Genomic DNA, 106,324 nt, shown 5'->3' on the forward strand with positions numbered 1-106,324 from the left:
TAAAAAAGTCAGCAACAGACAAGTAAGTTTGCAATAGATTTAAATGCTAGACGTATTGCCCAGATGGCGGAATTGGTAGACGCGCATGGTTCAGGTCCATGTGCCTTAGGGTGTGGAGGTTCGAGTCCTCTTCTGGGCACCAGCAGCTTTAATTAAAAAACATCGCATATCAAGAAAAAACAACCCAGCACACACTGGGTTTTTTTACGTCTGTAACTTATGCCTACCCACCCACGCGCCGGGCAAACCGACCAAACAGCGCTCAAAATCATTTCTTTACAGCAATTAGCGCTACGCTTTCTCCATAATCAGTTGATAGTTAATACACCTGTCAACTTCCTAGCGCCCAAGCACAATGACCGATCTGATAAACAATGCCCGTGCACTCATTGCCGATGATGCGCCAACCGTTCGCCAATCCTTGCGTATGACCCTCGCTCAGGTTGGCATCACCCGGGTAGATACCTCGAGCAGCATTGGCGAAACCCGCCGCAGGCTTCGCAATGCGGAGTACGACGTTATTTTGTGCGATTACGATTTTGGCGAAGGCATGAACGGGCAGGAGCTGCTTGAGGAAATTCGCAGAAATGGCGAATTACCGCTCAGCACGGTGTGGTTTATGATTACCGCCGAAGCATCCTACGAAAAAGTCGTTGCGGTTGCTGAAGTGGGCCCAGATGATTACCTGATCAAACCTTTTTCTGGCTCCCAACTGATCGACAGGCTCAGCGTAGCGTGGAAAAAAAAGAAAGCACTACAGCTCATTTACGATTGCATTGCACAAGACAATGCACAGGGCGCCATTGAAGCCGCGCGTGGCTTACTTGCAAAGCCGGATGTGCCTTATAAGTCTGATCTTTTACGGCTTCTCTCCACACTATTATTAGAGAGCAATCAGCTCGAAGAAGCACGAGCGCTCTTTGAAGAAATCCTGGCCAGCCGTTTAGTGCCCTGGGCCAAGCTTGGCCTTGCAAAGGTTTACAACAAGCAAGGCAATAAAACCAAGGCAGACCAGCTTCTGCAATCATCCATTGTGCAACACAGCCAATATGTAGATGCCTACGAAGAATTGGCCAATATGTATATGAATGAAGGACGTTTAGATGAAGCGATGGTGGTTTTTGATAAATGCCTGACCATTACACCCAATAATATTAATCGTCTGCAAAAAGCAGGTAATTTAGCCAATATGCTGGGGGATAGCGCTAAGGCGAAGCAATTATTAAGCAGAGCGGTCAACTGCGGTGGAAACTCATCACTCTTATCAAGCAATACCGTATTGCAGCTCGCTTTAGCGGCCAAGCAGGAAGGCGATTTAGGTGACGCCGAAAAATACTTGAAAATGGTGCAAGAGCTAGCGCGCAAAGATGACATCATCCAGAACAGAATATCCGCCCAATTAGCCGCCGCCATTTATAGTGGCAAAAGCGATGAGCTAGCCCATATAGAAGCCAGCATGACCCAGGATGACTTTACAATGGAGTTAGCCATCAGCTTTATTATGACCGCTAATTTAATTTCCCCTCCCTGCAACGATCAAGAAACCCCTAATCCATCTGCCGCGCCTTATCGCTGGCTGGCCATTCTGGCAAAGCGTTTTGTCACCACAAAAAACATGTCGGGTATTTTAGAAAGCACCGCCAACCAACGCCCTGTCTGGCGGCAGTTTATTCAACAAACAGGACAAGAAATAACCGATATTAATAATAACGGCGTGCAGCTTATGCTGAAATCCCGCCTCGAAGAAGCCGTAGCCCTTTTGGTGCCCGAGGCACAAAGCACACGCAACTCAAGGCTCACCCTTTCTGCAGCCCATGCCAGCATCAAATATTTAAAAGCTGGTATTGAAGACAATCCAATTCGCTTATCGCTGCTTAATACAGCAAGTGATCTGATTAGTCGTCTGCAAGGCAATATCGACGAAAGTATTTTACTTAGTCTAAAAAATGACCTGGATGAGCTCATCGCTCCGCCAAGCGTAACACCCACGCCTCCCTCCTCTTTGCCCGCTTAAATACAAGAGCAGATAACGGCTTTCACAAGCCAAGTTTGCGCAATTTATGTTACGAAACAAATCAACCAAACAGCGTATCCAGCCTGAGCCGCCATGGTCATTTGAAAAATGATTATTTTAAAAACCAACTAAAACCAGAACATCTAATTTGTATAAATACATCAGAAAAATGAAAAAATAGATCATCTACCTATAGCCCGACACTACTTTCATCTGAAATAGAAAACTTACAAAACAAAAAAACAATCATTTAATTTTATTTAAAAAGCACAATCAAAAAAAACCAGAAGAAAACCTATATTGCTGTTTTTAAACAATAAAACACCAAAAATACAAAAAACACAGCAATAAAAAAACAATATGCTCCAATTTTAAAGCAGATTAGACAACAACAAAGGCATTAAAAGGGTCACCCCTTATAGCTCCCCTTACTTGCAAGCTTTCTCGCTTCCCATTTCACCCCTCTAGCCTGTCTGCAAATAAAAAAACATGAATTGTTAAAACCGCATATATGTATTATGAATTTTTCATGCCATCAAAAAAAACAATGACATGAATGCTGTATCTACTCAAGAATAAACCTATCATTCATTGATCAAACAACCGGGGACGATTATGTCATTACGTTTACGTTTAATCATCATGAGTACCCTGGGCATTATTGCTGTTTTGATAACGAGCTTAATTGGGCTAAATGGCATCTATCGAGCCAACCAAACCATGAACAGCATTTACCAAGATCGTGTTGTTCCCTTGCGTGACCTGAAAAATGTAGCCGACCTCTATGCTGTCAATATTGTCGACACCAGCCATAAAGTACGCAACGGCAGCCTGAGCGCAGAAAAAGGCATTGCCTCGATTAAATCGGCAGAAGAAGGTATTGCCCGTGATTGGGGCAACTATATGGCCAGCAAAATGGACGATAAAGAAAGTACGCTGGCAAAAGAGAACGAACAACGCATGAAGCTTGCTAACCAAATGAGCGCCAACTTAAAACAAGCCATGCAAAATAGCGATAGAGCAGTGCTTGATCAGTTGGTTATCAATGAAATGTACCCTGCGATTGAGCCGGTTGCTGACAAGATCTCTGAGCTGATCACCCTGCAACTTGATGTAGCCAAGCAAGAACACAGTGCTTCCGAGCAAGCCTATACAGCAACCCGCTCTTATAATATCTGGCTGCTTATTTTTATTGCGCTGATATTAATTGCCTTCTCCATCTGGCTAATCAGAGACATTAGCCGCGCGGTACTCTGCACCACTCAATTTGCCAGCATTATTGCCTCAGGCGATTTAAGTAAAGCCAAGCCGGCTGCTGGTAAAGATGAATTAGGCACACTGATCGATACACTGGGCGACATGCAAAACAGCCTGCGAAGTGCAGTGCAGGAAATCGCCAACAGCTCGCACGCCATTGGCACTGCATCTAATGAGCTCAGCAAGGGAAGCCAGCAAACATCAGCAGCCATCGATTTACAAAACCAAGCCTCAGCTTCACTTGCTTCCTCAGTAGAAGAAATGACCGTCAGCGTTTCGATCATTACCGACAACTCAGAAGATGTCAGTACCTCAACCGATCTCGCTCTGGCTGCAACGCATACCAGCAGCCAAGTCATCCAGGCCACCCAAGCATCGCTTTCACAAATGAGCGGCACTATCGGATCAGCCACCCAGCATATTTTGCAATTGCAAGACCGCTCGAATGCTGTTGGGCAAATCGCCAGAGTCATTCGTGATATTGCTGATCAGACCAATTTACTGGCACTCAATGCGGCGATCGAGGCCGCTCGTGCGGGCGATATGGGCCGGGGCTTTGCCGTGGTTGCTGATGAAGTCAGAAAACTGGCTGAGCGCACCACCCAATCCACACTTGAAATCAATGAAACAATCAACGCGATTCAAACCAGCACCACCGAAGCGGCCACCATCATGAATCAAGCGCTGAGCGAGGTGCAACAAGGCGTGCAGCATGCTGGCGCAGCAGCAGAATCCGTGCAGAACAGCCAAAATGCCGCACAGTCTGTGCACACCGCCATCCATGCCATTGTGGATTCGCTGCGTGAACAGCGTCAGGTTTGTAATTTGATCAGCCAAAATATCGAACGGATCGCGCAGGCAAGCGAAGAAAACAATCAGGCAGTGCAAGCCAACACCGATACGGCTCAGGAGCTAGACAATCAGGCGTTTAGCTTAAAAGCGGTTGTTGCCAAATTTAATCTATAGCCAAGCCGGGTGGCCTAATCGCTGCCCGTGTTTTTAGCCATCTCATGCGGATTAGCCATATCCAGCAAAACAGGTTGAAGCACCCGAATAGCTTCTTTGGCCTCTAGCCTCACTAAAAAGCCGCGTTTACCGCCATTGATATAAATCAGCCCCAGATCGGCAATGCTTTCCTGCATATACACGGGCATGGCCCGCTTAGTGCCAAAGGGTGATGTGCCCCCAACCACATAACCTGAATGCCGGTTAGCCACCTCCGGCTGGCAAGGCACAATATGTTTTACTTTAAGATGGCGAGCCAGATTCTTAGTCGACACCTCACAATCCCCGTGCATCAGCACAATCATCGGCTGTTTTTTTTCGTCTTCCATAATCAGGGTTTTAATCACCTGATGCTCGCTCACGCCTAACGCTTGAGCAGAAACCGCTGTGCCGCCTTTTTCTTCATAAGCATACAAGCACTCCACATAAGCCACGCCATGCTGGCGAAGGATACGAATCGCTTGAGTCACGGGTGTTTTTTCACTCATTTACTACCTCACAATAACGCTGACAGGGTTACAATACCCGACTAAATCACTCTGGTTTATATCGCAATGAAACCTACTTTTGATCAGATTTTACTCACACCGCGCTTTGGCCGTCTACCCGGACATTTTTACTCGCGCATCCAGCCCACGCCGCTTCCCTCGCCCTATTTGATTGCGTGGAATACGGAATTAGCCAGTGAGATGGGGCTAGCCAGCGAAGCAGAACAGCACCCTTTGCTCGCCAATTACCTCTGCGGCAATCGCTTACCACAGGGCAGCGAGCCCATTGCCAGTGTATATTCCGGGCATCAGTTCGGCGTCAACGCAGGCCAGCTTGGCGATGGGCGAGCCATACTGATTGCCGAGTATCTCGCCCCCAATGGGCAACACTGGGAAATGCAGCTCAAAGGCGCAGGGCCCACGCCTTACTCCCGCCGTGCCGATGGCCGTGCGGTACTCAGATCGTCGATTCGTGAATACTTATGTTCTGAAGCCATGCACGGCCTTGGCATTGCCACCACGCGGGCACTGGGCATGGCTGGATCAGCACAAGGGGTGTGGCGGGAAAGTCTAGAAACCGCTGCGGTGGTTTTACGTACCGCTCCCAGCTTTGTACGCTTTGGCCATTTTGAGCATTATCGCCATGATGTTGATTCACTACGCACACTCGCCGATTGGGTGATTGAATATCATTACCCGGATTGTGCTGCCGCCAGCAATCCCTATGTGGCCTTACTTGCAAACGTAGTAGAGCGCACCGCACTGATGATTGCCCAATGGCAGGCTGTCGGCTTTTGTCATGGCGTCATGAATTCTGACAATATGAGCATATTGGGCCTCACGCTTGATTACGGCCCCTTTGGTTTTATGGATGGTTTTGATGCGGGGCATATCTGCAACCACTCTGACGACAGTGGCCGCTACGCTTACCAGCAGCAGCCCGAGATCGGCCTATGGAATCTGCACGTCTTGGCGCAAGCCCTACTGCCCCTGATGGATAAAGCATCCGCCCTGCATGCATTGCAGCAGTACCAAGGGCAATTTGAAAACCACTTTGCCGATTTACTCCGTCAAAAACTGGGACTACTCCACTGGCAAGAGAGCGACTGGCACTTAATCACCACGCTGTTTGAGCTGATGCACGCCAGCCGCTGCGATTGGACTTATTTCTGGCGCAATCTGCCACAGCTAGGTGCAGAGCTACGTGATCACTTCCAAGACCGAGGCGCTTTTGATATTTGGTTTACCAATTATCAGATCCGGCTAGGCTCTGAAATACATGATCCTACTGAGCGACAAGTGGCAATGAATCGCGTTAACCCTAAATATATCTTGCGCAATCATCTGGCAGAAATCGCCATTCGCAAAGCAAGAGACGAAGGTGATTTCAAAGAAATCAAAGCTTTACAGCAATGCCTGATGCATCCCTTTGATGAGCAGCCCCACTTTGATCATTACGCGGCGCTCCCTCCAGAGTGGGCGGCACAAATTGGCGTTTCTTGCTCGTCCTAAAAACAGTAAATAATTTCTAGCGATTATTTTCTGCAATACGGCTGAAATCAAAACAGGGTATGGCGGTTTTGGGGCATAATCGCGCCGTTATCACTCACCTTCCCCTACCATGCCCGATATTTTTAGTGGCCTTGACTACGGCGTTGCCATCAGCCTGGTCCTGGCCCTTGGCTTTGTACTTACCTACGAATTTATTAACGGCTTTCACGATACTGCCAATGCCGTTGCCACCGTCATCTACACCAAAGCCATGCCCCCCCATCTTGCCGTGGTTGCATCTGGCATCTGTAATTTCTTTGGTGTACTGCTCAGCGGGCTGGGTGTGGCTTATGCCATCGTTCATTTACTGCCCGTTGAACTGCTGCTCAATGTAGGCTCCGGGCAAGGGCTGATTATGGTCTTTGCCCTGCTTGCTGCCGCGATTGTCTGGAATTTAGGCACCTGGTATCTAGGCTTACCGGCTTCTAGCTCGCATACCCTGATTGGCTCCATTCTGGGCGTAGGCATTGCCAATGCATGGATGACAAACATCCCCCTGCTTGAAGGGATCAACACCCAAAAAGCCATCGATATTATGCTATCGCTGCTTATTTCGCCCACGGTTGGTTTTCTTGTTGCCGGAGGATTGTTGCTGCTACTAAAAAAATTCAAAGCCGATTCCCGCATGCACAACACCCCGGATGAGCGCAAAGCCTTAGATGGCAAAAAACACCCGCCATTCTGGACGCGTGTTGCGCTAATTCTGTCGGCATTAGGCATTAGCTTTGCACATGGTTCCAATGACGGGCAAAAAGGTATTGGCTTACTGATGCTGGTTTTGATCGGCATTGTGCCAGGGAAGTTTGTAGTTGACATGGCCAGCACCACTTATCAAATTGAGCGTACTCACGATGCGGCCCTGCATTTGCAGCAGTTTTATAGCCGTAACAGCCATCGGCTCAATAGTTACATCGATCAAAATGCACACACCCCTTTGCCACCGCAATTCAAATGTGACACACAGCAAACCATGCCAGCGAGCAATGAGCTGGTCACTAAGCTAGCAGGCATTCATAATTATGATCAGTTACCTGAAGTAGAGCGCATCCGTGTGCGCCGCTTGCTGCTTTGCCTTGACGATACAGCTAAAAAAGTCAGCAAATTGCCAAGCATTACCTCAGCAGAAAAAGCCGATTTAGATCGTCTACGCAAAGATCTATCCGCCACCACCGAATACGCTCCACAGTGGGTGATTGTGGCAATAGCCCTCGCGCTGGGCCTTGGCACCATGATTGGCTGGAAGCGGATTGTACTAACGGTTGGCGAGAAAATCGGCAATAAGGGCATGACCTATAGCCAAGGCATGGCCGCTCAGATTACCGCCGCATCGGCTATCGGCATTGCCAGCCTCACCGGCATGCCTGTTTCTACCACCCATGTTTTATCTTCTGCCGTAGCAGGGACCATGGTGGCCAATCGCAGCGGCCTGCAAAGCCAAACAGTGAAAAACATTTTACTGGCCTGGGTGCTGACACTGCCGGTATCGATGGCGCTCGCAGGTGGCTTATTTATTGCCGCCAGCTATTGGATTAAATAAAGAGTAAACACTTAAAGGCCATGTTGATCGACATGGCCTTTTTTATTGAGACACTCAATTCAACGGCACGCTTTGTGAGGTTTCTACCCCGCTTGGAAACTTCACTTTCACCACTAACTGTGCATCCGCCGGAATCGGGCAGGCCACGGCAGATACCGTGCCATTAAACTGCGAAGCGACTGCCGTGCTTGGGATTGCAAAGCTTGTTAGCCCGGATAATTGCGCAGGGTTATTAATGGCATTACCCAAGATATCCACCAGCACAGTTTGTGTGATTTCTAAATCAACCTGCGTTTTAGCCGGCAGCACATTGCCATTGCCATCTCTTGTTGCAAAGGCAAACTGGCTGATCAGGCTACCTGATGCACACAATTTGCTGGGGCTCACAGGGTAAGTCAGCACATTGCTACCTAGGGAGCTACCCGACCAGATAATCAGGCCACGGCTCGATACATTGATTGTTTTGGCCACAGAAGCAGGGATACTTGCAGCACGCAGTACGCCGTTGTATTGCCCGTCCGGCGCGTTGTATACCCCATCACCGTTAAAATCGACAAAGGGCTCAACATACGCACTGCCATCCACCGCCAGCAAGGCCAGCGGCGAGGCATGGGCGGTTTCATCGGCATTTAAAAAGGCCTCTCCCTGATCCGACCAGCTCTCTCCTGTATCAAATACACCATTGCCATTGAGATCATTAAAACTTTCCTCGCCCACCATTTGCGCCAGCACGGTCATCCGCCCTGCACCGACCAGCTTTTGCCGATTACCTGAGCTCAGCAGCGTCACACTGCAAGCCCCACTCACCATGGTGCAGCGTGGCGTGATGGTTCCAATACCGCTCTCGGTCATAAAGCTAACGGCAGAGCCATCTGGCACCGGATTACCAAAGCGATCCGACGCCCGCGCCGTTAATATAATGCTATTGCCATCCACACTATAAAACTCGGGATTCAACACATCAGCCGATAAGCTAAAACCATTTTGATGCGGCAAGCCGGTAGAAATCGTTAACGCATTAGACTGGCTACTAATCAGGGGCGATGTGCCGCGTAGCGTTGCGGTTACCCGCACCACCGTACTGACTGAGCCTGCATTCACCACTGCCTGCACCAGCCCTGTGCCGGGCTGGCTCTGGCCCGCACTTTGCACCAGAGAAATGCCCCCCACGCTGGTATTTAAAGCAAAATCAACCCACTGCCCGCCCAGCGCCGTGCCTTGCAGATCTTTCACTTTAAACAGCAGCACCGCACTGGTATTGCCGCCTATGCCAGGCAAAGAAATCAGATCAGGAATCGCACTTACAAATTCAACATTGCCTGCTGCTGCGGCAAGCACGCTTAAGCTGGCTTTTGTTGAACGGCTCACCCCGCCCAAGGTGGCTGTGGCGGTAATTTCATCAGACCCGGCGCAAGATTTGTCCTGATACGTCGTTGATGCGGTCGCTGTTTTTACGCCATTCACCGTACTAATGATCGCCAAAACAGGCGAAGACAGCAGCGCCTTGCCCGCCTCAGCGCAAGGCGAGCTAAAGCTCACACTCACCGGCATTTCTAATGCCTGCCCTGTTTCGCTATTGCTTAGCGTAAGCGACACCCCCGCGCTTCCTCCCGCAGACAGCGTCGTTAAATCCAGCTTTAAGGCACTCAGGGTAAAATGAAGCGATCTAACGCTGTAATTAAATGCAGTGCTATACGATTTACCCTCAATATCAATACTGGCATTGATGGCATCAGCCCCTGTGCTGTCATTAGTGATCAGCTGCGACTGCGCCCGCCCGGAGGCATCGGTCAGCACCGTATCAGGGCTAATTTTACTAAGGGAAGAAGTGGTAACGCCCAGCTTGACCACTCGATTACTCAGCGGTAAACCTTTTGCATCACTTAAATGCACAATAAGCGGAGCAATCGAGTTGGCATAAACCGTAGTAGAAACCTGCCCGGCCTCATTTTGCAAAGTAAGCGAAAGCTGGGCCGCGCCGCTGGCCACCGCAACAGCACTTGCCGCACCGCTTGTTGCATCACTTGCACCACCACCGCAGGCAGCAAGCACACTAAACAGCAGAAGTAAAAGAATGCCCCGCATCGCCCTGCTCACTTATTGTCATCCCAGTGGCATTTATAGCAAAGGTAAGGCACAGAAGCTTGTCAGATGCTCGCAAGATTTAATAAATGTCAGACGCCTGCCTAATCAGACAAGGCCTTGATATGCGCCGCCACACTCCGCCCCAAGGCCGAAAGATCGTAGCCGCCTTCTAAAAACGATACGATCCGGCCCCCGGCATACTGATCGGCGATCTGCATCAGCTGTTTGGTCACCCATGCATAATCAGCCTCGACCAAGCCCATCGTCGACATTTCGTCTTCTAAATGAGCATCAAATCCTGCCGAGATAAAAACAAATTGCGGCGCAAATTCATTTAATACCGGCAACCACTGCTCAATCACCAAGTCACGGAACTGCGCACCCGTAGTGCCACGCGGCATAGGGAAATTACGCATATTCGCGCCGCGTGGCACATCGCCCGAATAAGGAAAAAAAGGATGCTGAAAAAAACTCACCATCATCACACGGGGGTCTTCGCAAAAAATATCTTCGGTGCCATTACCGTGGTGAACATCAAAATCAACAATCACCACTCTTTCCAAGCCGTATTGCTCGATCGCATGCCGCGCTGCGACGGCCACATTATTAAAAAAACAAAAGCCCATCGCATTGTTTTTTTCTGCATGGTGGCCCGGCGGGCGCACCCCGCAAAAAGCATTAGCGGCTTTGCCCTGCATCACCGCATCCACCGCTGCAATCCCCGCCCCTGCAGCGTGATACGCCGCCCGCAAAGTAAACGGGTTCATGGCGGTATCAGGATCAGCATGCACAAAGCCATGCGTGGGTGAAATCATGGCCAGCCTGTCTAAATACGCCATACCGTGCACGCGTGCCAGTTGCTCCCGCGTCGCTGCGGGTGCATCCATATGCAGCAAAAAATCCCAAATCCCTGCCGCCATCAAACGATCTTTAATCGCCTCCAGACGCTCCGCGCACTCAGGATGCCCCTTGCCCATATTGTGCATGGCACAGGCGGGGTGACTAATATAAGCGCTTGGACCACTACTCACCGGCACTACCCCTCTGAAGACAAGCCGCCATCGCCGCCTGCTTAAATCCATTTTTATTCAGCCAGCAATAGGCTGCCTCAGCCCTAAGCACAGGCTATTCTGACGACTAGTTTACGCCCTTGGCAAATACACTGGCAACGAAAGCGAATAGACAGTTTGCCATTCATGGTCAACACTGAAGTGATAAATAAACAGGAAGCCATACCATGGCACCACGCCTGCCTGCGGTTCTTAAGCAACTTGAAGCCATCATTCTTGGTAAGCCAGTGCAAATTCGTCAGGCTCTCTCTTGCCTGCTTGCACAGGGCCATTTGCTGATCGAAGACTTGCCCGGTGTAGGCAAAACCACGCTGGCCCATGCTTTAGCCCGCACACTGGGGCTAAAGTTCCAACGCGTGCAATTCACTAGCGATCTGCTCCCTGCGGACCTCACCGGTGTATCGATTTTTGACCGGGACAATCAGCGCTTTCAATTTCATCATGGCCCGCTATTCACGCAACTTTTGCTAGCCGATGAAATCAACCGTGCCTCACCCAAAACCCAATCCGCCCTGCTTGAAGCCATGGAAGAAGGTCAGGTCACGGCAGATGGCACCACTTGGCCATTGCCCGAGCCTTTCTTTGTGATTGCCACGCAAAATCCATCGCATCAGATAGGTACCTTTCTGCTGCCCGAATCGCAACTTGATCGTTTTTTAATGCGCATTGAGCTGGGCTACCCAGATACGCATGCCGAGCGAGCCATGCTGGCAGGAACAGATCGACGCCATTTAATTGAAACGCTGGCAGAAGCCATTAACAGCAGCGATTTACAAGCAAGCCAGAAAGCCGTCCGCAATGTGCATATTGCCCCCGCCTTACTCGATTATGTGCAAGCACTGATTGCCGCATCCCGCCATCCGGGGCGGTTTATGTGCGGCTTATCACCGCGAGCAGCTTTAGGCTTATTGCATGCCGCACAAGCATGGGCATGGCTGGATGGCAGAGAGCTAGTTTTGCCTGAAGATATTCAAGCGGTGTTTGTGCCTGTCACCCAGCACCGGCTAGTGATGCCCAGCAGCGGTAAAGCCGCTGTCGAGATGGTAAAGGCGCTGATTTTAGAAACACCGATTCCTTAAGTTTGGGGCTGCAATGCTCAATCAACTCAAGCAACGCTGGCTCCAACACTGGTTTGCTAAACGGCACCCCGCCCAAAGCAGCGTGATGACGCTCAAATACGATCGCATTTATATCTTACCTAGCGGCTTTGGCTATGCCTTCTGCTTTACCGCCCTGCTGATTTTAATTGGTGCGATTAATTACCAGCTCAGCCTGGCTTATTTATTTGCCTTTAGCCTGCTGGGCTTAGGCCATGCTGTGCTGCTGCGCACTTTTAGAAATTTATTAAAACTTCGCTTGCAGCTTTTTGATGCGCCTGCCGTATTTGCCGGAGAAATCGCTTCTTTTCCGCTCCATATCAGCCATGGCAGCACGCTGATCCGGCATGCTATTTTATTTCAGTTTAAAAACCAGCCCACCGTGAGTGCCAGCCTGATTGAGCACGAGGTTGAGCTTGCCGTTCCTTTGCTCAGCCAGCAGCGCGGCTGGCTAGATGCACCCACCTTGCATTTATCAAGCCGTTACCCCGTGGGCTGGTGCCAAGCTTGGAGCTATTTAAACAGCCCGGCACGTTGCTTAATCTGGCCTTGCCCAGAAAACGATCCGCCGCCTTGGCAAGTTGATCACGATCAGGGCAATACCATCGGGCGAGGAGAAGAAGACTTCGCTGGCATACGCCCCTATCAGCTGGGCGATTCATTACGCAGAATCGCATGGAAGCACGCTGCGCATAGCGAATCTTTGCCCGTTAAGTTTTTTGACTCGCAAGGCGCATCTGCACAGGTATTCAACTGGAATCAACTCGCAGGGCTAGATAGCGAAGCGCGTTTATCAAGGCTGGCTGCATGGATTTTAGCGGCGCAACAACTCGGCACGCCCTATGGCTTATCGCTCCCCAATCAATCGATTGACCCTGCTCTGGGCGAGGCGCATCAAATAAACTGCCTCAATGCATTGGCCTTATTTAATCACTGATATTGCGCAGCAAACCCAAATCTTGAAACACGGGGTTTCATAAAGAAAAACAAACCTTATATCAAACCTTATATAAAGCCATTTTCCGTCGTTATTGCGTATTTCCAAGCCCAACAATCTGGACACTTAATCTTTATTTATGCACACGCCACTCGCCCGAATGCCGCTGCAATATCTGATCGCCACTTTTGCACTGGTACTCGCGCCACTTTGCCTGCAATTTAGCGCCTGGCACACCCTCAGCCTTGCCCTGCTTCTGCTGTGGCGAAGCTGGATTGCCTACAGCGGGAAAGCACTGCCACCCACATTGTTCAGCCTCTTGCTTGCCGTGGGATTATTTTTGCTGATCTGGCTGGAATACCACACCTTAATCGGCCGTCAAGGAGGCGTGGCTTCGCTGGCCAGCCTTGCAACCATTAAGCTATTTGAAACCCGTACCCAGCGCGACGTAAAAGTTATCAGCTTGCTCGCTTATTTTTTACTGGGTGCTGGTTTTCTTAGTGTGCGCTCGGCATGGATTTTCCCTTGGGCCACGCTCTCTATGCTGGCCATCACGGGGCAATTGATGCAATGGCAAAGCGCACAATCCTGGCAAGCCCTTGCAAAGCAGCTGTTTTATATGTTGTGCGAAGCGCTGCCGTTTGCGCTTTTCTTATTTGTTTTTTTCCCGCGCCTGCCGCCTCTTTGGAGCATGCCCGACGAGCAACCGGGCGCACGCACTGGTCTGGGCGATGAAATGCGCCCCGGTAATTTCAGTAAATTAGCCCGCGATGAATCGGTTGCCTTCAGGGTAGAGTTTGAAGGCAGCATCCCTAAAGCCGCCGCAAGGTATTGGCGCGGGCCGGTGTTCGATATTTTTGATGGGGAAGCCTGGTTGCAAGCCCCAATCAGCCAAGCAGGCGGCCCGGCTATCGAAAAACGAGGCCCCATTATCAGCTACACCATCACCATGGAGCCACATAATCGAAACTGGTTGCTCGCACTGGATATGCCAACCGAGCTGCCAGAAACCGCGCTCATCAGCAACCGTTTGCAAGCCGTCAATAGCAACCCGATCACCCAACGGCAGCGCTATCGTTTAAGCAGCGCCTTGGTTTGGCGCACCTATAGTGATGACACGCTCACGAGCGCATTACAAATCCCCAAATCAGGCAACCCAAAGGCCAGACAGCTCGCCAGCAGCTGGCAAACACTTCCGCCCATGGAGCGCATTAATAAAGGGCTGCAATTTTTACGTCAGGGCGGCTTTAGCTACACCTTGCAACCGCCTCTTAGCCAGGGGGCGAATGGCATCGATGATTTTTTATTTATCCATAAACAGGGCTTTTGCGAACACTACGCCAGTAGCTTCACCTTTTTAATGCGGGCCGCAGGCATACCCAGCCGCGTGGTGGGCGGCTATCAGGGAGGAGAATGGAATCGCAGCGGCAAATACCTGATCGTGCGCCAGGCCAATGCCCATGCCTGGACCGAAGTCTGGCTGCCTCAAAGCGGCTGGCAAAGGGTTGACCCCACCGCCGTGATCGCCCCTTCCCGGATCAATGATGGCTTAAACATCGGGCTTAATCAGACCGACGCACTGCCCTTTATGGATGGCGCACCGCCCGCATGGATCCATGAGCTGCGCTTAAACTGGGACAATTTGGTTAACGGCTGGAATCAATGGGTAATGGGCTACGATTCGCGCAAGCAAAGCCAGCTCTTCAAAAAACTAGGCATTCCGGATGTGCTATCCAGCGAATTTATCCTGCGTATGCTGCTGATCAGCAGCCTTATTCTTGCCGGCCTGTTTTTACTCGCCACCCGAAACAACGCCCCCAAACCCGATCCCGCCCACCAAGCCTGGCAACGCTTTGCTCGCAAACTGGCCCGCAAAGGATGCTCCCTGCTGCCATATGAAGGCCCGCTTACGTTTGGCCAGCGTGCCCGCTTGCAATTACCTCAGTACAATGACGCCATTTATTACATTACCCAGCTCTACATCGCCAGCCGTTATGGAAAGGATGACGCAGCGCTTTTAAAGCTACAGAAAGCAGTGCGTCATTTTCACATGTAATTTAACCGTGCTTTGCCTGTTATGATTTAGTGTCTGTTGGCGTTTCATTCATGACTCAGCGCAATTGTGAATGAATCGTCAGCACGCCTTGGACAATCCATTTGAGCCCGCCGCTATGCCTACTTTTTTACCTGAACCGCCTTTTCGTCACGACCAAGCCAGCCGTATCGGCGTTTTACTGGTTAATCTAGGCACGCCTGCCGCGCCTAACCCCGCAGCCATTCGTCCTTATCTGCGCCAATTTTTATCTGACCCCCGTGTGGTAGAAATACCAAGAGCCGTTTGGTGGGTGATTCTGAACACCTTTATCCTGCCTTTTCGCCCCAAAAAAACAGCTGCTAAGTATGCAAGTGTATGGATGAGCGAAGGTTCCCCATTAAAAGTCTGGACAATAAAGCAGAGCAAGCTTTTAAAAGGCTGGCTGGGCGAGCAAGGCCACAGCGAGGTTTTAGTTGAATATGCCATGCGCTATGGCCAGCCTTCGATTGCAGCACAGATGGATAAGCTGAAAGCTGCAGGCTGTGAAAAATTACTTATCCTGCCGCTCTACCCACAATATTCGGCCAGCACCAGTGCTACCGTGATTGATGAAGTGGGACGGGTGCTCGCCACCTATCGCAATCAGCCCGCCATCCGTACTGTGCGCAGCTTTCATGATGATGAAGGCTATATCAAAGCACTGGCAGGCCGCGTTCGTGAATACTGGCAAACGAAGGGCCGGGGGGATCATTTATTAATAAGCTTTCACGGCGTGCCGCGCTACACCTTGGATAAGGGCGATCCTTATCACTGCTACTGCCGTAAAACCGGCCGCTTATTAGCTGAAGAGCTAGACTTAGCCGAATCTGAATACACCGTGGCGTTTCAATCCCGCTTTGGCCGTGCCGAATGGCTGCAACCTTATGTGACTGCCACTCTAAAAAAACTAGGCAAGGCAGCTACGGGTCGGCTGGATGTGGTCTGTCCTGGCTTTGTTGCTGACTGCTTAGAAACACTGGAAGAAATTGCTATCGAAGGAAAGCAAGACTATTTACAGGCCGGTGGTAAGGACTACCACTTCATTCCCTGCCTTAATGATTCGCCTCTTTGGATAGATGCTTTAACCGCGCTGACAAAAAAAGAGCTTTCTGGCTGGCTACTTACTGACAACACTGCTATAGACAATACACAACAATGCACATTAAGCAGAGCCCAGGCTTTAGGTGCGCAAAATTAACTTGGGTATTAAAGAAATTACAGTTAAACTGCCGGTAAGCTTATTCTTACAAAACGAGGTTCAGAACATGAGCACAAAGCTCTTTCTCGCTGAAGACGACCTAATTCTCGCTGACGCTCTGAAAACCAGCCTGTCTCAGGCTGACTTTCAAGTTGATTGTGTTAACGATGGCGCTCTTGCCTTACAAATTTTACTGCACAACGACTACGAAGTTGTGGTGTTGGACGTTGGCCTGCCAAACATGGATGGCTTGCAAGTTTTAAAAAACGTTCGTCAGCACAAACCTTCTTTGCCTATCCTGATCCTGACGGCTCTTGATGGCTTGGAAGATCGCGTAGCCGGTTTAGATGCAGGTGCCGATGATTACCTTGCCAAGCCATTTGAGTTCACAGAACTTGAAGCGCGTTTGCGTGCCTTGCTCCGTCGCAGCAAAATCTTGCCGCAGTCCGTACAGCAATTGGGCAATCTGCGTTTAGATCGCGCTGGCCAACGCGCTTGGTGTAATGACACGCCGTTGGATCTTTCTGCCCGTGAGCTCACCGTATTGGAAATTTTAATGTCCAATATTGATCGTGTGGTGACTAAAGAGCAGATCGTGGGCGAATTAGGTTCAGAAAATGCCGAAGTGGGCCTGAACGCAATCGAAGTCTACGTACACCGCTTACGCAAGAAGCTTGATCCTTGCGGCGTAGTGATCCGTACTATCCGTGGTCTTGGCTATTTACTCGAGAAGCAACCAGCTCAAGCGCAGGATGTTGAGGGGTAAATTCTCAATAAAGCGACAGCTCCTCCTGTGGTTACTTATACCGCAGGGGGTGCTTTGGCTTGCCGGTGCGTTCTTAAGCTACAACGTAGCCAAGCACTACACCAACACGGCTATTGATAATAGTCTGCTACAAACCGCACGCGCCATCGGGCGACAAATCAAGCCGCAGGACAATGGGCTGATTATTGATTTTCCGCGCGCACTCCAGCTTTTACTTGAAGATGATTACGACGAGCGCCTGTTTTATATGGTGTCGCTCAATTCAGGCGGCGTTATTTTTAGTAATAGCGAGCTGCCCTCGCTTCCCACACATTTACAGCCCGACAGCCGCATTGTTTTTTATGATGCAATGGTTCAGAACGAATCACTGCGCATTGTTTCGCTGTATTTCCCGGTTGAAATTACCCAGCAAAAGAAATGGATGCATGTGCAAGTTGGCAAAAGCACCGAAGCACGCAGCCAACTATCCCAAGAAATTTTAATTGCCATCGCCGCGCCCTTGGCCCTGCTAATTTTTGCCATGAGTTTTCTGGTTTGGTGGGGGATCAACCGCGGCCTGCTGCCCTTAGCTCGCTTGCAACGCCGGGTAGAAGAACACTCCGGCCAAGACCCATCCCCGCTACAGCTCGATAACGAGCCAGAAGAAGTCGGTGCGCTTACCGCAGCGCTCAACCGCTTACTCAGTAGCACCAATGAAAGCGTGGCCAAACAGCGCCGCTTTATTGCCGATGCCGCACATCAGCTCAGAACCCCACTGGCCGGATTAAAATCGCAAACCGAGCTGGCCATGCGCGAAACCACCCCGGAAGGGCTGAGTAATCGGCTCTCTATGGTGCATACCAGCGCCAATCGCAGCATCCACTTGGTGAATCAATTACTCACACTGGCAAGATCTGAGCCAGATAGTGCCAAAGGCATGCCACGCGTTGCTTTAGATTTAGCTAAACTCATCCGAGAGCTAACCGCAGAATGTGTGCCCCGTGCGCTGGCGGCAGGCATGGATCTAGGCTGTGACACCGACGTTTCTGAAGCGCCAATGAATGGCAACTCCGCCTTATTACGCGAGCTATTTACCAATTTGGTCGAAAACGCGATTAAATACATCCCGCGCGGCTGCAATATTACTGTCCGGCTCTGCATTGAAGGCGAGCATTATGTAGTAGAAGTCGAAGACGATGGCGCAGGGATTCCGGATTCGGATAAAGAGCGTGTATTCGAGCGATTCTACCGCCGCGAACAAACCGGCAACGGCTGTGGCCTAGGCATGGCCATCGTCAAGGAAATCACCGAAAGACATCGTGGCAGCATTCAATTACTCGATGCCAAACCACATGGGCTGATTGTGCGGGTGATGTTGCCAATTAAAACGGGCTAATTTTTTAGGATGACGCAGTCTTTTAAACAATAAACAAACTGCTCATCCACCCAGCCTACAATGCACATCTAACGCCTTCTCAACCAAACAATGCGTGGAATCTGATCATTTTTACGCTCCAGCAGCGCTTGAAAACTCATATTCACCCGGCCAAAATGCGCATCTACTTCGCTGATAAAGTAACGGCTCTGAATTGAAATCGCCTCCAAAGAAACCGTAGCTTGCAACTGCTGAGGCAAAGCCAGCTTAAATTCTTCGACGCTTTTAAAATACTTGCCAGCGCGTTTTGCAACCACGCCTTGCGCTGCAGAGACCGACAAACCGGGAATAATGGCTGATAGCACTTCAGGGCCAGCAAAATTCACATTCACAGGCGTGGATTGCGGCAATACGCTGACCAACGGCTCTAACTTTGCAATCACTTCTGGCGTAAAGCCACGAATTCGCGATAAGCCTTGAATATCCAACAAGGAGCGATTGGCCGCTCGATAGGCCTCAGGCATCGCTAAATATTCAACATCTTCCGCACCACCAGGGTAGCGCGTCAGGCTATCTGCATCTTGCCAATCGACCAGCGCATTGGCGATATCCAGCGGCAAGCCCAAAGTTTGCAATAGGCGCTGAAATGCAGCAAACCCAGCCTCATTCAGCACCCCATTTTGCACTACATTATTTAAATTAAAGCGCCCTTGCTGCTCTAATAAACGCCCGCCAACCCGCCCTGTTTCTACAGGAATCGCCGGAATCGGGATATTCCACGGCTCGAGCTGATGATCGATCTGATTATTGCGTGCGTCGTCACGCAAGGTGAGCCGCGCCAGATTGATCGATGCACGAGCAATACCACGAGCTTCGGCCAGATCAAATTGATTTTCTAATTGCCGGAACCACAGCTGCTGCCGCCAGGCAATGGCCACCGCAAGGGTAGTCACCAAGGCAGCGGTTAGCACGGCAGTAATGATGGCAACGCCTCTTTGTTTGCGCATCATGGGCATAAGTATCTACACAAGTTCATGACACCACTTCAGCACAGTAACTTCCCCCTTTTCAAAGGGGGATTGAGGGGGATTTGCCTTTTTAGCTACCTTATTTGGCAAGTTTTTGTAACTCAAGCCGTGCTCAATCCCCCCTCGCCCCCCTTTTTCAAAGGGGGGAACACGTGTAGATGAGGTGTGTAGATATCTATGCATCATGGCAGGGTGTAAATCCTTTGTACGGTGGTGGCATCGCTCAGCGTGAGTTTTATTTTTACGCCACGCGGTGGCACTTTATTATTGCCCGCCGGAGGCCAGCTGGCTTGCCACTGGCTCGTCGTATCTAGGAAAGAAACCTCAAAACCACGGATATTTTCGAGCAAAACATGCACTTGTGGCTCTTCACGCGGCCCCAGATCAAGCGCATTCCATAACAGCAATTCTAAACGCGCGTCTTTAAGTCGATACGCCACATGAAAAGCATCCCGATTACGATCTAAGCGGATCAACTCTAGCGGCTGATCATCCTTACGCTCGGGCTTATTGGTGCCACGCATCGCGGCCTGTTCTACCCCTCCCTGATCGCGCCAAGGCCGATCCACCGTTTGGCTCACATCTTCTTCCATGCGATCAAACACGAGAGATAAATCCCGCCAACGTTTGGCTTCAGCATCCAAAGCCGTGCGTGTTTGCGCAACCGACTCTAGCCCCTTATAAGAAATCAGCGTCACCACGCTAAATACCGCCAGCGCGATTAAGATTTCCAGCAGGGTAAAGCCTGTTTGTTTAGGCCTGAGCATTTTAATGGGGTACATGAGCAAGATAACTAACCAAAGTAGCCGCCGCGTGTTGATCTTCGCCAGCAGAAAAAACTTTAATTTCGATACGGCGGAAGCTGCGGTTGGGCGAGCCGCCCGTTTCCACTCGCCATGTGAACTCCATTCCCGCTTGTGATTCTTTCCCGGTCGTGGAGCCAATGTCCGGCCATGCACCCAGTGCGGCCAATTCGTTTAAGCGGTTTTGCGCCACCCAGCCTGCTGCGGTGCGGCTTTTTAGCTCGATGGCGTTATTGGTGCTAGCCAAAGTGGCTTTCATTGCCGCGCCCATGGCAATGGCAATCACCGCCAGCGCCACCAGCACTTCAATCAAGGTAAAACCGGTACGTCTACGCATGAGGCAACGCCACTGGAGCCGAGGCATCAGGCTGGCGCACTTCTACTCGCCCCATCACATCACCCTGCAATTCTAAGCGGCTATTATTTAAACGCAGTTGCAGACTAAAAGGCGCATTCACCCCTGAAGGCTCAAACACTAAACGCTCCCCTAAGCGCTGCTCACGCAGATTCACGGCAAAGCCTTCAATCCGCACTTCTTCTAAAACACGCGGATTGAGCAAATCATGCGTGGCAATCGATTGCCAATTGTTTTGCGCATCTTGCAGCCAAAACTGATAACCAAGACCATCGGAGGACCAAGCAATCGCCTGCCCACTCGTAATGGCTTCATCTCGCGCCGATTCAAACAATGCGGCCAAGCGACTAGCCTCACGCTCCACCCTTTGCCCATCTGATAAATCCAGACGTACCACGGCCAAGCCCATAATGATGCCGATAATGCCGAGCACCACAAGGATTTCGATCAGGGTAAAGCCAAGCTGGCGCATCGCTTTCATCGGCAGGCGCTAGGTGTGAGCTGAATACGCTGCATTAGATATCCCAAGAACCAATATCTGCATCGGTCTCTTCACCACCCTGCTGGCCATCTGCTCCGTAGCTCATCACGTCAATTTCACCTTTAATGCCAGGGCTAAGGTAAAGATAATCGCTACCCCAAGGGTCTTTGGGCAGCTTTTCTAAGTAGCCGCCGGTTTTCCAGTTATTAGGCACAGGCGCTGCACTTGGCTTTTCTACCAGTGCTTTTAAGCCCTGCTCGGTGCTTGGGTAGCGGCCGTTATCGAGCTTATATAGTTTTAATGCCTGCACCACCGAGCGAATATCTTGCTTAGCCGCTACAACACGCGCCTCATTCGGGCGATTCATAATTTTAGGCACCACCAACGCACCCAAAATAGCCAGAATCGTAATCACCACCAAAATTTCAATCAGCGTAAAACCGCCTTGCTTGCGTTTCATTTAATACTCCCTTTATTAAAGCCATTACCTTGGATAATTAGCCTTTTATTTAACCAACTGATTCATTTCAAAAACAGGCAATAGAATCGCCAATACAATCACCAGCACTACGCCGCCCATTAATAACACCATTAGGGGGCCAAGCAGGCCAGTAAAGGTAGAGACTCTATTTTCTAATTCTTGTGTTTGCTGCGCAGCGGCTTTTTCCAGCATATGCTCCAAGCGCCCTGTCGCCTCGCCACTGCCAATCAAGTGAATCAGCACCGGCGGAAACATTTTACTCACCGCCAATGCCCGCGACAGCGTCATGCCTTCACGCACTTGCTTGGCAGCCTCTGCCACCGCATCGCGCAAGGGCAAGCTGCCCAATACGCCACTTACGGCCTGCAAAGCACTCAGGAGTGGCACACCACTGCCTACCAAAATCGCCAAAGTAGACGCTAGCTGCGCTGTATTAGCAGTGCGCTCAAAGCGACCAATTAAAGGTAGCTTTAAACGCCAGGCATCAAACTGCCGCCTCACCGCTTGTTTTTTAAGTGCATGCCAGCCTGCCGCCGAGGCAATCGCCAGAAGCACAAAGAAAATCAGCCCCCAATCACGCACAAACTGGCTGGCCCAGAGCAATAATCGGGTGAGCAGCGGCAGCGTTTGTTTGGCGCTTTGAAACACCGTCACCATCTGCGGCACAACCCAAGTCAATAGCCCAACAATCACCAAGGCCGAAACAAACATCACCACCGCGGGGTAAATAAATGCCAGCCCTACTTTCGACGCCAAAGACGCGCGCGATTCTAAGTAATCCGCCAAACGCTGCATCACGGCAGCGGCTTTGCCGGATTCTTCACCCGCGCTGACAATGGTGCGATACAGCTCGGGGAATACGCGAGGATGGCGCGTGAGCGCTTGAGAAAAAGATGACCCGGCTAAAATTTCACTGCGCAATGCCGCAACCAGTTGTTTTTCCCGCTCGACTTCGCTTTGCTCGATCAGCACCGATAAAGCCTGCTCTATCGGCAAACCTGCATCAAGCAAAGTTGCCAGCTGACGCGTCAGCAAAGAGAGCTTGGCCGTGCCAAGGCCACGCTCACCCTTGGCCCCGGTAGCGGCAATTTCTTCCAGCTCAGAAACCCACAAGCCCTGCGATCGCAGCAGGCCCTTGGCTAAGCGCGACGTTTCCGCCTCGACCACGCCACGTGCCGCTTTGCCGCTCTCGTTAACTGCACGATAACGAAAAGCCGTCATGCTTGGGCTCCAGACAGCCCAATTGCTGAATCATATAAAGCGGGAGTTATCATTCTTTATTATTTTTTTCTAAGCGTATTGAAAAACCCGGCCATATTGCTTTTCAATTTACTGTTAAGAGAAGATCACCGTTTTTTTTGCATAAACCAAAATACGATGTTCAAGATGAGCGCGCACAGCACGGGAAAGCACCATTCTTTCTAAATCACGGCCTTTCTGAATCAGCATATCAATATCATCACGATGTGAAATACGCATGACATCTTGTTCGATAATAGGGCCGTCGTCCAATACTTCTGTAACGTAATGACTGGTTGCGCCAATTAATTTAACTCCGCGCGCAAAAGCACGGTGATAAGGCTTGGCGCCTTCAAAAGCAGGCAGGAATGAATGATGGATATTAATCACTCGCTGCGGGTAAGACGCCGTAAATTCGTGACTTAATACCTGCATATATCGCGCCAGCACAATTAAATCAATCTGATTGGCTTCCAGTAATGCACGCTGGGCTTGTTCTGATTCAGCCTTATTGTCTTTTGTGACGGCAATAACATGATAGGGAATACCATAGTAATCCGCTAAACCACGGCAATCTTCATGGTTGGAAATAATCAAGGGAATATCGCAGCGCAACTCGCCACTTTTATGCCGATGCAATAAATCAACCAAACAATGATCGTATTTAGAAACAAAAACAGCCACCTTAGGGCGGCAGGCAGAGAGCGCCACCGACCATGTCATTTGGAAGCGATCTGCAATCGGCTGAAAAGCCGAAGAAAATGCGCTCATATCCAAAGTAAAATCGGTGACATCCCACTCAATCCGCATCAGAAACAGGTTTTCTGTCTCGTCTTGGTGCTGATCGGCGTGAACAATATTGGCGTTATAGGTATACAGAAAATTGGCAATCGCAGCAGATAAACCTTTTCGATCTGGACAACTAATCAGTAGTGTTGCGGTATTCATTCGTTTACTCAGTTCTAAAATCCGTTGCCAATTCTAGCAGCAACGCCCGCATACAGCAGCAATCCAATGCAATCTCAGCCTAATATTGCCAAAGTCCGCCAATAAAAAAGGGAATGGAGCAGGCATTTTTTTGAATATTCTTTTAAAATACGGCAAACGCCCGATTAACCCGCGCATCACACGCCAACTCTGGGCCCTGCCCTCAAAGCACGCATACATCATGTTCCATATTGTTTTATTTCAACCCGAAATCCCACCCAATACCGGCAATGTGATTCGCCTTGCTGCCAACACCGGCTGCAGCTTGCACTTGGTCAAACCACTTGGTTTTGAACTAGAAGACAAACGCATGCGCCGTGCTGGCCTTGATTATCACGAGTTTTCTACCATGAAAATTCATGAATCGTGGACCGATTGCCAAGCCGCACTAGCAGGGCAGCGGCTTTTTGCCATGACGACCAAGGGCTCCACCCGGCACGACCGTATTATCTACCAACAAGGTGACGTTTTTGTGTTCGGCCCTGAAACACGCGGCCTACCTGAGGAAATTCGTGATGAATTCGCGGCGGATCGCCGCATTCGCTTACCGATGATGCCGGATAATCGCAGCTTGAACTTATCCAATGCGGTGGCAATCACGGTGTTTGAGGCGTGGCGACAGATGGATTTTGCTGGGGCTTTGTAAAAAGTTCTGTAGGTACAAAGCACGGTAAGAACACAGAGCACACAGAGAAAAACATAAGAAAACCCCGAGGGCTATTCGCTCTTGGGGTTTCTCGATGTGCTGCTTTTTAGCTCTGTGTACTCTGTGTCTACAGGTTTCTAAGGCCTATGCCAACAAGCAAGCCGCTTGTGTTTCCTTGCTCAGCTCGCGCAGCTTGGGGATGTGCTGAGTGCACTGCTCTTCTGCCTTGGGGCAACGCGTTCTGAATACGCAGCCTGATGGCGGGTTGATCGGGCTGGGCAAATCACCCTGCAAGATCTGAATCACCTTGTTTTTTTCACGATCTGGATCAGGAATCGGAATCGCCGACAAAAGCGCCTGCGTATAAGGATGGCTTGGGTGTGAATAGAGCGCGGCTTTTTTGGCTAGCTCCATTTCATGCCCCAAATACATCACTAAAATACGATCGCTGATATGCTTCACTACCGCCAGATCGTGAGCAATAAAGATCAGCGCCATGCCCATTTCACGCTGCAATTCTTTAAGCAAGTTCACAATTTGCGCTTGAATCGATACATCCAGCGCCGAAACCGGCTCATCGCACACAATCAGCTTAGGCTTCATAATCAGCGCCCGTGCAATACCAATACGCTGGCACTGGCCGCCAGAAAACTCATGCGGATAGCGATTAATTTGCTGCTCGCGCAAGCCCACCCGCACCATAATGGCCTTTACCTGCGCCATCACATCAGCCTCAGAAATCTCTGGATAATGCGTTTTTAAGGGCTCGGCAATAATCTGTGCGACGGTCATACGCGGGTTTAAAGACGCCAGCGGATCTTGGAAAATCATCTGGATATCTTTACGTGCATTCAGCCACTGAGCGCTACTTGCGCCGTGCATTTCCTTGCCCATCCAGACAATACTGCCACTGGTAGCCGGAATTAAATTTAGCACTGCACGTGCCAGCGTTGATTTGCCACAGCCTGACTCACCCACCACACCCAGTGTTTCGCCAGCGTATAAATCCAGTGACACGCCATCCACGGCTTTCAACTGCTTGCTCGCCTGCCACGGCCATTTCACGCCTTGGCGCACGGCAAAATGTACTTTTAAATCACGGATAGACAAAATAGGTTGACGTGTATCAGACATGAGCCACCTCCAGCTTGGTTTCTTCTAGTGGCTTATGGCAAGCACGCAAGACCCCCTCCGCTCCCACAGGCAGCAGCAAAGGCAATTCGCTATGGCAGCGCGGCAGCGCATGCACGCAGCGCTCGCTAAACGGACAGCCCGGCGGCATATGCGCCATATTAGGCGGATTACCCGGGATAGAAATCAGGCTTGTCGAATCATCGTGATCGAGACGAGGCAATGCGCCCAGCAAACCAATCGTGTAAGGATGTGTTGCATGATAGAAAATATCGCTGGCGTTCCCCTGCTCCATCACGCGGCCGCCATACATCACCAAGACTTTTTCACAAAGGCCCGCAACCACGCCCAAATCATGGGTAATCATCACAATGCCCGTGCCAAAATCACGCTGCAGATCTTTAAGCAGCGCAATAATTTGCGCCTGCACAGTGACGTCCAGCGCGGTGGTTGGCTCATCGGCGATCAGTAATTCAGGTTCGCACAACAGCGCCATTGCAATCATCACACGCTGACGCATACCGCCCGAAAACTCGTGTGGATACATCATCACGCGGCGCGCCGCTTCAGGGATTTTTACGGCATCAAGCAGCTCAATAGAGCGCTTTTTTGCATCGCGGCGACTCATGCCCTTGTGCAGCTCCAGCACTTCGGTCATTTGACGCTCTACAGTGAGATAAGGATTCAAGGACGTCATCGGGTCCTGAAAAATCATCGCCACTCGATTGCCACGAATCTTATTAAGCTGATGAGCAGGCATAGACAATAAATCTTGCCCATCAAACAAAGCACTACCTTGTGTCTTGCCGTTTTTAGCCAGCAAACCCATTAAAGCCAAAACAGTCTGGCTTTTACCTGAGCCAGATTCACCCACAATACCCAGTGTTTCACCGCGATTTAATTCGAAAGAAACGCCATTCACGGCGCTAACTGCACCATCATTGGTGGCAAATTGCACACCGAGATCTTTTACTGATAATAAACTCATAATCCTCGGCTCCGCTTAACGATCTTTCGGGTCAAGCGCATCGCGCATGCCGTCACCGATATAATTGGCACAATACAAAGTGGCAGACAGCATCGCCGCTGGGAATAGCAATAACCATGAGGTGGTTTCCATGACGCTCGCACCATCATGAATCAATACGCCCCAACTGGTCATCGGCTCTTGAATACCCAAACCCAAGAATGACAATACCGATTCAGTCAAAATCACGCCCGGCACGGTCACGGTGGTATAAATCACCACAATGCCCAATAAATTAGGCACCACATGGCGAAAAATGATTTTCCATGTTGGTACGCCAATTGCATGAGCCGCTTCAATATATTCTTTCGATTTAATCGCCAGAGTCTGCCCACGCACCACACGGGCCATATCCATCCAGCCAAATACCGTAATCGTCAGCACAACCAGATAAAATTCACGCCCTAATAAAGTCACCATCAAAATAGCAATCAATAAATAAGGAATGGCATACATCATATCGACAATACGCATCATCACTGCGTCGACTTTACCGCCTAAAAAGCCAGCTGTTGCGCCCCATATTACGCCGATTGCCACTGAGGTTAAGGTAGCCAGCACGCCGATCATCAGAGAAATGCGGCCACCAATTAAACTACGTACTAATAGATCACGGCCTAATTCATCTGTGCCAAATAAATGCCAATTCTCTAAAGTAGGTGCCAAGCCCATTGCACCAAAATCAGTATCTTCATAAGAATTTGGCAATAGATATGGCCCTAAAATACAGGCTACGGTAATGATCAATAAAATAATAGCGCTGATGACGGCTGCTTTATTTTTAAAAAAGCGGCGACGCGCATCCGCCCAAGGGCTACGTCCTTCTACTGGCAAATTTTCCAGCGTTGCGGCGAGTTTTTTGTTTCTAAATAGCATGACAACCCCGCCTATTAATAACGAATCTTAGGATCAAGTAGCGCGTAGGCTAAATCGACCAATAAATTAAGTAATACCGCAACCACAGTAACAAGCACAACTAAGCCCAATACAAGCGTGTAATCCCGATTGCTTGCACCATTCACGATTAATTTACCAATCCCTGGCAAAGAAAATACCGATTCAGTCACCACGGCTGCCGTAATAGAGGAAATAGCCAGCGGGCCTAATACCGATACCACCGGCAATAAAGCAGGCTTTAAAGCATGGCGAAATACAATCGTTTTTAGAGGCAGACCTTTTGCTCGTGCTGTACGGATAAAATTGCTGCTCATGACTTCAATTAAGCTGCCACGCATCACACGGGCAATCGTTGATACATTAATAAAAGTCAGCAGAGAAAGAGGCAAAATAATAAACCGCACATTGAATTCATTCCAGCCACCGGCTGGCAACACAGGTATCCAAATCGCAAAAACTAAAATCAGTACAGGCCCTAAAACAAAAGAAGGAATCGTGCTGCCAATATTGCCGATCAGCATCACAAAATAATCAATAAAACTATTTTGTTTTAACGCAGCAGTAATACCCAGCCCAACGCCAATAACAATCGAAAGTAAAATTGCACCGCCACCAATGGTCAGCGACACCGGCAGCGCAGCGGCCACAAGATCATTCACACTCCAATCTGCATAGCGAAAAGAAGCACCTAAATCACCTTGTAATAAACCTTTTAAATAGTATAGATATTGCTGCCAAAGCGGAAAATCCAAATGGTATTTAGCTTGCAAATTGGCCAGCACCGCTTCAGATACTTTACGCTCTGAATCAAACGGCCCACCTGGCGTTAAATGCAGCAATAGATAGCAGACCGTAATAACGGCCAGCATTGTAGGAATCGTCGCCAAAATTCGACGGAATGTATAAGCCCACATCGGGATCCCCTCCTTATTTATTATTTTCCACAAATATTTCATACCGGCGCTACTCTAATTGGTAGCCATACGTATACGAAATAAGGCCGCTTTGAGCTAAAAGCCCAAAGCGGCAGTACTTTACGACTTTACAGTCTTAATGCTTAATAATATAAAACTCTTTGCTTAGATAACGATCAACCGGGTTCTTAGTTGAATAGCCACCCACATAAGACTTAACTAAACGTGGCAGGGTGTATTGCAGCAATGGAATCATTGGGTAATCATCCATAACTAATTTTGCGGCTTGCGTAAGCAATGCTTTACGTTTAGCAACATCTTGCTGCTCATTGCCTTGTTTAATCAGTTCTTCTGCTTTTTTATTGCAGTTAAAGTTATCATTTTGTGATGAACCACACTGAACCAAAGTTAGGAAAGTAGTGGCATCATTATAGTCCGCCAACCAGCCATTACGCGCAATTTGGAAATCGCCATCATGGCGTTTTTTCAATAACACTTTAAATTCAAGGCTGTCTAATTCAGTTTCTAAACCCAGTTTGTTTTTCCATTCAGAAGAAGCAAACAGCGCCATTTTCTTATGGTAATCATCGGTGTTATAGGTAAATTTAATTTTTGTACCCGGCTTAACGCCTGCTTCAGCTAATAATTTCTTGGCTTCTTCAACACGTTTTGCCATTGGCCACTTCACCCAATCGTAGGTCGTTACGTCAGCGCCTTCCAGCCCTTTAACCGTTACGCCATACGCAGGGATCTGACCATCTACAGTTACTTTTTGCGCTAGGATATCGCGATCCAATACCATAGACAGCGCCTTACGTACGCGCACGTCTTTCATCATTGGATCTTTATTATTTAATGAGTAATAACGCAGGCCAAGAATAGGGCCATTTTTGATTTCTTGTGGAAAGTCTTTTTTCAGCCTCTCATACTGCCCTGCAGGCAATTGATAGATAAAATCATTATCACCAGACTGATACAGCTTTAATTCAGCATTACCCGCCTCTACAGGCAGATAGGTCACACGTGTTAATACTGTGTTTTTTGCATCCCAATACTGGGGATTCTTTTCAATCACAATCTTGCTATTTACTTTCCAGTCTTTCAGTGCATATGCACCATTACCAACCATATTGCCTGGCTTAGTCCAATCTTTACCGAATTTATCAATGGTTGCCTTATGCACAGGCGCAAATTGTGAATTAGATAAAACACTTGGCAAGTAGGAAATAGGGTTCGGTGTTTTTACTTCAAGCGTGTATTTATCAATTGCTTTAATACCTAGAGTTGAAGGTGCTTTTTTACCTTCAGCAATTTCCAGACCATTTAATACAAAAATACCATAGGCTGTGCCGTACTGTGAGGCCAGCTTAGGATCAAGAAAACGTTGCCAGCCGTAAACAAAATCAGCAGCCGTAATAGGATCACTATTAGAGAACTTAGCATCTTTACGCAAACTAAACACCCAAGTCGTTGGGTCGGTCTGCTTCCAGCTCGTTGCCACACCAGGGTGTAAACGACCTTCGTTATCGGAAGTCGTTAAGCCTTCAAACAAATCACGGGTAATATTATTCGCCCCAACAGATTCAGCCAAATGAGGATCCAGTGTTTCCACTTCAGATCCATTATTGCGAATCATTTCTTGCTTATCGCTAAGCTTAACACCAGCAGGCACTGTTGCTGCAAATGCCGCTCCGCCTAATGCAAATGCAAGCGCGAATGTCACTGATTTCATAGTCCAGCTCATTGTGTCTCCTTAAAGGGCGATACCCGTTTGTGATTGGTTTGAATAAATCACTCCTTCAATCAAGAAGAAGTGATTTACCTTACGATACACTGCTTACGCGATGCAACATAAAAATATAAAAATTAGAACAGCAAGATCATGCCTGCACTTACAACTTTAGGTGTAGAAGCTAAACCTTCGCTGATGCTTGTTGAAAATGCATTCTGATCTTTATTCTGAATCACAGCGCCTTCAACATAAAGCAATGAAGATTTGCTTAGATTGTAATCTGTACCAATTTGGAAGTGGTTTGCTTTAGCAAGCACTTTTTTATTCCCTTGCTTACCTTCGCCTTGGTATACATAACCAACACGTGGCACCCATTTACCTACTTCGTATTGCGCCATAATAATAGCGCTGTCGCGCTTAAATTCGCCGCCGGCAAATGCTGCATCTTGCTTAGTGTTTTGATACAAAGCGCCAATCTGTAGGCCTTCTACCGGAAATACTTTAGCGCCAAGCAGATAAGAAGTGACTTTGGAATCAGACTTAACAACCGCGCCACCTGTCAAAGACTTACGGGCCATGTTTTTCAGACTTGCTGTACCCGCATAAATCGCAAATTTCGAGTGTGTATAGTTCACAGTCGCATCGTAGCCTTTTTGGCTGCTTGATATGCCAGCAGTGCTATCAATCACAGCATTCACATTTGCTGTAAAGCCGCCCCAGTTAGGGCTTGTGTAGTAAATTGCATTATCATGACGTGTATTGTAAGTCACATCCTGAAATGTATTGGCTAACGTAGTATTGCTTTCAAACAAATCAAATGTTTCTACCAGCAAATCATAAGCACCTTTGCTTTTACCAAAGCGCAAAGTGCCTGCATCCTTATTTTCATAGCCAATCCAAGCTTCACGGCTACCGAAGCCTTTATCCAAACCTGTTTCAAGCTTCCAAAGCAAATTAGATCCGTTGTCCAACTTATCAAGGCCTTTAAAACCAACACGGCTGCCAATATCTTGCATCGAGAATTTTTTGTTGTCCGCGGCGTCATTGCCGTAATCAATCGACTTCTGTGCAATACCATAAAGCGTTACATCTGCTTGCGCATAAGAAACAACACATAAACTTGCAATGGCCGTTGCCAAGATTTTCTTAAAAGTCATTTAGTTCTCCTTAGGATCGAATAAGACCTGCTTACCTACGCTAAGAAGATATGCTTTTTTCCTTCCAGCTGCCTACTGGGGTCATACCGTGTTTTTTAGCTCGGGCAGAATCGTCCCAACATAAAATGAAAACACTAATTGCAATGCTCCCCTTTTTAAGATCAATAAATCCAGCACAAGAAAAGACGCACTATATTGGTGCAAAAGAGGGGGTTTCTTATTTCCAAACAAAAGGAGGTACTTACTCGCCCCCATAGCCACAATGGGAATTTTCACATTACCAAGCACTTACGAATGTCATCGGAGTAATGCGTTAGCTTTTAAAGACGCACCAAAATAGAGCACAGATATTTTTTCGAATTTACTTCGCCCTAAAAAACGCTGCACACCATTTAGTGTTTTTTACCAAAAAACAAAAAAACAACACCGCTGATATACCAAACAGCGACTTCACCTTACCATTCGTCGGTAGGCCAAATTAAAAAAACAGTAAAAATGACACAAAAAATACCAAAAAACCCTAAGTAACGGCATGTTTCTTTTTTACAACAAGAAATACAAACTCTCAATTAAAAACAAAATCAAGGTACAAAATACCACAAAACCACTAGCCACTCATCATATAAATCCAAAAACAACCCTAAATTTAGCAGCAAAAAAACAAGCCAAAAATGACGAGGGGATATGAACGGGAGAAAAACCAAGCCATAAGCACTTAGCAATCGCCTTAGTGCATTCAAAACGCCAAACAATACCCGTAAAAAAACCCGCACTAGGCGGGTTTTTTTAAGCAGAAAACAAAATATTAGCCATTATATGGATGGCGTAATACGATGGTTTCTGTACGTTCAGGGCCTGTAGAAATAATATCTACCGGCGCTTCGCAGATCTCTTCAATGCGCTTCAGATAAGCACGCGCATTAGCAGGCAGATCTTCTAGTTTTTTAACACCAAAGGTAGATTCAGACCAACCTGGCATTTGCTCGTAAATAGGCTCGCAACGCGCAATTTGCTCAGCACCAATTGGCAAGATGTCGATCACTTCGCCATCAAGCTTGTAGCCAGTACAAATGCTGATCGTTTCAATGCTATCCATCACATCCAGCTTGGTGACACACAATCCTGATACACCATTAATCTGGATAGAGCGCTTCAAGGCAGCAGCATCAAACCAGCCACAGCGACGTGCACGACCCGTTACCGAGCCAAACTCATGGCCCCGTGACGCAAGGCCAGCACCAACATCATCAAACAATTCAGTAGGGAAAGGACCCGAGCCCACACGCGTGGTGTAAGCCTTCACAATGCCTAATACGTATTGCAACATTTGTGGCGCAACACCCGCACCCGCAGAAGCCGCACCGGCCACACAATTACTAGAAGTAACGTAAGGGTACGTGCCGTGATCGACATCAAGCAAGGTACCTTGCGCGCCTTCAAATAACAGCGGCTGACCCGCTTTATTCATATCGTAAAGCGTACGTGACACGTCACCCAACATCGGCTTGATACGCTCAGCGTAAACCAGCGCTTCGTCGTAAACCTTCTGGAAATCAACTTCTTCAGCCTTGAAATAGTTTTTCAGGGCAAAGTTGTACCAGTCGAGGTTTTCTTTCAACTTGGCGGCAAAACGCTCCGGGTGATACAGATCTTGCAAACGAATTGAGCGACGAGCGACTTTATCTTCGTACGCAGGGCCAATACCACGGCCGGTGGTACCGATCTTCATCTCACCTTTTGCAGCTTCACGCGCCTGATCGATGGCAATGTGATACGGCAAAATCAGCGGACAAGCTTCTGAAATGCGTAATCGGCTAGCAACATCAATCCCGGCAGCTTCCAGCTCATCAATTTCTTTCAGCAGGGCTTCAGGAGAAATCACCACGCCATTGCCGATAAAACAAGCCTTACCTGCATGCAAGATGCCGGACGGAATTAAACGCAGAACGGTTTTTTTACCGCCCACCCACAGTGTATGACCGGCATTGTGACCGCCCTGAAAACGAACCACGCCTTGTGCGTGATCGGTTAACCAGTCAACGATCTTGCCTTTACCTTCGTCACCCCACTGGGTACCAATCACGACCACATTTCTGCTCATGCCAAACCTCACTATTAAAACCAACGTAACCAAAACACGCGATATCTACATATCGCGTAATGCACTAAGCGGCATACCCCAATCGAGGCAACACACCAGAGAAACTAATAATTAACAAGCAGTGGCCAGCGGCAATACCTGCCACTGACCATCTACCCGTTTAAGCTCACGATCAACACTGACCTCAGATGCAAGCACACCCAGATCGACCACAACAATATCGCCCGCACTGCGCAATGCGCGAATGGCCGCCAATAAGGCGACATCATCTCCGCCCGGAGCCAGAACACCCGAGCGTAAAGATGGGAATGGCAGCGATGAAAACTCACGCAAATCCATACTAAAACCAGTCGCCGGGCGAGATCGGCCAAATTTTTCGCCTACGCTATCATAACGCCCGCCACGGGCTACCGCATTGGTAAACCCATGTGCGTAGGCAGCAAAAACCAGACCCGTATGATAGTAACTGCTGCGTAATTCGGCCAAATCAAAGTGCACAACAATGCCACGCAATTGCAAAGCAGCTGTCAGCTGATCAAGGCTATCGAGGGCAGCCAGCACACCGGCCAGAGGTGGCAGCTTAGCCCTCGCTTTTGCAAGCACCTCATGCCCACCATAAAAAGAGGGCAGCAGCAATAAAGCAGCTTGTAATTCAGGAGCAATAGCGGCAGTGACTTCGGTAATCGTCGATAAATCTTTTTGCTGTAAAGCTGCAAAGACCTCAGCGCGATGATTTCCCTTTAAGCCTGCCTCATCTGCCAACGCATGAAATAAACCAATATGACCAACATCTAAGCGTGGTGATTTTAAGCCTGCCAGCGCCAAGCTCTCAAACATCAACTCCACCGCCTCCACATCAGCGGCCACACCGGCACAGCCATAAATCTCTGCACCAATCTGGCGCGGCTCACGTGTCGCCAACACACCATCAGGACGGGTATTGACCACTGAGCCTGCATAGCAAAGCCGAGTAACCCCCTGACGATTTAAAATATGCGCATCAATTCTGGCCACCTGAGGCGTAATATCAGCCCGCAAACCCATTTGCCGACCGGTTAGCTCATCGACCAGTTTGAATGTCTTTAAATCTAAGGCACTATCATCAGTGGTAAATAAAGACTCTACATACTCGATCAGGGGCGGCGCAACTTGCTCATAGCCATAACAGGCAAAGAGGTCGAGTACTTTACGCCGCAAAGCCTCAATTTGACGCGCTTCGGAAGGCAAAACGTCGGAAATATACTCGGGAAGGATCCAGTTGCGCATAGTCATTTGCTTTAAAAAATAAAGCCCTTCAAACAAAGGCCCGCCTGTACATACAGTACAGCGCGGGCACACACTTCTTAAAGAGATAGTCTAGCGAGCAAACAGCGCAAACACCAAACCTGCTAGCAAACACCCCAGACCAATAAGACGAATTTTAAAATCATCTAAGTCTGCTATTTTTTGCATTGTACTACGCCACACAGAAGGAAAGGCAAATGGCATGATTCCTTCAAAAATAAGCATCAATGCAAAAGCTAAAATTAATGAATCAATCACTTCGCTTTCGGGTTCTTCATATATTTAAAGAATTCCGAGCTAGGATCAACCACCATCACATCACTCTTCTTAGCAAAGCTTTGCTTATAGGCATCCATACTCTTATAGAAAGCATAAAACTCCGGGTTGCGGCCATACGCTTCGCCATAAATAGCTGCGGCTTTAGCATCTCCATCACCCTTAATTTGCTGGGCTTTGTTGTAAGCATTTGCCAGTGTGACTTCACGCTGACGATCTGCATCGGCTTTGATTTTTTCAGCCTCTGCCGAGCCTTCAGCACGCATTTGATTGGCCACCGCTTTACGTTCGGACTGCATGCGCTCGTACACAGAATTGAGCGTAGCGTCTTCCAGCTCAACGCGCTTGATCCGCACGTCAATCACTTGCACACCAATCCGTGCCGCATCAGAGTCGGCTACTTTGCGTACCGTATCCATCACTTCATCGCGCTTGCCTGAAATCACGTCTTGCACCGTACGCTTACCAAACTCATCGCGCAGCATATTGTTTACCGTATTACGTAAACGCTCTACCGCCTTACGTTGGTCCACACCCACGGCCTTGTAGTATTTCTCTACATCGACGATTTTCCATTTAATAAAGCTATCAACCTTAACGTTCATTTTTTCAATCGTTTGGATACGCGCAGGCGTTTCTTCATCAATCGTTAAAATGCGCTTATCAAAGTAGCGAACTTCTTGTAGCAAAGGCACTTTAAAATTAATGCCTGGGGTTTTAATCACACGCACCGCTTCAGAAAACTGGAACACCACCGCATATTGGCGCTGATCTACAGTAAAAAACGATGTTGAAAAAACAAACAAAGCCAATAACACCAAGGCTAAAGTAGGAAGGACTCGATTCATGCTGCTCTCCCCTTAGCGGCCGTCGCGCGTGGTGGCGCGAACATTACGATTAACAGCGGCATCCGTTGCTACTGCGGCTTCAGCTGCTTTGCCTGCATCAGCGGCAGCAGGTGCGGCAGATGCAGCAGGTGTACTCATTTGCATCAGTTTATCCAAAGGCAGGTAAAGCAGATTGCCATTCGATTTTTGATCGATCAGCAATTTAGTCGTGTTTTGGAAGACCTGCTGCATGGTATCGAAGTACATCCGGTCCCGTGTCACTTGTGGTGCTTTTGCATATTCAGCGGCAACTTGCTTAAAGCGAGATGCATCACCTTCTGCTTGAGAAACAACGCGTGAGCGATAGCCTTCTGATTCTTCTGAAAGACGTGCAGCCATACCGCCCGCCTTAGGAATCACATCATTTGCATAAGCCGTACCTTCGTTAATCAAACGCGCTTTATCCTGACGCGCTTTGACCGCATCAGAGAATGCCGCTTGCACCTGATCGGGCGGCTGTACATCGGAGATGTTCACACGAGAAACAGCCACACCTACGCCATAGCGATCAAGCAGGCTTTGCACGATTTCCTTGGTATCTTCACCAATCTTACCGCGGCCTTCATTCAGTACGTAATCAACTTTATTCTTACCGACCACTTCACGAATTGCAGTTTGTGCAATTTGTTTCACCAAATCTTTGGCATCACGATCTGTTGTGCGATTAAAGAACACAAAGTCATGTGCAGATTTCAAGTTGTATTGCACTTCCAGACGCACTTCGAGGATATTTTGATCCCCAGTCAGCATCATGGACTCGTCCCCTGCACGGCCTTCGCCACCTGGAGTACCCACTTCTAAGCTGCGAATTTCTGTCATATTGACAATTTCGCGTGATTCAACCGGCCACGGCAAATGCCAATGCAAACCTGGCTTCTCTACCGTTTCTACATAACGGCCAAAGCGCATAATCACTGCGTTTTCCCGCTCGTCTACCACGTAAAATCCGGAGGCCGCCCAAAGCACCGCGACAGCAACCGCGACCACCACAGCAGCACCCGCGCCGCGCCCATTGCCACCAGACTGAGGCGCGCCATCACCACCTAAAAGGCGGGATATTTTGCTTGTGATATTACGAATAATTTCATCCAGATCAGGTGGGCCATTACGGCGACCACCCCATTGCGGGTCATTTTGACTCATTAGTTAACTCAGCTGTTTTTAGTGGATGGCTTAAAGCCTCAAGCAGCGCGGCGCGAAGTGCATCCAGACCAATACCTTGGGTTGCACTCAAACACACAGCGCAAATTCTACCATACTCATCGTGATCAACACTTGCAGGCATATCGCGCAGATCAATTTTATTATTGACCATTAATTGTGGAATACGTTCCGCACCAATTTCACTTAATACCTTATTCACCTCAATTATTTGCATATCACGCAATGGGTGATTGATATCCACTACATGTAAAAGCAAATCGGCTTGAATCGTTTCTTCTAAAGTAGCATGAAATGCAGCCACTAAAGTATGCGGCAATTGGCGAATAAACCCCACCGTATCTGACAATACAATCGAGTTTTCCGGATCAAGATATAGCTTCCTTGACGTGGTATCTAATGTTGCAAACAATTGATCTGCAACATAAATTTTCGATTTAGTTAATGCATTAAATAAGGATGATTTGCCTGCATTGGTGTAGCCCACAATCGCAACACTAAATTGCCGATTGCGCTCACGCGATCGACGTTGAGTCGCTCGCTGCTTTTGCACCGTTGCAAGTTGATCTTTTAAACGCTTAACCCGAGTCCCCAGCAAGCGACGGTCGGTTTCCAGCTGAGATTCACCCGGCCCGCGCATACCAATCCCGCCTTTCTGCCTTTCAAGGTGAGTCCAGCCACGAATAAGCCGTGTGGAAATATGCGACAGCTGCGCTAACTCCACCTGCAACTTACCCTCAGCCGTACGAGCGCGCTGGGCAAAAATATCCAGAATCAGGGTGGTCCGATCAACCACACGACACTGCAATACTTTTTCTAAATTACGCTCTTGCGAAGGAGAAAGGGGGTGGTTAAAAATCACCAACTCCGCCTCGTGTGCGCGAACAATTTCAGCAATTTCCTGCACCTTCCCAGTACCCGCAAAATAAGCGCGATCTGGCCTACTGCGCTTACCTTCCACAGTAGCAAGAATATTTGCACCTGCACTTTCTACCAGCTGAACGAATTCTTCAACACCATCCTGATAATCAAGCTCACCAAAATCAAGGCAAACCAAGATGGCCCTGTCTCCACCCTTATGGCGTTCAAACATGCATGACCTTTTAATTAACAAATACCATGTAAAGCCATTTCGGCCTTACACAAAAAACCCCGAAAGACCCTGTCCATCGGGGTTTTTAAACCATACTACTTTGATTGAAGCCTAACAAAGAAATAAGATCAATAACGCGATTAGGCATCAACCACAACATCACTTACAGGCGGCAACTGGCCTGCGTGTTCATGCGGAATAGATACCGGACGTGAAGGCACAACCGTTGAAATGGCGTGCTTATATACCATCTGCGTCACATTATTTCTTAGTAAAACCACGTATTGATCAAAAGACTCAATTTGCCCCTGCAACTTAATCCCATTCACAAGATAAATGTAAACAGGCACATGCTCTTTACGCAGTACATTCAAGAATGGGTCTTGCAACATTTGCCCCTTAGTGCTCATTATTTTTTTCTCCAAATTCTTGTTATATCTTGATAGAGACAGATGGGTCTTACGCTTGTCAGCCCGCTGAAAACCAGCAAATTAGCTTATTAATCAGACTAAACTTGAAAAAACTTTTATTTACTTTTACATAAAACCAGTTGTTTCGCCATTTTTATCTAGCTCTTCACTAATCGCCACGCTTTTCAACGGACTGTTATAGTACAAAACACATTCTATGCCAAGCGTGAAAATTGCGAAATACTTTCAAGCTTTATCAGCGTTTACCGTATTTTTTTGGTTTCGCGCCTTTCAAGTGAACCATTGGCATGGCTTTACCACCACTCACTTGCTTTTTGTGTTCAAACGGATTGACGTTCTTTTTAAACTGAACACGTAAAGGCGTACCTTGCAAATTGAACATCTTCATAAAGTGATGTTCAAGGTAACGCCAGTAAGAGTCTGGCACTTTTTCCAAAGCATTACCGTGCACAATCACCACCGGTGGATTAGTACCACCCTGATGACAATAACGCATTTTCGGGCGAATCTTACCGGCAATAGGCGGCTGCTGACGCTCGATCGCAATTTCCAAGCCACGCGTAAGCTTAGGCGTTGGAATTTTAATCATCGCAGCCGCGTAAGCTTGGTCGATGGAACCAAATAACTCACCCACGCCCTGCCCTTGTAAGGCAGAAATATAATGGAATTTAGCGAACTCTAAAAAGCCCAGCTTACGAGTAATTTCCCGCTTGATCATATCTTTCTGGAACTGGTCCGCCGCTTCCCACTTATTAATGGCAACCACCAAAGCGCGACCCGTTTCCAACACAAAGCTAGCAATCCGCGCATCTTGATCAGAAACTTCTTGCGTGGCATCCAGCACCAGCACCGCCACGTTGGCATCTTCAACCGCTTGCATGGTTTTAATCACCGAGAACTTCTCGATTACATCGGTCACCTTACCGCGCTTACGCACACCTGCCGTATCGATAATGGTGTAGTTACGATCATTACGATCGAACTCAATATAAATCGAATCGCGTGTGGTACCCGGCTGATCGAAAGCAATCACTCGCTCTTCACCCAAAATGGCATTCACCAAAGTGGATTTCCCCACATTTGGGCGGCCAATGATGGCGAAGATGGGGTGATCTGCTTCTTCCTCTTCTTCTGGCTCAGGGAAGTCTTCCAGAATTTCATTCATTAATAGCCGCACACCCTCACCGTGCGATGCAGAGATCGCCACAGGATGGCCAAGGCCTAACTCAAAGAAATCCGCGCAAACGACTGAGGCATTCATCCCCTCAACCTTGTTCACCGCAACCCAGACTGGACGGGTGGACTGGCGCAAGCGATTGGCAATAATTTTATCTTGCGGGGTAATGCCGTTACGACCATCCACAATAAAAACGATAACATCGGCTTCGTCGACGGCCTGCAAGGTTTGCTTGGCCATTTCGAACATAATGCCTTCATCAACCACGGGTTCAAAACCACCCGTATCAACCACAAGGTAAGGCTTCTCGCCGACCAGACCGTGCCCGTAGTGACGGTCACGCGTCAGACCAGGGATATCGTGAACAAGTGCGTCGCGCGATTTGGTCAGCCGGTTAAAGAGCGTGGACTTTCCGACGTTGGGACGACCAACCAGCGCAATTGTAGGTTTCATTTATTTACTTAAGCCTATTGAAAAAACATTGCCGGATAGCGTTTGCACCAGCAAATGCTCTCCAACCACTAAAGGACTCACCGCGATGCGCGCACCATCTGTAGCCAGCTGTGCGACAAAACTGCCGTCTTCTGTATTTAAAAAATGGGTGTAGCCTGCAAAATCAGCCACCACCAGATACTTACCCAGCACCGCCGGAGCAGTCACTGAGCGAGCGGCCAGTTTATCCTGACGCCAAACACTACGGCCACTTTCACGCTCAAAGGCGCTCACATTACCCGCTGCATCTGCCGCATAAACATAGCGATAATCCATCGCCAAACCAGACCAACTCGATAATTCACGAGTCCAGGCTGCGGAGCCTGTGCTTGCATCAAAGCAGGCAATACGCCCCTGATAAGCAACAGCACATACTAAGCGCCCATCAACCACAGGAGGCGCAACCACATCAGTGACCCGCTCAAGCTCGGTTGCACCACGAGGAATCGCCACAGGGCTATCCCACAGCACACGGCCATCTTGCAAGGAGAGTGCAACTAAACGCCCACCCGACAAACCAGCATAAACCACATTGCCAGAAATAGTGACCGCTGCGTAATTACGCAAAATCAAAGAAGGCAATTGCTTTTGATATTGCCACAGCTGTTTACCATCCGCAGCGGCATAGGCACTCACACGGCCATCGCCGGTTTTAACCACAACAACCCCTTTGTTTACTGCAGGAGGTGCCATAATTTCACTGGAGGCTTGCGCACGCCAAAGAAACTTACCTGCGCGGTCATATGCCAGCACCACGCCTTTAATTGAGCCCACCGCAATCACATCGGCGCCCAAACCCACACCGCCGGCAATCGCTTGCTCTGTTTTGATTTGCCAGCGGCTTTGACCGCTCAACGCATCCAAAGCCTGTAGTTTATCAGGCGAGCCAGCCACCACCACCAACTCACCATCCACCGCAGGCACAAAGCGAAATAAGGTTTTATCCCCTACCGAGGCACGCCATTGGCTGGAAACCGGCAAGCTTTGTGATATCTGCGGCAAAGGCGATGGTTCTGGTGCATTACTGACGGTACTGCACGCAGTTAAACCCAATAAAGACACTGCAATAGCTAAGCGATAAAGATCTTGCATTAAGAGTTCCCCAGTGCTTCCAGTTTCACTTCCACAAACTTCACGTTAGGTGCGTCTTTTGGCAGTTTAGCCACGGCTTGCTTATAGGCTTCACGTGCAGCTGTTTTATCGCCTTTAATAAGCAATACATCGCCCTTGGCTTCAAAGAATAAACCCGCAAAGCTGGTTTCTTCATTGGCTTTTAAGGTAGCCAAAGCATCGTCAAATTTTTTCTGATCCAATTGCACCACCGCCAAACGCAAACGGGCGACATCACGCAAGCCTGCTTCTTTGGCATGACTGATAACCCATTGCAACTGAGCGCTTGCGGCAAGTGCATCATTGGCTTCAACACTGCTTTTAGCCAGCAATAGAGCCGCGCGAGGTGCATATGCCGAGCTGGCGTAGTCTTTCTTCAAAGATTCAACCGCAACTTTCATTTTGGCCACATCTTTTGCCTCAGCCAGCTTATCCAGCTCTACATACAGTACACCCGCCTTAGCAGACTGGGATTCTAAATGCGCATTCCAGCCTTTCCACCCTGCATAAGCCACTAAAACAGCCAGCAAGCCTACGGCAATCAACTTGCCCCAACCATCCCACCACGCTTTGAATTCAGCAATTTGTTCTTGTTCTTGTAGATCGAAAGCCATGTCTTTACTTCCCTTCGTAAACGTTGGAAATCATCATTGCAAGTTCAGCCAAGGCAACCGTGCGTTGTTCACCCGCGCCTTCACCATTGAGTGTTTTAAGGTTTGCAGATTGCGTTTCTGCTTCTGCCTCGCCAATCACCACCGCAAACCGCGCCTGACTGGCATCGGCTTTTTTAAACTGAGATTTAAAGCTACCACCACCACAGTGTAAAACCACTTTCAGACCTTTAGCGCGCAGTTGCTGAGCCGTGGCAAAAGCCAAGTGCCCAGCGGCATCGCCAAGGTGAACAATATACGCATCAGGTGCGGCAAGCGGTACAGGAACAGCTTGCTCTTCTAGCAACAATAAAATGCGCTCAATCCCCAGACCAAAACCAACTGCAGGGCAAGGCTTGCCGCCAAGCATCTCCACCAGCGTGTCATAACGGCCACCACCCGCAATCGTGCCTTGCGAGCCCAGATCACTGGTCACCCACTCAAACACCGTGCGGTTGTAATAATCTAGGCCACGCACCAGGCGCGAATTCACTTTATAAGTAATCCCGGCTACATCAAGCAAAGCCTTCAAGCCTTCGAAATGCTGGCTCGATTCTTCACCCAGAAAATCGCTCAATTTAGGCGCATTTTCAGCCATTTCTTGTAAAGCAGGGTTTTTAGTATCCAGAACGCGTAATGGATTGGTATAAAGACGACGCTTGCCATCTTCATCCAAAATATCAATAAACTGCTCTAAATAGGCAATCAGTGCATCACGATGCGCGGCACGCTCTTCCTTATCGCCCAAAGAATTAATTTCTAAGCTGACATTTGTTAAGCCCAAACGCGCCCAAAGATCAGCCAGCATCAGGATAATTTCCGCATCCACATCGGGCGTTGCCATACCAAACGCCTCAACACCAATCTGGTGAAACTGACGATAGCGGCCTTTTTGCGGGCGCTCGTGACGGTACATCTGCCCCATATACCAAAGACGCTGGGTTTGATTATAAAGCAGGCCATGCTCAATGCATGCACGCACGCAGCCTGCTGTGCCTTCTGGGCGCAAGGTTAGCTTTTCACCATTGAGCTTGTCTTCAAAAGAATACATTTCTTTTTCTACAATATCGGTGTGTTCCCCAACGCCACGAATAAACAGATGGGTCGATTCCACAATCGGCATACGAATGTTTTTGTAGCCGTAAGCGGCCAGCCAATCACGCGTGACCTGCTCAAAATAAAGCCATGCTGGGGACGCATCCGGCAGAACATCGTTCATGCCGCGAACACCTTGAATCTGATTTGACATTGAATTTACTATGTAGGGTGGGCATGTTTGTATGCCCACGCAGTTTCGGAGGATGGGTAGCTTATCTCACATACCCATACGGCAAATTATATACATCTGTACGTGTAGGCAAAAACGCTTTGCCCACCCAACAAACCACACTGACTTAAATCACCTTCAGCGCAATCACCTTAGGGCGCACTTCCACTTCCTGGCGCTTGATGCCGCCTTCGCCATAACGGGTCTGCACATAATCCAGCACAATGGACTGGAAAGACTCGCTGATTTGATCGCCTTTCAGGGTAACGGTTTTTTCGCCGTCCACATAGACCGGGCAAACAGGAATCTCGCCAGTACCCGGTAGAGAAATCCCGACATCAGCTAATTTGGATTCGCCCGGGCCATTCACCACACAGCCCATAACCGCAACAGTCATGTCGGCCACGCCCGGATATTGCAAACGCCAAATAGGCATTTGCTCGCGCAAAAATGATTGAATGCTGGACGCCAATTCCTGAAACACCGTTGAAGAAGTACGGCCACAGCCAGGGCATGCGGTTACTAAAGGCGTAAACGAGCGTAAACCCATCGTTTGTAGAATTTCTTGCGCCACAATAATTTCAGTACGGCGATCCCCGCCCGGCTCTGGCGTCAGCGAAATACGAATCGTGTCGCCAATCCCTTCTTGCAGAAGCACGGACAATGCCGCCGTTGAGGCCACAATTCCTTTCGATCCCATACCCGCTTCGGTTAAACCCAAATGCAGAGGGTAATCGCAACGTGCAGCCAAGGATCGGTAAACCGAGATCAGATCTTGCACATGCGATACTTTACAAGAAAGTAAAATTTGATTCGGGTCTAAGCCCCAGCTAATCGCTTGATCAGCCGATTCCAGCGCCGAAACAATCAACGCCTCACGCATGACCGCATCAGCAGATAAAGGTTGTGCGAGCTTAGCATTAGCATCCATCAGCTTGACTACAACGGCTTGATCGAGCGAGCCCCAGTTCACCCCAATCCGTACTGGCTTTTTGTACTTAATCGCCTGCTCAATCATAAACGCGTATTTTTCATCACGCTTACTGCCCTTACCCACATTGCCCGGGTTAATACGATATTTGGCCAGAGCTTGCGCACACTCCGGGTAATCTCTCAGCAAGCGATCGCCATTAAAGTGAAAATCACCCACCAAAGGCACATCGCAACCCATTGCATCCAGATTGGCACGAATCGTGGCCACCTGAGCAGCCGCTTCCGGGCTATTTACGGTAATACGAACCAGCTCAGAGCCTGCTTTCCACAGCTCATACACCTGCTGCGTGGTAGCAGCGGCATCCGCCGTATCGGTATTGGTCATGGACTGCACCACCACGGGGTGATCGCTGCCCACCCATACATTGCCAACCTGAACCTGGCGTGTTTTACGGCGGGGAATTGAAATGGTTGTCATGGTCTACTTCAGCTCGAAAGTGGCTACATAGCCGCGGGTATAAGTGGTCAAATCCACGATTTGATTACGGAAAACAAGCTTGGTCTGGGGGGCATTACCAATTTTCAAGCGATAAGGCGCAACACCAGCCACACTTTTAGCCATGCCGGGCTTGAGCAATTCGCTCACTAATTTTGCACCGGTTGCGTCTTGCACTTGCACCCAAGAATCTTGCAGCACAGAAATACTCAGCTCACCTTGTGAAGGCAACGCTGCCGCAACTTCACTCGCTTTAAGTGCAGGCACACTCGCTGCAACAGATTTTGCGGCCACAACACTGGCTACACTTGCCACGCTGGCAACCTCGGCAGGCACAGCACTAGCATGATTCTCTGTGACAGCCGCTTCGCTTGCCGCCTCAAGCACCACCGGCGGAAGTGCCGTAGTAGATGAAGCCACTAATTCGGGCTGAGCCGGTTGTTGCAAATACCAAACCACCCCACCCACACCGGCAGCAAAAGCCACCAGTACCACGAAGGCCAATAAAATTGAATTTGTTCTGCCCCCTGTCCCCAGTAGCACAGAAGCATCTTCGTTCACACGAGGCAGGGCAGCTTGCTGCCGCTCTTGCGGCAGGCAAGATTCCAAATGAGCCAGTAAGGGAGCCATTGGCAAATCGAGGAAGCGAGCGTAATTACGAATAAATCCGCGCACAAATGTATTGCCAGGCAATTCATCAAAGCGCTCATTTTCGATCGCATCAATTTGGCGTGGCGTGAGTTTCAGCTGAGCCGACACCTTGTCGAGCGTATAGCCCAACGCTATCCGACGCGCTTTTAAAGCTGCACCCGCAGATAAAACGGCATTTTGTGGCTCTGAAGAGGAATCAATTATTTCGGTCATACTCATCCGTTAATCAATCATACGAACCGCTTAATAAGCGGGCCATTTCTTGCGAATCGGGGAATTTCTTGCGTAATTGCTCTGCCAGCTTATTTTCTGACTCTTTGTTGCCAATCTGGTGCTCTAACTGAACACCTAACCAAAGTAATTCGGCACTCGCAGGCGCTAATCGCTGTAATTCTGCGTAGTAACGCTTAGCCAAGCCCGTATCTTTATTACGCATGCCGTACTCAACCAGCTTTGCCCTTGCCGCTAAATTATCCGGGCGAATGCGCAAGGCCCGCTCAAAATAAGTACGGGCACTGGCTTCATCACCATTTTTTAATGCGCATTGCCCTGCTGCTAACAGCGATTTATCGGGCGTACTATAAAGCGCATTTTTTTGCGTGGCTAATAGGAATTGAATGCCTTCCTGATACTGCCCTTTCTGGCACAAATACCAACCATAGTTATGATTAATATCTGCATCATTCGGAGACAACTGCACAGCACGCATAAACGACTGCCTGGCAGCTTCTTCCTCGCCTAACTCAGCATGAATCAAGGCCATAATATTATGTGCGGGCGCATAAGAGGCATTCACAGCAAGGGCTTTATTCACTTCTTCAATCGCTACTGCATATTGCCCGCGCTTTAAATACTCAGCACCCAATTGCGTTCGCAATGAGGCCCTGTCTTCCTCCCCTTCTGCAGCACCTGCTAAGGGAGTAGAAAATAAGACTGCCATCATTACGAACGCACTTAATTTCATTGGGTATCGCCACTCTGAGGATGAAAAATAATTGCTTGTGCATCACTCGCCAAGCGCTTCTCAACGCGGCGGGTTTTATCTAATACTTGTCCGGCTAATTGACCACAGGCTGCATCAATATCATCACCGCGGGTTTTGCGCACCGTGGCGATATAGCCAGCGTTAATCAAAATATCACGAAACCGCATAATGGCATCCCGTTGCGAGCGCTTATAGCCCGAATTAGGGAAGGGATTAAACGGAATCAAATTAAATTTACACGGCACATCACGTACCAAGGCCACGAGTTCGCGCGCGTTTTCTACGCTGTCATTAATACCATCGAGCATCACATATTCGAAGGTAATGAAATCACGCGGCGCCTTTTCTAAATAACGTGTGCACGCTGCTAATAACTGGTGCAGCGGGTATTTTTTATTGATTGGCACGATATCATCACGGATTCTATCATTAGGCGCGTGTAAGGACACCGCTAATGCCACCGGACAGTCTTCACGCAAGCGATCAATCGCGGGCACAATACCTGATGTAGACAAGGTGACACGGCGGCGAGACAAGCCGTAAGCATTGTCATCGAGCATCAGCTTCATGGCAGCCACCACATTATCGTAGTTCGCCAGCGGCTCGCCCATCCCCATCATCACCACATTAGACACAATGCGGGTATCGCCATTTCTATTATCAACCAAGCCCGCATCACCCAGACGCGAAGCATCAAGTGACATGCGACGATTGGCCCACCATAGCTGGCCAATAATTTCAGCCGTGCTTAAATTACGGTTAAAACCCTGACGCGCCGTTGAGCAAAAGCCACAATCAAGCGCACAGCCCACCTGACTTGACACGCAAAGCGTACCGCGGTCGTCTTCGGGAATAAACACCGCTTCAACGCCGTTGCCCGTACCCACATCCAGCAGCCATTTGCGCGTGCCATCTTTGGCAATTTGCTCGGCCATCAAGGCGGGCGGTGTGACTGCTGCATCTAAGGCCAGTTTTTGCCGAAACGATTTGGCGATATCGGTCATCGCATCAAAATCTGGCTCGCCACGTTGATGAATCCATTTCATCAACTGTTTGGCGCGAAACGGCTTCTCGCCATATTGCGCCATCAACTCGGCCAAACCCGCCGCATCATAATCCAACAAATTAACTGACATTACTCTTACCCACTATAAAAATCACTACTCAGCTACCACAGCTGCGAGATGTGCCAAGCAAGTTACTATGCAGCTTACTGCCCAGCACATTACTCACAATAAACCCGCCAGACACAAAGCATCCGGCAAGCTTAACAATTAGCGGCTGTAAACTTCGGATGATGCAAAGAAGTAAGCGATTTCGATCGCTGCGTTTTCAGCAGAATCAGAACCGTGTACTGCATTTGCATCGATAGAATCAGCGAAATCAGCACGGATGGTGCCAACCGCTGCTTCTTTAGGATTTGTTGCGCCCATCAGGTCGCGGTTTTTCAAGATTGCGCCTTCGCCTTCCAATGCTTGAATCATGACCGGACCAGAGATCATAAAGTTCACCAGATCATTAAAGAAAGGACGAGCAGCGTGTACAGCGTAGAAGCCTTCAGCTTCAGCGCGGGACAGTTGCTTCATCTTAGCAGCAACAACCTTAAGGCCTGCTGATTCAAAACGATCGTAAATCTTACCAATTACGTTTTTAGCTACTGCATCAGGTTTAACGATAGAAAGTGTGCGTTCGATAGTCATGTAATTCTCCAGAGGGTGGTTTTATAAGCAAAATATTTGCAGCGTATAAAAAACTCGGCTAGCCTGCTTGCAAATCATGCAAGCTACACGGGATTAGATCAATTTTTTATACGTAAATTCAATTGGCAACAGACAAAAATAGCGTCTCAACAACCCTGTTTTAGCCCGCAAAAATTGGATTAGCCGAACATTATAACAAATTCAAGTGAAATCGGCTGATGAACTGGTCTTCTATCAATAAAGCGCCATTTGCATCAGCAACGAGCACTGATAACAAATCCAAGCGAAACCGGCTGATGAACTGGTCTTCTATCAATAAAGCGTCATTTGCATCGGCAACGGGCACTCATCACAAATTCAAGTAAAACGGGCGAATCAACGATCAAGCCCATCATGCGCCAGCCATTCCGCCATTTAGCAAGCGCTCCTAACCAACTCAAGTGAAGCAAGCCAATGAACGACGCTCTAGACCCCATTCTTCAACAAGAAGCTCAGCGCAAACTAAAAGTTCAACTCGCATGGCGACTGGGTATTGCTGCCACATTAATTGTGCTGGCGTTATTTGGCATTAACTGGCTTGATCGCCAAAAAGATACTCCAACCGCCATCAACACCCCAACACCCATTGCAGCACCCATCGCAGAACCAACACCCGAAGCGCTTCCCATTCCCAGCACTCCGCCCATAGCCAGTGCAGCGATAGAAGCCAGCAGCACCTTAAGCATCAGCACACCCATCGCATCAAGCTCGGCATCCGGGTTAATTGCTGGCGCAGCACACAAAAGCCTGCCCACGCCAACAAATACCCCGGCCAACAAGCCCACTTTAAAGTTAGAGCCCATCGTGCCAGCACCCAGTAGCAAACCGGCACCAGCCACAAGCCTCCCCGCCATCAACTCGCCAATGACTGAAGCCCCTAAACCGGGCATAGCCACACCGCAAGCCGCCACAGCAACGCCTGTCGTACAGACACCTGCGGCCTACCCGGCGGCACAGCACAGCCCCAATGGCTACACCGTGCAAGCGGGCGTTTTCTTACAAACACAAAACGCAGACAAGTTACTCAGCCAACTCAAAGCCGCAGGCGTTCCCGCTTACACCGAAACCCGTGTGCAAATTGGCCCGTTTAAAGACAAAGCCAGCGCCGATGCAGCAGCAGCCAAGCTAAAACGCATGGGCATCAACCCTGTTGTGCGTGGTAATTAACCGCTTCATTCAAGATGAACTTCACGAGGATTAGATATGCAGCAATACTCACTTAGCCTCAGCGATCAAGACGATAAACTGATTCATCAAGGAATCATCGCACCACTACGTGCTTACAACCAAAGCCAAGCAGTCCCCAGCGAGCACCGGCCCCTTGTGATTGCAATAAGGGATAAAGATGAGCAGGTGATCGGCGGCCTATGGGGCCACACCCACTTTGACTGGCTGTTTACAGAGTTATTAGTGGTACCAGAATCACTTCGCGGCCAAGGTATTGGCACAGCCCTGATCAAACAAGCCGAACAAGAAGCAATTTTGCGGGGTTGCCACGGTGCATGGCTCGATACATTTGAATTTCAAGCAAGAGGCTTTTATGAGCAACTTGGCTACAGCTGCTTTGGTGAGCTAGCGGACTACCCCAAGGGGTTCGCTCGCTTTTTTATGCAAAAAAGACTTGTCAGCTCAACGCCGCCTGAAAAAAATCTGTAATCAGTAGCAGGAATCATGGCCTAAAGTGCTTACAGACAGCGATCCACTGCTGCAGGGGTTCGCTGTCTTCATCAGTAAGACATTCGCTAAGCTCAAACCCCAGCTTTTGCACCACCTTGATTGAAGCAGCATTATCTGGGTTGATTTGCGCCAAGACCTCACTGACCTCGGCACTTGAAAATGCGCGATGAAGCAGCTCGCCCACCGCCGCCGTTGCAAAGCCTTGGCGCTGATAAATAGGAAAAACGCCATAGCCAAGCTCTATGCGCCCATTAATAGGTGGATGCTTAAAACCACAACTTCCAAGCACCACTTGATCAAAGCGACGCAATATATAAAACGGCCTTGCCCAATGCTCTGCTACCCCAGCGTGCAGCATCTGAATAGCACGTTCGGCAACAAAGGAAGGGAGCAAGCCATCAGCATCCGCCTGAGCACATGCGTGTAAGTCGACAATGGATATGGCTTGTAGCTGCATTGCCCCTCCCTTTAATTAGGTAGCTCTATCCGATCAAGCACATACAGCACTAAATGCTCTTCATGAACAAATACGCCATCAACCAACATGGCGTTTTTCTCAAAACCATAAAGCTCAAAGCCCAAAGCGTAATACAGCGCTTTTGCACTCTTATTTTCTATATTCACGCTCAAGGTTATTTGCACAATATGAGGATCTGAATAAGCATCATCAAGCAGCGTTAATAATAAGCGGCGGGCAATGCCTTTTTTTCGCTGCGCTGCTTGGGTATAAACGCCAAATATATTCGCCTTATGCTTTAATTTTGCAGCGCAATTTTTCCTTAATCCTGCAATCGCAATTAGCTCTGCCTCCACAAAAACACCATAAACGGCATCTTGTGGATCACTCAATAGCTGCGAAAAACTTTCAATGCTTCTGGCACGCACTTCTTCTGCATTTGGCATAAATGAGGGGGGAGAATCTTGCACGGCCTCTAGCCGAATCGCCTTGAGGACGGCAGCATCATCGGGAGTTAGTTTCCTAATTTGCACCCTATCAAGCCCTCTTAAACGCAATCACATGATCAATTTCTAGGCGAATGCCAATATCCTCGCCCACGGCATGATTGTGGTGGCTAGGCACGAGCGATAATACTTTCTGACCGGATGGCAGAGCTAAGGTGTAAAGAAACTGTGCCCCGCGAAAGGCTTTAGCCAACACTCTGGCCTTCATGCTGCTTGCATCATCGTGCAACACATCATCGGGTCTAACCAATACATCGGCGGCGCAGCCCATGCTGCAATCGGCGGGGATTTTGCCGTGCACGACACCCAGCTCCATCTCAACCCGGCCCGATGCTGCGACGATGCCCGGCAGCAAAACACCTTCGCCAACAAAATCGGCCACAAAACGATCCAGTGGCTGATGATATAAATCGTAAGGCGTGGCCCATTGGCGGATTTGTCCTTCGGCCATCACGCCCACTTTATCGGCCACGGCAAAGGCTTCTCTTTGATCGTGGGTGACTAAAATCGCCGTCATGCCCGCCGCCTTTAAAATGGCGCGCACTTCCTGCCCCAGCCTTTCACGCAGCTCTACATCCAAATTAGAAAAAGGCTCGTCCATCAATAAAAGTTGCGGGCGAGGAGCCAGCGCTCTGGCCAAGGCAACACGCTGCTGCTGCCCTCCGGATAATTCATGCGGATAGCGATGCTCAACATGGCCTAAACCAACCAGTTGCAAAGCATCGGCCACGCGTTCGGCTTGCGCGGCTTTGCCCTCGCCCCGCAGGCCAAAAGCAATATTGCCTGCCACAGTAAGATGAGGGAAAAGTGCGTAATCCTGAAACACCATGCCAATCTGACGCTGCTCGGGCGGCAGCATCTTAGCAGAGCTACTAACCTGACGCCCCGCCAGTGCAATCTCACCGGCAGCAGGCTTTTCAAAACCTGCAATCGCTCGCAAAACCGTGGTTTTACCACAGCCAGACGCCCCCAGCAGGCACCCAATTTCGCCCTCCTGCAAATGCAGTGATAAATTTTCAACCACAGTACGGTCGCCAAGGCGAATCGCAAGATCAGAGAGTTGCAGCATATCAATCCTTAAAAAAACCAAACCAAACCTAAGATCTGTAGACACGGAGAACACAGAGCACAAAAGAAAGAACACGGAGAAAAAACAAAGAGGGCTTCTCTACAAACAAGAATTACATCGCACCTCTATCCTATATAAATCATTCACTCCCCCGGCTTTCTCTACGTGCTTTGTGTTCTCTCTTTTACTTTTCTCTGTGTCTACAGACCTTTTTGACCTTCCAACATCAGTCCTCGGTTTTTCTGACTAGCAGAATCACAGGGATTAAGCCCATTAATACGATAAAGAAACTTGGCAGGGCTGCGCGCTCCCACATGCCTTCGGAGGTCATTTCAAATACCCGTACGGCCAGGGTGTCCCAGCCAAAGGGGCGGGTCATCAACGTAATGGGCATTTCTTTCATGACATCGACAAAAGCAATCAATAGAGCAGTCAGCAGCCCGCCACGCAGTAGCGGCAAATGCACACGCCTGAGCACTTGCCTGGATGACAGGCCCAGCGATCTGGCGGCATCTTCCTGATTACGGGTAATTCGCTGCATGGCCGCATCAACGGGAGCAAAGGCCACGGCCATAAAGCGTGCCGCCAGCGCCAGTAACATCACCACCAAAGTGCCTTTCAGCACTTGCGTAGTAACAACACCAAAGTAAGCCAAAACGGGGATCAGCAGATTATCCAGCCAAGCAATCGGGATAAACACACCCACGGCCAGCACCGTTCCCGGCACGGCATAGCCCAATGTGGCAAGACGCACCAGCCAGCGCGTATCTTTATAGCGGCGCTGCGCATAAACCAGAATCAAGCCCAAGCCCGTCACCAGCAGTGCCGCCATCCCGGCAATCGCAATTGATCGCAAAATAAACCACGGATAGCGCTCGTCAAAATCAAGCACCCACACACTTTTCACCCACACCAAGAGCTGGATAAAAGGGATCACAAACGCGATGAGCAGCACCACACTGCACCAAGCCAGTGCCAGATGGCGCCCAGCGCCGCGCAAAACAATCCGCTCAGCCGATCCACCGCGCACGGCGTAATGCCTGCGGCCACGCCCCCATTGCTCGGCCACAGCCAGCGCCAGTACAAACAGCACTAAGATTGAAGCCAGCTGTGATGCGGCTGGCAAATTAAATAAGGAGAACCACGATTGATAAATAGCCGTAGTAAAGGTGTCGTAATTAAAAATAGAAACCGTGCCGAAATCAGCCAGCGTTTCCATCAGCACCAATAACACCCCACCTATCAGCCAAGGCCGGGCCATCGGCAAAACCACGCGAAAAAATGCCATGCGCCGGGACATACCCAGCATCTGAGCGGCCTCGATGCCACGTTTACCCTGAGTTAAAAATGCGTTTCTCGCTAGCAAATAGACATAGGGATAAAACGCCAGGGTAAGCACCAGAATCACCCCTCCTGTCGAGCGAATGCGTGGGAACCAAGACGAATCGCCTGTCCATTCCCGGATCAGGGTTTGCACCGGGCCAGTAAAATCAAGCAAGCCCACTTGCACAAAAGCCAGCACATAGGCGGGCATGGCCAGCGGCAGCATCAAACTCCAGGCAAAAAATCGCCGCAAAGGAAAATCACAAACAGCCGTCAGCCATGCGAGTGAAACACCGAGCAGCAGCACGCCCGCCGATACGCCCAGCATTAAAATCGCCGTATTTTTAAGCACTCGGGGTAAAACATATTCAGATAGGTGTTGCCAGATTTCTGGCTGTGGATGCAAGAAGGAAGACAGCACCACCAAGAGGGGAATCAAGGTCAGTAAGGCAATCGGCAGCGCGTACAGCGATCCTTTAGAAAACAGTTTTTGCATCGTAAAGCCCAAAGTACTTTTCAATCCCACGCGCGGGGACAGCCAAACAAAACCAAAGAGAAACGGGCAAGACAGAAAATCTGCTTGCCCGTACCGTATTATGAAACGAGACACCATCGCTTACAAGGAACAACCCTAATGCGCGAGTCTGACGTCATTTAATTGTAACGCTTGCACTAGCGACCTGTTGGACCTGAGCTCGAAACGAAAAAACGTCCCACTTGAGTCCAACAGACAGCTACTGATTAACGATAGCCCGCTCTATCCATTAAACGCACTGCAGTCGATTGCAACTCACCGGCCTTAGATACATTAATTACGTTTGATTTAAACGGGCCCCAGCTGGTAACCAGAGGGGAAGCCTTGATTTTAGGATTTGCAGGGAATTCCATATCTTTATCTGCATAAAGATTTTGCGCTTTTTCTGACGACAACCATTCCAGCAGCTTCACCGCACCCTCTGGATTTTTGGCGTAACGTGTCACACCCGCGCCAGACACATTCACATGCACGCCTTCTGCCTGCTGATTCGCCCAGAAAACACTAACCGGCAAGGTAGGCTGCGCTTCAATCAGGCGACCAAAGTAGTAAGTATTCGCAATTCCCACTTCGCACTGCCCTGCTGCAATCGCTTTCAACATGGCGGTATCGTCTTGGAATACGTCGGTTGCTAGGTTGTCTACCCAGCCGCGGACGATTTTTTCGGTTTTAGGCTCGCCATACTGGGCAATCATCATGCCAACCAAAGACTGGTTGTACACTTTTTTGGAAGTGCGCAGGCACAGCTTGCCTTTCCACTTTGGATTAGCCAAATCTTCATAGGTCGATAAATCAGCGGCTTTTACTTTGTTCTTATTAAAGAACATCGTGCGTGCACGCACCGACAGGCCGTACCACTCGCCTTTAGGATCACGCAAATGGGCTGGGATATTTTCATTTAAAGTATTTGATTTGATCGATTTCAGCAGCCCCATATGGGAAGCCTGCCACAAATTACCTGCATCCACCGTGATCAGCGCATCGGCTGACGTATTTTGTGCCTCAGCACGCAGGCGTTCAAGCAAAGGCCCTTCTTTATCAGTTAGAAGCTTTACTTCAACGCCGGTTTCTTTAGTAAACGCATCCAGCAAAGGCTTTAACAACTGCTCATTTCGTGCCGAATACAAAGTCACACTTTCAGCGTGGGCAAAAGAGGTGGCAGCAAGCAGAGAGGCAAGAACAAGACGCTTCACGGGAATTCCTTATATTAATTTAAACAAACGCCACGGAGGATTAGAAACTATTCTCAATACCATATAAGAATGACACAGACAGTCCAAGAAAGAAAGCCACAAATAGAGCCCTAAACCCTATCCAATTATCGCGCTAAGCGATTCTATATTGCCGCCGTGGGCTGTAATTCTGAGTGCGCTACAAAAGCCCGCTGCAATGAATGGCAAAGATAGCGGCCTATCTTTTTGAAGCTCAACATCCTAAAAAATAAATCATGTCCTGTTTGCCCGGCAGAAGCCGCCCTGCCTGCATCCGCTCAGCAAAAAATTCATAAGCAATGGAATAAAACTTCGGGGCCGTACGTCCACCTTGATAAGGATCACTTTGCATACCGCACAGCCATTTTCTTAGACAGGATCAATATGACGCTCCCTTTTCGTATAAGCACAACGCAGCTATGTACTGCCCTATTATTCCTAACTTGCAGTAGCGGTTTATGGGCAGCACAGATGAGCCCCGTAAAATTTGACGGCCAGATCCGCAACAATTCGCTGGCCCTGAGCCCGGATGAAAGCACCGCCGTGGTGTCTTATAGCGAGCGTTCAGAGCTGCTTGTTTATGATCTTAACAAAGGAGAGCTTCGCCAGACATTACAAGGCTATATCACGCCAAGAAATATTGTTTTCGCCCCGGATGGAAAATCGTTTTATGTCTCCGACAGTAGTCTAGGTGAGATCATAAAAACGGATACCGCCACACTTCAAACCCAATTGCGGATTGCCGCCGGCCCTGGCGCCTTTGGCACGGCCATCAGCAAAGATGGCCAGAATTTATATCTGAATAACCAAGCCTCAAACACGGTCACCCGCTTTGACACCCGCAGCGGGCTGGCGCGCAGTGTAATCACCGGCTTTGCTCAGCCACGCCAAGGAGCAAAGCTGAGCCCCGATGGCAGCAAGCTCTATGTCACCAATTTTTTAGGCGATAAAGTCACTATTGTTGACACCCAAACCGACAAAATTGAGGGCGAGATCAAAGACTTCAGCAAGATTCGCGCAATTTCAATCAGTGCAGACGGCAAAACCCTATTTGCAGCCAATAGCGGCACACACACCCTTGCTGTTGTAGATATTGCCAAACGGGAAATCCAAAATCTTGTCTCTGTTGGACGAGAGCCTTACGGCGCAGCGCTCTCACCAGATGGCCGTTTTATTTATGCGGGCAATCTGGCCGATCAGACGGTTTCGGTGGTTGATGTTGCCACTTTGCAGGTGATTGCCACCATCACCGGCTTTAAACAGCCGCGTCAAGCCATTGCATTTACCCGCGACGGCAAATGGGCCTATGTACTGAATGAAGATCTCAGCATTGCCAAAGTTGACCGGGATACCCAGAAAATTGTGCAGCAAATCACTGCGCCTTAATAAAGTCAGCCCCCCTTTAGATAGATGAAGCGACGCGGTATTTATTCCGCCCAGCCTACCGCTTTCCCCGACCGACAATACAAAGGATTAATCAGCCATGCTTAAACTCACCCTTTTACCCGCAGCCCTCATTTTGCTAAGTGCTCACGTTTTTGCCTCACCCGCAGAAGACAGCCGCGCTCACTTTCAAAGCATCGCCTCAGGGGATGTTGCACAACTGATGCAAAACTACGCCGAGCAAGCCCAATTCAACTGGATAGGCGGCCCTATTGATGGCCTCTATGCGGGCAAAACAGCCATCAACACGGTATGGAGTAAATTCACCCAAGCACAGGGCGCACAAAAAATCAGCATCGAAAAACTGGAAGAATCACTCAATCCCAAGGGGGCGACCGTCACCGCCAATGTTTTCTTTGAAGGCAAAGCCAAGATTAAAGTCCGCTATGTCCTCACCTGGCGTGAAGGAAAAATCATCAATGAAACATGGCAAATTGATCCACAATTAAACTTTAACTAAGCGCATTCCATGCGGTGCGACGAACACGAACTGCTGAATATGCTACCTCGCCTGCGCAGGTATGCGCGGGCGCTGGTGCGGCATAAAGAGGAGGCCGACGATCTGGTGCAAGACACACTGGAACGCGCATGGCTGAAATCCAGCCTGTGGCGAGGGGTGTCCGATATGCGCGCTTGGCTGTTTAGCATCATGCATAATCTGCACGCAGATGGTGCACGCCGCCCACGCATTCACACGATTGAGCTGGATGACAACACCCCGGAAATCCCAATTGCCGCCCGGCAAGGAGAACAGTTGGCGATGCGTGATTTACAAACGGCACTCAATCAACTACCTGATGAGCAAAGGGAAGTCTTATTACTGGTGGCGCTGGAAGAAATGGCTTACGCAGATATTGCTAAAACATTAAATATTCCTATCGGCACCGTTATGTCCCGGCTCTCACGAGGCCGTGAACGCTTGCGCATCGTGCTGGAAGCACAAGCTAAACCTGTACGCTTAAAAATCGTCAAATGAGCACACCATGAAGAATCCGACGCACACGGTGACAGAAGCAGAGCTCCACGCCAGTATTGATGGCCAGCTTGCCCCAGCCAGACAGCAGAAAGTTGAAGCTTATCTGGCAGCGCACCCCGAAGAAGCACAGCGTATGCAAAGCTATCAGGCACAAAAACAAGCGCTGCGCGATTTATATAATCCCGTGCTCAATGAAAAACCATCCGCCCGCCTGCAATATGCCGCCAAACCGCCAAGGCCGTGGCACTTGCAAAGAATTGCCGCAGGCATCGTCATCGCAATCAGCAGTGCCGGATCGGCATGGGTTGCAAGGGGGCTGGTCGATGAAAACACACTCCAAACCGCCTCTACCCAGCCTTCTTCCGCTGATTACGCGCCCCATAAACTGGCCGGTTTTGCCCAGCGAGCTGCCGTGGCCCATGTGGTTTACAGCCCGGACAAACGCCGTCCTGTTGAAGTGGGCGCAGATCAGGCACAGCAGCTGGAAAAATGGCTATCAAATCGCTTAGGCGCCCCGATCAAGCCGCCTAGCCTGCAATCTGTCGGCTATACCCTGATTGGCGGCCGACTCCTGCCCGGCGAGCGCGGGCCGGTCGCCCAGCTGATGTACCATGATGCATCTGGCCAGCGGCTTACGCTTTATGTCACCCAAGAAATCACGTCTCAAGCCCACACCACATCCGCCTTTCAGTTTGGTCAGGACGGGCCGGTCAATGTATTTTATTGGGTGGATAAAAACATGGGTTATGCGATTTCAAGCGGCACCGCTCAACCGGATTTACTGCGCGTTGCCAAGTTTGTTCACCAGCAAAAAATAATGATCTAAGCCCTGCATACACACAAATACCCTGATCCTGCCTGTGACAGCGCTTAAGTACAGGCATTCGGATCAAAAAACGCCACACCATTTTAGCGGCCATGCTATGGGCAAATTTTTGGCTGGACAATCACGGTCGTAACGCTTAATTTATCGAAAATTATGATCAGCTACTTTCTGTCTGAGCCCGTATGCTCAGCAAGAAACACATCCCCATCCTGCCTTTAATCGAGTCCCTGCCATGCTCTGGTTTCGTAATATTCAGCTCTACCGTCTTAGCCCCGAACATGCCCTTTCGGCCGAATCGATTGCCGAATGCTTAATTAAAAAGCCATTTTTTCCTTGTGGCAGCCATGACTTAATGTCGCAAGGCTGGATTCCACCCGCCCCCCATGTGCCGGACGAGTTTATTTTTGCTCGCCAAGATATGGTTTTAGTCTGCTTAAAAACCGAAGAAAAAATCCTACCTGCCGTCGTGGTTAAACAAGAAGCAGAAGAACGCATCCGTCATATTGAGGAAGAAGAAGCGCGCAAAGTGGGCCGCAAAGAAGCCAAAGATATTCGCGAACGTGTCGCCGAAGAATTGCGTCCACGCGCCTTTACCCGCGTCAGCACTCACCGCGCCCTGATCGATTTAAAACTCAATTTGATTCTGGTGGATAGCGCCGCAGCGGCCAGAGCAGAAAACCTACTGGTTAGCCTGAGAGATGCGCTGGGCAGCTTGCCAACCCGATTGATTCAGACACAAATCACCCCGCAAACCGCGATGACCAGTTGGCTGGAAAACGAAGTGCCGGTGCCGTTTGAGCTAGATGCCGATTGCGAATTGAAATTCCCCGGCGACGATGGCGCAATTGCCCGCTTTGTTCGCCAAGATTTACATAGCGATGAAGTCAAGCAGCACCTTGCTACCGGCAAGCTAGTCAGCAAAATGGGCATGGCGTGGAATGAGCGTATTGCTTTTCAGTTGACTGAAAAGCTAGAAATCAAGCGCATGAGCATGCTAGATGTATTGCAAGACGAGCTAAAAGACGCCGATGTGGATACGCAAGACGCGATGTTTGAATCCAGCTTTGCGCTAGCCACCGGCGAATTACGCCAATTTATTCCTGAGCTGATTACCGCTTTAGGTGAAGAGCAAGGCAGCTAAGCACCGCTACCAGCCCTGCCACTCAAAGCAAAATCGCCGTTCACTCTGTGGGCGGCGATTTTTTATGGGCCATCAGAAACCCTCACATCATCACAGTAATACCGTTCACTTAAGCGGTTTTGTTTGAGTTCCCCCTTTGTAAAGGCTCTATCTGCGTTAAAGGTTGAAACATCGTTGAGTGGATACTTACTATTTTATAGGGTGTACAAGTCGTTTTTCTTGCGCACCGCTTTTGCTAGGAAGCGGCATTGCCACTAAGCAAAAAACAAAAAGACCTTTTTAGTGCCTTCGGACGTTGATTTTGGTGCGGGCGTCCCGCTGGACCTTCCTTTCTTGCGCGGCCAAGAAACGAAGCCAAGCCACAACCCCAAAAGCACGACGGCCCCTCACTGTGGATAATCGGCTCGGCGTGCTTCAAAGGGGGATTTAAGCCAATCCTATCAACTTAAGGCAAAAAATAGGACAAGATTTAGTTTTGCGTAGGGTGTGCAAGTCGTTTTTCTTGCGCACCGCTCTCGGTGCGCAACGACTTCGTCGTTGTACACCCTACGAAATGCCGTTTTATCCTAAGACAAATGAGCCTGTGGGGCCTGTGGGGCCTGTGGAGCCTGGAGCCTGTGGGGTCAGGTCTTACATTTGACATGAAGCAATCAATTTACCCTGCTTTGCAAATCAATATAAACTTTATCCTGTGCATAATGTAAGGCCTGACCCCATTGTTTGCAAAAATTCTTCTGGCTCTATATCGTCGAGCAGAACCAATTGAAGAACAGCCGTCGTCAGGAAAAGCACAGTTGTAATTGCATAACAATTAGCTCATAAACCTATAGGGTCAGGTCTTACATCTGACATAAAGCAATTAATTTAATTAGCCTTGCAAACCACTATAAATTTTATTTTATGCAAAATGTAAGACCTGACCATTGCTCGCATTGCTTGGGGATGGCGATTTAATCAGCGTTGCTTTAGTTTTGAATACGGAAGGTGCGTGGGAGTGGGGTGTTTGTGTGCGGCCCAAACCAGCGGTTGAATATTTCTACGGCTTCGCCGCTTTTTTCTGATTCAATTAAAGTTTCATTGACGATATTAAGCAGGCGTTTTTCACCTAATTTAACGGCAATCGCCAGCACGTCAGTGGCGTTGGAGAATTCGGATATCCCGTATTGCGCTTTACTTGGCATTATATTTAATGCGCCGACTAAAGTGGGTTCGAAATGCATGATTGCATCAATGCGGCCTTGCTCTAATGCACTGGTGGCTTCTGGGATATCTGCAAAAGTAATAATGGTTGCTTTAGGATAAAGCTTGAGTGATACCGTTTCGCCCGCAGTGCCTTTGGCTACGCCAAGACGCGCATTTGCGAGTGATTCTGAAGTGCGGTATAGCCCTTTTTTGGTGAGCGCTTTCTGGGCGGCTACAAAATAGCCCAAGCTGCAACTGACTTCCCGCTCACGTTCGGGTGTTTTGGCAAAAGTGGCAACTACCATATCGACTTTGCCTGATTTTAGACTTGTAATACGCTCGCCCGGATCTAAATCCCGCACGCGCAGTTGTACGCCCATTTTTTTTGCCATAAGCGTTGCGAAATCAATGTCATAGCCGGAGAAAGTATGGTTTTCATTTCTGCGGGCAAAAGGGGGATTATCAGGTAAAACGCCAACAACTAAAGTGCCGCGTGCTTTGATTATATCCAGCAAATCAGCATGGGCCATCAGACTGCAGGCACTTAATAAACCGGCGATAAATATTCTTAGCATAAAGTACCTCGACAGTCGCAGCTAATCTGCGATGATTAGATAGATTAAAATGAATAAAATAAAGCTTGTTTGCTGCTATGCACTAAAAGCGTTTAAAACAAAACGTAGTTTTGTCCTTATTTTGCTGTTAGTAATGCATATTCATGTAGTGAATTTTTCACTTTACGGGCTTTTACAAGTGTTTGATCCCCCATCGATCCTTATCTCTATGCTTAATTTAGATTGTAAAAATGGCGCTGTAAATAACTTATAATAGCCAGCCTAGCCTTGTTATACCAGTACGCCGTACCATGCTTTATGATTGCTGGGCTATTGCTTGTGTTTTTGTCAGTAAAGCAAGGCGATGCAATGTATAAACGTAGGTTGTGGGCTTATTTCTTTATTAACGGCTTGATTTTTTGTTGGTTAGGTAATCCCCCCATTTTTACAGTTCACTTAAAAATAGAGGTCAGGCATGTAATGCCCGTTTTTGTTTCGGGGTGATGCCGCCCAATCCCATATGCGGACGTTCGTTATTGTAAATCCAAAGCCATTGCCTTGCGGTTTCTTGCACTTCAGCAAGGCTTTCAAAATCATCGCAGGCCAACTATTCATAACGCACAGTTCGATTATAACGCTCGATATATGCATTTTGCTGCGGATTGCCTAGCTGAATATAGGCCAATTCAATCGATTGTTGCTCTGCCCAATTTTTTAATAGGTGACTAATATATTCAGGGCCATTATCGGGCCTAATTCACTTGGGCTTGCCGCGCCATTCAATGATTTGATTCAAGCGGCGTATTACGCGCTCTGCTGGCAAAGAGAAATCGACTTCAATGCCTAATCCTTCACGATTAAAATCATCAATCACATTAAATAAGCGAATACTGCGGCCATCGGCCAATTGATCGTGCATAAAATCCATCGACCATGTTTCATTTTTTGCCGCTGGTACCGCTAATGGCGCTGGCGTTTCGCGTTCTAAGCGCTTTTTAGACTTAATCAGAGAATTTCTGACATGGCCTCCTTGATGATATCCGCTTACATCTGGGCTTCGATATACATCTTTTTAAGGCGCTTGTTTTCATCTTCCAGCTCTTTCATCCGCGTCATCATGGAAACGTCGATGCCGCCGAACTTAGCGCGCCACGTGTAGAAAGAGGCAGGACTCATGCCGTGCTCGCGACACAGATCGGGGACGGTCGAGCCGGCTTCGGCTTGCTTTAAAATCGCCATAATTTGGCATTATCCATCGCCTACGGCTTTCATGTAGAAGCTCCTCAAAAACTGCGAGAAAATTCTGCTTAAAGATGAGCTGGTTTTGTGGGGGGATTACTCTACTCTAGCCTTTATATTCTAAATAAATATATATAATTAATTTTATATTCTTTTTTGTAATTTTAAACACTCGTTATAGTATTTAAACCTTACCAAGAAAGTAACACCATGCAAGCAAATCTCTTCCCTCTGATCGCCCTGCCCAACAGCCATTGCTGCTGCCGCTCTCTTTAAACCTCCTCCTGTAAAGCATAAAACCGCTCCTTGCGCTGGCAAGGCGCAGGGGCTCACTTTGCCTTTTTTCAGCACCACAGATATGTACCGAGGATAGTATGTTTAAACCATTAGCCATTGCGCTGGCCATTAGCGCTGCCTTTCCTGCTATTGCAGCAGAAACCACGCCCAACAAAGTAGAGCGCATCACCGTTACCGGCTCCAATATTCGCGTCAGCCAAAAAGCTGGCGCAACAGCGGTGCAAGTCATCAGCGCCAAAGAAATTGCCGCCAGTGGTAAAACCAGCGTCTCTGAAGTGATCCGCTCTATTTCTGCCAATAGCGGCAATAGCTATAACGAGCAATTTACCGGCAGCTTCTCTGCAGGCACCTCGGGCGTTTCCTTACGCGGGCTGGGCCAGAAAAACACTTTAGTGTTGATTAATGGTAAGCGCATAAGCAGTTACGCTACAGCACAAAACTTACAAGAAACCTTTGTTGATCTGAACAGCTTGCCTATGGCGGCAGTACAAAGAATTGAAATATTAAAAGATGGTGCATCGTCTGTTTACGGCTCGGATGCCGTCGCGGGCGTGGTCAATATTATTTTATATTCAGAGTTTAAAGGCACCGAGCTCAGCGCCGAGCTCGGTTCATCCACCGAAGGCACCGGGCAGACGGAAAAGAACTTTTCGATCAAAACTGGCTTTGGTGATTTTAATGAAGACAATTTCAATGTCGTATTTTCTTTAGACGGGCAAAAACGCGATCAGCTCGACCAAAGCGATGTGAGCTGGATAAAAGAAGGTGATTTCAGGAATCAACCCGGCGGCAGTCTTAATCGCACCATCACCAATTACTACGATGGCGATCCAACCCGCCATATTGGCGGCCCGCAAGGCCCACTGCAGCTTACTGATTACGGCAGCATTACAAACGGTAAAACCGGCCAAGTTTTGGCCTATAACGATGCGTCTTATAGCACCTTGATTCCAGAAGTAGAGCGCTATCACGCCTTTGCACGCGCCAATTTGCGGATTAACGATGATACGCAAGCCTATGCAGAGTATTTATATGGTTTCTCCCGCGCCAATCTGACTTTTGGCGCACCACTCACAGTCAGCAGCACTTTGCGCGCATGGAATAATCAGAAACAAGCTTTAGACACCATTAACAATAAATTGCCGGTAGGCCACCCCAATAACCCTGGCACCACGCCGCTCGATTTCACCGCCACGCTATTTGATTTGGGCACGCGCCTAAAAACCGATGAAGTCACCCTACATCGTATTTTATCTGGCGTAAAAGGCACGGCCTTGGGCTGGGATTGGGATGCTTCCCTTGGCTATTCACAAAGCACACTGGAAGAAACCGTACAGAATTTTGTAAACCGCTATGAGTACGAAAAAGTATTAAAAGACGGCAGTTACAACTTTGCGGATCAATCCAAAAACAGCGAAGCAGTCCGCAACCGCCTACGCCTTTCCACCCTGCGCCCGGCAAAATCAAGCTTAATCACCGCCGATATTAATGCATCCTCAGCCGAGTTGTTTGAATTACCTGCAGGCAGTGTGGGCTTTGCAGCGGGCGCGCAGTTCCGACAGGAAAAAATGGATTCGCGCACCTCAGATGCCGTACTTTCAGGCACCGAGCTGCGACCAGCCATTAATATTATTAAAGGCGAGCGCAAGGTTACGGCGCTCTTTGCCGAATTCAACATTCCTGTGATTAAAGATTTAAACGTCAACCTAGCTGCACGAGCAGATCATTACAGCGATTTTGGCAATGCTTTCTCACCCAAAGCCAGTGCTCGCTACCAAGCGGCCGATTGGCTGCTGCTGCGTGGTACGGCTTCTCGCGGTTTCCGTGCGCCTTCCCTGCCTGAAATCACCCAAAGCTCGGCAGTCAGCTATGGATCGGTGATTGATCCGCGCGATCCGATCTCACCCACTAAATCACGCGGTGTGACCAGTATTATTGCGGCCAATAGCAATCTGCAGCCAGAACGCTCAGATAACTTTAATCTAGGCTTTGTGCTCTCGCCAACAAGCGACAGCAGCATTGGCCTTGATTACTACAATATCAAGCAAAGCGGCCTGATCGGCACGCAAAGTAGTGCCGATATCATTGCCAACGAAAGTCGCGATCCAAGCAAAATTGTGCGCGATGAAAAGGGGCGCATCAGCACGCTTTATCGCCAATACAGCAATATGGGCGATCGTGAAACATCGGGGATTGATCTAGATTTACGCCAGCGTTTTAAAAGCAAAGACTATGGCAATTTAAACTTGGGCAGCCAAATCAGCCATGTTTTAAGATTTGCCGAGCCACTTTCCACTGGCGAGCCGCTCACCGATGGCGCAGGCAGCAATCAATTTGGCTCGATTCCAAAATGGCGCGCCGTCAGCGATGCCACATGGGAGATCGGCGCATGGTCAACCACCCTGACATGGAACTATATCGGCAGTTACGACCAAGCCAACCCGAGCGAAAATGACACAGTAAAATACGTAGATTCATTCAACACCTTTGATCTGACCGCCAGCTGGAAGCTCGCCAAAGACACCACTCTCACCGCCAAGGTATTGAATCTGAGCAATACCCGCCCACCGTGGGATTCTTCAACCGACTTCTTTGACCACACACAAGCCGACCCGCGTGGCCGCTTTGCCTCGGCCAAGCTGACTTACAAATTTTAAAGCCGAGCTATCAAACCAAAGTTTTAGGGTAAGCCTTCAAGCCCCGCCTATTTGCGGGGTTTTTTTATTTGGCATTGTTAAAATTAATATTCATAAAACAATCATTTAAATATATTGTTACGACCTGACGTATTTTTGCCGCTATTTGTGCACAATAGAAACACGATGTTACTCAAATAGCCAGATTCATATAGAATCACCCCCAACTTATCTTAAGCCAATAAAAGCCACATTAAGCGTTTAGCCACACCAAGCTTGGTTTACAAACCGGATGAGCCCTGCTGAACCCGGCTTATTTTTATGCCTTATTTATTTTTTTATAAAGCATCCGATACATCAGACATGCAATACACCCGTTACCCTATTGCCAAAAAATATTTTGTTAATACCCGCGAACAAATGTAATAAAAATCGATTTTTTTATACTTCAATCTTATTAATTTTGTAATTTTTTCAATCGACAACCCCAACCATTATCTAGATAATTTAATAAAAACAATGATCTTTCACGAATCATCGAGCAAATTTTGAATAAATTTTTTATTTATCGTTGGTCAGATTTGCCTCGCCTTGCCGGGATGACTCTGCTGCTCGTCTTATCGATTCAACTTACCCTCAGCTATTTAAGCGTTGAGGGCAATACTTCAATCTTCTGGATTCCCAGTGGTTTAGGCTTTGCTATCCTCTTAATTAAAGGGCAAAAATATTGGCCCGCTATTTTCTTAAGTGCTTTCCTCTGTGATTTACACCGAGGCAGCCCTTTTGCTTCACTCATTATTGCCACCACGATTGTGTTAGAAACCTTGCTAAGCTATACGCTATTACGCCGCTTAAGCATCCAGGGCAAATCGTTTGATCCCGCATTTACCCATACCCATGATTATTTGTTTTTATTACTGATCACCACGCCCACGGCATTATTCGGTGCGGCCAGCGGAGCCACTGCGCTTTGGCTAAGTGGCTCAATCGAAGGCACACTTCTACTCGGCCATATATTAAATTGGTGGGTAGGTAATCTACTGGGCATCGCCGCAATCTGCCCCTTGATTTTGGTGTGGCAGCAACCCCCTAGGCAAATTGCCAGCAAAAAAACCGAAGCGATGCTTTGCTTTGGCCTCGCCTTTTTACTAGGGCAAATTGTTTTTCTGGGCTGGTGGCAAGCATCACTGAGCTTGCTTGCCCATTCCTACTGGGCTTTTATATTTGTGCTTTGGGCGGCCACTCGCTTTGGTCGCCACGGCAGCCTGCTGATTGCCGCAATGAGCACGCTCCAAGCACTGCTCGGGGCCACTCTTAGCGTAGGCTTTTTTGCAGCAGAGAACACACCTAACATCAAACTATGGCTCTACTGCATGGTGCTCAATTTGCTTGCGGCCTTACTGGCACTACTGATTAAGGAGCGCAAACAGGCTGAAGCGCTGGCTCAGGAAATCAATCAGCGCCATCGCACACTGGTCGAGTGGTCACCAGAAGCCATTGCGGTTCATCGCGCAGGTAAATTAATTTACGTCAACCCCGCCGCAGTAAGGCTTGCAGGTGCAAGCACGGCAGAGGAATTAATCGGCCAGTCGCTGCTTGATTTAGTCCACCCCGATTTTTATCAAAATGTACTTCATCGCACCCAAACCATCATGACGGGGGGAGTCACCGAGCCCATGATCGAGCTAAAGCTCATCAAACTGGATGGCGGCGTGATTGATGTAGAAGTACAAAGCACCTTAATCACGCTAGATGGCCAACCGGCGATTCACGCGCTGATTCGCGATATCACACAGCGCAAACAAGCCGATCAATACGAGCAATTTCGCAGCCGTATTCTGGAGGTATTAGCCTGCGGCGAATTGCTCTCCCAACAACTAGAGGCGATTGTGCTGGGTGTAGAGCAGCTTTACCCCGGCATGCGGTGCAGTATTTTATTATTAGATAAGCAAGGCAAACATCTAAAGCACGGTGCCGCGCCCAGCTTGCCTGATTTTTATAATGCAGCCATCAACGGCCTCGCAATCGGCATCGGGGCAGGCTCCTGTGGCACTGCCGCGTTTACGGGAAAGCAGGTGATTGCTGAAGATCTAGCCACTCACCCCTATTGGCAGCCCTACCAAGCGCTGGCGGCAAGTGCTGGCCTTGGTGCATGCTACTCGCACCCCATCCTCAGCATGGCAGGCCAAGTGCTCGGCACATTTGCCATCTACCACCCTACAGCGCATACCCCCATCCCGACGGATATCACTATGATCGAGCAATCGGCCCATCTGGCCAGCATTGCCATCGAAAGAAATATCGTGGCTGAAAAGCTCCGGGACAGCGAGGCGCATTACCGGCTGCTGACCGAAAATGTATCCGATGTGGTCTGGAAGCAAGATGGTAACCATCATTTCACCTATATCAGCCCGGCCGATGAAGTGCTGCGTGGTTATTCCGCCCAGGAAGTGGTCGGCCACTCTGTTTTTGAACACTTAACGGCCGAAAGCATCGCAGTAACTGAGAAAAAACACGCTCAAAGAAGCCACGATGAGCAGCAAGGCATTCAAACCGGATCGTATACACTGGAATTACAGCAGCGCTGCAAAGATGAGCGCTTAATCTGGACAGAAGTCCTCTCCACACCTGAGCGGGATGCGACAGGCCATATCAAAGGCTATTACGGCATTACCAGGGATATTACCCAGCGCAAAGAGGCAGAAGCCGAGCTGCGCATTGCCGCAATTGCCTTTCAATCACAAGAAGCCATGTTTGTTACCGATGTAAACTGGATCATCCTGCGTGTAAATCAAGCCTTTAGCAGCATCACCGGCTACACCGCACAAGAAGCGCTGGGGCATACGCCAATTATGCTCACCTCCTTGCGGCATAACTCCGCTTTTTATAGCGAAATGACCGATCGCATTCACCACAAGGGAATGTGGCAGGGTGAAATCTGGAACAGACGCAAAAATGGCGAGATTTTCCCTGCGTGGCTCATCCTCACCGAAGTCAAAGCCGATAATGGCGAAGTCACCCACTATGTGGCCACACTGACCGACATTACTTCACGCAAAGCGGCTGAAGATCAAATCCAGAGCCTCGCTTTTTATGATCCGCTAACCGCCCTGCCCAATCGCCGACTATTAATGGATAGACTGGCCCAAGCCATGACACTGGGTGCACGGCACGATAGCAAAGGCGCGCTGCTGTTTATCGACTTAGACAATTTTAAAATTCTGAACGACACGCTGGGCCATGACAAAGGCGATCTTTTACTGATCGAAGTTGCCAAGCGACTCTCTGCCAGCACTCGTGAAGGGGATACCGTAGCCAGACTGGGCGGTGACGAGTTTGTGGTGATGCTGGAAGACCTGAGTGTCAACTCGCTGGAAGCGGCCACCGAAGCCGAGGCCGTAGGCGAAAAAATACTCAGCACGCTTAATCAGACTTACCAGCTTGCCGATTACGCCCATCACAGCACGCCCAGCGTGGGGATCACACTCTTTGGCGAGCAGGCAGAAAGCTTAGACGAGCCTTTAAAACGCGCCGATCTTGCCATGTATCAAGCCAAAGCGGCCGGGCGCAATACCTTACGGTTTTTTGATCCGCAAATGCAAGCCGATGTCACTCAGCGCGTGGCGCTTGAAACAGGCTTACGAGAAGCATTAGAAAACCAGCAATTTACGCTCTACTACCAGGCACAGGTTAAAGGAGCAGGTCAGCTTACTGGCGTAGAAGCCTTGGTGCGCTGGCGTCATCCCTTGCGCGGCATGGTTTCTCCTGCTGAATTTATCCCGCTCGCCGAAGAGTGCGGGCTTATTTTGGCTCTGGGTCACTGGGTATTAGAGGCCGCATGCAAGCAGCTTGCCCGTTGGGCTATTTCCCCGGAAATGAGCCATCTCACCATGGCGGTGAATGTGAGCCCACGGCAATTTCACCAACCCGATTTTGTCGAACAGGTACTCGCTATTCTGACTCGCACCGGCGCATCCGCACATCAGCTTAAGCTGGAGCTGACCGAAAGCGTGCTCATCGCCAATGTAGAAGACGTGATCCTTAAAATGAGCATCCTGAAACAGCAGGGCGTGGGTTTCTCGATTGATGACTTTGGCACAGGCTACTCCTCGCTCTCCTATTTAAAACGGCTGCCACTCGACCAGCTTAAAATTGATCAAAGCTTTATCAAAGACATCCTAAGCGATAGCAACGATGCAGCGATTGCCAAAATGGTGATCGTACTAGCAGACAGCTTAGGCCTCATCGTGATGGCCGAAGGCGTAGAAACCGAAGCCCAGCGTGATTTTCTTGCCAGCCAAGGCTGTCAATCCTACCAAGGCTATTTATTTAGCCGGCCACTACCGCTGCACGAATTTGAAGCCTACGCCCTCTCCGGATTAATCAGCTAAGCCATGCCCATCCAGCACCTTAGCCATCCCACTTTTATCGTTAAAGACCTCGAGCGTATGGCGTACTTTTTGTGCGAAGGTTTGGGCGCTGTGGAGATTTACGACAGCCAAGCGCAGCACTTTTCGCTCTCGCATGAGAAATTCTTTAGCCTGGGAAGCCTATGGCTCGCCGCCATGCAGGGCGATCCACCCGCTGAACGCAGCTATCAGCATGTTGCATTTAAAATAGAAGAACACGAGCTAGCCAGCTATCAGGCAAGACTCGAAGCCCTCGGTGTAGACATCAAACCTCCCCGCCCCAGAGTAAAGGGCGAAGGACAATCGCTCTACTTCTATGACTTTGACAACCACCTGTTTGAGCTTCACACAGGTACGCTGACGCAAAGGCTAGCGCGTTATAGCGAGGATACGGAGCCCTATTAACTTAATAGGGCAAAGCTTGGTTTTTATAGGGTGTGCACGTTGTTGCGCACCGGCGGTGCGTAACGCCTACGGCTAACTTAGTACATAGGGGTACAAGCCGCGAGCAACACTCCCCCTTGCGACAACACCCCACTACGCCACTCATTACTGCTTGTGTAGCATGAGGGCTCCTAAAGCTGGAGTTGACTCAATGAATAAGCCATTCATCGCCACACTCATCGTCTTACTGATCACCCCCGCATGGGCCAAACAGCCCGTAGCCACGGGCTATGGTGGCGCAGTAGCCACCATTTCTGAACCTGCCAGCCAGGCCGCCATGCGCATTTTAAATGCGGGTGGCAATGCCGTAGATGCGGCTGTTGCAGCTGCGGCCACACTTGGCGTAACCGATCCTTTTAGCTGCGGCATTGGCGGCGGCGGCTTTATGCTAATTTATTCTGCCAAAGATAAAAAAATCATCAGCATTGATTCCCGCGAAACCGCGCCTGCCTACTTTAGCCCGCAAATCTATAAAAAAGAGGGCAAGGAAATGGAATGGGATGATGTGGTGCCCACTGGCATATCAGTCGGCGTGCCCGGCACAGTGCGCGGCTGGCATGAGGCGTTGGCACGTTATGGCACCATGGACATGGCACGAGTATTACAACCTGCCATTCAAGTGGCTGACACTGGCTTTAAAATCAGCCCCAATTTCTACCGTATTAATCAAATTAACGAAGCCAAATTCGCCCGCTTTAGCTCAACATCCGCATTATATTTAAAAGACGGCAAAGCCCTGCCCATTGGCACGAGCTTTCGCAACCCTGATTTGGCCGCCACTTATCGTGCCATCAGCAAGGGTGGTGTAAAAGCCTTTTACGAAGGGCAACTGGCCAAACAGATTGTAGATACCGTCAACGCACCCCCGGTCGCGGCGGGCGTTGCTGTGCTGACTGGCAAAATGACACTCGCCGATTTAAAAGATTACGAAGCACGCCTGCGCCAGCCAATTCATTCCACTTACCGAGGGCTTGATCTCTACGGCATGGCCATGCCTTCATCCGGCGGAATTGCCATTGCAGAAGCGTTAAATATCTTGGAAGGCTTTGATCTCAAAACCATGCCACGAGATCAAGTAGAGCATCTGTATATGGAAGCCGCCAAGCTCGCCTTTGCCGATCGTAACGCCTATGTGGCCGACGGGGAATATACCGATGTACCCAAAACTGGCCTGTTATCCAAGGCCTATGCGGCAGAGCGCGCCAAGCTGATCGATCTAAAACAAAGCCACGGCAAGGCCAATGCAGGAGACCCATTTTTATTCCAGGACGATCAATCCCGCCCACTGCGCCCTAAAGTCAGCCTTAGCACCGAGCCAGCCCACACCACCCACCTTACTGTAAGTGATAAGGAAGGCAATATCGTTGCTTATACCTTTACCATCGAAGACTGGGGTGGCAGCGGCATTGTAGTGCCGGGCAAGGGATTTTTGCTGAACAATGAAATGACCGACTTTGAATTTAGCGGCCCGCACCCGAATATCCCCGAAGCAGGCAAACGCCCACGCTCCAGCATGTCGCCCACACTGGCCTTTAAAAATGGCAAACCGCTATTTAGCATCGGCTCGCCGGGTGGCTCAACCATTATCACCACCGTATTGCAAACCATCGTCAACCATATTGATTTAGGCATGCCCCTTGCCGACGCGCTGGCTGCACCGCGCCTTAGCCAAAGAAATGGCGACAAAACCCAGGTCGAAACGCTATTAAAATTTGTAGGCAGCCCGCAGGCCAAAGCGCTGGAGCAATATGGACATCAATGGAATGAAACGGATGAGATTGGAGCCGCCAACGGCCTGCAGTTTAATAGTGATGGCAGCACTACGGCAGTAAGCGAGCCACTACGGCATGGCGGCGGCAGTGCCATCGTACAAAAACCGCAATAAATGTAGGGTGGGCATGCCTTTATGCCCACAATGCACATCAAGCCAAGGGTTTGTCCTGCTTTTGTAGGATGTGGTGGAGCGGAGCGATACCCATCAATACGGTGACCTTGATGGGTATCGCCGAGATCGCTGAGCGAGGTAAACCTCGCACGCAGAACGGCTCCACCCATCCTACGGAACTCGTTTTATGCTCAAGACACGTGTGCTTACCCAACTTACAACGGTTGAATATTCAACTTGGCAAATAGATTACGATCGCGGCTTACATCAGGGTTGCCTGTGGTTAGCAATTTATCGCCGTAGAAAATCGAATTTGCCCCGGCCATAAAGCAGAGCGCTTGCATCGCTTCCGGCATTTGCTGGCGCCCCGCAGAAAGGCGCACAAAGGATTTAGGCATGGTGATTCGAGCTACGGCAATCATGCGCACAAATTCTGTCCAATCAATCGCCTCGCCTTCTTCTAGCGGCGTGCCTTCGATCTTCACCAGATTATTAATTGGCACCGAATCAGGCTGTGGCTCTAAATTAGCCAGCTGCGCGATCAAGCCAACGCGGTCTTGCCTTGTTTCACCCAAACCCACAATTCCGCCGCTACAGACACTCAGGCCCGCTTTGCGCACCTTACCCAAGGTGTCCAGACGATCCTGATAGCTGTGGCTGGTCACGATATTGGCGTAATTTTCTGGCGAGGTATCCAGGTTATGGTTGTAATAATCTAAGCCTGAATCACGCAGCTCTTCAGCTTGGCCTTCTTTTAGCATCCCAAAAGTGGCACACGTTTCCATGCCCAGCGCTTTCACGCCTGCAATCATTTTTTTGACTTCAACTAAATCTTTAGTCTTAGGACCACGCCATGCTGCGCCCATACAGAAACGCGATGCGCCATTTTCTTTAGCAATGCGCGCCACGTCGATCACTTCATCGGCGTTCATCAACACTTCTTTTTCCAAACCGGTATCGTATCGGGCCGATTGCGAGCAATAGCCACAGTCTTCCGAACAGCCGCCGGTTTTAACTGAAAGCAAGGTGGAAAGCTGCACTTTATTGGCATCAAAATGCTGGCGATGCACGGTCTGGGCACGGAACACCAAGTCATTAAAAGGCAGCTCAAACAACTCGGCCACCGCATCCAGCGAGTAAGCACCGCTTTCTGGATGCGGTGTTAAGCGTTTAAATTCAATGGGGTGGGTTTGAGCTTGTTGAGTCATCGACATGGGCATAGACATCCAGATTGGGCCTTGGCTCAGCGAAAGTCGCTGGCATTTTCCAAGGTAAAACGCATAATCAAGGGGTGATTGTCTGAATCGAGCGCCAAGTTGTCAAATTTTATCGTTAATTTTTTGGACAACTGTGCACCACCCTGCCGCTGTGTACTCTGTGCGGCCAGTTGCAAAAACAGTGCGCTTTGCCCTGCCTGCCTCCGTCATTTGCCTTATTTAACCCAAGCACTCTGCCCAAAATGCGCCCTGCCCGCCCATGATGGCGGCCTATGCGCGGCCTGTTTAAATCACCCGCCCGCCTTTGATTTTAGCTATGCGGCTTTTATCTACACCGCTCCGATCAAGGAGCTGATCATTGCCGCTAAGTTTTCCGGGCAATGGTCATTGCTGCCCACACTGGGGCACTTGCTCTTAGCCACCGTAAGCCGTTCACCCCGGCCCGATTTCATTATTCCCTTACCATTGCACCCTGCCCGCTTAAAAGAGCGGGGTTACAATCAAGCCTTTGAGCTAGCCCAAATGAGTGCCCGGCAGCTACATATTCCAATTCAGCTCAATACACTAAAACGCCGCATCAATACCGAACATCAGGCCCGCCTCTCTCAGGCTGAGCGTCACAAAAATATGCGCAACGCTTTTTACACCCGGCAAAATCTGGCAGGAAAGCATATCGTCATTGTGGACGATGTAATGACATCTGGCTCCAGCCTGCATGCCGCCGCAGCTTGCTTAAAAGAAGCCGGCGCATTACGCGTAGATGCCTGGGTATTAGCGCGAGCCATTTAAAAAACGGATGACTATTGCTGATAACGCTGGATAATACCCGCCATTTTGTCATTGCTCATTAATTCAAGCAGTCCCCTGTCTATCGTCTGAATTAATTGCTTGGCATCAGGATGCTTTTTGCCCACAGCAAAATAAAGCGGATCTTTTTGCACCCCGGGTAATGGCTGAATCTGGTAGGCATTACTTTCTAAAACAAACAATCCTAGTTTTGAAAGCCCTAGGCAAATTTCACGCATATCTACAACTACATCACAACGATGCTGATCTATTTTTTTCAGTAAACTTAAATAAGTATATGCACCACGATCTATTTTATTTTCCGGTAATTGTGCATAAGGGGTTGCCCCGCCATGTACAGCGCAAACTTTTAAATACGCTAAATCTGCCTGCGTTTTTACTGGTGGATTTACATAACGTGCGCTGGCATATAAATAAGAAGGCGTGAGGCTATGGTAACTTTTTGAAAAAATAAACTTCTTTTCACTCTCTGGTGTTTACAAATGGACATTGCCACATCAAAACCACGATAAAATTTAACCTCATTCACACAACGCGCCCAAGGAATAAGTACAATATGGGGCAATTCAGGCGGTTTAAAACTTCTATTAATACTGCAACAGAAATACCACCCCCCCTGCTCTGGTGCTAAGCGGGTAAGACATTGGCGATCAATGGCTATCGCCACCGCAAATCTTTACAGGCATTAATGCTGCGCATGCAGGAAAAAAGCGGCCAATATTATAACAAAGAGCTTCATTAGCATCATATTCCGCATATAAAAAATAAAAAATATAAACGCAAGTAACTTTATTTAAATCATTTCCTTTATTCTGTAAGATATAACCATATCTTCCTGTGCACCGAACGATTGTGCGCAAAAAATCCAATCTATTTCCCTTATACCTTACTCGTAAAATCACGGCTTAAAATCATTGCAGGCCAAAGCATCACCGCCATCGAGTAAGCAAGGAGCAAATAGCCTCATTTAATTGATCTTCATTTATTCATAAACACGCTCATTCGATCCTTCAGCTTTTAAATTTCACACAATAAGTTCCCAAGCATTTGCGTAAATTATTACAGGATTAATCGTGTAATAGTGACATGTGTATTGTGGTTTAGATCGCTAAAATGACGGCAACATTCAGATGGCATGAGCCTGCTGAACCTGTCTTATCAGCACATGCGTCACAAAGAGGAAAAACCATGCAAAACCAGAGCATCAACCCACGTGAAGTTCGTCAGCAACTCGGCTTAAACCAGCAAGAGTTTTGGAGCCGTATCGGTGTAACGCAAAGTGGCGGTTCCCGCTACGAAAGCGGCCGCAATATGCCACGCCCAGTTCGCGAATTACTCCGCGTTGTTCATGTTGAGCAAATCGACCTGGAACGCATTAATCGCGAAGACTACCAAATTATTCAGCATCTTCGCGAAGAACGCGTTGAGCTATACAACACGCTGCGTGCTGCAGCACATACCCACGCTGACGACAAACCGTTTCAGCCAGCCAAGAGCAGTAATCAGCTACAAGCTTAGTTTTACTTCAAGCCCAAGCCCGGCAATACGCTGGGCTAGCTTTTGCATCCATTCTGATGGGGCTGCAAGCAGTCTACTTGCCTCTGCTTGCATCGAAGGCCGTGCCAGACCATAAAGCAACACGCCCTCCAGCTGCACACCCGCTACAATTCTTTCCTGCAAAAAATCCAGATAAGCGGTTACCTGCACCTCATCCGGCAATGCCCCGTCCATTTCAAACATACATGTTTGAATCCATGTAGGGCAATGCTGCGCCGCCAGCATTAAACGGCGCGCAACTTGTGCTTGCTTATGCTGAATCTGATTCACCACCGAAAAGCCATCCAGCGGTGCACGATCCAGCTTAAACCACACTTCTCCGCCCAAATCACGCATGATGCCCAAGGCGGTTTGCACTTGCCCACGATCCAGCTGGCTGCCATTGGTGATTAGCACCAATTTGATTTTTCCGACCAGTTCAAACTCTTGTAGTACGGCAGCAACGCCTTCTACACAGGCTAAAAATTGCACGCTGCTCGTTGGCTCGCCATTACCAGAAAAAGCCACATCATTTAAGCGGCGCGCTTCGGGCGGCACACGCGTTTGCATAAAATCGCCATGCACAATATCGTGCAATAAATGGCGCAATTCAGATTGCATTAACTCTAAATCAAGCTGCGGTGCACCACCGCGAATTAAATCAGGCACTTGGCAATAGACGCAGCGCCAGTTACAGGCATTGTTAGGATTAAGGTTAATCCCCACAGACACCCCCCCCGCACGCCGTGATACCACGGGATATACGTAAACACAGCCGGCACTATCCCGGCTGTGATCGACTACTTGCAAAATCTGTGTCGTCTTACTTGTCATTCGCCTTTGCTCTCACCAATAACACAGGAACCGGCGTGGCATGCACCACCCCTTCTGCCACACTACCCATCAATAAATGAGTTAAGCCGCCATAGCCATGCGTACCCATTACAATTAAATCAGCAGGCCAGCTTTCTGCTTCTTTGACAATAGCCAAAGCTAAATTGCCGCCCCAAGATTCAAGCAAGCTAGTTTCAACATCTAAACCATCCGCTCTTAATCCCTCAGCCAGCTCTGCTAATAATTTTTCACCCGATTGGCGTAATGCATTTTGCAATTGCGGCACGTCTAAGAATTCGTTCGCGCTCCAGGCAAATTGAGCCAAATCAACCACATGGATCAATTTTACTTTTGCCCTTTGATCTCCTGCAAAACGCCGTCCTTCAATAATAGCGGCGGCACTGGTATCACTATTATCCACGGGCACTAATATGCGCTGATACATGATAAGTCTCCTTATTTAAAGATAGGGATATAAACGATTAGTTTAACAGCAAGCGACTGTTGCCTTGTATAAAGCTTCAGCATACACTCGTTAGCATATGTTTAACCGCCGATTCAATAATGCCCAGACTTAAACTCGCATTTCCTGCCGGTACAGATTTCATCACGCAGCTCGATGTGCGCATTACTGATCTAAACTATGGCAATCATCTTGCAAATCAAGCATTACTTGGTATGCTGCACGAGGCCAGAGTCCGTTTTTTAGCACATTTAAACCACACAGAATTGGGTAATGCCACGACCTCTGGCATTATATTGGCTGATGCAGAGATTCAATTCCGGCATGAAGCATTTTTAGGCGATCAGCTTAATATCACACTGGTGATAGATCAGCTAAGCCGAATTGGTTTTGATTTGTATTACCGGGTAGATCGGGTCATTGATCAAATGGAAATTGCAGTCGCAAAAACATCTATTGTTTTTTTTGATTACCACACCACACACAAACGAGCCCCTGCGCCTGCTTCATTTGAACAAGCGCTCCAAGCATTAAGGAATAAAAATGAAAAAATACGCAAACAATAGCCCTGAAGCAATGGCACGCATTTTAGTCATGCAGATGGTTTGCGATGGCAACTTCAATCCTGAAGAGCTAGAAGAATTAGAACATTTGCATGTTTATGAAGCCATCGGCATTAGCCGCAAAGGGTTTATTCAAGTTTTACAAGATTATTGTAATGATATTTCTGACGAAGCCGATGAAAATGGCCAAATCAGCCTTATTAATCGCGAGCGAATTGATCTTATTCTAGATAGTGTGAGCGACCCAAAAAAACGTCTGCATGTTGCCGCTATGGCGCTTGATTTATCCAAATCGGATCAAATCATCAATGATGCTGAGCTGGCTGTATTTGGCCATATGCTCAACCACTGGCACCTTACCCTCGATGCACTGCAATCTGCATTTGAATCATAAGCTTACACCTCAAAATCTTTATCGCTTACTTCCCGGATAAAGACAACAAGAAAACAGCCTGAAGAAGCCTTCACTTCTTCAGGCTTTGTCTTTTTAAGACGGCTCTTCATTCCGTACCACATCCATGCAAATAAAATTTCTATTCAGCACGGGCAGATGGGCGTCCGGTTTTTAGCTTTTCAAGCGAATCAAACTGTTTAATTAAAGCATCGCTCGGCATCGCCACCAAGGCCTGCAAACCTGCCCTTAATAGCTCACTTTTTTTAACGGCCAGACCTGCATCCAAGCAACGTTGTTTTAATGCAGCCAGCTGAATATATTCCAGCTCTGGAATCGTAAAACTATCACGAACCAACTTAGGTTTTTTTGGTTTAGCTACTTTTGCTTTTTTTCCCACCACCTGAATCACCTCATCTGCAACGATCACCTCAGGCAATTCGGCAACAGCTTGTACAGAGAGCTCTAGGATAGGCGCAGGCTTTGCTGCTCTACGTCGGCTTGCTGCCGTATTTCTTACGGCAGGTTTCTTTTCCTCAACAACAACTTCTTCTGTGATTTCTTTAGCTTTACTTGAGGCCATAACACGCTCTCCCATATAAGGTAAAAACAGTATAAACTATATAAATGATATAAACCGCACGATTCACTTCTCAGGCCATTATGCGCAGCATACTTATTGCAAATCCCAAAGGTGGAAGTGGAAAATCCACCCTCTCAACTCATTTGGCAGCATGGTTTGCATGGCAAGAAGAAGCCGTGATGCTGGGTGATATTGATAGTCAGCAATCCAGCCGTCACTGGCTGTCATTACGCCCCAGCGAATCTCCGCAGATTCGTGGCTGGGATTTAGATGAAGAGCAAAAAGCAAGGCCGCCCAAGGGCACGGGCATTGCCGTGCTGGATTCCCCTGCAGGCTTACACGGCAAGCGCTTAAAACAAGCACTGATGCGGGTTGATCATGTGGTGGTCCCCGTTCTACCCTCTGCCTTCGATATGTGGGCCAGCGCGGCATTTTTTGAGGAGCTTGCTGAAGTTAAAGCCATTCGCCAAGAAGAAATATCGGTGGCCGTGGTGGGAATGCGTGTTAATCCACGCACCCAATCCGCCCAGCAGCTTACTGATTTTCTAAAGCAATTTGATCTGCCCTTACTGACTTGCATTCGGGAAACCCAGCTTTATGTACAAAGCATACAGCGAGGCCTGACATTATTCGATTTGCCTGCATCTCGCACCAAGCAAGACCGTGTGCAGTGGCAGCCTCTGCTGGACTGGCTGGTGAGCAACAAACGCCAATTGCGCTAAGCTTTGCCATATAAAGCAGTGCGCCTAAGCCTTTGCCTTTTTAGCAGACAAAAAAATGCCGACCCATTCAGGTCGGCATTTTTATTCGCTAAAGCGCAGTCATTACTCTGCGGCTTCAACCGGTGCAACAGCAGCTTCTGCAGCCACTGGTGACTCTTCATTTGTTACCGCTTTAATCGACAAACGGATACGGCCACGCTCGTCTTGCTCGATCACTTTAACGCGAACAATCTGGCCTTCTTTCAGGTAGTCGCCCACGTTCTTGATGCGCTCGTTAGCAATCTGGCTGATATGAACCAAACCATCTTTGCCCGGCATAATCGATACAATCGCGCCTACGTTGTTGTCCAGAATCTTAACAACCGGACCTTCGTAGATCTTGCCGATTTCAACTTCAGCCGTGATATCTGCAATGCGACGCTTAGCTTCATCCGCACCTTCAGCCGAGACCGAAGCGATGGTGATCGTGCCATCTTCCTGGATATCAATCTGTGTGCCGGTTTCTTCAGTCAGCGCACGAATCACCGAACCACCTTTACCAATCACATCACGGATTTTTTCCGGATTGATTTTCATGGTGTAAAGGCGTGGGGCATGCTCGCTCACTTCAGTGCGCGCGCCTTCCATTGTGCCTTTCATGATGGCAAGGATATGCGCACGGCCTTCTTGTGCCTGATCCAGAGCCACTTTCATGATTTCTTTAGTGATACCGTTGATCTTGATGTCCATTTGCAGTGCGGTGATACCGTTTTCAGTACCTGCTACTTTAAAGTCCATATCGCCTAAATGATCTTCATCACCTAGGATATCGGACAATACTGCAAAGCGATTGCCTTCTTTGATCAAGCCCATGGCGATACCCGCCACGTGGTTTTTCATCGGAACGCCCGCATCCATCAAGGCCAGACACCCGCCACAAACTGAAGCCATCGAGCTTGAACCGTTTGATTCGGTGATTTCCGAAACAACGCGCATCGAGTAACCAAAGTCTTCAACCGAAGGCAGCATTGCAGCCAGCGCACGCTTAGCCAAACGACCGTGACCAATTTCACGACGCTTCGGTGTACCTACACGACCTGTTTCACCGGTCGAGTACGGAGGGAAGTTGTAATGCAGCATAAAGCGATCTGTGTAAGCACCGGCCAATGCATCAATTTTTTGCTCGTCAAGCTTAGTACCCAAGGTCGCCACTGCGATCGCTTGTGTTTCACCGCGAGTAAACAGCACCGAGCCGTGCGTGCGTGGCAACACGCCTGAACGGATAGTGATAGGGCGAACCGTGCGTGTATCACGGCCATCAATACGTGGGTAGCCATCCAGAATCTGACCGCGAACGATTTCAGCTTCCAGACCTTTAAAGATACCTTTGATTTCGTTGGCCGCCAGAGTACCGGTTTCATCCGTAATCAGCGCAGCTTTAACCAAAGCCCAAGTTTCATTGATCTTGATGGTACGTAATTGCTTTTGACGCAATTTGAATGCTTCTGACAAGCCAGCAGCCGCTACTGCGCGAACTTGTGCAACCAGCGCTTCATTGGCAACAGGTGCATCCCATGCAAACAATTCCGGGTTTGCTTCATCAGCCAGCTCATTGATTGCATTAATTGCCACTTGCATTTGCTCGTGACCAAACACAACCGCGCCCAGCATGATGGATTCAGACAATTCGTCTGCTTCAGATTCAACCATCAGTACAGCTTGTGAAGTACCCGCAACCACCAGATCCATTTGGCTGGCTTTCACCTCAGACAAGGTTGGGCAAAGTACGTATTCACCATTGATATAAGCAACGCGTGCAGCGCCGATCGGGCCATCAAAAGGCACACCAGAGATCGACAAGGCAGCAGAAGCACCCAGCATCGCAACGATGTCTGGATCGACTTCAGGATTAACCGACATCACTGTCGCAATAATCTGGATGTCGTTGTAAAAACCTTCAGGGAACAGGGGACGAATCGGACGATCAATCAGGCGGCAAGTTAAAATTTCTTTTTCGGAAGGACGGCCTTCACGTTTAAAGAAACCACCTGGGATACGACCAGCAGCGTAAGTACGCTCTTGGTAATCAACGGTCAGCGGAAAGAAATCCTGACCTAGCTTAACGTCACGCGCGGCTACAACCGTCACGAGAACAACGGTATCGTCCATATTAATCAGAACGGCACCACTCGCCTGACGGGCAATTTCACCCGTTTCCATGGTGACATTATGCTTACCGTACTGGAATGATTTCACAATTTTATTGAACACTGACTTTCCTTTTTTCACACTAACGCCTCCAGTCCAAGGCGTGATCGGTTTCCGCTGCAGCTTGACTGAACTGCTGCCGGCTTCGGCACAACCAATAGGCTCAGTAAATACACACCGAGACTTCTTCAACCCGCCGCCGAAACCGCTGTTTGACAGGTTTGAAGGTTCTTGCTTAAAAAAGTGCCACGGTTTCTTGCGTAATAGTGACAAGGAAGTCCGTGGCGCTTTTCTAAAGAATACAAAGGTCATTGCAAAACGATTACGAACCCCGATTACTGCTAGCTCTGCACTAGCTACGCGTCGAAAAAACGGCTCAAAATCCTCATTTACTACTTGTAAATTGCGGTTTTTCGCCGTTTTTTGCCTTGTTTTCGGGCTCTGCTACGTTTTGTAACTGCCTATTTAAAGCAAAAAAGCCGCAGTCTTGCGACTACGACTTTTCTTATTACTTACGCAGACCGAGTTCAGCGATCAGGGCGCGGTAACCTTCAGAGTTAACACGCTTGAAGTAATCTAACAGGCGACGACGTGTGCTAACCATCTTGAGCAAACCACGACGTGAATGGTGATCTTTCTTGTTGGCTTTAAAGTGAGGTGTCAAGTCATTGATACGTGCTGTCAACAATGCAACTTGAACTTCAGGACTACCAGTATCGCCTTCAGCGCGTTGGAACTTCTTAACGATATCTGCTTTTTGAGTAACTGTTACGGACATGCTTACTGCTCCAGTGAGATAAGGCTTCTTTACACATTATAAAGAGCCGTCAAGCCAAACCGAGCCTTTCATTCTGACGAATGCAAAACCCAATTAAGCTCCCTTTAATCCACCTGATTTTTACAAACCAGACAGAAGTCGTTTAGGCCGCAGCCATGCATGCGGATTCTCAGCCGCAGCGGCCACTTCGCCCAAACCGATGAACCGTGCATTATCCCTAGTTTCACCCTCGGCGTAAAGACGATACTCGCTAGGCAGTAATCCAGAGCGTTCCACGGTCATGCCATGACGTATTTTTTCGAACTCTGCCGCATCAAAAAACAAGGCAGGCAAATCAAGCAAGAGGCAATCGGCGGGCAATAAATAGCCATCACGCTCTTCGGCCGGCACATGATTGTAATCGTCTAAATTAACCGAACTTTCTAACAAGAAACCAGCCGTTCTCGTGCGACGCAAGCCCGTTAAGTAAGCCCCACACCCCAGAGCCTTACCAATATCTTCCGCCAGCACTCGAATATACGTGCCTTTGGAGCAGCTAACATCAATCACTAACACATCACCTTCAATCGAAATAATCTCGATGCTGTAGATAGTGATTTGTCGCGCCTGGCGCTCAAGCACCACGCCTTCACGAGCGTATTCGTACAAGGCCTTGCCTTGAACTTTAAGCGCGGAATACATCGGCGGGGTCTGAGTAATCAGCCCGACAAACGTGTTAACTGCTGCGCGAATCAAAGCTTCATCGCTCGGCGCATCACCACTCTTAGTGATTTCACCCTCGCCATCGAGCGTGGTTGAGACTTCACCCAGCTTGATGGTTGCACGGTAGCCTTTATCTGCCTCCAACATACGCTGGGCAAATTTAGTGGCTTCACCAAAACATAAAGGCAGCAAACCGGTTGCAAATGGATCTAACACTCCCGTGTGGCCGCCTTTTTCTGCTTGCAGCAACCAGCGAGCTTTTTGTAGGGCGTTATTGCTGGAGATGCCAAAAGGCTTATCCAGCAACAAAACGCCGTCAATCTTTCGTTTAGCCATTATTCCTTGCCAGCTGATTTTTCATCATCAGCGCCCAACTCATCGTCTTCAGGCGCTTTTGGCAAGCTAGTGGCTTGATCGATCAAGCGGGATAAATTCATACCGTGCTCAACCGAATGATCGTATTCAAAATGCAATTCTGGCATTTTGTATAAAGAAATACCACGCGCCAGCTGGCTGCGTAAAAAGCCCTTAGCGCGCTCGATCAAAGATGCAATGTCTTTACCCTGCTCTTCTGTTCCGAGGAAAGTATAAAAAACATTGGCATGTGAGTAATCACGCGTAACTTCTACGTCAGTAATCGTAATTAAGGATGCTTGTGGATGATCCAGCTCCGCACGAATCACGGTGGCTAAATCACGTTGAATTTGTTGTGCCACACGATCGGCACGAGTAAATTGCTTGGCCATATATGCCTCTAGAGTCCAGCCAAAGCTTTGCGCTTGCTCTAGGGCCTTTGGCGCAAACACTTATAGCTACTTTAAAAAGGCGAAAGGCGGTTGCCCGCCTTTGCCGTATTCAACTCACTTTCTGTGTGCAGCCATTTTTTCTTAAGCAGAAAAAATGGCATGCATTTTAGAGGGAGCGAGCAACTTCGATAATTTCGAAGATTTCCAACTGGTCGCCCAGTTGCAAGTCATTGTAGTTCTTCAAGCTTAGACCACATTCAAAGCCAGCCTTCACTTCCTTGGCATCGTCTTTGTAGCGCTTCAAGCTATCGAGCGTACCTTGGTGAACAACCACGTTATTACGCAGCAAGCGAACACCCGCATGACTGCGGATCAAGCCTTCCATCACCAAGCAACCTGCAATCGTGCCCACCTTGGAAACAGTAAAGACCTGACGGATCTCAACCATACCAATGATTTGTTCACGTTTTTCCGGAGCCAGCATGCCTGACAGGGCCAGTTTCACGTCATCTACTACATCGTAAATGATGTTGTAGTAACGGATATCCACGCCTTCGGCTTCGGCAAGCTTACGCGCCGCTGCATCTGCACGGGAGTTGAACCCCACCACCACGGCTTTCGACGCCAGCGCCAAGTTGATATCAGATTCACTGATACCACCCACGGCACTGTGCAGAATTTGCACGCGTACTTCGTCGGTAGACAGTTTTTGCAAGCTTTGTGACAACGCTTCGGCAGAACCTTGTACGTCGGCCTTGATGATGATTGGCAGATTGCGAACTTCGCCTTCTGTCATTTGCGCCATCATGTTTTCTAGCTTGGATGCTTGTTGACGAGCCAGTTTCACGTCACGGAACTTACCTTGACGGAACAACGCAATTTCACGCGCTTTCTTCTCATCAGACAAGACCATGGCATCTTCACCAGCGGCCGGCACTTCGGACAGACCCAGAATTTCAACCGGAATTGAAGGACCCGCTTCATTGATTGACTTACCATGCTCGTCGATAATCGCACGAACGCGGCCCGATACCTGACCAGCAAGAATCACGTCACCTTTGCGCAATGTACCTGATTGAATCAGCATCGAAGCAACCGGACCACGACCCTTGTCCAGACGGGCTTCAATGATAATCCCTTTCGCTGGCGCATCGGTCGCGGCAGTCAGCTCAAGTACTTCGGCTTGCAGCAAGATCGCTGTCAGCAATTCATCGATACCCAAGCCTTTCTTGGCCGAGACATCCACAAACATCGCGTCACCACCCCAATCTTCTGGCACAACTTCATGCGTAACCAGTTCTTGACGGATGCGCTCTGGATTTGCTTCAGGCTTATCAATCTTATTTACGGCAACCACAATCGGCACACCGGCGGCTTTCGCATGAGCGATCGCTTCGATGGTTTGTGGCATCACGCCATCGTCTGCAGCAACCACCAAGACCACGATATCGGTCAGCTTGGCACCACGAGCACGCATCGCGGTAAACGCTTCGTGACCCGGAGTATCAAGGAAGGTAATCATGCCTTTTTCGGTTTGTACATGGTACGCGCCGATATGCTGAGTAATACCACCCGCTTCACCCGACGCCACTTTGGCGGTACGGATGTAATCCAGCAACGATGTTTTACCGTGGTCAACGTGACCCATGACGGTTACAACCGGTGCGCGTGGCAATAACACGTGCTCAACTGCAACTTCGCCTTCACCCAGATAGATTTCCGGATCATCCAGCTTAGCCGCCATTGGGGTATGGCCCATATCCTCGACGATAATCATCGCGGTTTCTTGGTCCAACACTTGGTTGATGGTCACCATCATGCCCATCTTCATCAGGGCCTTGACGACTTCAACACCCTTCACGGCCATTTTGTGCGCAAGATCAGTTACAGAAATTGTTTCTGGAACCATCACTTCGTGCACTACTTTGTCAGTAGGGGCTTGGAAGCCGTGTGCGTTATCCGGATTAGCTGCAGCCTGACGGCCCTTGCCACCCTTCTTGCTCTTCCAATCATTACCGGCATCGCCACCACGACTACGAATACCTTTCTTGCCACGACCATCGCTCCAAGGCTCTTTCTTACCCGGTGCTGCTGCTGGCTTTTTATCGCCAGGTTTTGCCGCAGGAGAAGCAGTGCTTGGTGTAGCCGCTGGTTTTGGGCGACTTGCAGGTGCAGGGGCTGCAACTGGAGCCGGTGCTGGCGCAGGCGCGGCCACCGGAGCCGGTGCAACTGGCTCTGGCGCCTTCATTGGCTCATTGCGTGGTTTACGCAATTCAACACGCATACCCACACGTGGACGATCTGGATGGCTGGCTTGTGAAGCGCCCGGCGAAGGACGAGTCACTGCAGGAGCCACCGAAGCTGGCGTAGCAGCCGGTGCAGGTGCAGGCTGAGCCGGCTTCGCCGCAGCAGGCGCTGATTTTGCTGCAACAGGCGCCACAACAGGTGCAACAACTGGAGCCGGTGTCGGCGCAGGAGCTGCAACCACTACTGACGCAACAGGAGCAACCGCCGCAGGAGCGACCGCTTCAGCTGGCGCTTTACCACCTTGCTTAGCACGCATTTCTGCGGCTTGACGAGCAAACAACTCATTCTGGCGACGCGCTTGCGCTTCGCGAGAAGTGCGTTCCGCCTCATCAATTACTTGCGCAGAAGCAGCTGCCGCAACGACAGGCTCAGCAGCACGTGGCGCTACAGCTTCTGCCACAGCAGACACTTCAACCACACGCTTTTTACGCACTTCTACCGGAATCGACTTCGCTTTACCTGTTGAATCTGTTTTACGGATTTCAGTGTTTTGCTTACGGTTCACAACGATTTTTTTATCACCATCGCTACCGTGCTTCTTTTTCAGGTGATCGAGCAGGCACGCTTTATCAGTCGCGGTAACTACATCTACTTCACTCGATTTATTCACACCTGCTGCGCGGAATTGTTCCAGCAGCTCTTGCGGTGGCATCTTTAGCTCTACCGCAAATTGGTTGACATTGAGTTCACTCATGCATTTCTCTCCCGAGCGTTAGGCGAACCAGTGCTCGCGCGCCTTCATGATCAGTTGCTTAGCAGCTTCTTCATCAATTCCGGTCATTTCTATCAGCTCGTCGACGGCTAGTTCGGCGAGTTCGTCTCGGGTATGAACCTCTTTATCAGCCAGTAAGGCAGCAAGTTCTGGTGTCATCCCCTGAAGGCTTTTAAGGTCTTCTGCTTGATGCTCAAGCTTTTCTTCACGAGCAATGGCTTGCGTTAGCAAAGCATCACGGGCGCGAGTACGCAGCTCATTGACGGCGTCTTCATCGAAGGCCTCAATTTCCAGCATTTCAGCAATCGGCACATAAGCCACTTCTTCCAGCGTGGAGAACCCTTCTTCTACAAGAACGTCCGCCACTTCTTCGTCAACCCCCAGCACATCAATAAAGAGCTGACGCACATTGGCGAACTCTTCCTGATGTTTTTGCTGTGCTTGATCAACGGTCATGATATTGATTTTCCAACCGGTAAGCTCGGCTGCCAATTTCACGTTTTGACCACCACGGCCAATCGCCATGGCTAGGTTGTCTTCATCAACCACCACATCCATGCTGTGTGTTTCTTCATCAAGCATGATGGAGTTCACTTCAGCCGGAGACAGGGCGTTAATCACAAATTGCGCCGGATCTTGCGACCACAACACAATATCAACACGCTCGCCTGCCAGCTCATTGGTCACTGCATTAACACGCGTACCACGCACGCCAATACAAGTCCCCTGAGGATCAACACGCGCGTCGTTCGATTTTACCGCCACCTTGGCACGTGCTCCCGGATCACGAGCGACAGCCTTGATTTCGATCAGCTGATTTTCAATCTCAGGCACTTCCATTTCGAAGAGCTTGGTCATGAAATCGCTGGAAATACGCGACAGCACCAGCTGCGGACCACGACCCAAGCGGTCTACTCGTAACAAGAACGCTTTAACACGATCTCCTACGCGCAAGTTTTCCTTAGGGATCATTTGGTCACGCGGCAATACGGCTTCCAGCTTACCCAGCTCAAGAATGGCACTGCCACGCTCAATACGCTTGATATTGCCTGAAACAATAAACTCACTGCGTTGCAGAAAATCATTCAGATTTTGTTCGCGCTCTGCATCACGGATTTTTTGCAAAATCACTTGCTTGGCGGTTTGTGCTCCGATGCGACCAAATTCAATCGCCTCAAGCTCAACCATCCACGTTTCGCCCACTTTCAGCTCTGGATCGTAATCCGGCACATCAGTCATGGCGATCTGACGGGAAGGCTCTTCGTGGTCATTATCTTCAACCACGGTCCAGCAGCGGAAACTACGATAATCACCGCTATCACGGTCGATATCCACTTGGATATCCACGTCTTCCTCGTAGCGTTTTTTGGTCGCCGAAGCCAGTGCCATTTCTAAGGCACCAAACACGACATCTTTTTCTACGTTCTTTTCACGCGCCAGCGCGTCGACCAGCAACAGAATTTCCCGGCTCATCTCACTACCCCTCCGGCAAACAACCCGAACATTCTAGGCTGATTAGTTCTTAAAACTGCGGCTCTAGCCGCACCTTGTCGATTTGTGATTGCGGCAGGGATAGCTCTTGTCCATCGACTTCTACGCGCACCACATCATTTTCCAGCCCAATCAGTACACCGACGAGCTTCTTACGTTTATCCGGCAACGGTAAGCGCAACTTTACTTTCACGACCTGCCCGGCAAAGCGAACAAAATCAGCCGCCTTTACAATGGGACGATCCAGCCCGGGAGATGAAACCTCCAAACGCTCGTAATTCACGCCTTCAACAATAAAAAGCCGCTCAAGATGGTGACTTACGGTTACGCAGTCAGTCACATTAATGCCGCCTTCCTTATCAATAAAGACCCGAACCAACCCATTTCGCGCAAGCTCCAAATCAACGAGTTCATACCCGAGACCTGGCAGGGTGGTTTCCAGCACGTCCTGCATATTTGCTGCCATACATTCCTTTGCCACTTATCTGACTGAGCCGCATGCGCTATATAATAAGCGCGGCAACTCAAACAGCGAATGCCGCTGCAATACCGCGAGCAAGCATTCCAAACACGATACAGGATCGCCACAAACAAAAAATGGGCTGCAAAACTGCGCCCATTTCTTTACCACTTCTTCGGCCTTTTAACCGAAGAAGGCGGGATTGTAACAGAAACTATCGTTTGACGAAACAGGGAACATAGATACTTGTGAGTTTGACACTTGCACACTAGAGTAGTGAAATTTACATGTAATACAAACCGAGGAAAGATAGATGGAACAAGCATGGTGGGCAAGCTATCAACTGGGCGTTCCCCGAGAAATTGATATCAATGAATTTGCCGCAATACCTGCGGTACTCGCCCGCTCTGTAGCGCGATTCGGAGAACGACCCGCTTTCCTAAACATGGGAAAATCAATCAGCTACAGCGAGCTGGATCAACAATCCTCCGCCTTTGCCGCCTATTTACAACACGAGCTAAAACTGCCGCGCGGTTCACGTGTTGCCGTCATGCTGCCTAATCTATTGCAATATCCCATCGCTATTTTCGGCATTTTGCGTGCAGGCATGGTGGTGGTTAACGTTAATCCGCTCTATACCCCGCGCGAGCTCAGCCACCAATTAAAAGACTCCGGCTCAATCGCCATTGTCATTCTGGCCAACTTTGCCCACACGCTTGAAGAAGTCATCAGTAGCACGGATGTTAAGCATGTATTACTGACCGAAATTGGCGATCGGCTGAATTTCCCTAAGCGACAAATTGTAAATGCGGTGGTTAAGCACATTAAAAAAATGGTGCCTGCCTTTAACTTGCCAGGACACGTGCGTTTTAATGATGCACTGATCACTGGCGACACGCATAAAGCCACTCCCGTCGACTTAAACCACAGCGATATTGCTTTCTTACAATACACAGGCGGAACCACCGGCGTTGCCAAGGGAGCCATCCTCACCCACGGCAATATTGTTGCAAACATGCAACAAGCCCATGCGTGGATCGCCCCCGTGGTCAACGAAGGGACAGAAATGATTGTCACGGCCCTGCCGCTCTATCATATCTTTTCACTCACGGCCAACTGCATGGTTTTCTCCAAGATTGGTGCCACCAATTTACTGATCACCAACCCGCGTGATATTCCCGGCTTTATTAAAGAAATTGGCAAATACCCGGTCACCTGCATGACCGGCGTAAACACGCTATTTAATGCGCTGCTCAACAATGCTGAATTTTCCAAGCTTGATTTCAGCAAATGGAAGCTTGCCTTGGGCGGCGGCATGGCCGTACAACACGCAGTAGCAGATCGCTGGGTAAAAACCACAGGCGTGCGTCTGATTGAAGCCTATGGCCTCACCGAAACATCGCCAGCGGCAATGATGAACCCGATGAATTTACCCGAATTCAACGGCATGATTGGCCTGCCTGTGTCCTCTACGATTGGCGAAGTACGTAATGAAGAAGGCAAAGTCCTGCCGCCTGGCGAAGCGGGTGAGCTATTTATTCATGGCCCGCAAGTCATGGCAGGTTATTGGCAGCGCCCTGACGAAACCGCCAAAGTGCTAGGTAAAGACGGCTTTGTCAGCACAGGGGACGTCGCCATCATGTCGCCAAGCGGGTTTTTCCGCTTAGTTGATCGCAAAAAAGACATGATCCTCGTATCCGGTTTTAATGTTTACCCGAACGAGATTGAAGATGTAGTAGCAAGCCACCCGGGCGTGCTTGAAGTGGCCTGCATTGGTGTTGATGACGACAAATCAGGCGAAGCGGTCAAGATTTTTGTAGTTAAAAAAGACCCCAAACTCACTCAGGAAGACTTGATTGCGCATTGCCGTAAAAACCTGACCAACTATAAAATTCCACGACAAGTGGAATTCCGAGACAGCCTACCTAAGTCAAACGTAGGTAAAATACTAAGACGCGAGTTGCGCCCTAACAAATGAGCATTTCATGAACCTGTTGCCGTTTTTTAAACTGATGGCGGAGCGTAATGCTTCCGATCTTTTTCTTGCTGCTCAATCACCGATCGTGATTAAAATTGATGGCCTGTGTTATCCGGTCAACAATCAAGTTTTAGCCCCAGAGCATGTCAAGCAATTGGTCTATCAGTTGATGACACCAGAGCGGATTGCCGAATTTGAAAACACGCTGGAAATGAACTTTGCCTACCCCGTAGTTGGGGTAGGCAGTTTTCGCGTTAATATTTTCAAAGCACGCGGATCAATCTCGATGGTGGCGCGTTATATTCGCAGCAATATCCCTTCTTTTGATGAGCTTCGTGTTCCCGAGGTATTAAAAGAACTCATTATGGAAAAGCACGGCATTATTCTGGTGGTGGGAGCGACAGGCTCGGGTAAATCCTCCACCATGGCCGCCATGCTGAATCACCGCAACGAGAACCATGCGGGGCATATTTTAACCATGGAAGACCCGATCGAATTCTTGCATAAGCACAAGAAATCGCTGGTTAATCAGCGTGAGATTGGCATCGACACCAAGAGCTACCACGAGGCCCTTAAAAATGCGATGCGTGAAGCGCCGAATGTGCTGATGATTGGTGAAATCAGGGATCGCGACACCATGACGCACGCCATGCAATACGCACAGGCGGGGCACTTATGTATTTCTACCCTGCATGCAAATAACAGCTACCACTCGCTCTCGCGCATCGTTAACTTTTACCCGCAAGAATCGCGCGATGCACTGCTTTACGATTTATCGTCCTCATTAAAAGCCATTGTTTCGCAGCGCTTAATCAAAAACAAAGAAGGCAAACTGGTTGCTGCAGTTGAAGTGCTACTGAATACGCCGCGTATTGCAGAATTAATTCGCGCCGGTCAGCTGAGCGACATCAAACAAGCGATGGAGCAAAGCCTTTCTGAAGGCTCGCAAACTTTTGAGCAAGCTCTGTATAAGCTTTATCGCAATGGCGAAGTTGAACTGGACGAAGCACTCAAAAGCGCCGACTCAGCGACCAACCTCTCTTGGCTGGTCAATAATGCGCAGCCAATCACAGAGGCTGAAAGCCGCAAGCCTGACGAAAAGAAAGACCCAGATGCACCTGATATGGCATTCGATATTTCATTACACTAAGCCGCATCAAACTGCTTAAACGAGCACGGCCATCAGCCGCTCGTTTAAGCGCACCGCTTCAAATGCCCCTCCTTCTTCAACACAGAAAAGATTCCCTATGAAGCTCTATGGCATTCCCAACTGCGACACCGTTAAAAAAGCAAAAGCATGGCTCAGCGAGCAAGGCCACGATTTTGAATGGCATGATTATAAAAAATCAGGCATCAGCGCCGAGCTGCTAGAGCAATGGGCAGCACAAGTCGGCTGGGAAGCCCTGCTCAACCGCCAAGGCACGACATGGCGCAAATTAGACGAGGCAACAAAGGCTTCAATCGACAATAAAGGTGCTGCAATCGCCTTAATGATAATGCAAACCTCAATCATCAAGCGCCCAGTGCTCGACAACAATGGTACGATCACGGTCGGCTTCAAACCCGAAGTCTACGCAACACTTTTTAGAGACTGACGACACCGCAATGAACGACCCCACACTCGCACTAACCCAACAATTATTACGCCAAGCTTCCGTCACACCTGATGATGCCAACTGCCAAAATATGCTGGCTGCACGGCTCTCGGCCATTGGCTTTCGTATTGAACACATGCGTTTTGAAGATGTAGATAATCTCTGGGCGCGCTTCGGTGACACCGGCCCCGTGCTTGTCTTTGCTGGGCATACTGACGTGGTTCCAACAGGACCATTGGACCGCTGGCATTCCGATCCTTTTGAGCCCACCATTCGAGACGGCCATTTATTTGGCCGTGGCTCAGCGGACATGAAAGCATCCCTTGCCGCCTTTGTGGTCGCTTGTGAGCAATTCTTAGCTAAAAACCCAAATCCTAAAGGCTCGATCGCCTTTCTGATTACTTCAGACGAAGAAGGCCCGGCACATCACGGCACGGTTAAAGTGGTTGAAGCGCTCAAAGCGCGTAGCGAAAAAATTGATTACTGCATTGTGGGTGAACCCACTTCAGCCGAAGTCTTTGGCGACACCATTAAAAATGGCCGTCGTGGCTCGCTATCAGGCCATTTGATTGTGCACGGCGTGCAAGGCCATATTGCTTACCCGCACCTCGCTAAAAATCCCATCCACCTGCTCGCTCCTGCCTTGGCAGAGCTGGCCAGCACCGTGTGGGATAGCGGCAATGAATACTTCCCGCCCACCACATGGCAGGTATCCAATATTAATAGCGGCACGGGCGCAACCAACATCATCCCCGGCACCGTAGATGCCTTATTTAATTTCAGATTTAGCACAGCCAGCACGGCAGATTCACTCAAAGCCACCGTGCACGCCATTCTGGACAAACACCAGCTTGAATATGAAATTGATTGGGCGCTTTCGGGCGAGCCTTTCCTGACCGACCACGGCCAGCTAATCGACGCCATGCGCGATGCGGTAAGCGAAGTTTGCGGCCAAACACCTGTTCTCAACACCGTGGGTGGCACATCAGACGGGCGCTTTATTGCCAAATACTGCCCCGAAGTCGTTGAGTTTGGCCCGATCAATAAAACCATTCATAAGCTCAATGAATGCGTGGCGGTTGAAGATTTACCCAAGCTTGCGGCCATTTATGAGAAAGCTTTAGAGAAACTCATCGCCTAGTTCGGCAGCTATCAAGCAAAAACAAAGCGAGGTGCCCAATCAATAAATTACGGCAACCCCGCTTTGTTTCTGCTTAAGGGCAAATTAATCTAGTGATTAAAGTAAGCCCACCTTTCCGGCCTACTGCCCATAACCCAAAAATGACTTACTTACAAAGCAACTTCTGGATTTGTTCTAGCGTAGGTGGTGTCGCTCCTATCGCCAAGCAAGCTGCTGCTCCTGCTGCAATCGCCCAAGCCAAATGCGTTTCGCCACTTGCTTGAGGTTGCAGCATTAAGCTATAAACCAGCCCACCCACACTGGCGTCCCCCGCACCAACGGTATCAAGCACCTCAATCACTGGAGGGGTCTGTTGCCATTGCTGCTGCTGGTGAATCAAAGTCGCTCCCGCTTCACCATAGGTATAAAGAAGCCATGCTTCAGGCTGCAGCCAGCCCTGTAAACGTGCAAGTGCTGCCGTTTTATCTGTAGTGCGAAATAGGCCGCAGAGATCTTCATCCGAGACCTTAACCACATCCGCCAAACGACTCATTTCTTCAAACACGGGGTCGTATTGCTCGTTCATCAGAATACGGAAATTGGGGTCATAACTAATCGTGGCTCCAACTTGCTTGGCTTGCCTAGCTAATTGCAGCAGTTTGCTAGCCAAACGCGGGCGAGCGAGGCTGATGCCACCAAAGTGCAGCCAAACACCTGCACTGAGCCAACCATCGGGGAGCGCCTGCGGGTCAAAATAAAGATCAGCACTGTCGTCGCCCACAAAAAAATACTGGGGTGGATGGGTTTCATGCACCATCGCCAAAAGGGGCGAGGCGGGCTGTTGCTGCATAAATCGCATATCCAAATTAGCCTGACGACTTGCAGCAATCAAAGCATCACCAAAGCAATCCTGACTCACAGCACCGGCAAACGCGCTGCTTACACCCAGCGCCGACATAACCCGTGCAACATTCCAAGTGGCACCGCCATTTTTGGCACTCCACTGCTCATTTGCAACTCGAATCAGGTCGGTCAACGCCTCTCCGGCCGCGACAAAGCGAGGGTAGCTCATCATGACTCCTCAATTTAATTTGCGTGTTCTTTTTAATTGGATAAGTACCGTGGATTTCGTAGTAGAGCAATCCACGGCGTCTTTAAAGCAATGGCCGCTTAAAGCACATTAAGCACTTCGTAGCACGCACCCATCGTGTGGTAATCCACCTTCCCTGCTGGGCTTTTTTCATCGCTATATTTGCTATTGTCGCCCCGCAAAATACGCCACCAACCACCATGCTGATGGTCCACAAAATGGATCCAGGCATACGCCCATATACGTTGATAATCTTCCCAATAACTCGCCTTACCCGTGCGCTGCGCCAGTAATGCTGCGGCGGCTAAACTTTCGGCCTGCACCCAGAAATACTTATCACTGTCGCAAACTTCGGTTTGCAGCTCTGTTGGCATCGATACCGCTGGAGCCGCCATTACCGGCCCAAATCCATACACTAGCCCACCATTTTGATGATCCCAAGCGCGTTTCATGGCTTCAGCAAACAGCTGTTCGGCGCGCGGCAATTGCCAAGGCGCTGGGCGGTGCCGCTCTAAAATAAGCAGCAGCTTGGCCCATTCGGCAAAATGGCCCGGCTGATAACCCCAAGGGCGAAAGATATTTGTTTTGTCATCTTTATTGTATTCCCAGTCCACCTGCCAATTTCGGTCGTAGTGCTCCCAGATTAGATTATTGGCGAGAGCGGTTTGACGCTCAGTGATATTACGCGCCAGTAATTCGGCACGATCCAGATAGCGGATATTTTGAGTGGCCTCGAAGGCGGTTAACATCGCCTCACACGCATGCATATTGGCATTTTGGCCGCGATAAGGCAGCAGCTGCCAGTCTGGCGTGGCCTCATCAGCATATAAGCCATGCTGAGGCTCCCAAAAGTGCTTTTCCATCAATTGCCACGTTTCATCCAACCAGCCTTTCGCCTCTTCAACGCCCGCCATAATGCCTTGGGCGTAAGCAAGAACAACAAAAGCTAATCCATAGCAGTGGTTGGTTGCATCCTTCACGCTAGCTCGGCCTTCATGCCAGTCTAATTCCCAAGCGTAGCCACCGGTCACAGGGTTGCGATGCACCTCTCGTAAAAAAGCGAGCCCATGACGTGTGGCATCTAAATATGCAGGGTCTTTAAATTGACGCCATGCCATAGCGTTATTAAAAACAAAGCGTGTACTACTGACGAGGTGACGGGTTCGTGCGTCGTAGATATGGCCATCATCCTTAAAAAACTGGTAAAACCCACCACTAGGATCTATTGAAGCGGGGTGATAAAACGCCATGGTGTGACGAATATGATCAAGTAAAGTCTGGGATTTACGAAAATCGGGCAAGATCATTTTATGCTCCTAAATGGGCCATGGTGTGGCCCTGACATGGGATCAAAGTAAGGAAATAATTAACAGCACCGTATCTTGTCCTGCTTATGCAGGCATCGCAGCCTTACGATTACGCCCTGCCCGATAGCCGTACAGCCCATAAAACACAATGTAAGCAAAGGCCAGCAAGGGGATAGTAAACGACGCATGAATACCGACTGAATCTGCAATCAAACCTTGCAATGGAGGCAGCAGTGCGCCGCCCAAAATGGCCATCACTAACAAGGATGAAGCCTGACTTTTTTCGGCACCAAGGCCATCAATAGCCAAAGAGAAAATATTCGACCACATGATTGAGCAGAACAAACCCATGCCCAGCACGGCCCACTGCGCTACAGCGCCACGACTGGTCATTGCAATCAGCAATAACAGCACATTTATGCTGCCAAAAATAATCAGCATGCGGTTGGGTTTTGATTTACCAAATAAGAAAGCAGCCAGCAGGAGCACAACGGGAATTGCGTAACCCTGCGCATTATCCCAACCTGAAACCATACCAATCAGCAGTAAGGCAAGCAGGGGAATGGCAACGAGAAAGGCAAATTTTTTGGATGAGCTGATATCACTTAAGGCAAAAGCGCCCATAAAACGGCCAATCATCAAGCCCCCCCAAAATAGTGCTAGATACGGGCTGGCTGCTTCATAAGTTAAGCCACCCTGCTCTGGGCTAGATAAAAAACTGGTCAGCACACTACCCACAGAAACTTCACCCCCTACATACATAAAGATGGCCAGCATCCCCAACACGGTATGCGGATGCTTCAATGGCCCCAAGCCACCGCCACCTTGCACCTCTTTATTACTAAATGCCGGTAAGTTAGCAAATTTGAATAAAATAGCTAATGAGAAAAACACCACTGCAACCACCAAATAAGGGATCTTGAAGGCTTCAGTTCCATGTGCACCCGCCGTATTAAATACTTTAAAAATCAGCCAACCACCCACGAGGGGGCCAACCGTAGTTCCCAAAGAATTAAATGCCTGCGCTAGATTTAAGCGGCTAGATGCGGTTTTTTCTGGCCCTAAAATAGTGACATAAGGATTGGCGGTGATTTGTAACATCGCAAAGCCTAGGCCAACCACAAATAGTGCAGTAAGAAAGAAGGGATATGACACCATCTGTGCCGCGGGATAAAACAGCGCACTGCCAACACCTGCAATCACCAAACCCAAAATGACACCATTTTTGTAGCCAATTCGGTTGATCGGATCACCGTAAAAAACTGAAACGAGGTAATACAGTAGTGAGCCAACAAAATAAGCACCAAAGAAAGCAAATTGCACCAGCATCGCTTCAAAGTAACTTAGCGTGAAGGCATTTTTAAAACGAGGAATCAACAGATCATTCCATACCGTCATAAAGCCCCACATAAAAAACAGCACCGTCATAAGAGAGAACGAAGCACGGTACGACTGCCCTGCCTTGGCAGGAGCATCACAGCCAAGAGGCAAAGTTGATGTACTAGCGGTGACCATTTAAATCTCCTAATTTGAAGCGATAAGCCGGAGCCAACTCAGCTAGCGGATGAGGAATAAGGCCCGTTGGGGGCAAAACATGCACATTAGCTACTCGCACGGATAATCAGCTCAACGCTTTGAAGCACTTCGCTCGGCTGCGGCGATAGCAGCCCCAAAACAGCAGAACGCCCTAGTGCTGCTTTATTGATCGCAATGGTGGAGATATCTTGATGAGCCGCAATGGCAATATCGTCAAAGCCAATCAAAGCCAGATCAACTGGAATTTTGATCCCACGACGTAAACACTCCTCTTTAACGATCACGGCACAAATATCGTTAAAGCAAAATAAGGCATCGGGCGGCTTGGGTAAGGCCAGTAAGGAGTCCAGCGCGGCAATAGCGCCTTGTTGTAATGACAATTCAGGAGGAATGAGGACTTCCAGCGCAGGATCGGCGAGCCGATTGGCATCAAAAAGCGCTTGCCGATAACCACGCTCGCGTTGCCGAATTGAATAATGGGCTAATGAGCCCGATAAAAAAGCAATCCGCTGATAGCCTTGTACTAGCAAATGCTGCATTGCCAAGCGTGCGCCAGCTAAATTATCTGGGTTAATTGCGTTGATTCCGAGAACAGCGTTATCGATTAAAACCAGTGGCTTACCCAAGCCTTGGATTAATTGCAGGATGGGTGGCTCGATGTAGCCAAGGCATAAAATAGCGTCTGGCGCATGCGTTTTAATTTGCCTACGCAGTGAGCCGGCAGGGTCTGGAATCAGCGTAGACAATTGAATGCCAAGCTCTAAGCTGGCAGCATGCGCCCCAGCAATGATGGCATCGTAAAATAAGCGCGCAGAGCCGGTTGCGTGCTGGCGGTGTAGCACCAACAAAATATGGCGAATAGGCGAATGCTGTAGTCGCTCGCTTTGATAATTGTGCTCTATCGCTAGCGCCATAATGGTTTCGCGCAGCGCTGCAGAGACGCCCGCCTGCCCTTTAAGTGCACGCGATACTGTGCCAACGGATACGCCAGCTCGTTTTGCAAGTTCACGTAAGTTTATTTGCATTGCACCCAGTCCTTATTTCCATTGCTTATTTCATGTTTAGCCAATTGCCAGTGTTTATCTATTCAACAAAATAAATAAACAACGGAAGTGTAGTCAGATTTTAAAGACTACACAACTGAATTACTTAAGGTAAAAATTCCACTATTTTTCAATTTTAAGCACAATTATGCCAAAACCATTAACAATGGGAGTGACACGTCAACTCGATTACGGTTTTTTTGCAAAGCCAGCACGGCTGGCTCGCTAAAACAATGAACGTGCAGCAGTTGAAGATTTACCCAAGCTGGCGGCTATTTATGAGAAAGCTTTAGAGAAGTTGATTGCCTAAAAAAAAGGAGAGAGGTATCCCTCTCTCCTTCTGCAACAAGAGCAAAGTGCAAATAAAGCATCAAAGCACCGCCGCAATTGTGAATGAAACGTCAACAGACCCTAGCACTTTAAGCACTCACTTTTCGCAGCAGCCCTTCCAGCGGCCCTAAGCGATAAAACTTACGCCAATAGCTTGCAAACACCACAGCAAACGCACAAAACAGCAGCGCACTTGTAACGGAAAAAGCTAAAGATTGCTTTTCTAGTAAGCCCAAAGACTCCAACAAGCCCATTCCCAAAATGACATGAGCCAAATAAAAAGTCAGCGCCAATTGGCCGGTATAAACAAAAGGCATTAGCCAAGCTTTTTTCCCATACTTTTCTCCCAAAGCCACACAGAGTGTAATGATCACCGTGGCACTTCCTGCTGCCCCAATAAAATATACAGGCAAAGGCGGCATAGGCTGGGTACTAAAAAAAACTTCATAAGCAGGCGGCATATCCATCAGCCGTGCATAGGGCAAGAGTAAAACAATCAACTCGGCTAGCACGGCAGCAAAGACCCCCAATAAGAATAAGCGTTCACGCACCGCAACATGGCCTAAGTTTTGCCGCCCGATCACCATTCCCAACAATAAAAACCCTAGCCAAGGCAATATGGGATGAAAACCATTAAATATCAAATTACGTATAAACCCCTTAATGCTCCATAAATCAGCATAAGCCAAAGTCTGCCAATTCCATGCTGTGTTGTAATTGAACATTACAAATAGTAGTGTTGAAATTATTAACAATAAAACTATCAAAGCTAATATATAGTGGCTCGCCAGCAACAAACATAGAGCACCGATTAAAATATACATACCATAATAATGCAAAATATCAGCAGGCCAGATCTCTATATACAAAAGCCCCAGTACAAATAAAAATCCAGCCCGCTTAAATAATGCCTTCCGCTCTACAGCCAACGACTGTAAATCTCCAGATAGTCTTGATTGCCGGGTCAACAAAGACAAACCCACTCCTGCCAATATCACAAATAATGCAGAAGCACGACCATCAATGATATTTACTATTTTCAACCACGCCATGTTTTCGCTAGCATTGGCATGCATCACAATCTTAAAATTAACAATCACCATTCCAAAAACAGCCAGTGCACGAGCCAAATCAAAGCCTAAGATTCGTTGTTTCATTTCACACCCCATACATCATCGCCACCCTATTTAGAACGAATAGCCCAGAATAAGCGAGGCAGCTGGATTCGTTTTTGACTCTGTTAAAGGGCTATTCTCCGCATTTTTAAATAAACGCTTTACACCTAAAGACGAAGAAATCCCCCAGTTTTTATCAAAAAGATGATTCCAGGTCACAGTTAAACTGCCCGTATCAAAACCCGCCTTAGGCGAATAAATCGCATAAGATGAAGCAAGACTTTGTGCTGCCGTCACACCATAATAAGTTTGCGCATATTTGGCGTCTGCATAATGCGCAAAGGCACTGATAGATAATTGATCAGCCTCTGTAGTGTAAATAGGAGCGGAAAGCGTGACATGATAGGCATTGCCATTTTCACGATGATTCAGCTTTAATTCTGCACCCAATGATAAATGCGCAACATCCCATAAATTAACACCCCCTTCTAAATTTAATAACGCTGAATTTTTAATATCTCCCATGCCCTTAAATTTACTTTTTGTGTCTGAAAAATTGGCAACATCATCCCCCCGACTGCCGCCATAAGCCAGCGCAACACTGCCGTCGAAAATCCCTTTTTCTGCCTGAAAGCCAATCCCGCGCACACCGGCAAAAAAGCCGTTTGCCGCTTGATAATCCACATAAAGAATTGGAGATACTTTATTTTTTTTACCCCCGACAAACTCCGGGCCATAGCCAATACCCACTCCAAGGGTAATCTTTGATTCATCTTTTGGCTCTTCTGCCGCATAGAGGGGAACGACCATCAGCGAAGTAAGCAAAGCAACAACATAACGCATAATAGCTACTCTCTTTTTTAATAAGTAAGCCATCTTAAAGAGAGGGTATTAAAATATCACACCTAAACTGTCTGTAATTTGTCACTAAATTGTAGATAAGCAAAGCCACAAACAAATGTATAAAAAGTGTAGCGCGATGCAATGAAGTGTCTTTCCCCAAGCCATAATCAGCAAGCGCTTGTACAATGTCGTTTGCATACCATGTTAGAGAAAATAATGTTCAGATTGATGCTCGTAGAGGATGACACCAAGCTGGCGGCACTCATTCAGGAGTACCTCAGCAGCTATGAATTTAATGTAGAGATCATTAGCCGTGGCGATATTGCCCTCGCTCACTACAAAGCCACTGAACCCGACATTATTGTGCTGGATTTAATGCTGCCAGGCCTAGATGGCATGGTGGTTTGCCGACAAATCCGTGAAATCAGCAGTGTGCCTATTTTAATTCTCACCGCGCGTGAGGATATGTTCGATGAGGTTTCGGGACTAGAACAAGGTGCAGATGATTACGTTAATAAGCCTATCCAGCCCCGCATTTTACTGGCTCGTTTACGTGCTCTATTAAGGCGTGGCGCGAGCAGAAACAATAGCGCTCAATCCGCACTCACTTTTGGTGATTTAGAAATATCCAAAACAGATCGAAGTGTGCGCTGGAAAAACGAAACCTCTGCTTTAAGTAATTCAGAGTTCAAACTATTACTATTACTTGCCGAATCAGCGGGCCGTGTGTTATCACGCGATGATATTTTAAAATCAATGCGCGGAATTGAATTTGATGGCATGGACAGAAGCATCGACAATAGCATCTCGCGTTTACGCCGTAAATTTAACGATCATGATTCTGAAAAAATTAAAACCATCTGGGGTGAAGGCTATTTATTCAGCCCATCCGCTTGGGAATAAAAAATAATGTGGCGAATTTATTTACGTATTTTTATATTAATCTCAGTAGTCACCATTTCTTTAACGCAAGTGCTCAGCTATATGACTAATCAGTTTTATGCAGAGCAGTTGGAACAATTTGCAGTTAAAGATGCGGATGCACAAATTTTTCTAGTTGAGCAATATTTAGATAATACCCACGGGCAACTCTGGTTAGATCGCTTTAAAACTTTACAAAAAAAAGCCAATGACAGCTACGATCTCATCACGCTTGATCGCACAATAGCCATGATTGCCCCGCGCAACCGGCAAAGACTGCTTGAGAGAAAAGTGGTGGTGGATATTCAAAGTAACGCTTATTTCCGCCGGGTAGATACAGATAATTCAACATTTCCAGGCAGTGCCAATCTGGTTATCTATGTTACAAACAAAGAAGATCACGACCCATTAATTACCAGAATAAAAAGATTTCAATACACCATTATCTTTTTATTATTGCTCATTCCCTGTGGGATCTGGTCTTATCTGCACTGGAGAGAATTGCAATCGCTCTCTAAAACAGCGAATGAATTTGGCTCAGGCTTATTATCCAGCCGCGCAAAGGTGAGAAAAAGCGCCAGCGTTTATCCACTCGCCCAATGTATGAATTTAATGGCAGAAAGAATTCAGCGCTTAGTTGATTCACAACGCGAATTACTCCATTCCGTTTCCCATGAATTACGCACGCCGATTGCTAGGCTGGAGTTTGGCCTAGAACTACTCAAAAAAGACGCCAAAAATAATGATCTCAATCCGCGTTTTTTAGCCATGGAAAATGATTTACAAGAACTTAACGAGCTGGTTAGCGAGCTACTTAGCCTGGCAAAAATTGAGCAGCAACAAGCCCTGCCAATGCACAGAGTGAATCTGACCGAAACGCTACATATGGTTTTAAATTCGCTGGAGCATGTCATGCACGGCAAAGAAATTAGCCATGCCATTCATTCACAAGACAGCATGGTCATGGGCGATCCTAAGCTGCTAAGCCGTGCGCTCAGTAATCTTTTGCGCAATGCCGCCAAATACGCCGAGCATAAAATCAAGATATCCACCCTGCAAAATAATACGGGCGGGCTAGAGATCAGCATTGAGGATGACGGCCCTGGCATTCCAGACAAGGAGCGCGAGCATATTTTCGAGCCATTTTTTCGCTTAGATCGAAGCCGAGATAGAGCGAGCGGGGGATTTGGTTTGGGACTAGCGATTGCTAAAAAAGCAGTGACTTTGCATCAAGGGAAGATTTGGGTCGATCAATCAACGCTAGGTGGAGCACGTTTTACGATTAGTCTTACAGAAGCTTAAAACCCACAACCGCCTGTTAAAGCTCCTGAATTAAAATAACACCTGTAGCGACTATGCCGAAACCATGCGCTGTGGCATCCAGCGTATGGCTTGTGGCACGGGTTGTGCGCTTAAAGCATCGGCCATCACTTGCTTAGCACAGCTGGTGCACTGACCACAGCAGGTTGATACGGCTGTTTGCTCTTGTAACTCAGCAAAGGTGCGCACGCCACCGGCCACGGCTTTGTGGATGGCTTTGTCGGTAACACTATTACAGATGCAAACATACATGGCAGGCTTCTCAGACTGATAACTGTTCTCATTATATTCTAAAATAGCCACTTGCCAAGTGATAAATAGCACCCATTCTCAAAAAAATCTCACATGACGCATATCCAATTCTAAACCGCCGACTTATGCTAAAAAACCTCAGCACGCTGAAAGTAAAGCGCCTTTTACCCTTCATTTTTTCTGATACAAACACTCGGTAAAAATACCATTCCATGCAAGCCTGCGCCAGAATGCTGACGCGCTATGATGTTGTTCTATTTGATGCCACTGTAAGCTCGATCATGACCTTATCGCTCGCCGCCCTTGCGCCCCCTGCCGACGCAACCCGCGTTTATTCCACCGCCGAACAAAATGCACTCCAGCTACAAAACGAGCTGCTCAATCTAAACACCGACTCTAGCGCCCTCCTCCTTTGCTATGAGCGCGCACTAGCGCTACTTCCTCGCCTAGAAGCTGTTCATACCAGTGACACCGAAGCGCAGACTCGCTCACGGCGAGCGGCCCAGCAAGCTCATGCCTTGATGCTCACCGTGCACCAACATTTTATAGAAGCCGCCGCTCAAAAAGCCTATGAAACAGGGCTATTTGTAAGCAGCCGCCCCCGCTTAGAAGCGCTCGGCATGGTATTAGAGAGCGCATGGCAGCTGAGCTGTCTGCACGCGCGCACGCTTACGCCACTCCCCAAAGGATTTTGGCTGGGATGCCATCTCTGCTTTGCCGAAATCACCACACTGGGCTGGGCAAGGCGTACTTTAAAAAACGGCAATCACTTAGCGGCCATTTACCGACAAATTATGCTACTGGGCATTAGCGCAAGTAATCGCCTAGAGCCACAAAAAATGGCCCTGCTGTTTAATATTGTGCAAGATGAAGCGCGTTATCTGGACTTGGTGCAACTCGACCAAGCTTTAAATGAGCAAGGTGCGTTTCTTTACCAAACCGATAGCGATGATGCCCCTCGTTTTACTCAAGAGCGCCCAAGCCAAGAGCCACAAGTTTGGTGGATCATCGAAACGCAAGGCATCCTTAAGCGGCTAAGCATCAGGCTACAGCGCCTGCTGGTGCAAACAGAAGATCGTCACCATGAAATCCAGCTGATCGGGCGTTTATTACAAGAATGGGCCGCCCCGCCACGGCGGCAACACTTTCGCCTACGCCGTAGGAATGGCGAACAAATCCAATTGATCAGCCTATGGCCACGCTGCTGGAATATTGCTGCCGGGCATATTGATGACGCCGCACCCGAACCTGCCAAGCTCAACATTTGCAATATCAGCGCATCCGGCCTGCTACTGCAAGGCGAATCACTCAACCAGCCCCTGCAAGCAGGCGAAATACTGATGCTGCGGCGCAGTGATCAACACTGGCAACTTGGGCTGGTACGCTGGTTAAGCTTACGTGGCGATGGCTTATCCAGCGAATGCGGCATCGAACTAATCGGCCGCTCGCCAGAAGCCGTGCATATCGCGCCGATTACCAGCCTAGGCGCAGACACCCTCACCCCAGCCCTAAGCCTTGCGCCCGACATCCGCCGAGGCCACAACGGCATGCTGATTTTGGCAGGCAAGCAATACCAAGCCATGCGCATGTTCACCGTGCACGATTCACGCGGCATCTGCAAAGTACGAGCCACGCGCCTAGTGATGCAAACGGCTTATTATCAGTTTATTGAAACGCGGCTGGAAGAAATCAGTCCCAAAGAATAAGTATCTGCACAAGTCTTTGTACTTGTTCCCCCCCTTTGAAAAAGGGGGGCTAGGGGGGATTTAGAGTTGCATATCTTGACCCATAGGCGCAAAACAAAGCTACACCAAGGCAAATCCCCCTCAATCCCCCTTTGATAAAGGGGGAAGCTATAGCACTGATGCCGCCTATTGTGTGTAGATACTTATCTCCAAAGCCCAGCCGGAGGGCTGATGCACTGCTTTTAGCCGTATTGCTGCGCCATCGTGTTTTCAGACTAGAAAATTAATCAATTTCACAACCCACCGTAAAAAAATGACGGTGGCGGTCAATTATACGACAGCAAAAACAGACAAATTGACTAGACTACTGAATCCTATTCTACTTAGCGACAAAGCAAGCAGTCAGGTATTAGCTAACTTCAACAGCACGGACACGGTGGAAATCCCTGCTAAATCGGGTGTAGTATCTCGGCATAAAATACTTCAGGCTGCGCCCAGCATAGAAATTACAAGGGGCTTAGCGTTTTTATGCACCCATGGTGGCGGTTTTTCTGCCGTTTTAGGGTGTCTACATATTGTTAGCCAAAGCGGCCTTGTTATTTTGTCTTTTAGTTGGCACGTTGTTGTGGCAGTTTGTGTTGCAATCGTATTGATATTTTTATTCTGTTTTGCAGCTTTCTGTTTTAGTTCCGTATTAACACGCTACAATTCGTCGGCCCTATTTTTAGTGGCTTTCTTTTTTCGTATCTCTGTTTCATTACGAAAAACGTGGGTTTTATTTCTTGTGCAGTGGCAATACGCCTAACATGGCACAAGAATCTATAGGGTCAGGTCTTACATTTGACATAAAGTAATCGATTTAACCTTTTTTACAATGTACTGTAAATTTTATCATATGCAAAATGTAAGACCTGACCCTATTGCTTTTTCAACCGGGCTGGCCGGGACGCGGCAGCTCATTCGGATAGTTGGCGCGGTCAGCCATCCGATTAGTTCAATCGTTAGAGAAAAACCAATGAATGTGTTCGCGTATGTGGCAGCACTCACTTTTGCAGGGACAATCGCCGCTTACCTTTTTGGTCGTATCGTATGTAACCTCAATGGGGTTTTAGTGTTCTTTATATATTTTGTCGTTTCACTTAGCTTGGGTTTCTTCCTAAGCTTTCCCATATTGTCCATTGTCGGGACACTCTGCTTTGCTCTGGATTTAAAAGAGACACAATGCATCATTACAGACGATCAGACCGTTTGGTTTCTAGCGACTCCGTTAGTTTTTTTTCCTGCCTACATAATTTGCATGTTTATTGGCCGCACGCACGGGAAATAGAAAAACCCATAATCTAACAAGGTCAGACTCCATTGAATGCACTCAAACCAAGGCCTAACCCATCATTCAAGTGGGACGCCTAACGGCGCCCCTTAATTCAAACGTTAGGCCACTCATGACCGATCACAACGAACATTGAGACCTATGGAGACCTATGAGACCTATGGGGTCAGGTCTTACATTTGACATGAATTAATCAATTGAGACCTATGGGGTCAGGTCTTACATTTGACATGAATTAATTAATTTAAGCTGCTTTGCAAACCACTGTAAATTTTATAATTATGCAAAATACAAGACCTGACCCCGTTACTTCGATTCACATTGTGAATCGAATCAAAAATTAACAACAAAGGTTAGGATTTAATAAATTACACAATTGCCATTCTAGACAGAGATAACCATAACATTGCATCCAATATTCTTTGGTTTCCTGAGACCATCGGTGGAGCAAAGAAAATGCTCTCCGTTTTTATGGATGAAACTCGGCCTGCAAATGCAGCTCAGTC

The 106,324-nt window shown here is 48.7% G+C and carries 93 protein-coding genes, 1 tRNA gene and 1 pseudogene; 36 read left to right on the forward strand and 59 right to left on the reverse strand.

The window, feature by feature from the left end; all coding sequences use genetic code 11:
• The first annotated feature begins 57 nt into the window (after nt 1-57).
• The 3 genes from ACFQNF_RS16520 (at nt 58) to ACFQNF_RS16530 (ending at nt 4,237) form a co-directional block, all read left to right on the forward strand.
• A tRNA-Leu gene (locus tag ACFQNF_RS16520) sits at nt 58-142 on the forward strand.
• A 213-nt stretch (nt 143-355) separates the two neighbouring features.
• The gene (locus ACFQNF_RS16525; RefSeq protein WP_380189026.1) at nt 356-2,014 is read left to right on the forward strand and encodes a response regulator; all 1,659 of its coding nucleotides are present in this window, start codon (nt 356-358) and stop codon (nt 2,012-2,014) included.
• Nucleotides 2,015-2,629: 615 nt separating this feature from the next.
• On the forward strand, nt 2,630-4,237 hold the full coding sequence (locus tag ACFQNF_RS16530; protein WP_380189027.1) for a methyl-accepting chemotaxis protein: 1,608 nt from the start codon (nt 2,630-2,632) through the stop codon (nt 4,235-4,237).
• A gap of 14 nt (nt 4,238-4,251) precedes the next feature.
• Here ACFQNF_RS16530 and ybaK read toward each other — a convergent pair whose 3' ends face one another.
• Nucleotides 4,252-4,764, reverse strand: a complete 513-nt coding sequence (gene ybaK / locus ACFQNF_RS16535) for a Cys-tRNA(Pro) deacylase (protein ID WP_380189028.1) — start codon at nt 4,762-4,764, stop codon at nt 4,252-4,254.
• Nucleotides 4,765-4,830: 66 nt separating this feature from the next.
• On the opposite strand from ybaK, the gene ACFQNF_RS16540 reads away from it, so the two are divergent.
• On the forward strand, nt 4,831-6,276 hold the full coding sequence (locus ACFQNF_RS16540) for a protein adenylyltransferase SelO (RefSeq protein WP_380189029.1): 1,446 nt from the start codon (nt 4,831-4,833) through the stop codon (nt 6,274-6,276).
• A 109-nt stretch (nt 6,277-6,385) separates the two neighbouring features.
• The gene (locus ACFQNF_RS16545) at nt 6,386-7,852 is read left to right on the forward strand and encodes an inorganic phosphate transporter (RefSeq protein WP_380189030.1); all 1,467 of its coding nucleotides are present in this window, start codon (nt 6,386-6,388) and stop codon (nt 7,850-7,852) included.
• Between the two features lie 54 nt (nt 7,853-7,906).
• Here the strand turns inward: ACFQNF_RS16545 and ACFQNF_RS16550 are convergent, their stop codons facing one another.
• The gene (locus ACFQNF_RS16550) at nt 7,907-9,937 is read right to left on the reverse strand and encodes a hypothetical protein (RefSeq protein WP_380189031.1); all 2,031 of its coding nucleotides are present in this window, start codon (nt 9,935-9,937) and stop codon (nt 7,907-7,909) included.
• A gap of 101 nt (nt 9,938-10,038) precedes the next feature.
• Nucleotides 10,039-11,019 carry a histone deacetylase family protein gene (locus ACFQNF_RS16555; protein WP_380189032.1) on the reverse strand — a complete coding sequence of 327 codons (981 nt, stop codon included), beginning with the start codon at nt 11,017-11,019 and terminating at the stop codon, nt 10,039-10,041.
• Nucleotides 11,020-11,174: 155 nt separating this feature from the next.
• On the opposite strand from ACFQNF_RS16555, the gene ACFQNF_RS16560 reads away from it, so the two are divergent.
• From ACFQNF_RS16560 to ACFQNF_RS16585, 6 genes are all read left to right on the forward strand, one after another.
• Nucleotides 11,175-12,086, forward strand: a complete 912-nt coding sequence (locus ACFQNF_RS16560) for an AAA family ATPase (protein ID WP_380189033.1) — start codon at nt 11,175-11,177, stop codon at nt 12,084-12,086.
• A gap of 13 nt (nt 12,087-12,099) precedes the next feature.
• Nucleotides 12,100-13,041 (forward strand): DUF58 domain-containing protein, encoded by a 942-nt coding sequence (locus tag ACFQNF_RS16565; protein ID WP_380189035.1) that lies wholly within the window; start codon nt 12,100-12,102, stop codon nt 13,039-13,041.
• Between the two features lie 139 nt (nt 13,042-13,180).
• Complete coding sequence (locus ACFQNF_RS16570; RefSeq protein ID WP_380189036.1) at nt 13,181-15,097, forward strand: transglutaminase TgpA family protein; 1,917 nt, start codon at nt 13,181-13,183, stop codon at nt 15,095-15,097.
• 115 nt (nt 15,098-15,212) lie between these two features.
• The gene (hemH, locus tag ACFQNF_RS16575; RefSeq protein ID WP_380189138.1) at nt 15,213-16,313 is read left to right on the forward strand and encodes a ferrochelatase; all 1,101 of its coding nucleotides are present in this window, start codon (nt 15,213-15,215) and stop codon (nt 16,311-16,313) included.
• A gap of 67 nt (nt 16,314-16,380) precedes the next feature.
• A complete protein-coding gene (locus ACFQNF_RS16580) occupies nt 16,381-17,079 on the forward strand; it encodes a response regulator transcription factor (protein WP_046350171.1) in 699 nt (232 codons plus the stop codon).
• Between the two features lie 49 nt (nt 17,080-17,128).
• The gene (locus ACFQNF_RS16585; protein ID WP_380189037.1) at nt 17,129-18,454 is read left to right on the forward strand and encodes a sensor histidine kinase; all 1,326 of its coding nucleotides are present in this window, start codon (nt 17,129-17,131) and stop codon (nt 18,452-18,454) included.
• 68 nt (nt 18,455-18,522) lie between these two features.
• Here the strand turns inward: ACFQNF_RS16585 and gspK are convergent, their stop codons facing one another.
• The 7 genes from gspK to purU all read right to left on the reverse strand — a co-directional run bounded on the left by gspK (nt 18,523) and on the right by purU (nt 23,768).
• On the reverse strand, nt 18,523-19,443 hold the full coding sequence (gene gspK / locus ACFQNF_RS16590; protein ID WP_380189038.1) for a type II secretion system minor pseudopilin GspK: 921 nt from the start codon (nt 19,441-19,443) through the stop codon (nt 18,523-18,525).
• A 200-nt stretch (nt 19,444-19,643) separates the two neighbouring features.
• Nucleotides 19,644-20,243: a type II secretion system minor pseudopilin GspJ gene (gspJ, locus tag ACFQNF_RS16595; protein ID WP_380189039.1), complete on the reverse strand. Its 600-nt coding sequence runs from the start codon at nt 20,241-20,243 to the stop codon at nt 19,644-19,646.
• A complete protein-coding gene (gene gspI, locus ACFQNF_RS16600; protein WP_380189040.1) occupies nt 20,230-20,601 on the reverse strand; it encodes a type II secretion system minor pseudopilin GspI in 372 nt (123 codons plus the stop codon). The genes gspJ and gspI overlap by 14 nt, the downstream gene beginning before the upstream one ends.
• Complete coding sequence (locus tag ACFQNF_RS16605; RefSeq protein ID WP_380189041.1) at nt 20,594-21,100, reverse strand: GspH/FimT family pseudopilin; 507 nt, start codon at nt 21,098-21,100, stop codon at nt 20,594-20,596. Before ACFQNF_RS16605 ends, gspI begins: the two co-directional genes overlap by 8 nt.
• Nucleotides 21,101-21,134: 34 nt before the next feature.
• The gene (gspG, locus tag ACFQNF_RS16610) at nt 21,135-21,560 is read right to left on the reverse strand and encodes a type II secretion system major pseudopilin GspG (RefSeq protein ID WP_046349909.1); all 426 of its coding nucleotides are present in this window, start codon (nt 21,558-21,560) and stop codon (nt 21,135-21,137) included.
• A 45-nt stretch (nt 21,561-21,605) separates the two neighbouring features.
• Nucleotides 21,606-22,802 carry a type II secretion system inner membrane protein GspF gene (gene gspF, locus ACFQNF_RS16615; RefSeq protein WP_380189042.1) on the reverse strand — a complete coding sequence of 399 codons (1,197 nt, stop codon included), beginning with the start codon at nt 22,800-22,802 and terminating at the stop codon, nt 21,606-21,608.
• Between the two features lie 114 nt (nt 22,803-22,916).
• Nucleotides 22,917-23,768 (reverse strand): formyltetrahydrofolate deformylase, encoded by an 852-nt coding sequence (purU, locus tag ACFQNF_RS16620; protein WP_046349907.1) that lies wholly within the window; start codon nt 23,766-23,768, stop codon nt 22,917-22,919.
• A 220-nt stretch (nt 23,769-23,988) separates the two neighbouring features.
• Here purU and trmL point away from each other — a divergent pair, with 220 nt between their 5' ends.
• Complete coding sequence (trmL, locus tag ACFQNF_RS16625) at nt 23,989-24,453, forward strand: tRNA (uridine(34)/cytosine(34)/5-carboxymethylaminomethyluridine(34)-2'-O)-methyltransferase TrmL (protein WP_380189139.1); 465 nt, start codon at nt 23,989-23,991, stop codon at nt 24,451-24,453.
• Nucleotides 24,454-24,597: 144 nt separating this feature from the next.
• On the opposite strand, the gene oppF is transcribed toward trmL, so the two are convergent.
• The 22 genes from oppF to ndk all read right to left on the reverse strand — a co-directional run bounded on the left by oppF (nt 24,598) and on the right by ndk (nt 48,005).
• Nucleotides 24,598-25,587, reverse strand: coding sequence for a murein tripeptide/oligopeptide ABC transporter ATP binding protein OppF (gene oppF, locus ACFQNF_RS16630; protein WP_380189043.1), 990 nt, complete (start codon nt 25,585-25,587; stop codon nt 24,598-24,600).
• On the reverse strand, nt 25,580-26,572 hold the full coding sequence (locus tag ACFQNF_RS16635) for an oligopeptide/dipeptide ABC transporter ATP-binding protein (protein WP_380189044.1): 993 nt from the start codon (nt 26,570-26,572) through the stop codon (nt 25,580-25,582). The genes oppF and ACFQNF_RS16635 overlap by 8 nt, the downstream gene beginning before the upstream one ends.
• Before the next feature lie 15 nt (nt 26,573-26,587).
• Nucleotides 26,588-27,487, reverse strand: coding sequence for an ABC transporter permease subunit (locus ACFQNF_RS16640; RefSeq protein WP_380189045.1), 900 nt, complete (start codon nt 27,485-27,487; stop codon nt 26,588-26,590).
• A 14-nt stretch (nt 27,488-27,501) separates the two neighbouring features.
• Nucleotides 27,502-28,422 carry an oligopeptide ABC transporter permease OppB gene (oppB, locus tag ACFQNF_RS16645; protein WP_380189046.1) on the reverse strand — a complete coding sequence of 307 codons (921 nt, stop codon included), beginning with the start codon at nt 28,420-28,422 and terminating at the stop codon, nt 27,502-27,504.
• Nucleotides 28,423-28,558: 136 nt separating this feature from the next.
• The gene (locus ACFQNF_RS16650; RefSeq protein WP_380189047.1) at nt 28,559-30,166 is read right to left on the reverse strand and encodes a peptide ABC transporter substrate-binding protein; all 1,608 of its coding nucleotides are present in this window, start codon (nt 30,164-30,166) and stop codon (nt 28,559-28,561) included.
• Nucleotides 30,167-30,288: 122 nt separating this feature from the next.
• Nucleotides 30,289-31,311 carry a porin gene (locus ACFQNF_RS16655; protein ID WP_380189048.1) on the reverse strand — a complete coding sequence of 341 codons (1,023 nt, stop codon included), beginning with the start codon at nt 31,309-31,311 and terminating at the stop codon, nt 30,289-30,291.
• Between the two features lie 805 nt (nt 31,312-32,116).
• Entirely contained in the window at nt 32,117-33,412 is a 1,296-nt protein-coding gene (locus tag ACFQNF_RS16660; protein WP_046349900.1) for an adenylosuccinate synthase, read from the reverse strand.
• A gap of 111 nt (nt 33,413-33,523) precedes the next feature.
• A complete protein-coding gene (locus ACFQNF_RS16665; protein WP_380189049.1) occupies nt 33,524-34,678 on the reverse strand; it encodes an ATP phosphoribosyltransferase regulatory subunit in 1,155 nt (384 codons plus the stop codon).
• Nucleotides 34,679-34,768: 90 nt separating this feature from the next.
• Nucleotides 34,769-34,954, reverse strand: coding sequence for a DUF2065 domain-containing protein (locus tag ACFQNF_RS16670; protein WP_046349899.1), 186 nt, complete (start codon nt 34,952-34,954; stop codon nt 34,769-34,771).
• Nucleotides 34,951-35,820 (reverse strand): protease modulator HflC, encoded by an 870-nt coding sequence (gene hflC / locus ACFQNF_RS16675; RefSeq protein ID WP_380189050.1) that lies wholly within the window; start codon nt 35,818-35,820, stop codon nt 34,951-34,953. Before hflC ends, ACFQNF_RS16670 begins: the two co-directional genes overlap by 4 nt.
• A 12-nt stretch (nt 35,821-35,832) precedes the next feature.
• The gene (gene hflK, locus ACFQNF_RS16680) at nt 35,833-37,002 is read right to left on the reverse strand and encodes an FtsH protease activity modulator HflK (RefSeq protein WP_380189051.1); all 1,170 of its coding nucleotides are present in this window, start codon (nt 37,000-37,002) and stop codon (nt 35,833-35,835) included.
• Nucleotides 36,989-38,113: a GTPase HflX gene (gene hflX / locus ACFQNF_RS16685; protein ID WP_380189052.1), complete on the reverse strand. Its 1,125-nt coding sequence runs from the start codon at nt 38,111-38,113 to the stop codon at nt 36,989-36,991. The genes hflK and hflX overlap by 14 nt, the downstream gene beginning before the upstream one ends.
• A 140-nt stretch (nt 38,114-38,253) precedes the next feature.
• Nucleotides 38,254-38,523 (reverse strand): RNA chaperone Hfq, encoded by a 270-nt coding sequence (hfq, locus tag ACFQNF_RS16690; protein WP_046349895.1) that lies wholly within the window; start codon nt 38,521-38,523, stop codon nt 38,254-38,256.
• Nucleotides 38,524-38,779: 256 nt separating this feature from the next.
• Nucleotides 38,780-40,174, reverse strand: a complete 1,395-nt coding sequence (gene der / locus ACFQNF_RS16695) for a ribosome biogenesis GTPase Der (RefSeq protein ID WP_380189053.1) — start codon at nt 40,172-40,174, stop codon at nt 38,780-38,782.
• Nucleotides 40,175-41,305, reverse strand: a complete 1,131-nt coding sequence (gene bamB / locus ACFQNF_RS16700) for an outer membrane protein assembly factor BamB (RefSeq protein WP_380189054.1) — start codon at nt 41,303-41,305, stop codon at nt 40,175-40,177.
• A complete protein-coding gene (locus ACFQNF_RS16705; RefSeq protein ID WP_380189055.1) occupies nt 41,305-41,937 on the reverse strand; it encodes a YfgM family protein in 633 nt (210 codons plus the stop codon). Before ACFQNF_RS16705 ends, bamB begins: the two co-directional genes overlap by 1 nt.
• 4 nt (nt 41,938-41,941) lie before the next feature.
• A complete protein-coding gene (hisS, locus tag ACFQNF_RS16710; protein ID WP_380189056.1) occupies nt 41,942-43,222 on the reverse strand; it encodes a histidine--tRNA ligase in 1,281 nt (426 codons plus the stop codon).
• A gap of 145 nt (nt 43,223-43,367) precedes the next feature.
• Nucleotides 43,368-44,651 (reverse strand): flavodoxin-dependent (E)-4-hydroxy-3-methylbut-2-enyl-diphosphate synthase, encoded by a 1,284-nt coding sequence (gene ispG, locus ACFQNF_RS16715; RefSeq protein ID WP_380189057.1) that lies wholly within the window; start codon nt 44,649-44,651, stop codon nt 43,368-43,370.
• 3 nt (nt 44,652-44,654) lie between these two features.
• Nucleotides 44,655-45,533 (reverse strand): helix-turn-helix domain-containing protein, encoded by an 879-nt coding sequence (locus ACFQNF_RS16720; protein WP_380189058.1) that lies wholly within the window; start codon nt 45,531-45,533, stop codon nt 44,655-44,657.
• A gap of 13 nt (nt 45,534-45,546) precedes the next feature.
• Nucleotides 45,547-46,263: a type IV pilus biogenesis/stability protein PilW gene (gene pilW / locus ACFQNF_RS16725; RefSeq protein WP_380189059.1), complete on the reverse strand. Its 717-nt coding sequence runs from the start codon at nt 46,261-46,263 to the stop codon at nt 45,547-45,549.
• A 17-nt stretch (nt 46,264-46,280) separates the two neighbouring features.
• Nucleotides 46,281-47,441 (reverse strand): dual-specificity RNA methyltransferase RlmN, encoded by a 1,161-nt coding sequence (gene rlmN, locus ACFQNF_RS16730; RefSeq protein ID WP_380189060.1) that lies wholly within the window; start codon nt 47,439-47,441, stop codon nt 46,281-46,283.
• A gap of 138 nt (nt 47,442-47,579) precedes the next feature.
• Complete coding sequence (gene ndk, locus ACFQNF_RS16735) at nt 47,580-48,005, reverse strand: nucleoside-diphosphate kinase (protein WP_130104822.1); 426 nt, start codon at nt 48,003-48,005, stop codon at nt 47,580-47,582.
• A 453-nt stretch (nt 48,006-48,458) separates the two neighbouring features.
• On the opposite strand from ndk, the gene ACFQNF_RS16740 reads away from it, so the two are divergent.
• Entirely contained in the window at nt 48,459-49,211 is a 753-nt protein-coding gene (locus ACFQNF_RS16740) for an SPOR domain-containing protein (protein WP_380189061.1), read from the forward strand.
• A gap of 36 nt (nt 49,212-49,247) precedes the next feature.
• Nucleotides 49,248-49,700 carry a GNAT family N-acetyltransferase gene (locus tag ACFQNF_RS16745; protein WP_380189062.1) on the forward strand — a complete coding sequence of 151 codons (453 nt, stop codon included), beginning with the start codon at nt 49,248-49,250 and terminating at the stop codon, nt 49,698-49,700.
• Nucleotides 49,701-49,713: 13 nt separating this feature from the next.
• Here ACFQNF_RS16745 and ACFQNF_RS16750 read toward each other — a convergent pair whose 3' ends face one another.
• The 6 genes from ACFQNF_RS16750 to ACFQNF_RS16775 form a co-directional block, all read right to left on the reverse strand.
• Nucleotides 49,714-50,178 (reverse strand): GNAT family N-acetyltransferase, encoded by a 465-nt coding sequence (locus tag ACFQNF_RS16750; protein WP_380189063.1) that lies wholly within the window; start codon nt 50,176-50,178, stop codon nt 49,714-49,716.
• A gap of 11 nt (nt 50,179-50,189) precedes the next feature.
• Nucleotides 50,190-50,711 (reverse strand): GNAT family N-acetyltransferase, encoded by a 522-nt coding sequence (locus tag ACFQNF_RS16755; protein ID WP_380189064.1) that lies wholly within the window; start codon nt 50,709-50,711, stop codon nt 50,190-50,192.
• A 4-nt stretch (nt 50,712-50,715) separates the two neighbouring features.
• Nucleotides 50,716-51,753 (reverse strand): ABC transporter ATP-binding protein, encoded by a 1,038-nt coding sequence (locus ACFQNF_RS16760; protein WP_380189065.1) that lies wholly within the window; start codon nt 51,751-51,753, stop codon nt 50,716-50,718.
• Nucleotides 51,754-51,979: 226 nt separating this feature from the next.
• On the reverse strand, nt 51,980-53,572 hold the full coding sequence (locus tag ACFQNF_RS16765) for an ABC transporter permease (protein ID WP_380189066.1): 1,593 nt from the start codon (nt 53,570-53,572) through the stop codon (nt 51,980-51,982).
• A gap of 245 nt (nt 53,573-53,817) precedes the next feature.
• The gene (locus ACFQNF_RS16770) at nt 53,818-54,810 is read right to left on the reverse strand and encodes an extracellular solute-binding protein (protein ID WP_380189140.1); all 993 of its coding nucleotides are present in this window, start codon (nt 54,808-54,810) and stop codon (nt 53,818-53,820) included.
• Between the two features lie 226 nt (nt 54,811-55,036).
• The gene (locus ACFQNF_RS16775) at nt 55,037-55,174 is read right to left on the reverse strand and encodes a hypothetical protein (RefSeq protein ID WP_380189067.1); all 138 of its coding nucleotides are present in this window, start codon (nt 55,172-55,174) and stop codon (nt 55,037-55,039) included.
• Between the two features lie 119 nt (nt 55,175-55,293).
• Between ACFQNF_RS16775 and ACFQNF_RS16780 the strand changes: the two genes are divergently transcribed.
• The 5 genes from ACFQNF_RS16780 to ACFQNF_RS16800 all read left to right on the forward strand — a co-directional run bounded on the left by ACFQNF_RS16780 (nt 55,294) and on the right by ACFQNF_RS16800 (nt 59,208).
• A complete protein-coding gene (locus ACFQNF_RS16780; protein ID WP_380189068.1) occupies nt 55,294-56,208 on the forward strand; it encodes a YncE family protein in 915 nt (304 codons plus the stop codon).
• A 97-nt stretch (nt 56,209-56,305) separates the two neighbouring features.
• Nucleotides 56,306-56,725: a nuclear transport factor 2 family protein gene (locus tag ACFQNF_RS16785; RefSeq protein ID WP_380189069.1), complete on the forward strand. Its 420-nt coding sequence runs from the start codon at nt 56,306-56,308 to the stop codon at nt 56,723-56,725.
• 9 nt (nt 56,726-56,734) lie between these two features.
• Nucleotides 56,735-57,241 carry an RNA polymerase sigma factor gene (locus tag ACFQNF_RS16790; protein WP_380189070.1) on the forward strand — a complete coding sequence of 169 codons (507 nt, stop codon included), beginning with the start codon at nt 56,735-56,737 and terminating at the stop codon, nt 57,239-57,241.
• 7 nt (nt 57,242-57,248) lie between these two features.
• Entirely contained in the window at nt 57,249-58,067 is an 819-nt protein-coding gene (locus ACFQNF_RS16795; protein WP_380189071.1) for an anti-sigma factor family protein, read from the forward strand.
• Nucleotides 58,068-58,299: 232 nt separating this feature from the next.
• Entirely contained in the window at nt 58,300-59,208 is a 909-nt protein-coding gene (locus ACFQNF_RS16800; RefSeq protein ID WP_380189072.1) for a recombination-associated protein RdgC, read from the forward strand.
• 965 nt (nt 59,209-60,173) lie between these two features.
• Here ACFQNF_RS16800 and ACFQNF_RS16805 read toward each other — a convergent pair.
• Both ACFQNF_RS16805 and ACFQNF_RS16810 read right to left on the reverse strand, forming a co-directional pair.
• Complete coding sequence (locus ACFQNF_RS16805) at nt 60,174-60,965, reverse strand: transporter substrate-binding domain-containing protein (RefSeq protein WP_380189073.1); 792 nt, start codon at nt 60,963-60,965, stop codon at nt 60,174-60,176.
• Nucleotides 60,966-61,413: 448 nt separating this feature from the next.
• Nucleotides 61,414-62,183, reverse strand: a pseudogene (locus tag ACFQNF_RS16810) (IS3 family transposase).
• 374 nt (nt 62,184-62,557) lie between these two features.
• Here ACFQNF_RS16810 and ACFQNF_RS16815 point away from each other — a divergent pair.
• The 4 genes from ACFQNF_RS16815 to ggt all read left to right on the forward strand — a co-directional run bounded on the left by ACFQNF_RS16815 (nt 62,558) and on the right by ggt (nt 71,854).
• Nucleotides 62,558-65,137 carry a TonB-dependent receptor gene (locus ACFQNF_RS16815; protein ID WP_380189074.1) on the forward strand — a complete coding sequence of 860 codons (2,580 nt, stop codon included), beginning with the start codon at nt 62,558-62,560 and terminating at the stop codon, nt 65,135-65,137.
• 527 nt (nt 65,138-65,664) lie between these two features.
• Nucleotides 65,665-69,507: an EAL domain-containing protein gene (locus ACFQNF_RS16820; RefSeq protein WP_380189075.1), complete on the forward strand. Its 3,843-nt coding sequence runs from the start codon at nt 65,665-65,667 to the stop codon at nt 69,505-69,507.
• Nucleotides 69,508-69,510: 3 nt separating this feature from the next.
• Nucleotides 69,511-69,930 (forward strand): FosX/FosE/FosI family fosfomycin resistance hydrolase, encoded by a 420-nt coding sequence (gene fosX / locus ACFQNF_RS16825; RefSeq protein WP_380189076.1) that lies wholly within the window; start codon nt 69,511-69,513, stop codon nt 69,928-69,930.
• Between the two features lie 190 nt (nt 69,931-70,120).
• Nucleotides 70,121-71,854, forward strand: coding sequence for a gamma-glutamyltransferase (gene ggt / locus ACFQNF_RS16830; RefSeq protein WP_380189077.1), 1,734 nt, complete (start codon nt 70,121-70,123; stop codon nt 71,852-71,854).
• 215 nt (nt 71,855-72,069) lie between these two features.
• On the opposite strand, the gene bioB is transcribed toward ggt, so the two are convergent.
• Nucleotides 72,070-73,062, reverse strand: coding sequence for a biotin synthase BioB (gene bioB / locus ACFQNF_RS16835; RefSeq protein WP_380189141.1), 993 nt, complete (start codon nt 73,060-73,062; stop codon nt 72,070-72,072).
• A gap of 219 nt (nt 73,063-73,281) precedes the next feature.
• Here bioB and ACFQNF_RS16840 point away from each other — a divergent pair, with 219 nt between their 5' ends.
• A complete protein-coding gene (locus ACFQNF_RS16840; RefSeq protein WP_380189078.1) occupies nt 73,282-73,860 on the forward strand; it encodes a ComF family protein in 579 nt (192 codons plus the stop codon).
• Nucleotides 73,861-73,871: 11 nt separating this feature from the next.
• Here ACFQNF_RS16840 and ACFQNF_RS16845 read toward each other — a convergent pair whose 3' ends face one another.
• Nucleotides 73,872-74,096, reverse strand: a complete 225-nt coding sequence (locus tag ACFQNF_RS16845; RefSeq protein ID WP_380189079.1) for a hypothetical protein — start codon at nt 74,094-74,096, stop codon at nt 73,872-73,874.
• A gap of 970 nt (nt 74,097-75,066) precedes the next feature.
• Here ACFQNF_RS16845 and ACFQNF_RS16850 point away from each other — a divergent pair.
• Entirely contained in the window at nt 75,067-75,396 is a 330-nt protein-coding gene (locus tag ACFQNF_RS16850; RefSeq protein WP_380189080.1) for a helix-turn-helix domain-containing protein, read from the forward strand.
• Here ACFQNF_RS16850 and ACFQNF_RS16855 read toward each other — a convergent pair.
• Entirely contained in the window at nt 75,385-76,248 is an 864-nt protein-coding gene (locus tag ACFQNF_RS16855; RefSeq protein WP_380189081.1) for a radical SAM protein, read from the reverse strand. The genes ACFQNF_RS16850 and ACFQNF_RS16855 overlap by 12 nt on opposite strands.
• Nucleotides 76,238-76,693, reverse strand: a complete 456-nt coding sequence (locus tag ACFQNF_RS16860; protein ID WP_380189082.1) for a universal stress protein — start codon at nt 76,691-76,693, stop codon at nt 76,238-76,240. Before ACFQNF_RS16860 ends, ACFQNF_RS16855 begins: the two co-directional genes overlap by 11 nt.
• A gap of 119 nt (nt 76,694-76,812) precedes the next feature.
• Between ACFQNF_RS16860 and ACFQNF_RS16865 the strand changes: the two genes are divergently transcribed.
• Nucleotides 76,813-77,277 (forward strand): acyl-CoA thioesterase, encoded by a 465-nt coding sequence (locus ACFQNF_RS16865; RefSeq protein ID WP_380189083.1) that lies wholly within the window; start codon nt 76,813-76,815, stop codon nt 77,275-77,277.
• The gene (locus ACFQNF_RS16870; protein ID WP_380189084.1) at nt 77,255-77,668 is read left to right on the forward strand and encodes a hypothetical protein; all 414 of its coding nucleotides are present in this window, start codon (nt 77,255-77,257) and stop codon (nt 77,666-77,668) included. Before ACFQNF_RS16865 ends, ACFQNF_RS16870 begins: the two co-directional genes overlap by 23 nt.
• A gap of 139 nt (nt 77,669-77,807) precedes the next feature.
• Here the strand turns inward: ACFQNF_RS16870 and ACFQNF_RS16875 are convergent, their stop codons facing one another.
• A complete protein-coding gene (locus ACFQNF_RS16875; protein WP_380189085.1) occupies nt 77,808-78,248 on the reverse strand; it encodes a hypothetical protein in 441 nt (146 codons plus the stop codon).
• An 80-nt stretch (nt 78,249-78,328) separates the two neighbouring features.
• Here ACFQNF_RS16875 and ACFQNF_RS16880 point away from each other — a divergent pair, with 80 nt between their 5' ends.
• Complete coding sequence (locus ACFQNF_RS16880) at nt 78,329-78,970, forward strand: nucleotide-binding protein (RefSeq protein ID WP_380189086.1); 642 nt, start codon at nt 78,329-78,331, stop codon at nt 78,968-78,970.
• A gap of 102 nt (nt 78,971-79,072) precedes the next feature.
• On the opposite strand, the gene pnp is transcribed toward ACFQNF_RS16880, so the two are convergent.
• The 7 genes from pnp to rimP form a co-directional block, all read right to left on the reverse strand.
• Nucleotides 79,073-81,220 carry a polyribonucleotide nucleotidyltransferase gene (gene pnp, locus ACFQNF_RS16885; protein WP_380189087.1) on the reverse strand — a complete coding sequence of 716 codons (2,148 nt, stop codon included), beginning with the start codon at nt 81,218-81,220 and terminating at the stop codon, nt 79,073-79,075.
• Nucleotides 81,221-81,665: 445 nt separating this feature from the next.
• Nucleotides 81,666-81,935 (reverse strand): 30S ribosomal protein S15, encoded by a 270-nt coding sequence (rpsO, locus tag ACFQNF_RS16890; protein WP_046349858.1) that lies wholly within the window; start codon nt 81,933-81,935, stop codon nt 81,666-81,668.
• Nucleotides 81,936-82,055: 120 nt separating this feature from the next.
• Nucleotides 82,056-82,973, reverse strand: coding sequence for a tRNA pseudouridine(55) synthase TruB (gene truB, locus ACFQNF_RS16895; RefSeq protein ID WP_380189088.1), 918 nt, complete (start codon nt 82,971-82,973; stop codon nt 82,056-82,058).
• Entirely contained in the window at nt 82,973-83,383 is a 411-nt protein-coding gene (rbfA, locus tag ACFQNF_RS16900) for a 30S ribosome-binding factor RbfA (RefSeq protein ID WP_380189142.1), read from the reverse strand. Before rbfA ends, truB begins: the two co-directional genes overlap by 1 nt.
• A gap of 166 nt (nt 83,384-83,549) precedes the next feature.
• Nucleotides 83,550-86,384 (reverse strand): translation initiation factor IF-2, encoded by a 2,835-nt coding sequence (gene infB / locus ACFQNF_RS16905; RefSeq protein ID WP_380189089.1) that lies wholly within the window; start codon nt 86,382-86,384, stop codon nt 83,550-83,552.
• Between the two features lie 18 nt (nt 86,385-86,402).
• Nucleotides 86,403-87,875 carry a transcription termination factor NusA gene (gene nusA, locus ACFQNF_RS16910; RefSeq protein ID WP_046349854.1) on the reverse strand — a complete coding sequence of 491 codons (1,473 nt, stop codon included), beginning with the start codon at nt 87,873-87,875 and terminating at the stop codon, nt 86,403-86,405.
• A 49-nt stretch (nt 87,876-87,924) separates the two neighbouring features.
• Nucleotides 87,925-88,359 carry a ribosome maturation factor RimP gene (gene rimP / locus ACFQNF_RS16915; RefSeq protein ID WP_046349853.1) on the reverse strand — a complete coding sequence of 145 codons (435 nt, stop codon included), beginning with the start codon at nt 88,357-88,359 and terminating at the stop codon, nt 87,925-87,927.
• A gap of 307 nt (nt 88,360-88,666) precedes the next feature.
• Here rimP and ACFQNF_RS16920 point away from each other — a divergent pair, with 307 nt between their 5' ends.
• From ACFQNF_RS16920 to dapE, 4 genes are all read left to right on the forward strand, one after another.
• Entirely contained in the window at nt 88,667-90,331 is a 1,665-nt protein-coding gene (locus tag ACFQNF_RS16920; RefSeq protein ID WP_380189090.1) for an AMP-binding protein, read from the forward strand.
• 7 nt (nt 90,332-90,338) lie between these two features.
• Nucleotides 90,339-91,481, forward strand: coding sequence for a PilT/PilU family type 4a pilus ATPase (locus tag ACFQNF_RS16925; RefSeq protein WP_380189091.1), 1,143 nt, complete (start codon nt 90,339-90,341; stop codon nt 91,479-91,481).
• A gap of 97 nt (nt 91,482-91,578) precedes the next feature.
• Entirely contained in the window at nt 91,579-91,926 is a 348-nt protein-coding gene (locus ACFQNF_RS16930) for an ArsC family reductase (protein ID WP_380189092.1), read from the forward strand.
• Nucleotides 91,927-91,936: 10 nt separating this feature from the next.
• Complete coding sequence (gene dapE, locus ACFQNF_RS16935; RefSeq protein WP_380189093.1) at nt 91,937-93,067, forward strand: succinyl-diaminopimelate desuccinylase; 1,131 nt, start codon at nt 91,937-91,939, stop codon at nt 93,065-93,067.
• A 145-nt stretch (nt 93,068-93,212) separates the two neighbouring features.
• Here the strand turns inward: dapE and ACFQNF_RS16940 are convergent, their stop codons facing one another.
• The 6 genes from ACFQNF_RS16940 to ACFQNF_RS16965 form a co-directional block, all read right to left on the reverse strand.
• Entirely contained in the window at nt 93,213-94,121 is a 909-nt protein-coding gene (locus ACFQNF_RS16940; RefSeq protein WP_380189094.1) for a carbohydrate kinase family protein, read from the reverse strand.
• A gap of 95 nt (nt 94,122-94,216) precedes the next feature.
• Nucleotides 94,217-95,443 (reverse strand): AGE family epimerase/isomerase, encoded by a 1,227-nt coding sequence (locus ACFQNF_RS16945; RefSeq protein ID WP_380189095.1) that lies wholly within the window; start codon nt 95,441-95,443, stop codon nt 94,217-94,219.
• 84 nt (nt 95,444-95,527) lie between these two features.
• The gene (locus ACFQNF_RS16950; protein WP_380189096.1) at nt 95,528-96,958 is read right to left on the reverse strand and encodes a sugar MFS transporter; all 1,431 of its coding nucleotides are present in this window, start codon (nt 96,956-96,958) and stop codon (nt 95,528-95,530) included.
• Between the two features lie 86 nt (nt 96,959-97,044).
• Entirely contained in the window at nt 97,045-98,004 is a 960-nt protein-coding gene (locus ACFQNF_RS16955; protein WP_380189097.1) for a LacI family DNA-binding transcriptional regulator, read from the reverse strand.
• A gap of 437 nt (nt 98,005-98,441) precedes the next feature.
• Complete coding sequence (locus tag ACFQNF_RS16960) at nt 98,442-99,509, reverse strand: DUF418 domain-containing protein (protein WP_380189098.1); 1,068 nt, start codon at nt 99,507-99,509, stop codon at nt 98,442-98,444.
• A 30-nt stretch (nt 99,510-99,539) separates the two neighbouring features.
• Nucleotides 99,540-100,310 carry a MipA/OmpV family protein gene (locus ACFQNF_RS16965; RefSeq protein WP_380189099.1) on the reverse strand — a complete coding sequence of 257 codons (771 nt, stop codon included), beginning with the start codon at nt 100,308-100,310 and terminating at the stop codon, nt 99,540-99,542.
• 216 nt (nt 100,311-100,526) lie between these two features.
• Here ACFQNF_RS16965 and ACFQNF_RS16970 point away from each other — a divergent pair, with 216 nt between their 5' ends.
• Together ACFQNF_RS16970 and ACFQNF_RS16975 are read left to right on the forward strand one after the other, a co-directional pair.
• Nucleotides 100,527-101,213 (forward strand): response regulator, encoded by a 687-nt coding sequence (locus tag ACFQNF_RS16970; RefSeq protein ID WP_380189100.1) that lies wholly within the window; start codon nt 100,527-100,529, stop codon nt 101,211-101,213.
• A 6-nt stretch (nt 101,214-101,219) separates the two neighbouring features.
• Complete coding sequence (locus tag ACFQNF_RS16975; RefSeq protein ID WP_380189101.1) at nt 101,220-102,533, forward strand: ATP-binding protein; 1,314 nt, start codon at nt 101,220-101,222, stop codon at nt 102,531-102,533.
• A 51-nt stretch (nt 102,534-102,584) separates the two neighbouring features.
• Here ACFQNF_RS16975 and ACFQNF_RS16980 read toward each other — a convergent pair whose 3' ends face one another.
• Nucleotides 102,585-102,875 (reverse strand): (2Fe-2S)-binding protein, encoded by a 291-nt coding sequence (locus ACFQNF_RS16980; protein ID WP_380189102.1) that lies wholly within the window; start codon nt 102,873-102,875, stop codon nt 102,585-102,587.
• A gap of 158 nt (nt 102,876-103,033) precedes the next feature.
• Between ACFQNF_RS16980 and ACFQNF_RS16985 the strand changes: the two genes are divergently transcribed.
• Both ACFQNF_RS16985 and ACFQNF_RS16990 read left to right on the forward strand, forming a co-directional pair.
• A complete protein-coding gene (locus tag ACFQNF_RS16985; protein WP_380189103.1) occupies nt 103,034-104,509 on the forward strand; it encodes a hypothetical protein in 1,476 nt (491 codons plus the stop codon).
• A 292-nt stretch (nt 104,510-104,801) separates the two neighbouring features.
• Entirely contained in the window at nt 104,802-105,293 is a 492-nt protein-coding gene (locus ACFQNF_RS16990) for a hypothetical protein (RefSeq protein ID WP_380189104.1), read from the forward strand.
• Nucleotides 105,294-106,324: the final 1,031 nt, after the last annotated feature.

Origin of the sequence: Iodobacter arcticus, from assembly GCF_042664895.1 — a bacterium.
Classification (GTDB): domain Bacteria; phylum Pseudomonadota; class Gammaproteobacteria; order Burkholderiales; family Chitinibacteraceae; genus Iodobacter; species Iodobacter arcticus.

Coding starts and splice junctions, on each gene's coding strand:
- ACFQNF_RS16525 (WP_380189026.1), top strand. CDS start 356: ATGACCGATCTGATAAACAATGCCCGTGCACTCATTGCCGATGATGCG.
- ACFQNF_RS16530 (WP_380189027.1), top strand. CDS start 2,630: ATGTCATTACGTTTACGTTTAATCATCATGAGTACCCTGGGCATTATT.
- ybaK (WP_380189028.1), bottom strand. CDS start 4,764: ATGAGTGAAAAAACACCCGTGACTCAAGCGATTCGTATCCTTCGCCAG.
- ACFQNF_RS16540 (WP_380189029.1), top strand. CDS start 4,831: ATGAAACCTACTTTTGATCAGATTTTACTCACACCGCGCTTTGGCCGT.
- ACFQNF_RS16545 (WP_380189030.1), top strand. CDS start 6,386: ATGCCCGATATTTTTAGTGGCCTTGACTACGGCGTTGCCATCAGCCTG.
- ACFQNF_RS16550 (WP_380189031.1), bottom strand. CDS start 9,937: ATGCGGGGCATTCTTTTACTTCTGCTGTTTAGTGTGCTTGCTGCCTGC.
- ACFQNF_RS16555 (WP_380189032.1), bottom strand. CDS start 11,019: ATGGATTTAAGCAGGCGGCGATGGCGGCTTGTCTTCAGAGGGGTAGTG.
- ACFQNF_RS16560 (WP_380189033.1), top strand. CDS start 11,175: ATGGCACCACGCCTGCCTGCGGTTCTTAAGCAACTTGAAGCCATCATT.
- ACFQNF_RS16565 (WP_380189035.1), top strand. CDS start 12,100: ATGCTCAATCAACTCAAGCAACGCTGGCTCCAACACTGGTTTGCTAAA.
- ACFQNF_RS16570 (WP_380189036.1), top strand. CDS start 13,181: ATGCACACGCCACTCGCCCGAATGCCGCTGCAATATCTGATCGCCACT.
- hemH (WP_380189138.1), top strand. CDS start 15,213: ATGCCTACTTTTTTACCTGAACCGCCTTTTCGTCACGACCAAGCCAGC.
- ACFQNF_RS16580 (WP_046350171.1), top strand. CDS start 16,381: ATGAGCACAAAGCTCTTTCTCGCTGAAGACGACCTAATTCTCGCTGAC.
- gspK (WP_380189038.1), bottom strand. CDS start 19,443: ATGATGCGCAAACAAAGAGGCGTTGCCATCATTACTGCCGTGCTAACC.
- gspJ (WP_380189039.1), bottom strand. CDS start 20,243: ATGTACCCCATTAAAATGCTCAGGCCTAAACAAACAGGCTTTACCCTG.
- gspI (WP_380189040.1), bottom strand. CDS start 20,601: ATGCGTAGACGTACCGGTTTTACCTTGATTGAAGTGCTGGTGGCGCTG.
- ACFQNF_RS16605 (WP_380189041.1), bottom strand. CDS start 21,100: ATGAAAGCGATGCGCCAGCTTGGCTTTACCCTGATCGAAATCCTTGTG.
- gspG (WP_046349909.1), bottom strand. CDS start 21,560: ATGAAACGCAAGCAAGGCGGTTTTACGCTGATTGAAATTTTGGTGGTG.
- gspF (WP_380189042.1), bottom strand. CDS start 22,802: ATGACGGCTTTTCGTTATCGTGCAGTTAACGAGAGCGGCAAAGCGGCA.
- purU (WP_046349907.1), bottom strand. CDS start 23,768: ATGAATACCGCAACACTACTGATTAGTTGTCCAGATCGAAAAGGTTTA.
- trmL (WP_380189139.1), top strand. CDS start 23,989: ATGTTCCATATTGTTTTATTTCAACCCGAAATCCCACCCAATACCGGC.
- oppF (WP_380189043.1), bottom strand. CDS start 25,587: ATGTCTGATACACGTCAACCTATTTTGTCTATCCGTGATTTAAAAGTA.
- ACFQNF_RS16635 (WP_380189044.1), bottom strand. CDS start 26,572: ATGAGTTTATTATCAGTAAAAGATCTCGGTGTGCAATTTGCCACCAAT.
- ACFQNF_RS16640 (WP_380189045.1), bottom strand. CDS start 27,487: ATGCTATTTAGAAACAAAAAACTCGCCGCAACGCTGGAAAATTTGCCA.
- oppB (WP_380189046.1), bottom strand. CDS start 28,422: ATGTGGGCTTATACATTCCGTCGAATTTTGGCGACGATTCCTACAATG.
- ACFQNF_RS16650 (WP_380189047.1), bottom strand. CDS start 30,166: ATGAGCTGGACTATGAAATCAGTGACATTCGCGCTTGCATTTGCATTA.
- ACFQNF_RS16655 (WP_380189048.1), bottom strand. CDS start 31,311: ATGACTTTTAAGAAAATCTTGGCAACGGCCATTGCAAGTTTATGTGTT.
- ACFQNF_RS16660 (WP_046349900.1), bottom strand. CDS start 33,412: ATGAGCAGAAATGTGGTCGTGATTGGTACCCAGTGGGGTGACGAAGGT.
- ACFQNF_RS16665 (WP_380189049.1), bottom strand. CDS start 34,678: ATGCGCAACTGGATCCTTCCCGAGTATATTTCCGACGTTTTGCCTTCC.
- hflC (WP_380189050.1), bottom strand. CDS start 35,820: ATGAATCGAGTCCTTCCTACTTTAGCCTTGGTGTTATTGGCTTTGTTT.
- hflK (WP_380189051.1), bottom strand. CDS start 37,002: ATGAGTCAAAATGACCCGCAATGGGGTGGTCGCCGTAATGGCCCACCT.
- hflX (WP_380189052.1), bottom strand. CDS start 38,113: ATGTTTGAACGCCATAAGGGTGGAGACAGGGCCATCTTGGTTTGCCTT.
- hfq (WP_046349895.1), bottom strand. CDS start 38,523: ATGAGCACTAAGGGGCAAATGTTGCAAGACCCATTCTTGAATGTACTG.
- der (WP_380189053.1), bottom strand. CDS start 40,174: ATGAAACCTACAATTGCGCTGGTTGGTCGTCCCAACGTCGGAAAGTCC.
- bamB (WP_380189054.1), bottom strand. CDS start 41,305: ATGCAAGATCTTTATCGCTTAGCTATTGCAGTGTCTTTATTGGGTTTA.
- ACFQNF_RS16705 (WP_380189055.1), bottom strand. CDS start 41,937: ATGGCTTTCGATCTACAAGAACAAGAACAAATTGCTGAATTCAAAGCG.
- hisS (WP_380189056.1), bottom strand. CDS start 43,222: ATGTCAAATCAGATTCAAGGTGTTCGCGGCATGAACGATGTTCTGCCG.
- ispG (WP_380189057.1), bottom strand. CDS start 44,651: ATGACAACCATTTCAATTCCCCGCCGTAAAACACGCCAGGTTCAGGTT.
- ACFQNF_RS16720 (WP_380189058.1), bottom strand. CDS start 45,533: ATGACCGAAATAATTGATTCCTCTTCAGAGCCACAAAATGCCGTTTTA.
- pilW (WP_380189059.1), bottom strand. CDS start 46,263: ATGATGGCAGTCTTATTTTCTACTCCCTTAGCAGGTGCTGCAGAAGGG.
- rlmN (WP_380189060.1), bottom strand. CDS start 47,441: ATGTCAGTTAATTTGTTGGATTATGATGCGGCGGGTTTGGCCGAGTTG.
- ndk (WP_130104822.1), bottom strand. CDS start 48,005: ATGACTATCGAACGCACACTTTCTATCGTTAAACCTGATGCAGTAGCT.
- ACFQNF_RS16740 (WP_380189061.1), top strand. CDS start 48,459: ATGAACGACGCTCTAGACCCCATTCTTCAACAAGAAGCTCAGCGCAAA.
- ACFQNF_RS16745 (WP_380189062.1), top strand. CDS start 49,248: ATGCAGCAATACTCACTTAGCCTCAGCGATCAAGACGATAAACTGATT.
- ACFQNF_RS16750 (WP_380189063.1), bottom strand. CDS start 50,178: ATGCAGCTACAAGCCATATCCATTGTCGACTTACACGCATGTGCTCAG.
- ACFQNF_RS16760 (WP_380189065.1), bottom strand. CDS start 51,753: ATGCTGCAACTCTCTGATCTTGCGATTCGCCTTGGCGACCGTACTGTG.
- ACFQNF_RS16765 (WP_380189066.1), bottom strand. CDS start 53,572: ATGCAAAAACTGTTTTCTAAAGGATCGCTGTACGCGCTGCCGATTGCC.
- ACFQNF_RS16775 (WP_380189067.1), bottom strand. CDS start 55,174: ATGCAAAGTGATCCTTATCAAGGTGGACGTACGGCCCCGAAGTTTTAT.
- ACFQNF_RS16780 (WP_380189068.1), top strand. CDS start 55,294: ATGAGCCCCGTAAAATTTGACGGCCAGATCCGCAACAATTCGCTGGCC.
- ACFQNF_RS16785 (WP_380189069.1), top strand. CDS start 56,306: ATGCTTAAACTCACCCTTTTACCCGCAGCCCTCATTTTGCTAAGTGCT.
- ACFQNF_RS16790 (WP_380189070.1), top strand. CDS start 56,735: ATGCGGTGCGACGAACACGAACTGCTGAATATGCTACCTCGCCTGCGC.
- ACFQNF_RS16795 (WP_380189071.1), top strand. CDS start 57,249: ATGAAGAATCCGACGCACACGGTGACAGAAGCAGAGCTCCACGCCAGT.
- ACFQNF_RS16800 (WP_380189072.1), top strand. CDS start 58,300: ATGCTCTGGTTTCGTAATATTCAGCTCTACCGTCTTAGCCCCGAACAT.
- ACFQNF_RS16805 (WP_380189073.1), bottom strand. CDS start 60,965: ATGCTAAGAATATTTATCGCCGGTTTATTAAGTGCCTGCAGTCTGATG.
- ACFQNF_RS16815 (WP_380189074.1), top strand. CDS start 62,558: ATGTTTAAACCATTAGCCATTGCGCTGGCCATTAGCGCTGCCTTTCCT.
- fosX (WP_380189076.1), top strand. CDS start 69,511: ATGCCCATCCAGCACCTTAGCCATCCCACTTTTATCGTTAAAGACCTC.
- ggt (WP_380189077.1), top strand. CDS start 70,121: ATGAATAAGCCATTCATCGCCACACTCATCGTCTTACTGATCACCCCC.
- bioB (WP_380189141.1), bottom strand. CDS start 73,062: ATGACTCAACAAGCTCAAACCCACCCCATTGAATTTAAACGCTTAACA.
- ACFQNF_RS16845 (WP_380189079.1), bottom strand. CDS start 74,096: ATGCGTGAAATTTGCCTAGGGCTTTCAAAACTAGGATTGTTTGTTTTA.
- ACFQNF_RS16850 (WP_380189080.1), top strand. CDS start 75,067: ATGCAAAACCAGAGCATCAACCCACGTGAAGTTCGTCAGCAACTCGGC.
- ACFQNF_RS16855 (WP_380189081.1), bottom strand. CDS start 76,248: ATGACAAGTAAGACGACACAGATTTTGCAAGTAGTCGATCACAGCCGG.
- ACFQNF_RS16860 (WP_380189082.1), bottom strand. CDS start 76,693: ATGTATCAGCGCATATTAGTGCCCGTGGATAATAGTGATACCAGTGCC.
- ACFQNF_RS16865 (WP_380189083.1), top strand. CDS start 76,813: ATGCCCAGACTTAAACTCGCATTTCCTGCCGGTACAGATTTCATCACG.
- ACFQNF_RS16870 (WP_380189084.1), top strand. CDS start 77,255: ATGAAAAAATACGCAAACAATAGCCCTGAAGCAATGGCACGCATTTTA.
- ACFQNF_RS16875 (WP_380189085.1), bottom strand. CDS start 78,248: ATGGCCTCAAGTAAAGCTAAAGAAATCACAGAAGAAGTTGTTGTTGAG.
- ACFQNF_RS16880 (WP_380189086.1), top strand. CDS start 78,329: ATGCGCAGCATACTTATTGCAAATCCCAAAGGTGGAAGTGGAAAATCC.
- rpsO (WP_046349858.1), bottom strand. CDS start 81,935: ATGTCCGTAACAGTTACTCAAAAAGCAGATATCGTTAAGAAGTTCCAA.
- truB (WP_380189088.1), bottom strand. CDS start 82,973: ATGGCTAAACGAAAGATTGACGGCGTTTTGTTGCTGGATAAGCCTTTT.
- rbfA (WP_380189142.1), bottom strand. CDS start 83,383: ATGGCCAAGCAATTTACTCGTGCCGATCGTGTGGCACAACAAATTCAA.
- infB (WP_380189089.1), bottom strand. CDS start 86,384: ATGAGTGAACTCAATGTCAACCAATTTGCGGTAGAGCTAAAGATGCCA.
- nusA (WP_046349854.1), bottom strand. CDS start 87,875: ATGAGCCGGGAAATTCTGTTGCTGGTCGACGCGCTGGCGCGTGAAAAG.
- rimP (WP_046349853.1), bottom strand. CDS start 88,359: ATGGCAGCAAATATGCAGGACGTGCTGGAAACCACCCTGCCAGGTCTC.
- ACFQNF_RS16920 (WP_380189090.1), top strand. CDS start 88,667: ATGGAACAAGCATGGTGGGCAAGCTATCAACTGGGCGTTCCCCGAGAA.
- ACFQNF_RS16925 (WP_380189091.1), top strand. CDS start 90,339: ATGAACCTGTTGCCGTTTTTTAAACTGATGGCGGAGCGTAATGCTTCC.
- ACFQNF_RS16930 (WP_380189092.1), top strand. CDS start 91,579: ATGAAGCTCTATGGCATTCCCAACTGCGACACCGTTAAAAAAGCAAAA.
- dapE (WP_380189093.1), top strand. CDS start 91,937: ATGAACGACCCCACACTCGCACTAACCCAACAATTATTACGCCAAGCT.
- ACFQNF_RS16940 (WP_380189094.1), bottom strand. CDS start 94,121: ATGATGAGCTACCCTCGCTTTGTCGCGGCCGGAGAGGCGTTGACCGAC.
- ACFQNF_RS16945 (WP_380189095.1), bottom strand. CDS start 95,443: ATGATCTTGCCCGATTTTCGTAAATCCCAGACTTTACTTGATCATATT.
- ACFQNF_RS16950 (WP_380189096.1), bottom strand. CDS start 96,958: ATGGTCACCGCTAGTACATCAACTTTGCCTCTTGGCTGTGATGCTCCT.
- ACFQNF_RS16955 (WP_380189097.1), bottom strand. CDS start 98,004: ATGCAAATAAACTTACGTGAACTTGCAAAACGAGCTGGCGTATCCGTT.
- ACFQNF_RS16960 (WP_380189098.1), bottom strand. CDS start 99,509: ATGAAACAACGAATCTTAGGCTTTGATTTGGCTCGTGCACTGGCTGTT.
- ACFQNF_RS16965 (WP_380189099.1), bottom strand. CDS start 100,310: ATGCGTTATGTTGTTGCTTTGCTTACTTCGCTGATGGTCGTTCCCCTC.
- ACFQNF_RS16970 (WP_380189100.1), top strand. CDS start 100,527: ATGTTCAGATTGATGCTCGTAGAGGATGACACCAAGCTGGCGGCACTC.
- ACFQNF_RS16975 (WP_380189101.1), top strand. CDS start 101,220: ATGTGGCGAATTTATTTACGTATTTTTATATTAATCTCAGTAGTCACC.
- ACFQNF_RS16985 (WP_380189103.1), top strand. CDS start 103,034: ATGCTGACGCGCTATGATGTTGTTCTATTTGATGCCACTGTAAGCTCG.
- ACFQNF_RS16990 (WP_380189104.1), top strand. CDS start 104,802: ATGACGGTGGCGGTCAATTATACGACAGCAAAAACAGACAAATTGACT.